We start from the raw sequence: 112,382 nt of genomic DNA, 5'->3' as shown, positions 1-112,382 counted from the left end.
CTCGGTCAGGCGCAGCCCCGCCATCCGGTCGGACTCCAGGAACAGCAGGCGTTCCAGCGCCGCCGCGGGCGCGACTTGGTAGAAGTCGGTGTAGTCCTGGTGGGTCGATCCGCCGGCGGCTCCGCCGGACGCCTGGACGTGGGAGAAGTGCTCGCCCTGGGCGACGTGGGCGCTTCCCTGGAACATCAGGTGCTCGAAGAGGTGGGCGAAGCCGCTGCGTCCGGCGGGCTCGCCGCGGAAGCCGATCCCGTAGTGGACGGCCACCCCGGTGACCGGGGCTCCGGAGCGTGCGTCGAGCACCACCCTGAGGCCGTTGTCCAGTGTCAGGTGCCGCATGGGGCGGGACCCTCCTGTCGGTGTTCGCGGTGTCGCGGAGTTTCGCGGTTCGCGCCGTGAGGCCCGGTGCCCGCGGGGCGGGCGCCCCACGTTCCGCCGGTCCGGCGCCCTGGGGGTTCGGGGCACCGAACCGGCCGGGGTCACGCTCGTACGTGGCGGTGGGCTCAGCAGCCCTTTCCGACGGCGACACCGACGCTCATGCTGATGCCCGCGCTGCAGGCGTAGGACGACTCGACGATGGACAGGGCGACGGAGTAGCTGACCGGGCTGATCTCCGGCGCGCCGCCGTCCTGGAACGCGGCGATCTCGTCCGCGGAGGTGTACGTCGCGTAGCCGGCCATCAGGTTGTCCGCGGTGTTCACAGTGGCTCCTCTTGAGAACTGCATTCGGCGGACTGTTTCCGCCTTCGAGATAATGCCTACACGGACTTCCGGGGGTAATCCAGCGCTGGAAAATAAATGGCTCACCAATCGACCGGCGAAAATTTTGCCATAATTCTGCGGGCGTGACCCCAGGGCCTTTCTGCCTGCATGTGCGGGGCTCCCGGCGGAGCGGAATCAAATATTGCGAGAAGGGGGCGGGGCCACCTGGCCCCGCCCCCTCACACCGCTGCCGTACCCGCCGGCAGGTGCCGCCCTAGGCGGGCAGCTCGTCCACGTAACGCTTCGCCACGGGAAGCGGGACATAGGGGAATGCGTCACGGACCGTCTTCATGGCGGTCAGGTCCCCACGCTCCCTGCGGACTTCCCGGATACGCTCCTCGTCGACCTGGCTCCGGAATCCCTCGTAGGATCCGTACTGGTCCCAGAAAGCTTGTTTCCGCTTCTTCATGGTGCGGTCGCTGGCGACGCCGAGCGCTGTCGACACACCGACCGCGAGGGCACCCGATATTCCCTCGATCATGTTCCTCCCTAGATTCCGCGCATCGCGCCGTGCGGATATCAATTTACCCGTTCGTGGACCGAGACATGCCGCTGGCTGATTGCCGTGTAGGGCTGCTGGTGCCATCCGGCCCAGCGTTCGACGAGTTTCAGCCCCGACAATTCGGCCAGCAGGTCGATAGCCAGCGGGAACGCGTACCGAATGACGTGCTGGGTGGTCTCGGGCGGCCCGCCGTCCACGATGGTGTGGGTGGCGACCATGAGCTGCTGCGCGCGGTCCACCATCATGGTGTCCAGCATGACGCGATCTGGACGATCTCCAGCCTGACCTTGTTCTGCGCGGTGTCGTGCAGGGGCAGGTTCCGCAAGCCCGTCGCGCGGGCAGCCCGGATACGGTCCTCGACCCGAGCCCGCAGCCGGTGACGGAGCTCGAGTTTGCCACTCGCAAGACGGAGCGCCATCACCCCCGCCGCGTGAACGAAGGCGGACACGGGGCACGAGCAACTGCTGGCCGCAGGCCAGGCTCTGGACAGCACACGCCCCAGCACGGGCACCCCCACCCCCTGCCCAGCTCGAATCCAGCACGGTAGGGATGAGCAGGGGTGATGACAGGTGACGACAGGTCAGGAAATCCAGCACCTATCCAGCACGGTAAAAATCAAGGGGCCTGACCCCGGTGAGCCAGACCCCTATTGACCTGCATGTTTGCCAGATCAGCGAAGTGGTGCCAAGTCACCCGCTACACGTTGAAGCGGAACTCCACCACATCCCCGTCCTGCATCACATAGTCCTTGCCCTCCATGCGGGCCTTGCCCTTGGCGCGGGCCTCGGCCACCGAGCCGGTCTCCACCAGGTCGGCGAAGGAGATGACCTCCGCCTTGATGAAGCCCTTCTGGAAGTCGGTGTGGATGACGCCGGCGGCCTCGGGGGCGGTGGCGCCCTGCTTGATCGTCCAGGCGCGGGATTCCTTGGGGCCGGCCGTCAGGTAGGTCTGGAGGCCGAGGGTGGCGAAGCCGACGCGGGCGAGGGTGGCGAGACCGGGCTCCTCGGCGCCGACCGACTCCAGCAGCTCCATGGCGTCCTCCTCGTCCAGCTCGGCGAGGTCCGACTCCAGCTTGGCGTTGAGGAAGATGGCCTCGCCGGGGGCGACCAGGGCCCGCTGCGCGTCCTTGAAGTCCTCGTCGACCAGTTCGTCCTCGTCGACGTTGAAGACGTAGAGGAAGGGCTTGGTGGTGAGCAGGTGCAGGTCGTGCAGGGGTTCGTTGCGCTCGGTGCCCTGGACGATGCCCTGCGAGAAGAGCGTGTCGCCCCTCTCCAGGATCTCCTTCGCCTCCTCGACGGCCTTCACCTTGGGAACGATGTCCTTCTTGATGCGCGATTCCCGCTGGAGGCGGGGAAGGACCTTCTCGACGGTCTGCAGGTCGGCGAGGATCAGCTCGGTGTTGATCGTCTCGATGTCGTCCTTCGGCGAGACCTTGCCGTCCACGTGCACGACGTTCTCGTCCTTGAAGGCGCGGATGACCTGGCAGATCGCGTCGGACTCGCGGATGTTCGCCAGGAACTTGTTGCCCAGGCCCTCACCCTCGGACGCACCGCGCACGATGCCCGCGATGTCGACGAAGTCGACCGTCGCCGGGAGGATCCGCTGCGAGCCGAAGATCTCGGCGAGCTTGGCGAGCCGGGCATCGGGAACGCCCACGACGCCCACGTTCGGCTCGATCGTGGCGAACGGGTAGTTGGCCGCCAGCACGTCGTTCTTGGTCAGGGCGTTGAACAGGGTCGACTTGCCGACATTCGGCAGACCGACGATTCCGATCGTGAGCGACACGTTGCGACTTCCCGTAGTGAGAGGGCCAGGGGGCCAGAGGGCTGGCCGATCCACCAGTTTACGGCGTGCCCGCGCCCGCCCCGGCGGACCTGTCGAACGCGCGGCCGGGGTCGCCCCTCCGGCGTGTCCCGCGCCCGATTCGGCACCTGGACCGACCTAGGTTGGAACGGTGGAGCAACACAGGACGCGACCCCCGCAGAACGGAACGCGGCGCGGCACCCCGCCCCTGCCTCCGCAGCCCGGCCGCGGCGGGGCCGGCGAGGCCCGCCGCGGGCACGGTCCGGTGCGCGCCGGCCGGGCGAACGCGCCACGTGGCTCCGGTACCGGCTCCGGTACCGGCTCGGGTCCCGGCTCCGGCCCCGGTACGCCGCCGCCGACCGGCCGCGCGCCGCGGTCGTCGAAACCGGCCCGCGCCCCCACGTCCCTCCCGCCCCCGGCGGCGGTCCGGCGCAGGCGGATGCCGAATCCCCGGCTCACCGGCCTCGGCACCGGCCTGTTCGGCGCGCTGCTGATGCCGGCGCTCGGCTGGCTCGACCGCCTGCTGCTGGGCGGCTCGCCGACGGCGTACGGGGTGCTGTTCCTGCCGGTGTGCGTGCTGTGCGGGCTGTGGGTGCGCCGGGCCGAGCTGTTCGCCGCGCCCGTCGTGGTACCGATCGCCTTCGCCCTGGGCATTCTGCCGCTGGCCCAGGGCGGTGACGGGTTCGGCGCCCGGCTGATGTCGCTGGCCACCGCCCTGGCCACCCAGGTGGGCTGGCTGTACGGCGGGACGCTGCTGGCCGCACTGACCGTGCTGGTGCGCCGGGTGGTCCTGATGACCCGGCGCCGGACCGCCGCCCGCCGATAGCCGCGGCCCCCGCTCGCGAGACAGATCCGCGACCGGTCCGCGGCCGGTCCGCGGCCGGTCCCCGGTGCCGGTCCGCGGCCGATCCTGCTACCCGCCCTGCTTCGCCGCCCGCATCGCCGCGCCCACGATGCCCGCGTTGTTCTGGAGCTGAGCCGGGACGACCTCCGCCTTGATGCCGTCGATGAAGTGCAGGAACTTCTCCGACTTGCGGCTGACGCCGCCGCCGATGATGAACAGCTCGGGAGAGAAGAGCATCTCGACGTGCGCGAGGTACTTCTGGACGCGGTGCGCCCACTGCTCCCACGTCAGGTCGCCGTCCTCCTTGGCCTTGCTGGAGGCGCGCTTCTCCGCGTCGTGGCCGTGCAGTTCCAGGTGGCCCAGCTCGGTGTTGGGGACGAGGACGCCGTCCACGAAGACGGCGCTGCCGATGCCGGTGCCGAAGGTGAGGAGGATGACCGTGCCCCGGCGGTCGCGGCCGGCGCCGAAGGCGACCTCGGCGACACCCGCCGCGTCGGCGTCGTTGACCACCGTCACCGGCAGTCCGCCGAGCCGCTCGCTGAACAGGGCACGCGCGTCCGTGTCGATCCAGCCCTTGTCGACGTTGGCCGCCGTACGGATCGTGGAGCCGCCGGTGACCACGCCCGGGAAGGTCAGGCCGACCGGTCCCGTCCAGCCGAAGTTCTCGACCACCTGCCGCACGCCGTCGGCCACGCCGTCGGGCGTCGCCGGGTGCGGGGTGAGCACCTTGAAGCGCTCCTGGGCCAGGTCGCCCCTGTCCAGGTCCACAGGGGCGCCCTTGATCCCGGATCCACCGATGTCCACGCCGAAGATCTGCATGGCTCCACGTTACGACGGCGGACTGACGGTCACGTGCCCGAGGTCGCCGCCGGACCGCTGCCGCCCCGCCCGGCCACCAGCGCGGCGGCCTCCTCGCGCAGGTCGCGGCGGAGTTCCTTGGGCAGCGAGAAGGTGATGTGCTCGTCGGCGGCCTTCACCAGTTCCACGTCGCCGAACCCGCGCTCGGTGAGCCAGCCGAGGACCTCCTCGACGAGGACCTCGGGGACGGAGGCGCCGGAGGTGACACCGACCGTCGTGACCCCCTCCAGCCACGCCTCCTCGATCTCGCTCGCGAAGTCCACCAGGTACGCCTCGCGGGCACCGGCGAGCTTGGCGACCTCGACGAGCCGCTTGGAGTTCGAGGAGTTGCGGGAGCCGACGACGATCACCAGCTCCGCCTCGGCGCCCATCTGCTTCACCGCGAGCTGACGGTTCTGCGTGGCGTAGCAGATGTCGTCGCTGGGCGGGGAGATCAGCTGCGGGAACTTGTTCTTGAGGGCGTCGACGGTCTCCATCGTCTCGTCGACGGAGAGGGTGGTCTGCGACAGCCAGACGACCCTGGACGGGTCGCGGACCTCGACCTTGGCGACGTCTTCGGGGCCGTCGACGAGCTGGATGTGGTCGGGTGCCTCGCCGGAGGTTCCGATGACCTCCTCGTGGCCCTCGTGGCCGATCAGGAGGATGTCGTAGTCGTCCTCGGCGAACCGGACGGCTTCCTTGTGCACCTTCGTGACGAGCGGGCAGGTCGCGTCGATGGTGGCCAGCCGGCCGCGCTCGGCCTCCTGGTGGACGACCGGGGCGACGCCGTGCGCCGAGAACATGACGATGTTGCCCGGCGGGACCTCCTCCGTCCGCTCGACGAAGATGGCGCCCTTCTTCTCCAGGGTCTGCACGACGTACTTGTTGTGGACGATCTCGTGGCGGACGTAGACGGGAGCGCCGTACTGCTCCAGGGCTTTCTCGACGGCGATCACGGCGCGGTCCACACCCGCGCAGTAGCCCCGGGGGGCGGCGAGCAGGACGCGGCGGCCAGACGAAGCGGTCATGCGTCCCATCGTAAGGCCGGGTGGGACGGCCCGGAGATCACGCGCGCGTGCGGGGCCGCGGGACCGCCGCTCGCGGGCGTTGTCGGCGGGGGCCACTACCCTCGCGGCATGGTTGTCAATACGTCCGCCGAGGCTCCGCTGCCCGTCGGCCAGGTCTCGCGGCTCATCGGGGGGTGGATCGAGCGGCTCGGCGCGGTGTGGGTCGAGGGGCAGATCACCCAGTTGTCGCGGCGCCCGGGCGCCGGTGTCGTGTTCCTGACGCTGCGCGACCCGTCGCACGACATCTCCGTGAGCGTGACCTGCTTCCGGCAGGTCTTCGACGCGGTCGCGGACGTGGTCGGCGAGGGCGCGCGCGTCGTCGTGCACGCCAAGCCGGAGTGGTACGCCCCGCGCGGGCAGCTGTCGTTGCGGGCCGTCGAGATACGGCCGGTGGGTGTCGGGGAGCTGCTGGCCCGGCTGGAGCAGCTGAAGCGGTCCCTGGCGGCGGAGGGGTTGTTCGCCACCGAGCGGAAGCGGGCGCTGCCCTTTCTGCCGCAGCTCATCGGGCTGGTGTGCGGGCGGGCCTCGGCCGCGGAGCGGGACGTGCTGGAGAACGCCCGGCACCGCTGGCCCGCCGTCCGCTTCGAGGTGCGCAATGTCGCCGTCCAGGGCGTGCACGCCGTACCGCAGGTCGTCCAGGCCGTGAAGGAGCTGGACGCCCGGGAGGACGTGGACGTGATCATCGTCGCGCGCGGGGGCGGCAGCGTCGAGGATCTGTTGCCGTTCTCCGACGAGCAGCTGGTGCGGGCGGTCGCCGCCTGCCGCACGCCGGTGGTGTCGGCGATCGGGCACGAGCCCGACAACCCGCTGCTGGACCACGTGGCCGACCTGCGGGCCTCCACGCCCACCGACGCGGCGAAGAAGGTGGTGCCGGACGTCGGCGAGGAGCTGGAGCGGGTGCGGATGCTGCGCGGTCGGGCCAGGAGGTGCGTGGAGGCCTTCGTGGAGCGTGAGGAGCGCGGGCTCGGCCACGCGCTCGGACGGCCGGTGATACAGGATCCGCACCGGATGATCGACGAGCGCGCGGACCACGTCTCCTCGCTGGCCGACCGCGCCCGGCGGACGCTCGGGCATCTCCTGGACCGAGCCGACTCCGAGCTGGCGCACACGCACGCGCGCGTGGTCGGCCTCTCCCCGGCGGCGACGCTGCGGCGGGGGTACGCGGTGCTCCAGAAGGACGACGGCCACGTGGTCCGGGACCCCGGCGAGGTGACGCCGGGCGAGGGGCTCCGGGCGCGGGTCGCCGCGGGTCAGTTCACCGTTCGAGTCGACGAGCAAGGATCGGGTGCATGACGAGCAAGACGGACGAGGCCCTCGGGTACGAGCAGGCGCGCGACGAGCTGATCGAGGTCGTACGCCGTCTGGAGGCGGGGGGTACGACGCTGGAGGAGTCCCTGGCGCTGTGGGAGCGCGGGGAGGAGCTGGCCAAGGTGTGCCGGCGGTGGCTGGAGGGCGCGCGGGCCCGGCTGGACGCGGCCCTCGCCGAGGAGGCGGCGGTGACGGAGGAGGAGTAGGCGCGGCAGCGCGGCTTCGGGTGCGGGTGCGGTGTGAGGCGGGTCACCGGCACTCCGGGTTTTGTTGAATGTTGAAGTTCTGTCCCGTACTGTCGAGCGGGTCAGCCGGCCCGGCGTTCCGGGTTCCGGACGCGCACCCGAGGAAGATCACACATGTCTCTCGTTCTTGACCCCGCCGCCCAGGACCTGCTGTTCCGCGAGGCCCGCACCGCGAACACCTTCACCGACGAGCCGGTGACGGAGGAGCAGGTCCAGGCGATCTACGACCTGGTCAAGTTCGGCCCCACCGCCTTCAACCAGACCCCGCTGCGCATCACCCTGGTCCGCTCCGCCGAGGCCCGCGAGCGCCTCGTGCAGCACATGGCCGAGGGCAACCAGGCCAAGACGGCCGCCGCCCCGCTGGTCGCGATCCTCTCCGCGGACAACGAGTTCCACGAGGAGCTGCCGACCCTGTTCCCGGCGTTCCCGCAGGCCAAGGACGTCTTCTTCGCCGAGCGCCCGGCCCGGGAGGGCTCCGCCATGCTGAACGCCGCCCTCCAGGCCGCGTACTTCATCGTCGGCATCCGCGCCGCCGGTCTCGCCGCCGGCCCGATGACCGGCTTCGACGCCCAGGGTGTCCGCAAGGAGTTCCTGGACGACGACCACACCCCGCTGGTTGTCGTCAACATCGGCAAGCCGGGCGAGGGCGCCTCCTACCCGCGCTCCCCGCGTCTGCCGTACGACCAGGTCGTCACCACCGTCTGAGACGCGGCACTCCCGCGTGCCCGATGAGCCACGCACCTGATGACCGAAGGCACCCGGCGGATCCGCCGGGTGCCTTCGCCGTGCTCGGGGCCTTCGGGGGCCTCACGCCACCTTCAACGCGCCCGCCATCTTCGCCAGCTGGGCGAACGACGCCGTCCCGGTGACGACCGTGGTGGCGCCGTCGGTGCCCTCCAGGACCAGGGCGTCGTAACGGCCGCCGGTGTAGTGGGTCCAGGTGCGGCCCCCGATCTCCTCGGTGACCTTCGTCTCCCGGGCGCCCTGGCTCGCCTCGTCGATGAACCGCGCGCGCTTCTGAGTCGACTGCTCCACCGCCACGTACTCACCGTCGGGGGCGTGGAAGCCGAGGTGCCAGGCGTCGAACGCGGCGCCGTCGAAGCGCACCGAGGTCGCCTTCCAGCCCGAGGACAGACCCTCGGGCGCGGCCACCGGGTACGAGGCCGCGCGGCGCGCCGTGAGCAGCTCCACGCGGTAGTCGACCCGCTTCACGTCGGGAGCGGCGCTGTCGTCGTGCGGGATGAAGAAGTACATCACCAGAGCGGCGACCATGATCAGCCCCAGGGAGAGCACCATGTCCCGGACCGTCTGGGTCTTCTGCGTCTTGCCTTTCGAACCTGCCACGCCCCTATCGTCGCAGGTGCCGGGTGCGCTCATCCGTGGGGTCCCCTGCTCATTTTGTCGTACGGACGATAGAGTCGAGTCGAACCCTCATCCGGCCGTCGTCGTATCAGAAAGGTGCGCTCCGATGACCGAGCATCATCATCTGCCGTCCGAACTCGATGTCCCCTCCGAGGCCCCCGACCGCAACCTCGCCCTCGAACTGGTCCGGGTGACCGAAGCCGCCGCCATGGCCGCGGGCCGCTGGGTGGGACGCGGCGACAAGAACGGCGCCGACGGTGCCGCGGTGCGCGCCATGCGCACCCTCGTCTCCACCGTCTCGATGAACGGCGTCGTCGTCATCGGCGAGGGTGAGAAGGACGAGGCCCCGATGCTCTTCAACGGCGAGCGCGTCGGTGACGGGACCGGGCCCGAGGTCGACATCGCCGTCGACCCGATCGACGGCACCACGCTGACGGCCAAGGGCATGCCGAACGCGATCGCCGTCCTCGCGGCCACCGAGCGCGGCGCCATGTTCGACCCTTCCGCCGTGTTCTACATGGACAAGCTGGTCACCGGCCCCGACGCCGCCGACTTCGTCGACATCGACGCCCCGGTGTCGGTGAACATCCGCCGGGTCGCCAAGGCCAAGCGGGCCACCCCGGAGGACGTCACCGTCGTCATCCTGGACCGGCCGCGGCACGCGGGGATCATCGACGAGATCCGCCAGACCGGCGCCCGCATCAAGCTCATCTCCGACGGTGACGTCGCCGGATCCATCCTCGCGCTGCGCGAGGGCACCGGCGTCGACCTCCTCCTCGGCATCGGCGGCACCCCGGAGGGCATCATCTCGGCCTGCGCCGTGAAGTGCCTGGGCGGCACCATCCAGGGCAAGCTGTGGCCCAAGGACGACGAGGAGCGGCAGCGGGCGATCGACGCCGGGCACGACCTCGACCGCGTGCTGACCACCGAGGACCTGGTGACCGGGGAGAACGTTTTCTTCGTCGCCACCGGCATCACGGACGGGGAGTTGCTGCGGGGGGTGCGGTACCGGTCGGAGACCGCGGTCACCGATTCGATCGTGATGCGGTCGAAGTCCGGGACGGTGCGCAGGATCGACTCCGAGCACCGGCTGAGCAAGTTGCGGGCCTACAGCGCCATCGACTTCGACCGGGCCAAGTAGGGGCCGGTCGCTCGCACCTCTCCGGCTGCGACGCGCGGGCCGAGCAGGGGCCGCTCGCACTCCTCGGGGTGCGGCGGGCCCGGCACGCCGAGGAGGGCGCCCCCGGTGCGGTGGGGGCGCCCTCCTTCGGCTGGGCTCCGGCTCTAGCCGGCCGCCGCTATGCGGTCCGTCGGCCTGGTCGCCTTCTTCAGCTCCACGTCCCGTCGGCGGCGGCGGGCCAGGACCACTCGGCGCTCCGCCGCGGTGAGGCCGCCCCAGACGCCGTACGGCTCCGGTTGCAGCAGGGCGTGTTCCCGGCACTCCACCATGACCGGGCAACGCGCGCAGACCCGCTTGGCCGCCTCCTCGCGCGACAACCGGGCCGCGGTGGGCTCCTTGGAGGGGGCGAAGAACAGGCCTGCCTCGTCGCGCCGGCACACCGCTTCGGTGTGCCATGGCGCGTCTTGGTCCCTGTCTCGCACGGGCACCCGCTGGGCCGGCACGGCAGCGACCTGGGACGAATGCGGCGATTGCAGCACGGTCTACTCCTGACGACGGCTTCGGGAGCGAGAGACGATGCAGCAAGGCCTACCCGCTGTGCGCGCGCCTATGCACTGAGTCCCGAACCGCCGGATCACGACCGTCAACGCTCCAGGTGCTTGCGCAGACTCCTGTCGACCTTGCGGTGGACCCGGTCGAGGATGTCGGCGACCACCTTGCCGCGCTGGGGCCGGGCCTCGACGTTGCCGAGCACGGACCAGCCGTCGACGTAGACGACCGGGGCGTCGGGGTCGGGGGAGTCGAGGGTGTCCACCTCGAAGTTGCCGAGGACGCCGCCGCCGGTGCCGCGCAGCGACACGTTCTCCGGCACCAGGATCTCGACGTTGCCGAAGACCGAGACCGCCTTGATGACGACCTGCTGGTACTCGAACAGCGCCTCGCTCAGGTCGATCTCGACACTGCCGAAGATCGCATACGCGTGGATACGGCGGCCCGCGCGCCAGCGGCCCCTGCGGACCGAGGCGCTGAACACCGCGACCAGGTTGTCGTCCGGGTCGGCGGGGATCGCGCCGGCCGTGGGGCGGTTGGGGGCCGGCATGCGCGGCGAGGCGGGCCGCTGGTGCGCGGCGGGCAGGTCCCGGATGAACGCGTCCAGCTCGCCGACCGTCCTGGCGGCCAGCACGCCCTCGACGCGCTCGGCGTGCTCGTCGGCGGTGAGACGCCCCTCGGCGAGAGCCTCTCGCAGGATGTCGGCGATGCGGTCGCGGTCGGCGTCCGAGGCGCGCAACTCGCCCACCGCGGCAAGGGGTTCGGTCTGCTTCTGAAGGTCCACGGGAGCAGCGTACCGAAACACGATAGATCGCGATACCCCCCCTCGCGGGCCGATCGGCGCGGATCCGAGGCTTGCCCCAGGAGAACTGAGCCTTACCTCACAAGCTCGTCGTCCGTCGCAGGTTCTACGCTGGTGGACGCTTGCCAATGGAGGCCGGCCGTGCTGTCTGTCGAGTGAGGAATGGGCGAGATGCCTGAGTTCGCGTACACCGATCTGCTCCCCATGGGAGAGGACACCACCCCCTACCGGCTGGTGACCTCCGAGGGTGTCTCCACCTTCGAGGCCGACGGGCGGACCTTCCTCAAGGTGGAGCCGGAGGCGCTGCGCAAGCTCGCCGAGGAGGCCGTCCACGACATCCAGCACTACCTGCGCCCGGCCCACCTCGCACAGCTGCGCCGCATCATCGACGACCCCGAGGCGTCGGGCAACGACAAGTTCGTCGCCCTGGACCTGCTCAAGAACGCGAACATCGCGGCCGCCGGCGTGCTCCCCATGTGCCAGGACACCGGCACCGCCATCGTCATGGGCAAGCGCGGACAGAACGTGCTCACGGAGGGCGGCGACGAGGCGGCCCTCTCGCGCGGCATCTACGACGCCTACCTGAACCTGAACCTGCGCTACTCGCAGATGGCCCCCCTCACCATGTGGGAGGAGAAGAACACCGGCTCCAACCTCCCGGCCCAGATCGAGCTGTACGCCACCGACGGCGGCGCCTACAAGTTCCTCTTCATGGCGAAGGGCGGCGGCAGCGCCAACAAGTCCTTCCTCTACCAGGAGACGAAGGCCGTCCTCAACGAGGGCTCCATGATGAAGTTCCTGGAGGAGAAGATCCGCTCCCTCGGTACGGCCGCCTGCCCGCCGTACCACCTGGCGATCGTGGTCGGCGGCACCTCCGCCGAGTACGCGCTGAAGACCGCCAAGTACGCCTCCGCGCACTACCTCGACGAGATCCCCGCCGAGGGCTCGCCGCTCGGGCACGGCTTCCGCGACAAGGAGCTGGAGGAGAAGGTCTTCGAGCTGACGCAGCGGATCGGCATCGGCGCGCAGTTCGGCGGCAAGTACTTCTGCCACGACGTGCGGGTCGTGCGGCTTCCGCGGCACGGGGCCTCCTGCCCCGTCGCCATCGCGGTGTCGTGCTCCGCCGACCGCCAGGCCGTCGCGAAGATCACCGCCGAGGGCGTCTTCCTGGAGCAGCTGGAGACCGACCCGGCGCGGTTCCTGCCGGACACGACGGACGAGCACCTGGAGTCGGACGGGGACGTCGTGCGCATCGACCTCAACCAGCCGATGGACGACATCCTCGCCGAGCTGACCAAGTACCCCGTGAAGACCCGGCTGTCCCTGTCCGGGCCGCTCGTCGTGGCGCGCGACATCGCGCACGCCAAGATCAAGGAGCGGTTGGACGCGGGCGAGGAGATGCCGCAGTACCTCAAGGACCACCCGGTGTACTACGCCGGGCCGGCGAAGACGCCCGCGGGCTACGCGTCGGGGTCGTTCGGGCCGACCACCGCGGGGCGGATGGACTCCTACGTCGAGCAGTTCCAGGCGGCGGGCGGCTCCAAGGTGATGCTGGCGAAGGGCAACCGGTCGGCGCAGGTCACCAAGGCGTGTGACGCGCACGGCGGCTTCTACCTGGGCTCCATCGGCGGCCCGGCGGCCCGGCTCGCGCAGGACTGCATCAAGAAGGTCGAGGTCGTCGAGTACGAGGAACTCGGCATGGAGGCCGTCTGGAAGATCGAGGTCGAGGACTTCCCGGCGTTCATCGTCGTGGACGACAAGGGCAACGACTTCTTCCAGGATCCCGCCCCGGCGCCGACCTTCACGTCGATCCCCGTGCGAGGGCCCGGGCTGGCGTAGCGCCTTCGGTGGCGGTGGGAGTGGATCACGGCCTCCGCCGCCGCCGACTTCGCCCGGCGCCGACTCCGGGACCGGGTTGCCGGGCATCCACCGGGCGTCCGGGTACGCGTCCTCCGGGACGAGCAGCGGCCCGCGGGCGGAGGGCAGTCCGGCGGGCAGGTCGGGGGCGCGCTCCCGCGGATGGGCGCGGGTCCGGCCGCGGCCCGCGCAGGGGTTCTCGCCCCTGCCGTCCCCTTGCCGTCCCGACCCGGAGTCACCCCCTTGCCGTCCCGACCCGGAGTCGCGGTCGAGTCGTGGCCTCCGCACCCCGCTGTCGGCCCCGCACGGGCCTCGTCCGCGAGCGTCGGACGGGCCGGCACGGCCGACCGGGTCGGGTGGTGGTTGGTCATGGGGCGGGGAGGTCTGGGGACGGAGTCACCTTCGCGGCGGCACCCCGAACGGCCCACCGCCGGAACAACCGCGGCCGCCCGCACGCTGTACCCCGTATGACCGAATACCGCATCGAGCATGACTCCATGGGCGAAGTCCGCGTACCGGCGGATGCCAAGTGGCGGGCGCAGACGCAGCGGGCCGTGGAGAACTTCCCCGTGTCCGGGCAGCGCATCGAGCGCGCGCACATCGAGGCGCTCGCCCGGATCAAGGGTGCCGCCGCGAAGGTGAACGCCGAGTTGGGCGTGGTGGACAAGGAGATCGCCGGGGCCATCCAGGAGGCGGCGGCCGAGGTGGCCGAGGGGAAGTGGGACGAGCACTTCCCGGTGGACGTGTTCCAGACGGGTTCCGGGACGTCGTCCAACATGAACACCAACGAGGTCGTCGCCACGCTGGCGACCGAGCGGCTCGGCCGGGACGTCCATCCCAACGACCACGTGAACGCCTCGCAGTCGTCCAACGACGTCTTCCCGTCGTCGATCCACATCGCCGCCACCGCCGCCGTCACGCGTGACCTGATCCCCGCCCTGGAGCACCTGGCCGGTTCACTGGAGCGCAAGGCGACGGAGTTCTCCGACGTGGTGAAGTCGGGGCGCACCCATCTCATGGACGCCACGCCCGTGACCCTGGGTCAGGAGTTCGGCGGGTACGCCGCCCAGGTGCGGTACGGCGTCGAGCGGCTCAAGGGGTCCCTCCCCCGGCTCGCCGAACTGCCGTTGGGCGGCACGGCGGTGGGCACGGGCATCAACACGCCGCCCGGTTTCTCCGCGGCCGTCATCCAGGAGGTCGCCCGGGTCACCGGGCTGCCGCTGACGGAGGCGCGCGACCACTTCGAGGCGCAGGGCGCGCGCGACGGCATCGTGGAGACCAGCGGGCAGCTCCGCACCATCGCCGTAGGACTGACGAAGATCTCCAACGATCTGCGGTGGATGGCGTCCGGGCCGAGGACCGGGCTGGCGGAGATCTCGCTGCCCGACCTCCAGCCGGGGTCCTCGATCATGCCCGGCAAGGTCAACCCGGTGATCCCCGAGGCGGTGCTGATGGTCGCCGCGCAGGTCGTCGGGAACGACGCCACCGTGGCCACGGCGGGCGCGGCCGGCAACTTCGAGCTGAACGTGATGCTGCCGGTCATCGCCAAGAACGTGCTGGAGTCGATCCGGCTGCTCGCCAACGTGTCGCGACTGCTCGCCGACCGGACCGTGGACGGGATCGTCGCCCACCGTGAACGGGCCAGGGAGTACGCCGAGTCGTCGCCGTCCGTCGTCACCCCGCTCAACAAGTACATCGGGTACGAGGAGGCCGCGAAGGTCGCCAAGAAGGCGCTGGCGGAGCGCAGGACGATCCGCGAGACGGTGCTCGATGGCGGGTACGTGGAACGGGGCGACCTCACGCGCGAGCAGCTCGACGAGGCGCTCGATGTCCTGCGGATGACACACCCGTAACCATTCGCGCCCGGCGCGAGAACCGTGACGCGCGCCGCAGCGTCGTATGCCCATGACACCTAATATCTGTGCATGGCAGACGGTGGAGCGGTGAGGCGCGTGGGAACGGGCGGGACGGCGGGCTTCTGGCGGCCCGGGGACCAGATCCTGTGGCGGTACCGGGAGAACGGCGGCACGGGTTTTCACATCGCCCGCCCCGTCACCGTCGTCCGGGACGACGCGGAACTCCTCGCCGTGTGGCTGGCCCCCGGCACCCGGTGCGTCAGACCCGTGCTCGCCGACGGCACTCCCCCGCACCGGGAACCGCTGCGGACGCGCTACACGAAACCGCGGGCGGTGGTGCCGGGCCGCTGGTTCGGCACCGGTGTGCTGAAGCTGGCGCGGCCCGGCGAGCCCTGGTCGGTGTGGCTGTTCTGGGAGCCGGGCTGGCGGTTCAAGAACTGGTACGTCAACTTCGAGGAACCGCTGGCCCGTTGGGACGGCGGGGTGGACTCCGAGGACCACTTCCTGGACCTGTGTGTATATCCCGACCGCTCCTGGGACTGGCGCGACGAGGACGAGTTCGCGCAGGCTCAGCACGACGGACTGATGGACGTGTCGGTGGCCGAGCGGGTCCGGGAGGCCGGCCGGTCGGCGGTGGAGGTGATCCGTGCCTGGGGTGCGCCGTTCGCGGACGGCTGGGAGGACTGGCGCCCGGACCCGTCCTGGGCCGTACCGTTGCTGCCGGAGGACTGGGACCGAACGCCTGCGCGCCTGTCCACATGAGACCCTTGATGCGCCCCCGGGCGGCAAACGTAGGATCGTCCTCCGCAAGGGCGCTTCAACCGCAACTGCCGGAGCGGGCACCAGGTCTGACCCAACGTCACCGAGGGGCGGCAGGACGTGAGCGAGGGGTACGAGGGCAGGGCCGGCAAGGGCCGCGGTGGGCCCACCGGTTGCACAGGAACAGCCTCTGACCACGCGGGAATTCCGTTCCAGGGACATGTATTCCGGGTATCGGACTCTCTGCGGGACCGACTGCACGCGCGGCGCGCAGCCCCGGACGGACGGATTCGACACGCGTGACGGAGCAGCCCACCTCCTACGAACGCCCTCAGGGCGTGGACCCCACGGACGACCGCGGGGCGCTTCTTCGTACCCAGGGTCCCGCGCCGGGCGCGTCCGCCTTACCGACCGCCGCCGCCCAGACCCGTGCCGACGGCACGCCGGGCACCACCGTGCCGGGCGGCCCGGCGCCCTGCCCCCAGGGGAAGGATCCGGCCGTTTCCGACACCGAGCACTCACAGCCCACGGCGGCCGCCGAGCCGGACGCCCACCGGCCGCGCCCCGCACCGGAGGCCATACCGCTCCAGCCGGGCGCCGACACGCGCGCCGAGCGGTCCCCGGACGGCAGGGACCGGCGCACCGGGCAGGCCCCCGCGGCCGGCCGGCAGCCCACGCCGATGCGGCGGGACGGCGACCGGCTGCGCTTCGTGGGCGCGGCGACCCGGCGGATCGCCCGCGGTCTGGACCTGGACGAGATCGTGATGGGGTTGTGCCGGGCGACCGTGCCGACCTTCTCCGACGCCATCCTGGTCTACCTGCGCGACCCGCTGCCCGTCGGCGACGAACGGCCGGCCGCCGACCGGGTCGTGCTGCGGCTGCGGCGCACCGACCGGATCCCCGAGGAGCGCGAGCCCGAGCCCGGTTTCGCGCAGCTCGGCATGCCACCCCCGGAGACACCGGAGCTGTCCGAGCTGTCGGCGGCGATCGCGGAACTGTGCGAGGTACGGCCGGGCGGAGCCCTCGCGGAGGTGCTGCGCGGGGTGCGTCCGGTCTTCGCGGACACCCCGGCCGCGATCGCCGCGCTGCCCGAACTCCTCGGCGCGGAGAGCCGGTTGGACATTCCGGGCGGACAGCGTGCGATCCTCGCACCGCTGCGCGGCCGGCGTCGGGTGATCGGCGCGGCGGTGTTCATCCGCCGCCCCGAGCGCATCCCGTTCGAGACGGACGACCTGCTGGTGGCCGCGCAGCTCGCCACGCACAGCGCCCTGGGCATCGACAAGGCGGTGCTGTACGACCGTGAGGCGTACATCGCCGACGAGCTCCAGCGCACGATGCTGCCGGAGACCCTGCCCCGCCCCACGGGTGTGCGGCTGGCCTCCCGCTATCTGCCGGCCGCGGAGACCGCGCGGGTCGGCGGCGACTGGTACGACGCGATCCCGCTGCCGGGCAGCCGTGTCGCGCTGGTGGTCGGTGACGTCATGGGGCACTCCATGACCAGCGCCGCCATCATGGGCCAGCTCCGCACGACGGCCCAGACGCTGGCCGGCCTCGACCTGCCCCCGCAGGAGGTCCTGCACCACCTCGACGAGCAGGCCCAGCGCCTGGGCACCGACCGCATGGCGACCTGCCTCTACGCCGTGTACGACCCGGTGGCGCACCGCATCACGATCGCCAACGCGGGCCATCCCCCGCCCATCCTGCTGCACCTGGGCGGCCGGGCGGAGGTGCTGCGGGTGCCGCCGGGCGCCCCGATCGGGGTGGGCGGCGTCGACTTCGAGGCCGTGGAGCTGGACGCGCCCGCCGGTGCGACCCTGCTGCTGTACACGGACGGTCTGGTGGAGTCCCGGCTGCGGGACGTGGCGACCGGCATAGAGCAGTTGCGCGAGAAGCTCGCCGCGACCGCGCAGCTGACCGGTCCCGACCATCCGCCGCCGCTGGAGGCCCTCTGCGACGAGGTGCTCGACATGCTCGGTCCGGGCGACCGGGACGACGACATCGCGCTGCTCGCCGCCCGCTTCGACGGCATCGCCCCCAGTGATGTCGCGTACTGGTTCCTGGAGCCGGAGGACGCGGCTCCGGGACGGGCCCGGCGGCTGGCCCGGCGGGCTCTGGCCCGCTGGGGCATGGAGGAGATGACGGACTCGGTCGAGCTGCTGGTGAGCGAGGTGGTCACCAACGCGGTGCGGTACGCCACCCGGCCCGTGTCGCTGCGGCTGCTGCGCACCGACGTGCTGCGCTGCGAGGTCGGCGACGACGTGCCGCAGCTGCCCCGGCTGCGGCAGGCCCGCGCCACGGACGAGGGCGGCCGCGGCCTCTACCTGGTGAACCGGTTGGCCCGGCGGTGGGGGGCGACCCGGCTGAGCACCGGAAAAGTGGTCTGGTTCGAGCTGAACCGAGGCTCGTAGGACGCGGCGGAGGACACCGAGGGGGCGCCCGGCATGATGCCGGGCGCCCCCTCTCCGTGTCCTCCGGTCGGCTCCGCCGTCGCCTCTACTGGCCGAACTGCGGATCCAGCGGGTTCTCGGGCGGCTCCGTCGACGGCTCCCCCGTGCTCGGCTCCTCCGAGGGCTCCTGCGTGGTCGGCTCCTCCGAGGGTTCCTGGGTGGTCGGCGTCTGCGACGGCGTCTGCGACTTCGAGGGCTTGGCCGACGGGGTCGTCGTGCTCGGCTCCTCCGACGGCTCCTTCGACGGCGACGAGGAGGGGCTCGCCGTGACGCTCGGCCGGACCGCCGCGCCCTGGTCGGTCTCCAGGTCGAACCTGCTGACCTTGGAGGCGACCCCGAAGGTGTACGACGCCCAGATCTGCGCCGGGTAGCCACCGCCGTTGATACGGCCCTTGCCGGGGATCAGGCCGGTCGCGCCGGTCAGGGTCACCTGGGGGTGCGGCGCCTTGGCGGACTCGCCGAACAGGCCGACCGAGGTGACCAGGTCGGGCGTGTAGGCGGTGAACCAGGCCGACTTGTTGTCGTCGGAGGTGCCCGTCTTGCCCGCGACCTTCTGGCCGTTGCGCTTCGGGTTGTCCAGTACGGACTTGCGCGCCGTACCGTCGTCGACCACGCCCGTGAGCACCGAGGTGACCGAGTCGGCGGCCTTGCGGGTGATGACCTGTTCGCCGATCGGGTCGGCAGGCTTCACCGCGTGCGCGCTGTTCTCCGCCGACTTGATGAGCGTCGGGGTGACCTTCCGGCCGTGGTTGTCGAGGGTCGCGTAGACGCCCGCCATCTGGAGCGGGCTCGCGCCCATGGTGCCGAGGGTCTGCGCGGGTACGGCCTTCAGGTCCGCGGTGTCCATGCCGAGGTCGTCCGCGGTCTTGAGGACCTTGTCCATGCCGACGTCGACGCCCAGCTGGGCGAAGACGGAGTTGATGGACTGGTTCATCGCGGTCTGGACGGTGACGTCGCCGTAGTCGACGTCGTCCTCGTTCTGCGGCGCGAAGCCGATGTCGCTGCCGACGACGGGGCGCTTGCTGGTGCCGTCGTAGATCGTGTCGGCGCTGATCTTCTCGTCGTCCTGCGTCACCGCCCCCTGGTCCAGGGCGGCGGCCAGGATCACCGGCTTGAAGGTGGAGGCGGGCTGGTAGTCGGTGCGGGTGGCGTTGTTGGTGTAGTGCTCGACGTAGTTGACGCCGCCGTACATCGCCACGACCGCGCCCGTCTTCGGGTTCACCGACACGGCACCGGCCTGGACGTCGCCGTCGACGGGGCGCTTCTTCTTGTCCAGCTTGCTGGTCAGCTGGTCCTTGACGGACGTCTCCAGCGCCTTCTGCTTCTTCTTCTCGATGTTGAGGGTGATGTTCCAGCCGCCGGCGCTGACCATCGCCTCGGCCTCCTGGCTGCTGTCGGCGACGCCCTGGGCGACGAGCTGCTTCTCCAGCTCGCTGTTGGCCGCCTTCACCAGGTAGCCGACCTGGCCCTCCTGACCGGGGGCGGCCTTCGGCTCCTGGGGGACGGGGAACTTCATGCCGTCGCGCTCGCTCTTGTCGAGCCAGTCCTTCTCGACCATGTTGTCCAGGACGTAGTTCCACCGCTGCTGGACCAGTTTCTTGCCGGTCGGCGAGGCGGCGGCCCAGTCGTACTGGCTGGGGGCCTGGAGCAGGGCGGCGAGGTAGGCGCCCTGGGCGACGGTGAGCTTGTCGGCGTCGACGCGGTAGTAGGCCTGGGCGGCGGCCTGGATGCCGTAGGCGCCGCGGCCGTAGTAACTGGAGTTGATGTAGCCGGCCAGGATGTAGTCCTTGGACTTCTCCCGGTCCAGCTTCAGCGAGATGACCAGTTCCTTGAGCTTGCGGGTGACCGTCTGTTCCTGGGTGAGGTAGTAGTTCTTGACGTACTGCTGCGTGATGGTCGAACCACCCTGGGCGCCCTTGCCCATGACCGTGTTGAGGACACCGCGCGTGGTGCCCTTCAGGTCGACGCCGGCGTCGTCGTAGAAGGTCTTGTTCTCGGCGGCGACGAAGGTGTGCTGGACGGGCTTGGGGACGTCGGCGAGGTCGACGTTCTCCCGGTTGAGCTTGCCGTCGCGGGTCAGCAGGTTGCCGTCGCTGTACTTGTAGACGTTGCTCTGGAGTTGGGCGTCGGCGTTCGCGGTGTCGGGGATCGGCGTCGTCATGTAGAGGACGATGAAGGCGCCGATGACGAGCACGGTGAAGCCGAGGAAGGTGCCGAGCACCTTCTTCCAGGTGAACAGGCGGCGTATCCGGCCCTTGCCGCCCGCGGCCCCCTTGCCGCCCGCTGCTCCCCTGCCGCCCTTCCGCGTGGAGCGGCGGGCCGCCGCGCGTCCGCCGGCCGCGCTGTGCGCCCCGCCCTCCGCCGCCGGCGCCGAGTCCGCGCGCGGCTCGTGCGGCGCCGCCTGCGACGAGCGGTCCCTGGGCGCCGCGCGACGGCCACCACGCTGCCGCGCTCGTCTCTCTTCCGCTCGTCCCATGAGTCCGCTCGCTCCGCTTCCTAGTCGGCAGTCACACCAGTGCCCGGAGGCAGGTCAGCTCAGAAAGCTAACACCGCTCTCTGTGGCGAAGGGGTCTCGATCCGGCCCTGCGAGGGCGTGAGAATCAGCACCCCTCACGGGGGAACCGGCGCACCGCCCCTACCAGACCGACGTACGGGAGCGGTCAAGGGTTGCCATCCCGCGGTAAAGTGATATCACTTAGCTAGACAGAAGACATCGCGCGGGCGACGGCCGTCCCATCGGCTCAGCCGCTCGCGAGGAACGGGGGGACCCATGACCACGCACGACCCGTCGACCACCGTCGACATTCCCGAGATGCCCGCCCCGCAGGTACGCGAGTTCCCGGCCCGCAGCGTGGGCGGCGGCCTCGCCCTGCTGTCCGGCCTGGTCGGCCTGCTGATCGGCGGCGGGATGATCGCCGCCGCCACGGCCGTGACCGCGACCGGCGGCAAGGCCGCGCTGATCACCGGCGGCATCCTCGTCGCGCTCGCCGCGTTCCTCGCCATGTGCGGGCTGAACATGGTGGCGCCGGGCGAGGCCCGCGTGGTGCAGCTGTTCGGACGCTATCGGGGGACCATCCGCGAGGACGGACTGCGCTGGGTGAACCCCCTCACCTCCCGCGAGAAGATCTCCACCCGCGTCCGCAACCACGAGACCCCCGTCCTCAAGGTCAACGACGCCTACGGCAACCCCATCGAGCTGGCCGCCGTCGTCGTGTGGAAGGTGCAGGACACCGCGCAGGCCTCCTTCGAGGTGGACGACTTCGTGGAGTTCGTCTCCACCCAGACCGAGGCCGCCGTCCGCCACATAGCCATCGAGTACCCCTACGACGCCCACGACGAGGACGGGCTCTCCCTGCGCGGCAACGCCGAGGAGATCACCGAGAAGCTCGCCACCGAGCTGCACGCGCGCGTGGCGGCCGCCGGGGTGCGGATCATCGAGTCCCGCTTCACGCATCTCGCCTACGCTCCGGAGATCGCCTCCGCGATGCTCCAGCGGCAGCAGGCGGGCGCGGTGGTCGCGGCGCGGCGCGAGATCGTGGACGGCGCGGTCGGCATGGTCGAGGCGGCGCTCAGCCGGATCGCCGAGCAGGGCATCGTGGAACTGGACGAGGAACGGAAGGCGGCGATGGTGTCCAACCTGATGGTGGTGCTGTGCGGGGACCGGGCACCGCAGCCGGTGCTGAACACGGGGACGCTCTACCAGTGACCTCCCCCGGAGAGGGGGCGACCCCTCGGCGTCGGCCGCAGCAGCGCAAGCAGGTGCTGCTGCGGCTCGATCCGCTGGTGCACGACGCGCTGGCCCGGTGGGCGTCCGACGAGCTGCGGTCGGCGAACGCGCAGATCGAGTTCTTGCTGCGCAAGGCGCTCCAGGATGCCGGGCGGCTGCCCGGCGGCACCCAGCCACTGCCCCGGCGGGGGCGCCCCCCTGTCTCCCCGGGCTCTCCCGCATCGCCCGGCTCGCCTACGCCGTCCGGGCGCGCCGGGCTCCCCAGGAGCGCGGGGACCGCCGGCGGCGCCGGGACCGGCCGGTCCGCCGGATCCCCGGACGGGTCTCCCGAGCGCCCCGAGCCTCCCGGGGACTCCGCCGCCGGACACCCGTCGGCCTGAACGGCCCGGCTCCACCCCCGGGAACGCCTCCTCCCCCGGACGGGCGGGTCACCGGCACCGCCTCGAACAGGCCCCGTGGCGACCGGGCCCCGCAGCGGCCTGGCTCTGTAGCGAACCTGTGACAATCCGCCCCCACCTGCACGGTCGCACGCCCCGGCATCACCCGCACACGGCCCGTATACACACCGCGTATACACCGTATGTACAGTGCTCCTCATGTCCATCGGTCACACACTCCTGGGACTCCTGGAGTCCGGGCCCCGCCACGGTTACGACCTCAAGCGGGCCTTCGACGAGAAGTTCGGTCACGACCGGCCGCTCCACTACGGCCAGGTCTATTCGACGATGTCCCGGCTGCTGAAGAACGGTCTGGTCGAGGTCGACGGCATCGAGGCGGGTGGCGGCCCCGAACGCAAGCGGTACGCCATCACCGACGCCGGGATCACCGACGTCGCCCGGTGGCTCGCGACGCCCGAGAAGCCCGAGCCGTACCTCCAGTCGGCGCTCTACACGAAGGTCGTCCTCGCGCTGCTCACGCACCGCGACGCGGCCGACATCCTGGACACGCAGCGCTCGGAGCACCTGCGCAGCATGCGCATCCTGACCGACCGCAAGCGCAAGGGCGACCTCGCCGACCAGCTGATCTGCGACCACGCCCTGTTCCACCTGGAGGCCGACCTGCGCTGGCTGGAGCTGACTGCGGCACGTCTCGACCGGCTGCGAGAGGCGGTGACCGCATGAGGGCCCCCGCCGGTTCGCTGCTCGCCGCGCACGACCTGCGCAAGGCGTACGGTCCCACCCTCGCGCTGGACGGCGCCGAGTTCTCCATCCACCCCGGCGAGGTCGTCGCCGTCATGGGCCCCTCCGGGTCCGGCAAGTCCACCCTCCTGCACTGCCTCGCCGGCATCGTGCCGCCCGACTCCGGTTCCATCACCTACGACGGGCAGGAGCTGGCGACGATGAGCGACGCCCGGCGCAGCGCGCTGCGCCGCTCCGAGTTCGGGTTCGTGTTCCAGTTCGGCCAACTCGTACCGGAACTGACCTGCGTGGAGAACGTCGCCCTGCCACTGCGGCTGAACGGCGCCCCCCGCAAGCAGGCCGAGCGGACCGCCCTGGCGTGCATGGAGCGGCTGGAGGTCGACGACCTGCGCGGGAAGCGGCCCGGTGAGGTGTCCGGCGGACAGGGGCAACGGGTGGCCGTGGCGCGGTCGTTGGTGACCGGCCCGCGGGTGATCTTCGCCGACGAGCCGACCGGGGCGCTGGACTCGCTCAACGGCGAGCGCGTGATGGAGCTGCTCACCGAGGCGGCCCGGTCCGCCAACGCGGCCGTGGTGCTGGTGACGCACGAGGCGCGGGTGGCGGCGTACTCCGACCGCGAGATCGTCGTACGGGACGGGAAGTCGCGGGACATGGAGCGGGTGGTATGAGTCTGCGCCAGTGGGGCCGGGACCTGGCCATGGGGGTCCGGTTCGCCTTCGCGGGCGGGCGGGAGGGGTGGGTCCGGGCGGTGCTGACGGCCGTCGGGGTGGGGTTCGGCGTGGCGCTGCTGCTGCTGTCCACCGCGCTGCCGAACGCGCTGGCCGCGCGGCACGACCGCGAGGAGGCGCGCCTGGACTACACGTACAGCTCGGACATACCCCCCAGGGCGGACGACACCCTGCTGATCTCCGACGTCGACACGACGTTCCGCGACAAGGACGTGCGCGGGCGGCTGGTGGAGCCGGAGGGGCCGCGGGCCCCGCTGCCGCCCGGGGTGAGCCGGTTCCCGGCAGCGGGCGAGATGCTCGTCTCGCCCGCGCTGAGGCAGCTGCTCGCCGCGGACGGTTCGGCGCTGCTGCGTGAGCGGCTGCCGTACCGGATCGCCGGGAACATCGGGGAGAGCGGGCTGATCGGCTCGCGGGAACTCGCCTACTACGCGGCCGGTTCGGGGCTCGCCTCGCGCATCGACGGCTCGCGGACGGCCCGGCTGACGGCGTTCGGCACCCCGAACCCGTCCCCCGAGCAGTCGGACCCGGTGCTGGTCCTGCTGAACATCGTCGTGATCGTGGCGCTGCTGATGCCGGTCGCGGTCTTCATCGCGGCGGCCGTGCGGTTCGGCGGCGAGCGGCGCGACCGCCGGCTCGCGGCCCTGCGGCTGGTCGGCTCCGACAGCCGGATGACGCGGCGCATCGCCGCGGGCGAGGCCTTGGCCGGAGCGCTGCTCGGCCTGGCCCTGGGCGCCGTGTTCTTCCTGATCGGACGTCAGGTGGCGGGCTCGGTCGAGGTGATGGGCGTGAGCGTGTGGCCCAGCTATCTGGATCCCTCCCCCGCGCTGGCCGCGCTGGTCGCGCTGGCGGTGCCGAGCGCCGCCGTACTGGTCACCCTGTTCGCGCTGCGCGGAGTGGTGATCGAGCCGCTCGGCGTGGTGCGCGCGGCGAAGCCCGCGCGGCGCCGGCTGTGGTGGCGGCTGCTGCTGCCGGTGGCCGGGCTGGCGATGCTCTACCCGATGGTGGGACAGGGCCGTGGCGACGGCGAGTTCAACAAGTACCTCGTGGTCGGCGGTGTGCTGCTGCTGCTGGTCGGGATCACCGCACTGCTGCCGTGGCTGGTGGAGACGGTCGTCGGCCGCCTCGGCGCCGGGGGCGTGGCCTGGCAACTGGCGGTCCGCAGACTTCAGCTGAGCAGCGGTGCGGCGGCCCGGATGGTCAACGGCATCGCGGTCGCGGTGGCCGCGGCGATCGCGCTGCAGATGCTGTTCGCCGGGGTCGACGACCAGTACACCGAGGACACCGGCAAGGATCTGAGCCGGGCGCAGATGCAGGTGGCTCTCCCGGACGGCGTCCCGATGGACGCGACCGTCCGGAAGTTCACCGACACCAAGGGCGTACGGAAGGTCACGGCCCTGTGGGAGGGGTACCTCGGCGACGCCTCGTGGAAGACGGAGAACGGCCCGGACCTGGCCACCGAGCTGACCGTCGGCGACTGCGCGGCCCTGCGCGAGGTGGCGAGGCTGCCGTCCTGCGCGAACGGCGACCTGTTCGTCCTGGAAGGCGCCGAGTACTCCCTCGACGGGCCGGTGCTCAACCGGCCGGGGAAGAGGCTGTATCTGGAGTCCTCCGGCCGTGACGACGGCACGGAGGTCACCTGGACCGTCCCGGCGGGCGTCGGCGCGGCCCGCTCGGTCGTGGATCCGACCGGCAACCGGCGCGGCGGTTTCCTGATGACTCCGGGCGCGCTGCCGGAGCACCTCGCGAAGGCCGTCAGGGGTGAGCTGTACCTCTCGGTCGACGCTTCGGTCCCGGATGCCTCCGATCACATCCGCAACACCGCCGCCGCCGTGGACCCGTTGACCGTTCCGACCAGCTGGTCGGCCACCTCGGTCTCCGAGAGGTACGACTCGCTGCGCACCGGGCTGCTGGTCGGCGCCGTCTGCGTGCTGGTCCTGATCGGGGCGAGCCTGCTGGTGTCGCAGCTGGAGCAGTTGCGCGAACGCCGCAGACTGCTGTCCGCGCTGGTCGCGTTCGGCACCCGGCGCCGCACGCTGAGCCTGTCGGTGCTGTGGCAGACGGCGGTCCCGATCGGGCTGGGCCTGCTGCTGGCCTCGGTGGTGGGCATCACGCTGGGCGCGGTGCTGCTGCGGATGACGGACACGCCGGTGGGCGTGGACTGGGGAAGCGTGCTGGCGATGACCGTCGCCGGTGGAGCGGTCGTCCTGGTGGTGACGCTGCTGAGCCTGCCGCCGCTGTTGCGGCTGATGCGGCCGGACGGCCTGCGCACCGAGTGAGCGTGCGCCGCGCACGAGCCGAACGGGCCGGGGGCCCTGCCGAACGGGCGGGGCCCCCGGCCCGTTCACCGCTGCCCGGCGCGGCCCTTGCGGCGGCGGGTTCCGGACCGGCTCGTCTACCCGGCGGCGTCGCCCCTCGCGGTCCTCGGTGCGTCGGGTCCTCGGTGCGTCGTGTCCGACGCTCGTGCGACCGACTCGCGGGCCTCAGGCGCCGGTGTCGACGACGCGCACCGGCAGCGGCCGCAGCGCCTCGCGCAGGGCGGCGGCCAGCTCGCCGTACTCGGCGCCGCGGGCGGCTCCGGAGCGCATGGCGAGGGCGATCCGGCGGGCCGGGGCGGGGTCGGCGAAGCGCCCGGTGAGGAGCTGGGTGCTGCGGCTGGTCTCGACGGTGACGGCGGTGCGCGGCAGCAGGGTGCAGCCGAGGCCGCCGGCGACGAGCTGGACGAGCGTGGAGAGTCCGGCGGCCGTGGTGGTCACCGGGGCGTCCTCGCGTCCGGCCTCCCGGCAGATGTCGAGGGCCTGGTCGCGCAGGCAGTGCCCCTCGTCGAGGAGCAGCAGGTTCAGCTCCTTGAGGGCCTCGCGCGGGATGCCGTCCTGGCCGCCGAGCCGGTGGCCGAGCGGGGTGACGAGCACGAAGTCCTCTTCGAACAGCGGGAGTTCGCTGATGCCGGGCAGGCCGAGGGGGACGGCGAGCAGCAGCAGGTCGAGGCGGCCGGTGTGCAGCCCGTCGACGAGGCTGGCGGTCTGCTCCTCGTGGACCTGGAGGTCGAGGGCCGGGTAGCGGTCGTGGACCAGGCGCAGGACGGTGGGCAGGAGGTAGGGCGCGACGGTGGGGATGACCCCGAGCCGCAGCACCCCGGTGAAGGGCGCCCGCACCGCCTCCGCCTCCTCCATCAGCGCCCCGACCTCCGCCAGCACCGCCCCGGCCCGTACGGCGAGACGTGCACCGGCCGGGGAGAGCAGCACCTTGCGCGTCGTACGCTCCAGGAGGGTGACGCCGAGGGTCTCCTCCAGCGCGGCGACGGCGCCGGACAGAGCGGGCTGGCTCATGCCGATGGCGGCGGCCGCGTCCCGGAAGTGCAGGTGCTCGGCGACGGCCGCGAAGGCCCGCAACTGGGCCAGACTGGGCAGCCGCCTCTTGGCCCCCACGTTACTTACGGTCACTGATAGCCACCTCCGATCAACGTGACCGAGTGTAGCGATTTCTGTAATCAATGCACCCTGTGCCAGCATCGGGTTCGTCCAACCCATGGGAAGTGTCCGCGATCCGGACGCTTCTTCGCTGCAAGGAGAGCGTGTGCTCACTGTCGGTGACAAGTTCCCCGAGTTCGACCTGACCGCCTGCGTCTCGCTGGAGAAGGGCGCGGAGTTCGAGCAGATCCACCACAAGTCCTACGAGGGCAAGTGGCTGGTCGTGTTCGCGTGGCCCAAGGACTTCACCTTCGTGTGCCCGACCGAGATCGCCGCGTTCGGCAAGCTGAACGACGAGTTCGCCGACCGCGACGCGCAGATCCTCGGCTTCTCCGGCGACTCCGAGTTCGTCCACCACGCCTGGCGCAAGGACCACCCGGACCTGACCGACCTGCCGTTCCCGATGCTGGCGGACTCCAAGCACGAGCTGATGCGCGACCTCGGCATCGAGGGCGAGGACGGCTTCGCCCAGCGTGCCGTCTTCATCGTGGACCCCAACCGCGAGATCCAGTTCACGATGGTCACCGCGGGCTCCGTCGGCCGGAACCCCAAGGAGGTCCTGCGGGTCCTGGACGCCCTCCAGACCGACGAGCTGTGCCCGTGCAACTGGACCAAGGGCGAGGACACCCTCGACCCGGTCAAGCTGCTGGCCGGGGAGTGACCTGAGATGTCCCTCGACACCCTGAAGTCCGCCGTACCGGACTACGCCAAGGACCTGAAGCTCAACCTGGGTTCGGTCATCGGCAACTCCGAGCTGCCCGCCCAGCAACTGTGGGGCATCGTGCTGGCGACCGCGATCGCCTCGCGCTCCCCGATCGTGCTGCGCGAGCTGGCGCCGGAGGCGAAGGCGAACCTCTCGCCGGAGGCCTACTCGGCCGCCAAGTCGGCCGCCGCGGTGATGGCGATGAACAACGTCTTCTACCGCACCCGCCACCTGTTGTCGGACCACGAGTACGGCAACCTGCGGGCGGGCCTGCGGATGAACGTGATCGGCAACCCCGGGGTCGACAAGGTCGACTTCGAGCTGTGGTCGTTCGCGGTCTCCGCGATCAACGGCTGCGGGATGTGCCTGGACTCGCACGAGCAGGTGCTGCGCAAGGCGGGCGTCGAGCGCGAGGTGATCCAGGAGGCGTTCAAGATCGCCTCGGTGATCCAGGCGGTCGGCGTCACCCTCGACACGGAGGCCGTTCTCGCCGACTGACGGCGGTTCGGCCCCGGGCCCCGTTCACCCCTCGGGGTGGGCGGGGCCCAGTCGTACCCCGTTCACCCCTCGGGGTGGGCGGGGCCCTGCCGTTCCTCGCCCCCGCCGCCCCTTCCCGTGCCGTCCGCGGCGGCGTCGCTCCCGGACCCCCCTGTCGGTCCCGTCGGGGCCCCGTCCTCGGTCTCCCCCGGAGGGAGCGCCTCCGGACGGGCCGGGTGCACCGGGGCCGCGTCGAGCGCCGTCGCGCCCCGCGGCCTGGGCGCCGTCAGCGGAGCCGGTTCCCTCGAGTACGCGTGCAGGTAGCCCACCACCGTGTTCGTCACCGCCACCAGCGGTACGGCGACCACCGCGCCCCCGATGCCGGCCACCATGCCGCCGGAGGCCACCGCGAGGACCACCGCGAGCGGGTGGACGCGCACGGCGCGGCCGAGGATGAACGGCTGGAGGATGTGCCCCTCGATCTGCTGCACGGCCAGTACGACCGCCAGTGTCATCACCGCGGTGAACACGCCCTGCGTGACCAGGGCGACGACCACGGCCAGCGCCCCGGAGGCGACCGCGCCGACCAGCGGGATGAAGGAGAACAGGAAGATGAAGACGGCCAGCGGCACGGCCATCGGCACGTCGAGGAAGTAGATGCCGAGGCCGATGAAGATGGCGTCGATCAGGGCCACTATCACCGTGCCGCGCACGTACGCGGTGAGCGTCGCCCAGGCCCGCGGGCCGGCGCCCGCGACACCCGGCCGGGCGGCGGCGGGCACCAGCTTGAGGGTCCACTGCCAGATGCGCTTGCCGTCGTAGAGCAGGAACAGCGTCGAGAAGAACGCCAGCAGGATGCCGGTCAGGGCCTCCACGACGACCGTGACGCCCTCCAGTCCCGCGGAGGTGATCTCGTCGGTGTTGGCGCCGATCGCCTCGCGCAGGTTCTTGGCGATGCCGTTGATCTGCTTGTCGGTGACGTGGAAGGGGCTCTTGAGGAGCCAGCCGCGCAGATCGTCGATGCCGTCCTGGACCTGGTCGGAGAGGTTGTCGATGTTCTCCATGACCTGCCAGGTCACGAACCAGCCCATCAGGCCGATGACGACGAACCCGAGGATCGCCGTCAGCGCGGTCGCGGGCCCGCCCGGAACGCCCAGCCGCTTCAGCCGGGCCACGGTCGGTTCCAGGAGCGCGGTCAGCAGCAGGGACACCACGAAGGCCAGCACGACCAGTTGGACGGCGCTGATGACCTTCATCAGGACCCAGACGGTCCCGGCGAGCACCAGCAGCCGCCACCCCGCCTCGGCGGCGACCCGGACACCCCACGGCACGACCTGTGCGGGGTCCGGGCGCGGCGCCGGCGGCGGCAGTTCCTCGGCGGGCACCGCCTGCGTCGCGGGCGCGGCCGGCCCGGGGCCGGCCCCGCTCTCCCGGTCGGCCTCGGCCCGACGTTCGTCGAGCCGCTCCCCCATCTCGGTCAGACCGGCACCGAGCCGGCCCAGCCACCCTGGCACTCGCGACATGGTCCGCCTTCTTCCCCGTCTCTCCCCACCACTCACCCCTGGAGTCGTCGGCATAGACCGTACAGGGCGAAAGCCCCTCCCCTAGGACGGGGAGGGGCTGCGCGGTTGAGCGAGAGGCGTCGGCCGTACGGCCTAGTACCAGTGGTTGTTCTGCCAGAACGCCCAGGCGTCGCACGGGCTGCCGTAGCGGTCGTTCATGTAGTTCAGGCCCCACTTGATCTGGGTGGCCGGGTTGGTCTGCCAGTCGGCGCCCGCGGACACGTACTTGCCGGCGGGCAGCGCCTGGAAGAGACCGTAGGCGCCGGAGGAGGCGTTGACGGCCCGGTAGTTCCAGCTGGACTCGTGGTCCACGATGTTGCTGAAGCACTGGAACTGGCCACCGGGCACCATCTGCTGCGCCATCGCCTGGATCTGGGCGATCGAGTAGGAGCCCTGGACGGGGAAGTCGGCGGAGCTGCGGCTCGCGGCGGCCTTGACCTCGGCGCGTTCCTTGGCGTCCGCGGCCGCCTTCTCGGCGGCCTCCTTCTTCGCGATCGCGGTCTTGGCGGCAGCCTTGCGGGCCGCTTCCTCGGCGTCCTTCTTGGCGCTCTCGTCCGCTGCGATGGCCTGGACACTGGCCTGCTGCGTCAGGGAAGCGGTCTGCACCTGGGCCTGCTGACCCGCGGGGATGTCAGCGAGGAGCGTCGTCGAGTCGCTCGCCATCGCTTCCGCGTCGTTGGGCTGCGCGGTGCTGCCAGAGGCAACACCGACGACGCTTCCGACGGCGGTGACCGCGGTGGCCGAGGCCACTGCGAATCCCCGGACCGAGATCCGGCTCACACGGTTTCCTTCCAGCATCGCCCGCTTCGGTGACCCTGGCGGACGCAATCGTGCCCCTGAACACTGGCCTCCCAACTGCGGGGTCACGGGAGGCACGGGCCCGGTGGGCAACTCCCTGTGCGGGAGCGCCGCGTGGTGCTCGGGCGGCATACGACGAAGCTATGGAGTTGAGTGATGCCGTACCCCCGACGCCTCTGCGGCGCGGAGGTACACCAAAGGGATACACGTGTGTCGTATGCGGGGCCTGACAGGATGGAGACTCTGCCGTAACCCGACGCCGAGTGGCAATTCCGAGTTGCGTGTGAAAGCTCACATCCCGTTTCCCCCTGGGTATTTCATCGTTCGCCCACGAACGAAGGCGCCGCCCGACTAGGCTCACAGCCTTTGCCGAGCGGCGCCAACCACCTGCGGGAATCCGCGAAACGGTGCGGACCGGTCAGACGTGTCCGTCCTCCAGCATTTCGGTCACAAGGGCCGCGATCTGGGACCTCTCGGACCGGTTCAGGGTGACGTGCGCGAAAAGCGGATGCCCCTTCAGTTTCTCCACGACGGCGACGACACCGTCGTAGCGGCCGACGCGCAGATTGTCCCGCTGCGCCACATCGTGGGTCAGAACGACCCGTGAATTGGCGCCGATCCGGGAGAGAACGGTCAACAGGACGTTCCGCTCCAGCGACTGGGCCTCGTCCACGATCACGAACGCGTCGTGCAGCGAGCGGCCGCGGATGTGGGTGAGCGGCAGGACCTCCAGCATGCCGCGGGCGGTGACCTCCTCGATGACCTCGCGGCTGGTGACCGCGGACAGCGTGTCGAAGACCGCCTGCGCCCAAGGGCTCATCTTCTCCGACTCGGAGCCGGGCAGATAGCCCAGTTCCTGTCCGCCGACCGCGTACAACGGGCGGAAGACCATCACCTTCTGGTGCTGGCGGCGCTCCAGGACCGCCTCCAGACCGGCGCACAGGGCGAGCGCCGACTTGCCGGTGCCGGCCCGGCCGCCCATCGACAGGATGCCGATGTCCGGGTCGAGCAGCAGATCCAGCGCGATGCGCTGCTCGGCGCTGCGGCCCTTGATGCCGAACACCTCCCGGTCGCCGCGCACCAGCCGCACACTGCCGTCCGCCGTGACCCGGCCGAGCGCCTTGCCGCGCTCGGACTGGATGGTCAGGCCGGTGTGCACGGGCAGCTCGGAGGCTTCCGGGACGTACACGTGTCCTTCCTCGAAGAGGATGTCCACCTGCTCGCCGGGGAGCGTCAGTTCGGACATACCGGTCCAGCCGGAGGAGTCCGTGATGGCCAGTTCGGCCCGGTACTCCTCGGCGAGGAGCCCCACGGAGGACGCCTTGATCCTCAGCGGCAGGTCCTTCGACACGACGGTGACGTCGAACCCCTCGGCCTGCAGGTTGCGAGCGACCGCGAGGATGCGTGAGTCGTTGTCCCCCAGGCGGTAGCCGGTGGGCAGCACGCTGGGGTCCGAGTGGTTCAACTCGACACGGATGGTCCCGCCCAGCTCCCCGATCGGGATGGGGGCGTCGAGACGGCCGAACTTCACCCGGTAGTCGTCGAGCAGGCGCAGCGCCTGCCGGGCGAAGTACCCGAGTTCGGGATGGTGCCGCTTGGCCTCCAGCTCGGTGACCACGACGATGGGGAGCACGACCTCATGCTCCTCGAAGCGGTTCATGGCGTGCGGGTCGGCCAGCAGGACGCTGGTGTCGAGAACGTAGGTGCGCCGGTCTGGCTTGTGGCGCTTTGTGCTGGTCACCACGGAAGGACGTACCCCCTCGGATGAGGTCGGGGAGCGACGGAGTGGAGCTGGACCGGAATTCGGCCGCTTGCACGGGCCGAGAACCGGCCCTCCGCTGCCTCCGTGCGGACCGCACGATCGGGCTGGTGCAAAGGGCCTCCCGGGCGGACGGCCCCGTGCCGTCCGCTGAGATCCGACACCCGTGGTTCGGGCGTCGACCTGCTTGGCTTATGCCCTCGAACGTGCGCCGCCATGCCACGGCATATGACGGCGAGCCGATGAACTCCGTGTTACTTCCGCCCCGAACCGGGGTAGTCGGGGGGTTTTCGGGGTGCGGACGACGCGCGGAGAGGTGTGGCCGGAAGCGGCGGCGGGGGGTGGCCGGAGGTGGCGGGGCGTGGCCGGAAGCGACCCGGCGGGGCGAGGCTGGAAGCGACGGCGGGGCGAGGCCGAAAGCGACCCGGCGGGGCGAGGCCGGAAGCGACGGCGGGGGCGGGGCTGGAAGCGGCTGGCGCCAAGACGCGGGCACGGCGACCGGGGCGGCACGCGTACGGCCGGCCATCATGTGCGTACGGCCGGCCGAGTGATGTGCGTGGAGCCGATCGTCCATGTGCGTACGGCCGGCCGTCGTGCCGCTGGTGCGGTCAGCCGCCGAAACGCCGGTGCCTGGCCTCGTAGTCGCGCAGGGCGCGCAGGAAGTCGACCTTGCGGAACGCGGGCCAGAACACGTCGCAGAAGTAGTACTCGGAATGAGCGGTCTGCCACAGCATGAAGCCGGACAGCCGCTGTTCGCCGCTGGTACGGATCACGAGGTCGGGGTCGGGCTGGGCGCCGGTGTAGAGGTGGCGGCCGATCATGTCGATGTCGACGGACTCGGCGAGGTCCTCCATCGAGACGCCCCTGTCCTGGGCGTCGAGGATCATCGACCGGACCGCGTCGGCGATCTCCTGGCGGCCGCCGTAGCCGATGGCGACATTGACCAGTATCCCGTCGATGTCGGCGGTGGCCTCCTCGGCCTCCTTCAGCGTGCGCTGCATGCCGGCCGGGAGGAGGTCGGGGGTGCCGACGTGGTGCACACGCCAGCGGCCGTCGGCGGCGAGGGTGCGGACGACGTCCTCGATGATGCCGAGGAGGGGGACCAGTTCTTCCTTGGCGCGGTCGAAGTTGTCCGTGGACAGCAGCCAGAGGGTGACGACCCCGACGTCCGTCTCGGAGCACCAGCCGAGGAACTCCTCGATCTTGTCGGCACCCGCCCGGTGACCGTGCACGGTGGTGGAGCCCGCGGCCTTGGCCCAGCGTCGGTTGCCGTCCATGATCACGCCGATGTGCTTGGGCACCTGAGCGTGGTCCAGGTGGCCTTCCACCCGGCGCGCGTACAGCCTTACCAGCAGGCCGCGCAGCTTGTCGCGCAGGTTCACGTGAATGTCAGCCCCTCCGTGCGGTGGCGGTCCCCGCGGGCGGCAGCCTACCCCGACGGGAGCGGACCGGGCCGGGCGGGGTGCGGGCGCGACTTCCCTGCGGCGGGGGGTGCGGGAGCGCCTGCCGGAGCGGCGTGCTGTGCGGGCACGAAAAACGGGCCGGTCCGTGGGGGGGATACGGACCGGCCCGAGGGGGGGATCCCACCATAACCCTTCGTGAGGGATGCCGCGTGCATCGGCGCGCCACAATTACTCTCCGGAGCCGCCCGACGACGGGGCGGTGGTCGCGCCGGGTGCGATTCACAGGTGGTTCACGGCCGAGAGGTGGCGGAATCCCAGGTATGCGGGGCATGAAACCGGTGAAGCGGAGGCTATCGCGCCGATTGAGCCCCGGCCGGCCGACGGAGCACCCGTCCCCCCGACGGGCTATCCCCACCCGCACGTCCGCTTGACGCGGCACGTCACCGCGCAGCCCCCTCCACCGCGCGGTGACGCCCGCGCAGCTTTGCTGGCGCGAATTGCCTGGCTCCGAATTTACCGGAGGCGCGACGAGGTCCGGACCAACTGCGATAACGATGTGGAAACCGTGTGGAGATGACGGGGTGGCGATGGGGCGGTGTGGGCGATTGAGGAGGTAATGCCTGATTGGCTCGGCTCATGGGTCCGGGTGCGTCAGGTGGGGGGCGTGGCTTTCGGGTTCGTTCCCGGATTCGGCGGCCGCAAAGAGGGCGCGGACTTCGGGAGGAGGCCAGGGACGCGCGGGGGGCAACGGGTCGGAGGGCGAAGGCCGTTGAAGGAAACGGACGGGGGCAACAGCCGTTGAAGGAAACGGCCGTGAGAACAGCGGCCGGTGAGAACAGCACCCCGTGGAACGGCGGCCGTCGACTCGGGGCTGCGTCGGCCGCGCGGGAGTGCGGCGCGGGTGCCTGGGGCTCGGGTGCCTGGGGCTCGGACGGCAGTTCGGTGGAGGTCGGGGGCGGTCGCGTGCGGTTCACCGCTAGGGACTGCCGGCCTGCGGATCTGCGGGTCTCCGGATCTGCGGGCCATGGGGGGTCGGGGCGGCGGACGCCGGGCCGGCTATCGGACCCGCCTGCGGGCGTTCACGAGGTGGCGGGTGCTGTGGGCCACGAACGGGCCATCGGACTCGATCCGCTCGTGCAGGGACCGGAGTTGAGCCTCGTACCGCTCCACGCCGAACCCTGGCACCATCCACACCACCTTGCGCAGGAAGTGGACGACGGCGGCGATGTCGTGGAACTCGACGCGCAGCCGTTCCGCCCGCAGGTCGACGATCTCCAGCCCGGCCGCCTCGGCGTCGGCGCGCTCCCGGTCGGGGTGGCGGACGGCGCTCACCTCGTCGGGCAGCGGCCCGAGGAAGTGCTCGACCAGCTCGAAGACGCTTCGCGGACCGACGTGCTGGGCGAAATAGCTGCCGCCCGGTTCGAGGACGCGCGCGATCTCGGCCCACGGCGGCCGTACGGGATGCCGGCTGGAGACGAGATCGAACGCGCCGTCAGCGAAGGGCAGCGGCTCGTCCTCCGCGACGGCGACCACCGCGACGCCACGGGGCCCCAGCAGGGCGGTCGCCTTGGCGACGTTCGCCGGCCAGCCCTCGGTGGCGACCGCGAGTACGGGGGCCCCGGGGGCGGCCCGGCCGAGGGCGAAGTCCAGGACCTCCCCTCCCCCGGTCTGCACGTCCAGGGCGGCGCGGGCACCGGCCAGGCGCCCCGCCAGGGACACCGCGTACCCCCAGGAGGGCCGTGCCTCGGTGGCCCGTCCCTCGAACCAGGAGAAGTCCCACCCCTCGGTGGGCACGGCCTCGCCCTCGGCGACGAGGTCCTCGAAGGTGCGGGGCCGGTCGTCGCCGTTCCCGGACTGCCGCTGCGGGCTGCTCACCGTGGCCGCCACCCTCACTTCACCAGGGGACGTACGTCGTCGCCCACGAAGCGGATGAAGCCCTCGGGGTCGGGCTCGTCGGCGGTCGGGAGGAGGACGACCGTGTCGGCGCCCGCCTCCGCGTACCGCTGGACCCGCTCGGCGACCTCGGCCGCGTCACCGGCCACGCCGAGGCCGGGCACCTCGGTGAGGCCGGTCGTGACCAGTTCGCGCTGGAGGCGGGCGGCGGCGCCCTCCCCGGTGGCGGCGAAGAGGTAGACGACGAGCTTGTGCGAGGCGGCGTCCCGGCCGGCCGCGGCCCTGCCCTCCCGCACCAGCTTCCGTGCCTCGCGTACGCCCTCCGGTGCGAAGGACTCGTTGAGGACCGTGCCGTCCGCGACCTCACCGGACAGCCGCAGGGTGCGCGGGCCGATCCCGCCGACCAGCACCTCGGCCCCGCCCTGCGGCGGCCAGTCGAGAGCGACGTCGTCGAGCGTGACGTACCGCCCCCGGGTCGTGATCCGCTCTCCGTTCAGCAGGCCGCGCAGGGCGAGGGTGTACTCGCGCAGCAGGGTCAGCGGGGAGGCGGGGCGGGCGCCGACCTGGCCCATCCAGTCCTGTACGCCATGGCCGATGCCCAGGCTGACCCGGCCCGGGAACATCCGGTGCAGGGTGGCGGCCTCCATCGCGGTGACGGCGACATTGCGCAGCGGCACCGGCAGCAGGCCCACACCGATCCGCACCCGCTCGGTCCAGGCGAGCGCGGCCGCGGCGGCCGAGATCCCGGCCTCCCGGAAGCAGTCCTCGAAGACCCACAGCTCGTCCAGTCCGGTCGCGTCCGCGAGCCGGGCGATCGTGCGGAGCCGCTCCGGGGGCAACTGCGGGCGGAAGATGGCGCCGAGTTCGGTCATGATCCCTTCCTATCCGGGTGTCCTCGCCCGGACAACCCCTTTACGTCATCGCCGAGTCGACGGCTCCTCGGGCCGTGGGTGTGGGCTACTCGCGCCGGTGGCTCAGGAGGACGACGCCGTTGCCGAAGGTGCGGGTCTCGACGAGACGGAGGCCGGCCGGGGCGGAGCCCTCCGTGAACAGCGGGGTTCCGCCGCCGACGATCACTGGATCGACGTAGATCCGGAACGCGTCGACGAGCCCCTGCCGCAGGAAGGCGGCGGCCAGGTGCGCGCCGCTGAGCACCAGGGGACCGCCCGGCTGCTCCTTGAGCGCGCGCACGTCCTCGGGGACGACGTCCGGCACGACGGTGGTGTTCCAGTCGGTGCGCTCCCACGTCCGCGAGTACACGAGCTTGGGCTTCTCCCGCCAGATCTCGGCGAACTCGACGATCGTGGCGGATGCTTCGGGGTCCTGGTCGGCCGTGGGCCAGAACTCGGCCATCAGCTCGTGCGTGACCCGGCCGCTCAGGAAGGCGCCGGCCTCGCGGAGGGTGTCGTTGAAGTGCTGGTGCAGTTCCTCGTCGACGCGATGCCAGGAGATGTCCCGGTCGGGGCCCTCGATGTACCCGTCGAGGGAGACGGTCGCGGTCAGGACGACGTCGCGCATGGTCGGTGCTCCTTGCTGGTCCTCGGATCCCTTGCCTCACCGTGCCATGGAGGGGGGCGTGGCGGGGGCGGGACGGGGATACGGTCGTGGCGTGGCGTGGGGTCAGGGGCGGGTTCCTGGGGGCGGGTTCCTGGGGCTTGCCGGGGCTCGCGGGGTCGGTCGGCTGATCGGAGTGGGGGATGGGGCGGCGGTTTCGGGACGGGCGGGGGCGGCTGGTCGTGCCGTTTGAGGCTGGTGAGGCGGGCAAGGTCAGCGGGGCTGGTGAGGCGGGCGGGGCCGTCGGTGAGGCGCACGAGGTCGGTGGGGTTGGCGAGGCTGGTGAGGCCCACGAGGTCGGTGGGGGCGGGGCGGCCGTGAGGGTGCCGCTGGAGATCGCGGCCTCTTATCGCGCCCGGACGAAGGGGCTGCTGGGCCGGGATTCGGTCGAGGGCGCGATGCTCCTCACGCCCGCCGGCAGCGTCCACACCTTCGGCATGCGGATGCCCATCGACGTCGCCTATCTGGACCGCCACCTGACGGTGCTGTCCGTCCGGACGATGCGACCGGGACGGTTGGGCCGACCCCGGCTGCGGGCGCGACATGTGCTGGAGGCGGGGGCGGGCGTCATGGCGGGGTGGGGAGTGCGGGTGGGGGTAGCGGTCACGGTGGAGGCTGAGGCGGATTTCGGCCACTCTGTGTGAGGAGCCGCTTCGGAACGTCACCCTTGGTGGTTAGAGTCACCGGTGGGACATCGGGTGTCGGCGGTGTGGCTCGGAGGACGGCGCTGGGTTGCCGGGCGGGAGGCTGGGCCGACGTCAACCGCTGCTGCCCTGCCCTGTCCCGGCCGAGCCCTGGCCGCCGTCGCGACACCTGCTTCGCGCCACTTTCCCGGTGGCCGACGTGCTCGTAGCGACCGCGCGTTGCCAGGGAAGCCCCAGCGAGCAGCACCACGACTGGTCACAAGGAGGTTCCCCGCATGGCGTGGGAGGAGTGGGAGCAGGTCAAGGCCGCCCCGGGGCATCAGGCCGGCCCTGCGCGGATGCGACTCGACCAACTGCCGGCGGACCAGGGTGCGAGCGGCGGAGCCGGGGACCTGGTGGTGTCCCAGGACGACCTGGGCGCGGTCGGCCACGACGCCTACCTGCTGTGGGACGAGCTGCGCACGACAGCGGACATCGCGGGCGCGGGTGCCGACAAGAGCGGCGAGGGCTCCACTGCCCGGGCGGCGAGTGCGCTGACGTCCCACGGCTTCGCCATGGGAGCGGGGCTGACGAAGACGGTGGAGATCTGGACCTCCCAGGCGAAGTCGGTGCTCCAGGCGTGCGCGCACATCTCCAACCACCTCGACTACACCAAGAAGCTGCACGCCGAGGATGACGCGAAGATCGCCGCCCAGACCACGGCGATCGACGGTGGCGCGTTGTCCGTGTCGGTCCTGAGCAAGTACTTCCAGTAGAGGGACGAGGCTGTGGCGCTCACGTACGCGGACCTCATCGAGGTCGATCTGGCCAGACTGGGCTCGGCCGTCGCCGACTGGGACAGCACCGTCAAAGGGCTGAAGACAGCGGCTGAGAACGCCCGTACAGGCATGCTGGCGAAGTCGAACGCGGCGCGCTGGGCGGGGGTGAACGCCACGGTCACCCGGGGGTTCGTCGCGGAGACGGCGAAGGAGATCGCCGACCTGCACACGGAGGCCGGCAGCATCCATCACGTCCTCGACGACGCCCATAGCGAACTCGTCTCGCTGCAGAGACAGATCAGAGCCGCGCAGGCCGAAGCGCTGAAGTGGGGCATCAGCGTCCAGGAACACGGTGACGGCACCGTCCACTGCGTCTACCCGCACGCCCAAGGCGATACGGACGCGCGCACCAAGGAGGAGAAGGAGGCCAGGGCCGAACTGGAGGGCCGGATCAACCGCATTCTGGCCCATGCCTCCGAGATCGACGTGTCCGTCACCCGCGCGTTGAGCAAGAGCCACGGCAACGACGCCCACAACGCCGGGCACAGCTCGTACAAGTCCCTCGACGACGCCCAGGCGGAGCGGGCGGCCGAACTGGCCCGTCTCGGACCCGAGATGAGTGACAAGCAGTATCTGGAGCTGAACTCCATTCTGCAGTTCAACGCCAGGGATTCGGATTTCTCGACGGACTTCTACAAGTCGCTCGGCGGTCCGAAGGAAGCGCTGGAGTTCTACGGCCGCATGTCACTGGACGGCACGGTCGGGGACGACAACGACCGGCTCGCCCTCGCCCGGCAGCTCCAGAAGAACATGGGCCTCGCCCTGGCGTCCGCGACCGACCCCGACAACCGGTCACATCTGCCGGCGAGCTGGTCCACGGAGTTCCGCAAACTGGGCACGCAACAGATCCCGCTCCAACCCGCCGGCAGCGCCCCGTACGGCTACCAGCTCCTGGGCGGGATGCTGCGCTACGGCACCTACGACGCGCGGTTCATCAACCCCATCGCGGAGCACATCGTTCAGTTGCACCGCAAGGACCCCTACCGGTTCATGGGCAACAAGCCGATGGCCCCTGGAAACGACCTCGACTGGGGCTTCAACCCGTCGGGAAGGAACGGCGCCGGCTACGACCCGCTGACCAGCGTCCTGGAAGGCCTGGGTCACAGCCCCGAAGCCGCGAAGAAGTTCTTCACCGACGCCCCGACCGTGTACAGGGAGGACGGCACGGTCGATACGAATGCGACGCTCGGTGACACCAACTTCTACTTCGACGAGTTGAACAGGACGGACTTCGCATGGGCCCCGGACAGCCTCGCCCACGCCGGCAGTGACGAGGCGAAGCACATGCGCGAAATGGGCCCCGACGCCCTCGGTCACGCGCTGGAGGCCGCGACGACGGGGGCGGCGTGGGATGCGGATCCGCCGGTGCTGCGCCGGGACGAACAGACCTGGAAGGTTATGGAGGAAGTGGTACATCGCTACAACGTTGCCTCCGAGGACGGGCCGCTGCCCGAGGTCATGAAGGACAGTTTGGCCCGCATGGGCGCCGCGTACATCGACGACCTGAACTACTCACTCATGGATTGGGGTGACACTGGCGACGAGTTGGGCCGTCGCCGGATCTTCGGCGACAGCAGCGACGGTTCGGAGCGTCGGGCCTTCGAGATGGCAGATGCACGAAACTTCATGATGCTGGTCGCTGGGGACGAAGAAGGTTACCGGACCATGTCCGCTGCCCAACAGGTCTACACGGCGAGCGGGCTCGCCTCCCACGAGGACAATCGCGACGACGGACTCGCCTTCGCCCACAATTCAGCCAAGGCCAACGGAATCCTCGACGAGTCCAGGGCGCACCAGATCCGCGAGGACTTCAAGAACGACGAGGGTGCCAAGAACCTAGAGATGGGCAAGCAGGGAGAGTGGCGCAAGACCCTGATGAGTGGTGTCGTCACGGCTGTTGCCGCCGGCGGGACGGCATTGGTTCTTGGCCCGGCCGCGGGCATCGTGGCAACCACCACCGTTCCTGTCCTGCTGGGAACAGGTGCCTCCACGGTCAGCACGGCCTATGGCAACCACACCATGCAGTATATGGAGGACAGTGCATACAAGAACGATGCGGAGGCGCTGCGGGCGGTGCAGGGCTTGGAGGACGTCGGCGAACACGGTGCCTGGCTACCCGTCTACAACTACGCCAACCAAATCGGCATGACTCAGGCGGAGATACTCGATCTCAACCGGCAGATTGAGGGTTCGTATGGGGACGGGAAAGACGCCATCTCGGACGCGGAGAAGGTGTCGCAGTGAGCTTTCCTGGAAGGACGTTCCCGGCCCTCGGAGCGGTCGTCGCGATGGTGGCCCTGGGGTCCGCCTGTTCCGGATCCGGAGGGGACGAAGGCCGAGACAGGAGCGATGACTCGATCGGCTGGAAGACGTGCAACGCGCTGTTCGGTACTGACAGGATTGACGCGCTGCAGAAAGAGTTCGGGGCAGGGACTCTGGAAACTTTCAATTACAAACCGCTGGACGAGCTGACGTCCAACTGGGTCGATCTCGCACGCTCTTGGAAACCCGGCGAGAACGCACACTTCGCTTCGTTCCCCTGCCAGTTGGGCATCGACGGAACAGGCAAGCGATTCTCCTCGGTTGTGAGCTGGTCCCTCTTCGCACTGGAGTACACCAAGTTCAAAGACGGCTGGAAATCGATGGGAAATAATCAGTACGTCCGTCGCGAGGAGAACGGCCTGCATCTGACCGCGGTGTTCCCCTGCAAGATCAAGGGATCTCACGAGGACCAGGAAGCCGAATTGTCTCTCGAAATCGAGACAAGAATAAGAAATGTGCCCGGTTTCGACACGGAACTGCTCAGTCAGATGACCGCCCAGCTCGCTCGCACCCTGACGGACGAACTGCCGTGCGCCAATGATCCCAAAATCCCACATAAGTTGCCGAACAGCGAGTGAGTCACCCCGAACCCCGTCGTGCGGGCGGAGAACGTACCGAGACGTTCAGTACGCGGGTTGATCCACGCCACACGCACCGAATGTCCGGGACCTATCGGCCCGCCTGACCCTGGACCTTCTTGTAACGGAAGCTGCAAGCGCGGCCGTGGCGAGGAGGCCGGCAGTTCGGTAGGATCACCGCTGCCGTCGTGACTGCGGGTCCGGCCCGTCGACGGGCCGTGGCAGTCGCAACCACAGCGGCGTACCAGCGGCAGCAGGCCGACGCTGTGTGGGAGCGGGATGTCCCGTAGGCGGCCGCACGCCTCGTGTACGTCTTCGTATCCGGGCCTGCGCGCCAGCGCACACTCCGGCGCGACAGCTCCCCCTGGTCCGCCGACGTAGCGGAACCAGGACTCATCGCTCGTCCCCCGCTTCTCCGGAGGGTCGCAGGGCGGTGAGGACGTCCGGCTGCGGCGGGTAGTGCGCGGCGCACGCCCGGCAGGCGTACACGACGAATCCCGACCCCGAGTTCTGGTGCACCGCGGCGACGACCACAGGGGTTTCGGTGATCGCCTCGCAACGCACGCACATCCGCACCGGCGGGCGGGGCCTCTTGTCTCTCGTCCCCATCACGCCGCCCTCTCCGCGCCGACCACATGCAGGTCGAGGTCGATGCCGAAGTCTGCGGCCAGGACCAGGGCGACGCGGCGCCGTTTCTGCCGTGCCCGCTCACGTTCCCGTTCGTGGTCGGCCCGCTCGGCCGCGAGCACGTACGGGCGGATGGGGTCGGTACGGGCACCGTCGAGCAGCACGGGCAGTCCACACGGGGAGCGGGGTGTGGGAAGCGGTACGACGACGGGGTCCGGCCACGTCTTCGGTACGCGGGAGGGAGCCGCTGCGGCGGGGCGCGTGCCCGCCCCTGCGCCTGCCTGTGGAACCTTCGTCGCCGACCCCTTGCCCGGATCGGCTCCGGGTGTTCCGGGCACGGGTGAGGGGGCGGTCGGCTGACCGGCAGGGCTGTGGAGCGGTCTGTCAGCTCGCCGTCCTCGGGAACGTGACCTCCACTCGGCGGTTCTTCTTGCGGCCTGCCTCGGAGGCGTTGTCGGCGATGGGGTACTGCTCGCCGTAGCCACGCACCTCGAAGGTGACGTCGGCGTTGTTGAGGTCGCCGGCGAGGGCGGCCTGGACGGCGTTCGCGCGCTGCTTCGACAGGACGTCTCCGTGGGCGGAGGAGCCGAGGTTGTCCGTGAAGCCGAAGACGCGGATGCGGGTGGCGTTCTGCTTCTTGATCTCCCCGGCGATACCGGCGATGCGGGCCTTCGCGTCGGCGCTGAGTTTGGCACTGTCCTTGCCGAAGAGGACCTCCGCCTGGAGGGCGAACTTCACGTCCGCGTTGGTGTCCTCCCGCCGCTCGTCCCCACTCTCGTCCTCGACGACCTGCTTGATGTCGAGCACCTTGGGCTCCGCGAGGGTCGCCCCCTCGGGCAGCTTGAGGTCGGGGTCGTTGGGGTCCACCTCCACGGGGGCGGTGGCGGTGGGTTCGGTGCCCGGGGGGACGCTGGGGTCGTCGGCGTGGGCGGGAGGTGTGGTGAGGAGCAGCAGGGTGGTCGTGAGCAGCGCCAAGGGCAGGTGGCGGGGTGCGAGTCCGGTGTGGGTCATCGGGGCCTCACCCGGAGACCTTGATCACCGCGCTGGGGAACAGCGGCAGTTGGAAGGAGACGTCGGTCGTACCGGCGGGCGGTGACGGGAACTGGAGGAAGACGTCGATCGATTCACCGGCCTTCAGCGTCGAGAAGCCTGTGGTCGTCAGGGGACGGCCTTCGGTGTCGCGGAGGACGTAGTAGCGCTTCTTGCTCTTGGAGTCGACAAGGGTGGCTCCGCCGAGGGACCTACCGTTGTTCATGATCTCGGTTTCGTTGCCGCTCAGCGCCGAGGGGATGGTGACCACCGTTCCGCTGTCATTCTTGAAGGCACCGCTGACGGTGACGAAGCCGCCGGAGTCCCGTACGGCTGCGGTGATCTGCAGATTCAGTCCGCTCGGGCCCTTCAGCTCGGCCAAGGGCTCCTGGGACTGCCCTTCCTGAGGGTCCGGCTGCGATCCGCCGGCCGTGGAAGCGGACGACGAGCTGTCGGGCTTCTTGTCGTCGTCGCCCCCGCTCCCGCCGCACGCTGCCGCGCCAAGGGCGAGTCCGGTCACGGCAGCCAGCGTGACCATCCCCCTGCAGGCTTTCCCCGTGAACCGCATGCTCATCACTCTGCTTCCTTCTCCACTTGTCGTTCGCTCGTCAGTCGGCCAGGTGGACGTCGAAGAGGTCCTCGGGCTTGGGCAGATCACTGAGGTCGTCAGGGTCCAGCTCCCATTCCCTGTCTCCGTTCCCGCAGGTGAGCTTCGGGAGGACGTCCTCCTCGGCGTCCGCACCAGGGGTGTCGAACGTGCACAGCGGTTCGATCACTGCGACCGCATCGGCGTGCGCCTTGGTGGTGCTGGTGGCAGGGATGACGGAGTCCCCCGCGGTTTTGTTCGCCTGGACGGTGACCAGGAACCGCAGCCCCTCCGGGTCGCAGAGGTTCACCGTGGCATCGTTCTGCGCGGCAAGCTCGCGGGCGCGCCAGCATGGATCGGCGAGCCGCACCCCGTCGCCGTTGAAGATGTCATGCCATTTGGCGGGATCCAGGACATCCTCCACCCACAGATCCGCCAACCCGTCCCTGGTCTCCTGCGCGGCCGCCAACGCCGCCGCGTCGGCGGCGGTCTGAGCACCGTTGCGGTTCACCGCGGCCTGACCGACCGCGAAGTAGGCGAACGCGAGGAAGAGCAGGCCCGCCACCACCGTGATGTAGATGGGGAAGACCTGCCCTGCGTCGCCGCGCGCACGAGATCCGGTCAGGGCGCCACCTTGGCGATCTGAGTGGTGAGCTTGTCCACGATCGTCTGGCCCAGATTCGTATTCGCGATCAACACCACGATCGCCACCACCACCGCGATGATCCCCAGGTACTCGACCGCGGTCTGCCCCCGGTCGCCGCGGCGTCGGGCGGCCTGGGTCGTGGTGTTCTTCCAGCCGTTCACCCGGATCTTGGCCGCGACGACGGTCTTCAGCATCAGGTCGCTCATGGCGTTCCCCTCCGTTTGAGGCGTTACCGGCTTGAGGAACGTAAAGCGGAACGGGAGGATCGGCAGAGGGTCCCCGGGCCCAATCCCGGGCCCAATCGGCGGTCGGGCGGTGTTTCACGGCGTCACCGCCGTTCCCAGCCACTTGGCCGCGGCCTGCGAGCGGGTCGTGCTGTGGAGCTTGGCGAAGATGCGGTTGATGTGGTTCTTGACCGTCTTCTCGCTGATGAAGCAGGTGGCGGCGATCTGCTGGTTGTTCAGGCCCGCCGCGATCAGGTCCATGATCTCCGCCTCCCTCGCGCTGAGTTGGGACTCCCGACCCGACTGTCCCACAGGCGATTGCATTCGCGAAAGCCGTTCGCGAAAACTCGTGCGGGGTAGGGGATGTGGGGGTTCCATGTCATGTGCAGTCGCATCAGAGCGGAGTTGGGCGAGCACCGCCGTCGCCGCCGTGGGGGTGAGGTGGGCCCGTCCCGCCACGACGTCCCGGATCGCGGAGATCAGGTCCGTCACCGTGAACTCGCCGTGCACCAGATAGCCGCCCGCCCCCAGCCGCAGGGCCTCCCGCACGATCTCCGACTCGCTGCTGTAGGTGAGCATCACGACGGGGGCGATCCGCACCAGGTGGGGAAGGGCCGAGAGGCCGTCCACGTCGGGCATGCGGACGTCCAGCAGGACGAGGTCGGGGCGATGGCGGAGGGTGGCGTCGTAGGCCTGGCGGCCGTCGGCGGCCTCCGCGACGACCGTGATGTCCTCGCGCTCGGAGAGGACCGCGGCCAGACCGGCGCGGATCACGGGGTTGTCGTCGGCCACCACCACGCGCAGTGGTGTGCGGCGGGGTGGTGCCGCGAAGGCCTTCTGCGAGGGGATGGGGGAAGGGTGGGGCGGTTGCTCCGGCATCTGGCGGCCTCCTCTCGTGGGGGACGTCGGGTCGTGCGGCGTGCCTGTCATGGTGTCGGTGTCGGAAGCGCCGCGAGGGGAAGTTCCAGGAACACCCCGGTGCCGCGGGAGTCGAGACCACCGCCGAAGCGGATGCGGGCGCCGACGGACGCGGCCCGCTCCGCCATGCCGACGATGCCGAAGTGCCCCGTGCCGCGGAGCCGTTCGAGGCTGGCGCCGGACGGCAGGCCGTGCCCGTCGTCGAGGACGCCCACCTCGAGGAGTCCGTCGCGCACGCCTGCCCGTACCTCGACGCGCGTCGGGTGCGCGTGCCGGTGGGCGTTCTCCATGGCCTCCGAGGCGATGACGAGCAGGTGCCGGGCCACCGCGGGCGGGACGGGCGGCGTGGGTTGGTCGCCGATGCGGTGGCAGGTGGCCGGCAGGCCGGTGCGGTCGGCGAAGTCGCGTGTGCGGACGGCCAGTTCGTGCAGGAGGTCGACGCCCTGGTCCGGGTCCGTCTCGCGGCGCAGGTCGGTGAGGAGTTCGCGGGACTCGGCGGCGGCCCGGCGGGCGGCACGGGCGACCAGTTCGGCCTGTTGCCGGACGCGGTCGGGGTCCATGGCCGGCGATCCGGCCGAGCGGGCCAGGCCGTCCGCCGCGAGGGCCACGCCGTGCAGGGTCTTGGCGACGGAGTCGTGCATCTCGCGGGCCAGCCGGGCCCGTTCGGCGGCGACCGCCTGGGTGACGGCGAGCCGGGCCTTGACCGTCGTCAGGGCCAGGGTCGCGGTGCCGAAGCGGAGCATGAGGTTGCGCAGGGTGGAGCCGACGGCTCCGGTGATGACGCAGAGGCCGGGAAGGAGCAGCCTCTCCGCGAGGCCGGCGCCAGACTCCCGTTCCAGGGTGGCGTGGACCAGCAGGAGGATCAGCGACTGGAGTGAGGCGAAGCAGGCCGCTCCTCGCCAGCCGTAGACGATGCCGGCGAGGAGGGGGGTGCAGACGCTGACGTAGGCGAGGGTGGTGTCGGGGCCCGCGGAGATCAGCAGCAGGGTGCCGAAGAGGGTGTCCACGGCGAGCAGGGTGGGGTGGCGCAGCAGGAGGGGGCCGAAGCGTTCCCAGTCGCGAAAGAGGACGTAGGAGCCCATGAAGGTGACGACGACGGCCGCGCCGACCAATCGGGCGCCCAGACCCGGCGAGGCGTTGAGGAGGGCGGCCGGGGCGGCCAGGGCGATCATGGCGAGCCGGAATCCGAAGACCTGACGGCACATCGCCTGGAGGGCGTTGACCTGGAGCGGGATGGGCGGTTCGGTACCGCCTTCGGTCTCCCCTCCGGTTTCGTGTCCGGTCCCCCCTCCGGTCCCCCGTCCGGTCCCCCGCCCGGTCCCCCCTCCGGTCCCCCGCCCGGTCCCCCCTCCGGCCCCGCACCCGGTCCCCCCTCGCTCGGTCGGCCCGCCGGCGAGTACGTCGTCCCTGGCGTCCGGGACTGCGGTGTCGTCCCTGGCGTCCGGGACGGTGGTGTCGTCCCTGGCGTCCGGAACGGCGGTGGGGACGTCGGCCGCCGCGGGTCGAGGTACCGGCCCGCGGCGGCGCCGCCAGGGGCCGCCGCGTCGCCTCTGGGTCGCTGTCATGACCGTCGTCCCGCTCATCTACTCACCCGTGATCGAGCTGAAGTCCGTGCCGGAGCCCAGCAGCATGCCCGCGCCGAGGAGGAGCATCGTGGCCGGGACCATGAAGGTCGTGATCATCAGCGTGGCCTTGGGGACCGCGCGGGCCGCCTTGCGGCGGGCGTTCTGCGCGTCCGTACGGCGCATGTCCCTGGCGATCGCGACCAGCGTGTCGACGATCGGCGCGCCCAGCTCCTCCCCCTGCTGGAGTGCGGTGACGAACATGGCGACCTGCTCGGAGTCGTTGCGGCGGCGCAGTTCGGCGAAGGCGTCGCGGCGGCTCATGCCGAGGTCCATCTGACGGAGCGTGATCCGGATCTCGTCCGCCCAGGGTCCCGCGTACCGGGACGCCACGCGGTCGAGGGCCTGGCGGAAGCCGAGGCCCGCGCTCACGACGACGGCGAGGACGTCGAGGAAGTCCGGCAGGGTGCGTTCGATCGCGTCCTTGCGGACCCGGATCGCGGACCAGATGCCGACCTCGGACCAGAACACGCCGAAGGCGATCATCAGGAGGGCGAGGAAGAAGCTGCCCTGGAGCAGCGCGGCCAGCCCGCCGAGGCCGCCGATCGCCCCGTAGACCGCCCGGCGGGCCGCGTAGCGGTCGATCGTCAGGCCGCCGGGGTTGCCCGCGAGGTCGATCCTGCGCCGGTATCGGGCGACCTGCCGGGGGCCCATGAGCCGTAGCACGGCGGGGGCGTACCGCATGCCGAGGCGGTCGATGAGGGAGCCGACGGCGCTGGTGCGGGTGGCGCCGACCTCCAGCGCCAGGGCGAGGTCGGTGGGCAGTTTCACCTCGGCCCGGTACATGCGGATGCCGGCGAAGGCGCCCCACACGCTGAGGCCCATGACGAGTGCGAGCAGAAGTTCCATGGCGGTCGGTTCCTCCCTTCAGCGGCTTTCAGACGTCGATGCGGGACATACGGCGGATGAGGACGAAGCCGACGGCGTAGAGGGCGAAGGCGATGATCACGCTGGCCTGCCCGGCGGGTGATCCCGTCATGCGGTCGAGCGTGCCGTCCGCGACGCTGTCCATGAGGAACAGGGCGCCCACCCCCAGCACCGGCACCGCGTAGGACGTCATGTTCACCTGGGACAACTGGGTCCGTACCTCTCGTCGGGTCTCCTTGCGCTCCTCCAGGGTCTCCGTGAGGTTGCGCAGGGCGCCCACCACCTGGCCGCCCGCCCGGTTGGAGAGGACCAGGGTGGTGACCAGGACGACGAGTTCGCGGGAGGGGAGGCGGTCGGCGAGTTCGCCGAGGGCGTCGTCCAGGGAGTGGCCCACGGCCAGCTGGTTGGCCACCTTGGCGAGTTCCTCGCCCGCGGGGGCCTCCAGCTCCTCCGCCGCCATGCCGATCGCGGTGCGCAGGGCGAGGCCCGCGTTGGTGGCGTTGGCCAGGATGCGGGCGAGTTCGGGCAGTTGGTTGATGAAGCGTTCGATGCGTTTCTGGCGTTGCCAGTTGAGGAACTGCCAGGCGGCCCAGATGCCGAGCAGGCCGGCCAGGGGGCCGAAGAAGGGGGCCAGGGTGGCCTGGCCGATCAGCCACAGGGCGGCGACCGCGGCCAGCATGTACACGAAGAACTCGCCCGGCGTCACGTCCAGGCCGGTCGCCGTCAGCCGCAGTTCGAGTCGGCGGCCGAGGTCGGTGCGGCGCAGGCGGCGGTCGAGGGTGCGGAAGCGGCGCCGGCGGCCGGTCGGGGGGACCTGGCCGGTGGCGGTGAGGCGGTCGACGAGGGCGGCCCGCCGGGCGTGGCCCCGCGCGTAGGTGTGCACGCCGGCGACGGCGAGACAGCAGGTCAGCAGGGTCACGCCGGTGGTGAGGGCGACCAGGTTCTGGAGGGTCATGGGGTGTCCTGCCTGTCCTGTCCTGTTCCGTGCCGGCGGCCTTCGCGAAGGCCGGCTACCGGGCTTCTCTGGTGGTCAACTCGTCGAGCGTGCGGGCGACTCCGAAGGCCTGGGGTATCGGCTGGCTCGCCATGTAGAGGCGGTCGGCGGTGCGGCGCGGCAGCGGGTGGTACTCGAAGACGCCGTGGATACGGCCGTCCGCGGCCATCGGCCGGGCGTTGAAGCGGGCGATGGTCGCCAGCCGGTACGGCTCTCCGCCGTGGCTGTCGAGCAGCGCGATCTCCGTCACCCGCCGGGCTCCGTCCGCGAAGCGGGTGAGCTGGATGATGACGTCCACGGCGCTGTTGATCTGGTCGTGGAGGGCGACGAACGGGATCTCGACGTCCGACATGGACGCCAGGGTCTGGAGCCGCATCAGCGCGTCCTCCGCGCTGTTGGCGTGGACGGTGGCCAGGGAGCCGTCGTGGCCGGTCGACATGGCCTGGAGCATGTCGAGGGACTCGCCGCCGCGGACCTCGCCGACCACGATCCGGTCGGGTCGCATGCGCAGCGAGTTGCGGACCAGGTCGCGGATGGTGATACGGCCGTTGCCCTCGACGTTCGGCGGCCGGGACTCCAGGCGGATGACGTGCGACTGCTGGAGCTGGAGTTCGGCCGAGTCCTCGATGGTGATGATGCGTTCGGTCTCCGGGATGAGGCCGGAGAGGGCGTTGAGGAGGGTCGTCTTCCCGGTGCCCGTCGCGCCGGAGACGATCACGTTGAACTTCGCCTGCACCAGGCCGGCCAGCAGGTACAGCATGGGCTCGTCCAGCGAGCCGAAGCCGATCAGTTCGTGCAGGGTGAAGGAGCGCGGGAAGCGGCGGATGGTGAGGATGGGTCCGGTCAGGGACAGCGGGGGGATGATCACGTTGACGCGTTCGCCGGACGGGAGGCGGGCGTCGACCATCGGGTTGGTCTCGTCGACGCGGCGGTTGACGGTGGAGACGATGCGTTCGATGGTCTGCATGAGCTGGTCGTGGGAGGCGAAGCGGATGGGCAGCTGCTCGACCCTGCCCGCCCGTTCGACGAAGATCGCGTCCGGGCCGTTCACCATGATCTCGGTGATCGAGGCGTCCTCGAGGAGCGGTTCGAGGATGCCGAGGCCCAGCGCCTCGTCGACCACCCTGCGGATCAGCTGCGCGCGCTCCGTCGTGGACAGCACCGGGCCCTCGCGGCTGATGATGTGCCCCAGCACCCGTTCCAGACGGGCCCGGCGCTCGGCCGCCGCCAGCGCGCTCATCTCGGCGAGGTCGATCTCCTCCAGGAGCTTCGCCCGGTAGGAGGCGACCAGGTGGCCGTCCTCGCCCCGGCCGCCGTGCTCCTCGGGAGAGGTGATGCGGGCCCGCAGGCTCATCTCCGGTTCCTCCTCGCTGCGTTGCGTCGGCCCACTCGGTCGCGGGCCGGGCTCAGTGGTCGACCGGCATGGTCGCCGTGCGGTGGGCCGCGCCGAAGTCCCCGATGCCGGGGATGACGGACGGGATGGTGACGGTGGAGGTGACCCGGACCTCCTCGCCCAGGTCCTCGGGGGCACAGCTGGTGCCGTCCGCGAGCCAGGAACTGACCGCGCTCCGGCAGGCTCCGCCCGCGCCCTCGCCGAGCGACGCCCCGCGGGCCCCGGCCCTGGCCGCCGTACCCGCCTGCTGCGCCGCGTACGCGATCAGGCCGAGCTGTACGGCGGCCAGCGCGACGAGCAGCAGGATCGGCAGGAAGCCGAGGTACTCCAGGGCGACCTGCCCGCGATCACGTCCACGGCGTCCGCGCCCCATGTCAGTCGTCATCCTCTTCCTCCACGGCACCGGCGTGGCCCTTCACCTCGAACTGGAAGTCGATCGCGCCCGGGAAGAGGACCGGGACCCGGAGGGTGACGGTCGCCGTCACGTATCCGCCCGACGTCGGACAGCTGACCGTGGCCCCGGAGCGCCACGCCTGCGACAGCTTCTCCAGCCCCGCCTGTTCGCACACGGCCTGCCGCTCCCCCCGCTGTGCCGCCGTCCCCGCCCGCACCGCCTCGTCGGCAGCATTCCCCGCGAGCGTGAACGTGTATCCCAGCAGGACGAACTGCCACACCAGCACCAAGGTCACGATGATCAGCGGGGTCATGCCGAGGAGTTCGATCGTGACCTGGCCCCGGTCGCCTCCGGGTCGCCGTGCTCTCACGTCACTCCCTCCTCCGCCGGAAGCCCGCCGACGCCCGTTCTCCGCCGCGCCCCGCCCGGCCGGACCTGCGGTGCTGCGAGCCCTCCTGGGCCTTGACCAGGCCGAGTTCGCCGGCGAGGGCCCACATGGCCTGGCGGACGGTGCTCCTGCCGTCGAGGGCGTGGACGCGGCCGGCGTCCACGGCGGACTGGAGTTCCTTGAAGTTGGCGGGGATCACGGTCGCCGCGACGGCCGTGCCGGTGATCTTCTGGACGAGGGCGGGCTGGATCTCCGTCCCGCGGCTGTGGCGGTTGACGACGACCGTGGTCTCCTCGGCCTTGCGGATCTGGAGGCGGTCCCACATGCGGACGGTGCGTTTGGCGCCGCGGACCGCCACCACGTCGGGGGTGGTGACGAGCAGGGCGCGGTCGGCCATCTCGACGGCGGTGGCGCCGGCGCCGCCGAGCTGGGCGCCGCAGTCGACGACGACGACCTCGTAGCGGGAGCGCAGGGCGCCGAGGATCTGGCGGGCGGCGCGGTCGGTGACCTCCTCGCCGCGCTCGCCCTCGCCGGGGGCCAGCAGCAGGGCCACGCCGGTGTCGTGGCGGAAGACGGCCTCGGCGAGGATGCGGGGCGACAGGTCGGTGATCGCGGCGAGGTCGACGACCGAGCGGCGGAACTGGACGTCCAGGAAGGACGCGATGTCGCCGGCCTGGAGGTCCATGTCGACGAGGGCGGTCGGGCGGCCGGAGGCCTGGGCGGCGAGGGCCAGCTGGACGGCGAGGAGGGTGGCGCCGACGCCTCCCTTGGCGCCGCTGACCGTGACGACGGTGCCGCCGACGCCGGTGAACACGTCGCCGCCGTGGCCCAGATGGCGTCGTACGCCCACGGACCACTGGGCGACGGCGTGGACGCGCTGGGCGAGGTCCTCGTAGCCGACGGGCAGGGTGACCAGGCCGCGGGCGCCGGCGTCCATAGCGGCGGAGAAGAGGCCGGGGCCGGCGTCGGTGGTGACGAGGATGACGCCGACGGCCGGGAAGCGCAGGGCGACCTCGCGGACCAGTTCCAGCGCGGGGACGGGACCGATGCGTTCGTGGACGATCACGACCTCGGGCAGTTCGTCGACGGACTCGGCGGCGAGGCGGGCCAGGGTGTCGACGAGTTGCGTGGAGTCGGCGACCGGGGAGACGGGTTCGGCGTCCGGAAGCTGGCTGAGCAGGGTGGTGAGGGAGCGGACCGCGTCCGCGTCGCCGACGGCCGGGAGGATCCTCGTGGGCATGGCGGCGGCCTCTCACTTGTCCGTGGTGAGTTCGTACGTGCGGTCCTTGTCGGGGACCGTGGTGGGGGTGCCGGGCGCCACCAGGGCGAGCCGGACGCGCTTGGCGAACGACTCGGCGTACGTGATGCGCTGGGCGTCGAGGGTGGACAGCGCGAAGGTGATGGGTACGGCGTCGGTGGGCCGCTGTCCGCGCTCGTCCTTGTCCGGGTCGAGGGCGGTGATGGAGCCGACGTCGAGGACGCGGGCGTTGGTGACGATGATCTTCGACTGGTCGGGGTCGCTCTCGCGGGCGCCCTCGAAGGTGGCGAAGACGTTGACGGAGGAGCCCGGGGTGATCTTTCCGGCGACACCGGTCGCCGCGTCGATCATGATGGCGACCTCCTGCTGGCCGGCCTGGAGGGCGGGCCGGTCGACGATCATGTCGCTCTGGAGCAGCGAGCCCTTCTTCAGCGTCGTCACGGCGATCTTGCCGCGGATGTCCGCGAGGTCGGTCACCGCGTTCTCGGAGAGCCAGCGTTCGGGCATCTCGATCTTCTCGAACTGGCCGGTGCTGAGCCGGGTGTAGGGCGCCACATTCGACCTGACCCGGTACGCGGTGACCTCGGGGCCGACCTTGGACTGCACGTCGTCGATGACGGAGAGGACGCCGGCGAAGGCGCCGAGGGCGCACAGAACCGACAGGAGCAGGAGGATCACGCCGCGGCGCTGACGGGAGTTCATGGACCGGTGCAACCTCGTCGGGGGTCGGGTCGAACGGACAGGAGCGGGTCGGGCGGGCCGAGCTGTGGTCCTTGCGGGGGTCTTCGTCCGGTTCTCGCGGGGGTCCTTGCGGGGGTCTTCGTCCGGTTCTCGCGGGGGTCCTTGCGGTGGCCCTTGCGGGAGTCTTGGTTCTGGTCCTGCTGTGACCCTTGCGGGGGTCATCGCTTCGGTTGTTGCCTCGGTTCTGTCTCGGTTTCTGTCTCGGGTCCTGCCTCGGTTGTCGCCTCGATCCTTGCTGTGATCCTTGCTGGGGTCCGTGCTGTGGTCCTCTTTCAGCCGCCCGTGGTGAGCGCGCGGTGGGTTCGGTGGCCGCCCGCGGTGAGCGCGCGGGCGGGCCCGGACTCGTGGGCGGGCGGCGGGGTGGCGGAGCAGAAGACGCAGAGGTCGCCGATGACGTCGACGCCGCACCAGTGGCAGACGGTCTGGCGGACCGAGGTGACCAGTTGGTAGAGGACCGAGAGGTCGGGCAGGTAGGCGCAGAACTCGATCAGCTTGTCGGTGCCCCACCAGGCGGCCGACTCGGCGGGCGCCTCCGTCTCGCGCAGTCCCTGGGTCCGCCATGCGGGGGCGAGGGTGCCGGTGACCCAGTCGGACTGGAGGCGGCCCCGCCCGACGAGCATCCAGGTGCCGAACTCGGGGCCGTCCAGGAGGGTGTCCGGCCCGACCCTCACCAACTGGGGCTGAGGATGGGCCAGTACGGCGAACTGGCTGCCGGGCATCCAGGACCGGGCGTGCGAGGTCAGGCCGACGGGGACGTGGTCGAGGCGGGTCACGGAGGCGAGGAGCGCGCCGGCGTGGATGTAGTGCGTGAGCAGCCGGCCGGCCGAGGCGAGGACACCGGGGCTCAGGTCGCAGGAGGCGAGCTGGCGCAGCTGGCGGGCCAGGACGGCGAGCCCGAGCGGCGGCAGTTCGGGGCGGAAGAGGGCGATGCGGTCGCTCTCCAGCAGGGAGCGGACGGTGCGCAGGCGCTGCTCGACGGCGGCGGGGACGGCCCGTGAGTACACGACGACCAGGTGTCCGTGCTGGTCGAGCAGGGTCTGGACGTCGGCGACGGCCTGGTCGAGGGGGCGGCGGTCGAGGCCGTCCAGCACGGCGGCGGGCACGGTGCGTTCGTCCTGTGGCGGCAGGGCCAGGTCCGCACCGGTCACGGCGATGGCAGTGGGCACGCGCAGCTCCCCGATTCCCGCGGTCCGGCCCGCCAGGCGTTACTCCGGCGCACCGAGGTGACTTCATTGCGTGACTACCTCAGCACTGTATCCACGCCCCTGTGGCCGGAGAACAGCTTTCCGTCACCGCCTGTGGACGGATCTTCCCGCAAGTCGCCCCAAAGCGGGTCAGGTTGCCCACACCGGCCCTCCGCGGGTGAACCCCTTGACAAGAGAATTGGTCTGGACCAACTTGTTGTCATGTCCCCACTTACAAGATCGGCGCGGCTCTGGTCCGGAGCCGTCACCGCCGCGCTCGCCCTCACCCTCGCGGGCACGGGCCAGGCGTCCGCCGCGGACGTCGACAACGCCAGGAACGCCGGCTTCGAGTCCGGCCTCGCCGACTGGGCCTGCTCCGCGGGCAGCGGCACCACCGTCACCTCCCCCGTGCACGGCGGCACCGCCGCGCTCAAGGCGACCCCGGCGGGCCAGGACAACGCCCGCTGCACCCAGACGGTCGCCGTGAGACCCAACTCCACCTACACGCTCAGCGCCTGGGTGCGGGGCGGCTACGCCTACCTCGGCGCGACCGGCACCGGCACCACCGACGTCTCGGCCTGGACCCCGGACTCCGCCGCCTGGAAGCAGCTCTCGACGACGTTCTCCACCGGCGCGTCGACCACCTCCGTCACGGTCTACCTGCACGGCTGGTACGGCCAGGCGGCCTACCTGGCCGACGACGTCTCCGTGTACGGCCCCGACGGCGGCGGGGGCACCGGCCCGGCCCCGACGGTCCCGTCCGCCCCGTCCGGCCTCACCGTCACCGGGACGACGTCCTCGTCCGCCTCCCTGGCCTGGAACGCGGTGTCCGGCGCGACCGGATACAGCGTCTACCGCGACGGTACGAAGGTGACGGCGGTGACCGGGACCTCGGCGACCGTGACCGGGCTCGCGGCGGCCACGTCGTACTCCTTCCAGGTCACCGCGACCAACGCGGCAGGTGAGTCGGCGAAGTCGGCGGCGGTGACGGGGCGGACGGCCGCGACCGGCGGAGGCGGTGGGGGCACGGTGCCCAAGCACGCCGTGACCGGCTACTGGCAGAACTTCAACAACGGCGCGACGGTCCAGCGGATCTCCGACGTTCCCGCCCAGTACGACATCATCGTGGTCGCCTTCGCCGACGCGACGACGACTCCGGGCGCGGTCACCTTCGCCCTCGACTCGGCCGGCCTGAACGGCTACACCGTCGACCAGTTCAAGGCCGACATCAAGGCCAAGCAGACGGCCGGCAAGAAGGTGATCATCTCGGTCGGCGGCGAACGCGGCACGGTGAGCGTCAACGACGCCACCTCCGCCGCCAACTTCGCGAACTCCCTCCACGCCCTGATGCAGACGTACGGCTTCGACGGCGTCGACATCGACCTGGAGAACGGCCTCGACGCGACCTACATGACGCAGGCGTTGCGCGCCCTGTCGGCGAAGGCGGGGCCCTCCCTCGTCCTGACCATGGCCCCGCAGACCATCGACATGCAGTCGACGTCCAGCGCGTACTTCCGGACCGCCCTGAACGTGAAGGACATCCTCACCGTCGTCAACATGCAGTACTACAACAGCGGTTCCATGCTCGGCTGTGACGGCAAGGTCTACAGCCAGGGCTCCGTGGACTTCCTCACCGCCCTGGCCTGCATCCAACTCGAGGGCGGTCTCGCCCCCTCCCAGGTGGGCCTGGGCCTCCCCGCCTCCACCCGCGGGGCGGGCAGCGGCTACGTCTCCCCGGCGGTCGTCAACAACGCCCTGGACTGCCTGACGAGGGGAACCGCCTGCGGCACCTTCACACCGTCCCGGACCTACCCCGACCTCCGCGGCGCGATGACCTGGTCGACGAACTGGGACGCGACGGCGGGCAACGCGTGGTCGCGCGCGGTGGGTCCGCATGTGCACGGGCTGCCGTAAACCCGAGGGGGCACCGCAGGCCAGGAACCAGCGGGGCAGCCGGCCCTGAAAGCCGCGCCGCCGAAGCCCGCCCGGCTTCGAGAACGCCGACCGCAACACCGAACCGCCACCGGGCGGGCCGGCGTTGCGGTCGGCGACGTCGGAGGAGTCGCCCCGCTTTTTCGGTGCGGCCGGCCCGCGTCCGCGTGCCACCTCGACGAGGTCTCGGCTACCCCCTTCCGGGAACCGTGCCGTACCTCGCCGCGCTCTCCCTGGGCAGCCTCGCCCACATGCGCGTGCCGCCTCCCGGCTCTCGGGACTCGCCGAACCCCCAGTCGCCGTCGCACGCGCGGCACACGCAGGCCAGGACGCGCAGTGCCGCGCGGCGGCGGGTGTCGCAGGCGGTGGCCAGATGGGGTTGGGTGTGGCGCGGGTGGTTGTCGTAGACGATCACCCGGAGGGTGTGCGCGCGGTAGCGGAGGGAGAGGTAGAAGTCCGCCGACTCCGTGAACTGGGTCGCCACCGCCGTCAGTTCGCCCACCGCTTGCAGTGCCGGGTCCAGCATGTCGTGCAGGCCGTGCGCCTTGAGGACCTCGCGGGTCGTCGCCCGCGCGAGGGCGGGGCTTGCCAGGGCGGCGGGCAGGGTGAGGCTGTAGGAGACGGTCTCGGGCATGGGGGCGGTGAAGTCCGCGGGGAAGACGGGGGCGAGTGGGCAGCGGGGCATGGGCATGGCCGGCTCCTCGTGATGAACGGACAGGGGGCCGCAATCGGTGGCTCGTCTCCCTGGCGCGGGCCCGCCCCTCCCAGGGAAGGAGCGTGCGGGCAGGGCCGCGCGGTGCACTGCCGACTGCGGCGGGTAGCTTGTGCGTTACTGAACGTAGAGCATGCGGGGCTATGTTGCCCCACGCCTAGGGCAACATAGGCACCGATGGAGTGAACTCTGCTCCCTGGAGGGAACGCATGGCCGCAAGAACGTCTCCGACCGAGCGACAGAAAAGGCTCGGTGCCGAAGTGCGGAGGCTGCGCACCGCCGCCGGCATGACCGGGGAGTACGCGGCCGGCCTGCTCGGCGTGGACCGGGGCAAGATCTCCAACATCGAGTCGGGCACGCGTGCCATCAGCCCCGACCGGTTGCGCACCCTGGCCTGCAACTGTGACTGCGACGACGAAGCGTACGTGGACGCACTGGTCGAGATGGCCCAGCCGACCGAGCGGAACTGGTGGGAGCGGTACCGGGGCAGTCTCCCCGTCGGGATACTCGATATCGCCGAACTGGAACACCACGCCGTGCGGATCCGCAGCGTCCATCTGATCCACATGCCCGGCCTCCTGCAGTCAAGCGATCATGCTCAAGCAGTCTTCAAGGCCGCGCTTCCGCCTCTGCCCGAGCACGAGGTCGCCCTTCGGCTCGCCCACCGGTTGGAGCGGCAGCGGATTCTGGAACGTGCCGCGCCCACCGAATACGTCGGGATCCTGCACGAGGCCGCCTTGCGTATGCAGTTCGGCGGGCGCAAGGTCGCGCGGGGACAGCTGGAGCATCTGCTCGCCGCGTCGGAGAGGTCCCATGTGACCTTGCGGGTCATTCCGTTCGAGGCGGGGTCGTTTCCCGGTGCCGGGCAGACCGTGGTCTACCTGGAGGGGCCGGTGCCGCAGCTCGACACCGTCCAGATCGACAGCACCCATGGGCCGGAATTCCTCTACCAGGAGGCGCAGTTGTGCAAGTACCGCACGCAACTGGACTGGATGGAGGAACGTGCGCTGTCGCCCGAGGCGTCGTACGGATTCATCCAGGACATCGCCAGCCAACTCTAGGAGACGACCGTGGCCGACATCACCTGGGAAGACCCGTTCTGCGCCGAGGGATCGGCCTGCTTCCGCCTCGGCACCGACCCCGACGGCAACGCCTACATCGCCATAGCCGGTGCCGAGGAGGCCTATCTCACCGACTCCCGTGACGCGCTCCGGACCATGATCCTCGATATCAAGGCGGGCAAGGCCGACCACCTGCTCTGAGTTCGGTCCGTCGGGCGGTGGAACTCCGTCACCCCGTGGGGCCGCCCGCCGGGGTGGGGCGGACCGCGAGGACGGCGATGTCGTCGTCGCTGTCCGCCCCGAGGCCGATGAGGAGTTCGTCGCAGAGCACGTCCAGGGGTTCGCGGGCCAGTGCGGCGGCGTGACGACGGAGGCGGTCCATGGCGTGGTCGAGGGACTCGTGGCGGCGTTCGATCAGGCCGTCGGTGTACAGGAGGACGGTCGAGCGTGCCGGGATCGCGTCACGGGCCGTGGGACGGGGCAGGTCGGGGTCCAGTCCCAGGAGCACTCCCGCGCCCTCCTCCAGATAGCGGGTACGGCCGTCCTCGCCGATCAGCAGGGGCGGCAGGTGACCGGCGGAGGAGTGCACCAGCTCCCAGGGGCCTTCCTCGGGGCCCTTGAGAAGGCCGTAGACGCAGGTGGCGGTGGCCTCCCGGTAGAGGCTGTGGTTCGCCATGTCGAGGCGGCGCAGCACCGTCGCGGGAGGTTCCTGCCGGTCCACGGCGATGCCGCGCAGCATGCTGCGCAACTGGCTCATGGCGATGGCCGCGTCGAGGTTGTGCCCGGTCACGTCGCCGATCACCAGGGCGATGTCCCCGCTGGGGAGGACGAAGCTGTCGTACCAGTCGCCGCCGACCTGGGCGGTGGTGGAGGAGGCCGCGTAACGGGCGGAGATCTGGAGGTGGTCCAGCTCCGGCAGCACGGGCAGCAGTGAGCGCTGGAGGCGTTCGGCGATGTTCCTCGTCTCCTGGTAGAGGCGGGCATTGTCCACTCCCAGGGCGAGGGCGCGCGCCAGGTCGTCGATCAGGGGCAGGTCCTCCTCGGTGAACTGCCGTTCCGCGCCGCCGTCGGCCACGGTGAGGGCGCCGATGACCTGTCGGCGGGCCCGGAGCGGGGCGACGACGGCGCTGCGCGTCCCCATGCTCCGCAGCAGTTCCCGGTAGTGGGTGTCGAGCGGGCTCGTGGCCCGGCTCGGCGGCGAGGGCTCGGTGAGCAGCAGCGGGCCGGCGCCGCGCAGCGCGCGGGCCAGGGGTCCGCGGGCGGTCTCCGACACCCGGGGCAGCCGGCCCTCGTGCTCCTCCGGATGCGCCGCCCCCGTGGCGCGGCGGACGACGCAGACCCGTTCCACCTGGGCGGCCTGCGCGGTGAACAGGTCGACCGCGCACCAGTCCGCCAGTCGTTCGGTGAGGACCCGGCCCACCTGCCGCACCCCCTCGTCCAGGTCGGGTGCGTTGGTCAGCGCGGCCGCGGTGTCGGCCAGCAGGGTGAGCCGCTCCAGCGCCGACATGCCCGCCGGGCCGCGGCCCGTGCTCACCTCGCGCCGCGGGGCGGCCGGCGGGGCGGCGCTGCCGGGCTGCTGCGGCGCCGCCGGCCGGGCCCGGCCGGGCGGGCGGGACGGGGCGACCGGCGCGGCCGCCCTGGGGGTGAGCTGGGCGACGAACACGGTACGGCCGTCGGGCATCTCCTGGGTCTGGACGAACAGCCGGACGGGGACCAGCCGGCCGTCGGCGTGCAGCGCGGGAAGCGGTACGGAGCGGCCCAGGATCCGGGGCTGTCCGCTCAGCAACAGGGACGTGAACGCCGTGAGGTGGCGTTTGCGGAGGTGTTCCGGGATGAGCGCGGTGAGCGGCTGCCCGACGAGGTCGTCCGCGTGCCAGCCGAGCAGGTCGGCCGCCGGTCCGTTCACGGCGATGATCGTGTTCCGCTCGTCGGCGGCGATCGTCGGGACCCTGCTGGCCCGTACCTGTCCGGCGTCCCAGGACACCAGCTCCGAAGGGCTGGAACCCGGCTCCCGGGGGACCACCGTCCACGCGGTGGGGGATCCGCCGGCCAGCTGGCCGACGATCTGGTCGAACATCCACCGGCGGAAGACGCGACTGCGCGGCAGAGCCGGCAGGGTCAGGAACCGTTCGTCACGGGCCGCCTCCTCGGCCAGCTGGAGGACCGTGCGCAGGGCCTGCACCGCGGGCGCGGCGTCGGCCGGCAGGACCAGCGGCAGGGACCGGACCTCCGCCCCGCTCGACTCCTGCCGCAGCGCGGCCGTCACGCAGGTGCTGATCAGGTGGTTCATGTCCTGGGCCGCGGCGAGTTCCCCCGGTGCCACACCCAGGTCGTGTCCGCAGGCCAGGGCCAGCACGACCTCGCGCAGCAGTGTGTGACGGTGCTGCTGGGACGCGGAGTACAGCGCCGCGGGCACGTCGACGAGCGTCACGGTCGCACCGGGACCCGTACCCCCGTCCGTACCGGCAGCGGCACCGGAGGGCGACGGCGGGGCCGAGGTGGCCCATCCGTCCGCGCGCGCCGCCGTTCCGTCGGGCGTTCCGTCCGGTTCCAGCTCGAACCACACCGTCTTGGTCTCATCGCCCGTGTCGACGCCGTGCCGGGACGCCAGCTGCTCGACGAGGGCCAGGCCCTGTCCGATGCCGGCGTACGGCGGGTAGCGGTACGGCACCAGCCCGAGGTCCGGCCGGCGGTCGCCCACCCCGACCCGCACGGTGCCGTCGGTCACCCGGGCCGAGACCTCGACCTCGGTGCGGGCGTGCAGCACCGCGTTGGTCACCAGCTCGCTGACCAGGAGCTGAGCGGTCTCGACCAGGTCCGAGGCGACGCCGTCCAGGGCGGACCGCACGAACCGACGGGCCTCCGCCACGCTCTGCGGCCCCTGGTCGAACCGTCGCACCGCCGCGCTCGGGGCATGGAGGTCGGCCATGGCCTCAGTCTGCCCCGGCGGGCCCGCTCCCGCGCCCGCGCACGGCCCCGGGGGGCGGCAGACGGGTGAAGACGGGGGCGGGGGGCGCGCGAGGACGGAGACGGCGGGCGCGCAGGGACGGGAGGGCGGGCGGCGACGGGGAAGGCGGGCGGGCCGGCGGGGACTCCGGCGGTGAACCCGTGAGGATTCCGGCGCCCACGATGGTCCAGTTGCGGAAGATCGCGCTCAGCCCGGAGTGGGAGGTGCTGGGCGGCTGAGCCATCACCGCGGGGGCCGACCGCCGATGGCGGGCGGCCCCGGTGGCGTCGGCGGGCGGCCCCGGTGGCGTCGGCGGGCGGCCGACAGCGCCGGCGGCTCCGCCACCACGTCGGCGGCCGGGTGCGGCTCGGCCGGCGTGGCGCGGGCCCGAGGCTCGCGACCCCCACGTGTCCCGCGGGTTCGCGGCTCAGAAGAACTCCGACCACGGCTGGTCCCAGATCTGCTTCACGCAGAGCGCGAGGAACAGCAGTCCGGCCGTCGCGAGCATGCCGTTGCTGAGCCGGCCGTTGCGCCACTCGCTGGGCGTACGGGCGGAGTTGAGCAGCCAGATCAGGGTCAGGGCGAGGAAGGGCAGGAAGGCCGCGCCCAGTACGCCGTAGAGGATGACCAGGCGGAACGGCTGGCCCTGGAAGAGCAGGACGATCGGCGGGAAGGTCAGCCACAGCAGGTACAGACGGAACGGCCAGGAGCGCTCCCGCTCGCCGGAGGCCACGTCGGCGCCCGTGGCCCGCGCGCCGCCCCGGTAGCGGGCGACGAAGTCGGCGAACATCAGGCTGACGCCGTGCCAGACGCCGATCAGGGAGGTGAAGGAGGTGGCGAAGAAGCCGATGAGGAAGAACTTGGCGGTGGCCGTGCCGTACTCCGCCTCCAGGATGTCGCTGAGCTGGACGAGTCCCTTGTCGCCGCCGGCGATGGCCACGTTCGCGGAGTGCAGCAGCTCGGCGCCGACGAACAGCATCGCGACGACGAAGACGCCGGTGGTGAGGTAGGCCACGCGGTTGTCGAGCCGCATGACCTTCATCCAGCCGGGGCCGGTCCAGCCCTTGGCGTTGACCCAGTACCCGTAGGCCGCGAGGGTGATGGTGCCGCCGACGCCGCCGATCAGGCCGAGGGTGTTGAGGACGGAGTCCTTCTCGTCCGGCAGGACGGGCAGCAGACCCGCCAGGGCGTCCGCGAGGTTCGGCGTCACCCGGATCGCGAGGTACACGGTCACCAGGAACATGACGCCCACCAGGACCGTCATGACCTTCTCGAACACCGCGTACTTGTTGAACCAGACGAACACCAGGCCCACCAGCCCGCAGGCGACGGCCCACCACTCCAGGTCCATCACGTCCGGGAACAGGGCCTGCAGGGGCAGCGCGCTGGACGACATCGCCGCCGCGCCGTAGACGAAGCCCCAGACGACGACGTAGACCAGGAAGAAGTACGTCGTCCAGCGGCCGAGGTCGGCCCAGCCGTCGAACAGGGTGCGGCCGGTGGAGAGATGCCAGCGGCCGGCCGCCTCCGCGAGGGAGATCTTGACCAGGCAGCCGAGTACCGCCGCCCAGAGCAGGGTGTAGCCGAAGTTGCTGCCGGCGATGAGGGTGGCGACCAGGTCACCGGCCCCGACGCCGGTCGCCGCGACGACGATGCCGGGACCGATGTGGCGCCAGCTCGACGCGCGGGGTGGGGTGGTGGCGCCGTCGGATGATGGCTCGGTGTCAGTGGGGTTTCCCGTGGTGTCCGCCATGACCATCAAGAAAGCGGAAGGAGACGGGTCCGACAAGGGGGCATACGTGTGCGTGCACGCCCCCTCGTGGCGGGGACTCGCTCCGGCGACGCGTCAGTCACACGTACACGTGGCGAGTTCGAACCACACGGTCTTGCCCGGTCCGTCCTGGTGGCAGCCCCAGCGCCGGGCGAGCGCCTCCACCAGGAACATGCCCCGGCCGCTCTCCGCGGAGCCCGCCTGGAGCACCTGCGGGGTACGGCGACCCGTGTCGGTCACCTCGCAGCGCAGGACGCCGTGCGCCGCGGACAGCGTGAGCCGGTAGTGGCTCGCGGAGTGCAGCAGGGCGTTGGTGGCGAGTTCGCTGACGAGCAGTGCGGCGGTGTCCACCAGGTCGTCGGGCTCGGCCAGCCCCCACCCCTCCAGCCGTCGGCGCACCTGCGCGCGCGCCTCACCGACGGCGGACGGCCGGGGGTCGTACTCGGCACTCCAGTGACCCGCGCCCAGGGGCGGTTGGGGACAGGCGCCGTACGGGGAGTCGGGGTCAGGAAGGCGCCCCCCGGAGAGTTGCAGCATGCCTCCAGAATGACCTCCCCCGACGACCCGTACACGGGGAGGACTACCTGTTTCCGTACCTGTGGATACCTACTGATACCTACTGATACCTGCTGATAGCTACCGATGACTGCCGATGACCGCTGATGCTCGTGGATACCCGGTGGTACCCGTGGATACCGGGGACTACCCGTACTGGAGGCGTACGGCCGTGCCGGCCGGGGTCGGGCGGAGGTCCACGTAGGCGCAGACCTGGCGGGTGAACCACAGGCCCTGGCCGGGGGTCAGGGCGGCCGTGGGTGGGGGGACGAAGCCGGCCAGGGGGTCGTCCACACGGTGGGACAGGCGCAGTTCGCAGACACAGGCGGGGGCCGCGCCCCACAGCAGGGTGGCGGTGACCGGGGCGAGGGAGGCCGCTTCCAGGACCGCCGTCGTGAAGAGTTCCGCGTCGGCGGTGCCCAGTCCCCGTCCGGCGGCCCAGGAGCGGACCTCGTCCGCGGTGGGCGCCGCGAGGTGTCGGGCGTCGGCCGGCGGGCTTGGCAGGGGGGCTTCGTCCAGTTCGGCCGTCAGCCGGAGCGGGTCCTCGTACGCGCCGCCGTCGGGGTGGGTGCGGCGGGCGGCGGCGACGAGGGCGGGAGGGGTGGTGCGGGTGTCGTAGACGCACAGGGCGGTGGTGGAGGTGGGGGCGAAGAGGAGGTTGGCGAGGGCTTCGTAGCGCATCCACTCGGCGCTCTCGCGCGGGGAGCGGCCGGCCCGGCCGGTCCACACCGGTTCCATGAGGAGGTGGATACGGCCGTCGGGGCCGGCGTGCGCGGCGAGGTGACCGGCGGCTCGGGCGACGGCGTTGGCGGCGGAGCCGGTGTACCAGTCGGTGTGCGGGACGAGGGCGACCTCCTTGGCGTCGGTACCGAGGGCCTCGCGCAGGACGTCCAGTTTGGCGGGGGCGGCGATCGCCACCGGCGGGGGCTCGTCCGGGGCGGCGAGGCCCTCGGCGAGGAAGGGCAGCGCGGCGGCGAGGAAAGCCTCGTCCGTGCCGGGCGCGGTCATGCGGTGGTCGAACGCCATGCGGTCCAGAGCGGTGGTGCGGACGGTCATCGGGCGGTCCTCTCCGTGGAGTTCGGGCTGCTGTGCGGCGTGGCGCAGCCTCACCGCTGGGCCGTCACCCAGGCGGCGATCTGGCTGCGGTTGCTGAAACCGAGCTTGCTGAGGATGCGCTCCACGTGGCCCTCGGCCGTGCGGCGGGCGATGACCAGGCGGTCGGCGATCTGCTGGTTGGCGAGGCCCTCGGCGACCAGTTCGGCCACCTGCGCCTCCCGACGGGTGAGGCGCAGGGCGTCCGCCGGTGCCTCGACGACGGGCGCGCGGCGCGAGGCCGCCGGGCCCGCGGGCGAGGTGCGCGATGCCGGTGGGGTGTGCGGGTCCTGCGTGGCGAGAGGTGGTCTGCCGGGCGGTGCGGGACTCGGTGTCCGGTCGTAGGGGGCCGGCCCGGTGGCGCGGACGGTGCCCCACGGTGGGGGCGGCGGGGGGCGGCGCCGGGCCGCGGGGTCGGGCGCGTCGAGGGCGTGGCGGACGGCGTCCGCGAGGGCGAGGGCGGCGCCGCGGTCGTAGGCGCGACGGAAGGCGGTACGGCCCAGGGCGCGCCGGGCGCGTTCCTCGGCGGCGCGGCGCGTGGCGTTCAACGCCGCCGATCCCCATCGGCTCGGGTCGACGTCCGCCCAGGCCCGGTCGGCGGCACCGAGCAGGACGGCGGCGCGTTCATGGGCGCCACGGTCATGGACGGTCCGGTCGGCGGCCCTGTGGTCAGGGGCAGCGTGATCGGCGGCTCCACGGCCACGGGCAGCTTGGTCGGCGGCTCCACGGCCACGGGCAGCTTGGTCGGCGGCCCCACGGCCACGGGCAGCTTGGTCGGCGGCCCCACAGTCGTGAGCAGCATGGTCAGCAGCCCCACGATCATGGACAACGCCGTCGGCGACTCCACAGTCACGGGCAGCGCGGTCGGCGGCCCCGTCGTCATGGGACCTGCGGCCGACAGCCCCACAGTCCGCAAGCCCCTCCCCCTGGCCGGCGGTGCCCCGGTCGGTGGCCCCCCGGTCTGCAGACCCACGGTCCGCGATCTCGCGATCAGTAACCTCCCGGCCGGCGGCCGTCAGATCCGTATCCCCGCGATCAACAACTCCCCGGCCCCCAGCTGTCCGATCCGCGACCGCGCGATCAGCAACCCCCCGACCCTCGGCCCCACAGACCGCTGCCCCCCGGTCAACGGCCATCCGCTCAACGGCCCCCCGGTCACCGGCCTTCCGGTCAGCGGCCCTCCGGTCAGCAACCCCCCGCTCGACCGCCCCGGCCGCCCTTCGGCCGACGCCCCCGCGTTCGGCGGTGACGCGGGCGAGCAGGTCGAGGGTGAGGCCCATGCCGACCACGTCGTGCACCGCCAGCTTGAGGCGCAGCGCCTCGCGGCCGTGGTGCTCCGCCCGCTCCCAGTCGCCCTTCACGGTGTGCGCGAGGGCCAGCATCCGCTCCACGTACGACAGCACCCACTGCTCGCCGTGGCCGGCGCACAGTCCGCGGGTCTGCTCGCAGACGGTGATGGCTTCGTCGGCGCGGCCCAGGAAGCTCAGGGCGCAGGCCAGTTCGACGCGGTCGAGGCCGACGAGGCTGAGGTGCTGGCCGGGGACACGGCCGCGGTCGACGCCGGTCCGGAAGTGGTCCAGGGCGCCCTCCAGGTCGTCGCTGAAGAGTCGGATGACGCCGATGACGTAGTCGGCGTGGGCCGCCTCCGCCGCGTCGCCGAGGCGGTGGGCCAGGTCGCGGGCCTGTTCGGCGCGGTGGCGGCCTCGGGTGAGGTCCTCCGGGCAGCCCGCGAGGAGGCCGGCCGCCCACAGGGCGCGGGCGCGTTCCCGCGTGGGCTCCGGGTTGGCGGCCAGGGCGCGGTCGAGCCAGTAGCGGCCCTCTCGGGGCGCTCCGCAGGCGTGCCAGTGGAACCACAGGGTCCCGGCCAGGCGCAGACCCGCGAGGGCCTCGCCCGGGGTGGTGAGGCTGAAGTCCAGGGCGGCGCGGAGGGTGTCCCGGTCGGCGCGGAGGCGGGTGACGATCGCGGGCTGGTCGGGGCCGAACCAGTCGCGCTCGCAGGTGGCCGCCCGCTGCTGCATCCAGTCGCGCAGGCGGGTGCGGGTGGCGTGTTCCTCGCCGGGGTGTTCGCGGAGGCGTTCCAGGCCGTACTCGCGCAGGGTGTCGAGGAGGCGGTACCTGGCCCCGCCGGCGGGGTCGCCCTCCCGGCAGAGCACGGACTTGTCGACCAGGCCGGCGACGGCGTCGAGGATGTCGTACGGCTGGAGCGGCGGGGGGTGGGGGTTCCCCGCCCGCTCCCCCCTGCCCGCCGTCCCGTCCGCACCCGTGCCCCCACCCGTGCCGGCACCCGTGTCCGCCGCATCCGCCCTCCTGTCCGCACCCGTGTCCGCCGCCGTATCGGACGGAGCCTCGATCGAGGCGAACGGCGCGTTCTTCGGCCGGGGGTCGGATGGCACCACCGGGTTCGCGCGGTCCGCGCGGTCCGCGCACACCGCCTCCGCCGTCTCCAGATCGAAGCCGCCCGGGAGGACCGACAGGCGGGCCCACACCCTCTGTTCGGCCTCCCCGCACAGGTCGTGGGACCAGGCAACCGCCGCGCGGAGGGTCTGGTGGCGGGGGGCGGCCGTGGGGCTGCCCGCGGTGAGGAGGCGGTAGCGGTCGTCGAGGCGGGCCAGGAGCTGGTCGACGTCGAGGACGCGCATCCGGACGGCGGCCAGTTCGATGGCGAGCGGGAGGCCGTCGAGGCGGCGGCAGAGGCGGGCCACCGACTCCCGGTTCGCGGCGGTGAGCCGGAAGCCGGGCAGCACGGCCGCGGCCCGGTCGGCGAACAGGGCGAGCGCCGGGTAGCCGTCGGCGGCGGAGAGGTCGCCGTCCGGGTCGGGCACGGGCAACGGCCGTACGTCCATGAGGTGTTCCTCGGTGAGGCCGAGCCGGTGCCGACTGGTCGCGAGGATCCGGACGCCGGTGGTGCCGTGCAGCAGCGCGCCGGCCAGCGCGGCGCAGGCGGGCAGCAGATGTTCGCAGTTGTCGACGACGAGCAGCAGCCGGCGGTCGCGGAGGCGTTCCACGAGGGTGTCCACCGGGGGGCGGGCGGAGTGGTCGCGCAGACCGAGCGCGTCGGCGACGGCGAGCGGCACGAGTGCGGGGTCGTGCACGCCGGAGAGGTGCACGAAGCACACGCCGTCGGGGAAGGCGCGGGCGACGCGCGACGCGATCCGCCCGGCCAGCCGGGTCTTGCCGACGCCGCCGGGGCCGGTCAGCGTCACCAGCCGGGCGCGGGCCAGCAGCTCGCGGCCGTCGGCCAGTTCGCCACGCCGGTCGACGAAACTGGTCGTCTCCACCGGCAGGTGGCCGTCCCGTCGTGGCGCTGATCCGCCCATGAGCAGCCAGTCCTCCGGGGGTGGGTTCCTCGAAGGAGCCGGAGGGTCGGGCTCCTCTTGTGCGCGGACCCTCAGCCTTCCCCGGGCCGTACGGATACGCACGCGCGACTCACGCCCGCGGGTGCACTTCGCCGGGGATCGCCTCTCGGGTCCGGGTCACGCGTACACTGCGCGACCGCCGCCGACGTGGCAACGCCTGTCCCGTGCGAGGCCGTTGCACACGATTCCGGCCATTCGGCGCCATGGCCACCCTTGACCTGACCATGTCATGCCTCGACGATGAGCGGCACCCCGCACCCGTGCACGGCGAGCACACCGTTCCACCCCCGCTCCATCCCCCACGCGTCCGGCGATCCCGGACTTCTGGAGAACCGAGGAGACCCCATGCGACTCCGTACCCGCGGCGCAGGCACCCGCGGCCCTGGCCGCAGCGGCAGACGAACCGCCGCGCTGGCCACCCTGATGGCCCTCGCCCTGGCCGCGCCGCTCTCGGCCACGGCCACGAACGCGTCGGCCGGCAGCGCCGTGAAGGCGGCGCCCTCCGCCGACGACATCCGTCAGTACGAGATCCACATCGACCACAGCACCCCCGCGACGCGTACCGCGATAGCCGGGTCCGGGGTGAGCGTGGACGAGGCCGACGAGGAGACCGTGGTCGTCTCCGGCCGCGCCGACCAGATCAAGAAGCTCCGCGCGCAGGGCTACGAGGTCGCCGCCCTGGGCGCCGCGCCCGACCGCACCGCCGAGGGCGAGACCCGGCTCTACGACTTCCCGTCCGCCGACTCCCGCTACCACAACTACGCCGAGATGACCGCGGAGATCGACCAGCGCATCGCGGCCTACCCGAACATCATCAGCAAGCGGGTCATCGGCACGTCGTACCAGGGCCGCAACATCGTCGCCATCAAGATCAGCGACAACGTCGGCACCGACGAGGCCGAGCCGGAGGTGCTGTTCACCCATCACCAGCACGCCCGTGAGCACCTGACCGTGGAGATGGCCCTCTACCTGATCCGCGAGCTGGGCGCCGGCTACGGCACCGACTCACGCATCACCAGCATGGTGAACAACCGCGAGATCTGGATCGTGCCCGACCTCAACCCGGACGGCGGCGAGTACGACGTCGCCACCGGTTCCTACCGGTCGTGGCGCAAGAACCGCCAGCCCAACTCCGGTTCCACGTCGGTGGGTACGGACCTGAACCGCAACTGGGCCTACCGGTGGGGCTGCTGCGGCGGCTCCTCGGGATCGACGTCCTCCGAGACGTACCGGGGTACGGCGGCCGAGTCCGCGCCCGAGGTGAAGGTCGTCGCGAACTTCGTGCGCAGCCGGGTCGTGGGCGGCGTCCAGCAGATCAAGTCGGGCATCGACTTCCACACGTACAGCCAGCTGGTGCTGTGGCCGTTCGGGTACACCAGCGCCGACACCACCACCGGGATGACCGCGGACGACCGCAACGCCTTCGCCACGATCGGCCGGTCGATGGCCGCGAGCAACGGGTACACCCCGGAGCAGTCGAGCGACCTGTACATCACGGACGGGTCGATCGACGACTACCTCTGGGGCACGCACAAGATCTTCTCGTACACCTTCGAGATGTACCCGGGCTCGTCGGGCGGCGGCGGCTTCTACCCGCCCGACGAGGTCATCGAGCGGGAGACCGCGCGCAACAAGGACGCGGTGCTGCAACTGCTGGAGAACTCGGACTGCATGTACCGGTCGATCGGCAAGCAGGCCCAGTACTGCGGCTAGGTCGGGTCCGTCCCCGGCCGGACTCGGAGTGGGACTGGGCCTAGGAGCGGGACTCGGCGTCGGCCTCGGGCGTCCTGCCGCCGGACGGCTCTCCGCCGGATTCCTTGCCGTCGGCCGGCTCACCGTCGGAGGTCTTGCCGTCGGAGGTCTTGCCGTCGGAGGTCTTGCCGTCGGAGGTCTTGCCGTCGGAGGTCTTGCCCTCGGCCGGCTCACCGTCGGATGACGTGCCGTCGGCCTCGTCGTCGAAGTAGGCGTCGAGGACCGCGTCCAGTTGCTCGTCCCACTCCTTGAAGCGGCCCCTGGCCGTCGCCTCGATCTCGATCGGGTACCAGCGGCGGTCAGGGGTGTGCACCGTGACGGTGAACCGCTTCCCGAAACGCGGGGTCTCCGTCTCGACCGCGCCGATCTCCTCCCAGCGGAACTCGCACTCCTCCTCGTCGAGGCGGAGGCGGACGCCGCGGGCGTCGGCGACGATCCGGGCCCGGCGGTCGGCGGCCTCGAAGACGGGGCCGTCGGGGACCTCCTCCGGCTCCGGTCCCGGCTCAGCCGCGTCCTCGGCCCCCTCCGACTCCCCGGCCACCACGGCCGGTTCGCCCTCGGACGGGTCCTCGGCGGTGACCGCTTCGCCCTCCGAGCCGGCCCGCGGCTTCGCGTCCTTCGGCTCCGCGGTCACGGGCGACGTGAGCCCGGGGATGAATGCCGGATCGAATCCGGCGCCCTCCAGGGGCTGGCTGCTCGAACCTATGCGCTGCTCCACAGCGGGCAGTATGGTCGACGATCCTGTGCCGGAGACAGTCAGCCCCCAACTTCGTTATGAGACGCCTACAACCGGGGCACGGACCGCGGCTGGACGAACAGGCCCAATCCGGCCGCCACGGCGAACCCGACGACCGACAGCCCCGTCTCCTGCACGGTCCGGGTCCGCAGGGTGTCCCGCCTCGTCGGGGGCCGCCGTGCCGTCGTGCGGTGCGCGGGAGTGGGGGGACCGGCAGAGGCGGGGTCCGGTTCAGCCGAGGACGGCGAGCGCGTCGATCTCGATGAGGAGCCCGGCGGGGAGACCGACGTAGACCGTCGTGCGTGCGGCGGGCGGGGCGGTGAGCGCCTGCTCCTCGAAGTAGGCGTTGTAGATGTCGTTCATCTCGGCGAAGTGGTCCACGTCCGTCAGATAGACGCGGATCATCATCACGTCGTCCCAGCTCGCGCCGCCCTCCTCCAGGATCGCCCTGACGTTGGCGAGCGTCTGGAGGGTCTGCTCGCGCAGGGTGGGGCCGGCCGTGGTGGGGGGCTCGCCCTCCGCGGCGGGCAGGAAGCCGACCTGGCCGGCGACCTGGAGGATGTTGCCCTTGCGCACTCCGTGGGAGAACTTCGCCGGCGGGGTGGTGTGGGTCCTCGGCGTGAGCGCGATCTTGTCGTTCATGGTCATACGGTGTCCTTCACTGGGGTCCTGCCGGAGTACTCGCCGCTGATGTCGTCCGCCGTGCGGCGCACTTGCGGGAGCAGTTCGAGGAGTTCGTCGGCGGTGACGACGACGTTCGGCGCGGAGACCGACATGGCGGCGACCACCCGGCCGTCGGCGCCGCGGATCGGTGCGGCGACGCAGTTGATGGACTCCTCGTGGCCGCCGAGGTCGGTGGCCCAGCCCTGCTCGCGCACCTTCGCCAACTCCCTGAGGAAGGCGGGGGCGTCGGGGGTGGAGCGGGCCGTGTAGAGGGGGTAGTCGAGCCGCTCGGCGACCGCGCGGCGCTCGGGATCGGGAAGGTCGGCCAGGAGCAGCTTGGCGACGGCGGCGACGGTGAGGGCGACCGGCTTGCCGATCCGCGAGTACATCCGCACCGGGTAGCGGCTCTCCACCTTGTCGATGTAGAGGACCTCGCCCTCCTCGTACACGGCGAGGTGCACGGTGTGTCCGCACCGTTCGTTCAGCCGGGCCAGGTGGGGGTGGGCGATCTCACGGATGTCGAGGTTCTCCATCGCCTCCTGGGCGAGGGCGAAGAGGCGGGCGCCGAGGCGGTAGCGCTGGTCGGACTGCCGGTAGACGAGCCCGTGCTCGTGCAGCGTCCGCAGCAGCCGCAGCGCGGTGGACTTGTGGACGCCGAGGCGGTCGGCGACCTGCCCGAGGTCCGCGGGGCCCTCGGCGAGCAGCGGCAGGATGCTCAGGGCGCGGTCGACGGTCTGGCTCATGGGGTGCGTTCCTCCTCGGTGGCCGCCGTGGCTCGCGTCCAGCCGGGGCCGAGTCGAAGTCTCCCCCACGCGTCGTCGTCGAGGGCGGCGAGCCGGTCGGCCCGGGCGATCCAGGCGGGGCGGGGCGCGGCCGCTCCGTGCGGGGCGGCGGTCGGGCGGCGGGCGGGCGGGGGTACGGCGAGGTCGCCGGGGACGGTGAGGGCGGCCGCGGCCCAGAGGTGGCCGTGCCGCAGCCGCTGCCGCACGGGCAGGCCGCGCAGGGTGGCGTGGAGGTATCCGGCGGCGAAGGCGTCCCCGGCGCCGACGGCGGCGACGACGTCCACCCGGGGGGCGGGTACGAAGGTGACGTGGCCGGCGTCGAAGACGGTGGCCCCGTGTCCGCCCCGCTTGACGACGAGCGTGGTGGGGCCGGGCAGGGCGCGGCGGACGGCCTCGACGCCGCGCGGGCCCCACACCTCCCGCGCCTCGTCGTCCCCGACGAACACGAGGTCGGCGCCGCCGGCCAGTTCCCGCAGGACGTGGGCCGCCCCACCGCCCGGCCAGAGTCCGCAGCGGTGGTTGACGTCGAAGGAGACGAGCGGCCGGCCGGGGCGGCGCGCCGTGAGGTCGCGGAGCAGCCCGAGGCACCCCCCGGAGAGGGCGGCGGTGATCCCGGTGAGGTGCAGGACACGGCCGGCCCGCGCGGCCGTGAGGTCCACGTTCCCCACCGTCATCGCGGAGGCCGCCGACCCGGCCCGGTAGTACGCCACCTCGTGGGCGTCGGTGGCGCGGTCCCCGGCGGTGCGGAAGTAGACGCCCGTCGGCCGCGCGGGGTCGCGTCGGACGGCCGTGACGTCGACGCCGTACGCCCCGATCGTCTCGACCAGGTGGTCGCCGAACCCGTCTGCTCCGACGGCGCCGACCCAGCGCGCCGAGTGGCCGGCGGCGGCCAGGACGCAGGCCACGTTGGACTCGGCGCCGCCGACGGCCCGGTCGAAGGAGGGGACGTCGGCGAGGCGGCCGGGGCGGGAGGGCAGGAAGGTGACCATGGACTCGCCGAGCGCGACGACGTCGACGACGACGGGGGCGTCGGGTGCGTCGCGCGGTCCGGTGGCGGTCACGATCGTCGTGGCTCCCTGGTCGGTGTGCGGGGCGGTTCCGTTGACCCGCGTCGGCCGAGATGTTAGACAGCCGTCAGCGGTATACGCAACGACCGTTGCACACCATGCAACACACCACTTCTGGAGGCTCGTATGGCCCTCGATCGCGGAACCGAAGCGCTCGCGCGGCTCGCGCAGGAGCGCGTCGACCACCGCTTCAAGGGCCTCCCGCCGGACGCCGACGGCCTGACGGTCGGCGAACTGGCCGCCCAGCGCCGGAACCTCTTCACGGACGGCTTCACCACGCCCGTCCTGGCGCTGTCCGCCGAGCGCCTGGAACACAACCTGCGGCTCATGGAGACGTACGCGACCCGGCACGGCCTCGCCTTCGCCCCGCACGGCAAGACCTCCATGGCGCCGCGGCTGTTCCAGCGGCAGATCGAGCACGGCGCCTGGGGCATCACCCTCGCCGTCCCCCACCAGGTCCGCGTGGCGCGGGCCTACGGCGTCCGGCGGATCTTCCTCGCCAACGAACTGGTGGACCCGGCGGCCCTGCGCTGGACCGCGTCGCAGCTGGCCGGCGACCCCGGCTTCTCGTTCGTCTGTTACGTGGACTCCGTGCGCGGGGTGGAGCTGATGGACGCGGCCCTGCGCGGGACGGCCCGCCCGCTGGACGTGGTCGTCGAACTGGCCGCGGGCGACGGCGCCCGCACCGGGGTCCGCACCGAGGCGGAGTGCGCGGCGGTCGCGGACGCGGTGGCCGCCGCGCCCACCCTGCGGCTGGTGGGCGTGGCGGGCTACGAGGGCGAGGTCCCGCGGGCCGACCCGGAGCGCGTGCGCGCCTGGCTGCGCCGGCTGGTGGCGCTGGCCGTCGGCCTCGACAGGGCGGGGCGGTTCGCGGACGCGGAGGAGATCGTCGTCAGCGCGGGCGGCAGCGCCTGGTTCGACGCGGTCGCCGCCGTCTTCACCGAGATCCCCGAACTCTCCGTACCCGTGCTGAAGTTGCTCCGCTCCGGCGCCTACGTCTCGCACGACGACGGCCACTACCGGAAGATCACTCCCTTCAACCGCGTCCCCGAGGAGGGCGCCCTGGAACCGGCGTTCCGCCTCTGGACCCAGGTGGTGTCCCGGCCGTCCGCCGAGCAGGCCTTCGTGAACGCCGGCAAGCGGGACGCGGCGTACGACCTCGGCCTCCCCTCCGCCCAGGTCGTACGGCGGGACGGCGCCGAACGCCCGGCGGCCGGCGTCGAGGTCACCGCGCTGTCCGACCAGCACGCCTGGCTGCGGACCGCCCCCGACGCGGAGCTGGAGGTGGGCGACTGGGTCGGCCTCGGCCTGTCCCACCCGTGCACGTCCTTCGACAAGTGGCCGCTCATTCCGCTGGCCGAGGCGGACGGCACGGTCGTCGACTACATCCGTACGTTCTTCTAGTCCGTACGTTCTGTCCGTACGTTCTTCTACTCCGTACGTTCTCGTGGTCCGTACGTTCTCGAGGGAGGTTCGGTCATGGAAGCTCTGGTCATCCGGGACGCGGACGTCGTCGACGGCACGGGCGCGGACTCCTACCGCGCCGACGTGGTGGTCGACGGCGGCAGGATCGTCTCCATCGTCAAGGAGGCGGCGGCCGCGGGCTGCCAGCGCCCGAGGGCGGTCCGCGAACTGGACGCCGAGGGGCTGGTCCTCTCCCCCGGCTTCATCGACATGCACGCCCACAGCGATCTCGCCCTGCTGCACGACCCCGACCACGGCGCGAAGGCCGCGCAGGGCGTGACCCTGGAGGTACTGGGCCAGGACGGCCTGTCGTACGCGCCGGTCGACGACCGCACCCTCGACGCGGTGCGCCGGTCCATCGCCGGGTGGAACGGCCCCGGCGACGACGTCGACTTCGACTGGCGGTCGGTGGGCGAGTACCTCGACCGGCTGGACCGCGGCATCGCCGTCAACGCCGCCTATCTGATCCCCCAGGGCACCGTCCGCGCGCTCGCCGTCGGCTGGGACGACCGCGAGGCGACCCCTGCCGAGCTGGACCGGATGCGGCGGCTGGTCGCCGAGGGCCTGGAGCAGGGCGCGGTCGGCATGTCCTCCGGGCTGACCTACCCGCCCGGCATGTACGCCAGGAACGCCGAACTGGCCGAGCTGTGCCGGGTGGTGGCCTCGTACGGCGGCTACTACTGCCCGCACCACCGCTCCTACGGCGCGGGTGCCCTCCAGGCGTACGCGGAGATGGTCGAGCTGGCCCGGCAGGCCGGCTGCCCGCTCCACCTCGCCCACGCCACCATGAACTTCGGGGTGAACGAGGGCCGGGCGCCCGAACTGCTGGCCCTGCTGGACGAGGCGCTGGCCGCCGGAGCCGACATCACCTTCGACACGTATCCCTACACCGCCGGCTGCACCACCCTGGTGGCGCTGCTGCCGAGCTGGGCGAGCGAGGGCGGTCCGGCGCGGATCCTGCGCCGGCTGACGGACGAGGGGACCGCCGAGCGGATCCGCCACGACCTGGAGGCGGTGGGCTCGGACGGCTGCCACGGCGTACCGGTCGACTGGGACACCGTCGAGATCTCGGGTGTCGGCGGTGCCGCACTCGGCGAGTACGTCGGCCGTACGGTCGCGGAGTCGGCGGCGCTGCGCGGCGAGACCCCCTGGACGACCGCCCGCCGGCTGCTGGTCGAGGACCGGCTCGCCACGGCGATCCTCCAGCACGTCGGCCACGAGGAGAACGTCCGCGCGATCATGCGCCACCCCGCCCACACCGGCGGCTCGGACGGCATCCTCCGGGGCACCAAGCCCCACCCTCGCGCGCACGGCACCTTCCCCCGGTATCTCGGACGGTACGTGCGGGAGTTGGGCGTGCTGTCACTGGAGGAGTGCGTCGCCCACCTCACCGGCCGCCCGGCGGCCCGCCTGCGGCTGCCGGACCGGGGCCTGGTCCGCGAGGGCCACCGGGCGGACCTGGTCCTGTTCGACCCGCGGACGGTGGCGGCGGGCTCCACCTACGACGCGCCGCGCACGCCGCCCACCGGCATCCCGTACGTGCTGGTCGACGGCCGCTTCGTCATCGAGGACGGCCGGCGGACGGACGTCCTGGCGGGGCGGGCGGTCCGTCGCACCCCCGTGTCCGGGTGACGGACCGCCGCCGCGCCTCCCTACGGCTTGGGCAGGGCGCACCCGGCCGCGCTCAGGTTGAGCTGGTTGCGGGTCGTGAAGCAGGCGGGGAACTGGTAGGTCTCCTGGGCGTAGTTGATGCCCTGGCGGACGGTGACGTTGCCGCTCGCGTCGACCTCGCAGGGGTTGTTCACCGTGCAGGACTCGCCGTCCTCGTTGCCGGTGTTATTGACGGCGACGACCTTGCCGGTGGCCTGGTCGACGACCGGCGAGCCCGAGGTGCCGCCGATGGTCTGGCAGGCGGAGGTGTAACGGACCGAGTCCTTCCAGGTCCAGTCGCCCTCCTTGACGCGGTACACGAACCCGTCGATGTTGCAGCTGTAGAGCCGCTTCCAGTAGCCGGAGGCGACGGTGATCGCGGTGCCGGCGGTGGGGTGCGTGTCCTGGACGGTCAGCGCGCTGATGCCGTACGAGCCGCGGATCGTCGCGTACGTGCTGGTGAGCTGGTAGACCGTGGCGTCCGTGTCGGTCATCGTCGAGTAGGCGATCTTGCTGGCGCGCAGGGTGGCGACCCGGGTGCCGGCGGAGTTGAGCAGCCCGAAGGTGCGGCTGGAGGTCCGGTTGACGATGACCTGGCCCGGCGCCGGGAATCCCGTCTCCAGGCAGTGGCCGTTGGTGAGGACCAGGGCCGGGTCGGTGTCCAGCGAGTTCGGGAAGCGGACCAGGGAGCCCGAACAGTTGCTCAGCGCGACGGTCCCGGCCAGGGTGACGGCCCGAAGCGTCGGCGACGCGGCCGCCTTCGTGCCCGCCGCGTCCGCGACCGCGACCGACGAGGCCGTGGCCGTGGCCGACGAAGCCGTGGCCGACGAGGCGGTGTCCGACGGCGCCGCGCTCACGGGCGCCGCGACCGCGGGTGCCGCGCCGGCCCCGGCGATGGCCAGGGCGATGAGCGCGGCGACGAGAGGCTTTCTCATGTGGGGGGTCCCCTCCGACGACAAGACGACCGGAGATCTTCCGGCCGCCGCTGCTGTGGTCACGCGCGATGGATCACGCGCACTTTTTGTCATGCGCATTGTCGGCACACGGGGAGGGGACGACAAGGATCACTTTTCAGCCGCGGGGGCGAGGGGTGCGGGCGGAGGGCGGCGGCGGGCGGTGGGGCGGCCGGCGGCGGGTGGGGCGGAGGGCGGCGGCGGGCGGTGGGGCGGCCGGCGGCGGGGCGGCCGGCGGCGGGGCGGCCGGAGGGCGGAGGGAGGCAGCCGGAGGGAGTCGGGCGGCAGCCGGAGGGAGGGCGGAGGGAGGAGGGAGGAGGGCGGCAGCCGGAGGGCAGCGGTCGGAGGGCAGGGGTCGGAGGCCGGAGGGCAGCGGTCGGAGGGCAGGGGTCGGAGGCCGAAGGGCAGCGGTCGGAGGGCAGGGGTCGGAGGCCGGAGGGCAGCGGTCGGAGGGCGGAGGAGTGCCTCCAGGGGATTGGCGGGAGGAGCCGCCCGGAGGGGCCCCGGCGGGTCGGGCAGTCGGCCTGGAGGTACTGACCGGCCGGCCCGGAGATCCCGGGGTCCGGCGGGACCCGGGCGGCGGCTCCAAGAGATCGGCGGGGCCGGGCAGCAGCCCCGCCGAGGAGCCTGGCGGCTCACGCGGAAGCCCCGGGCGGGCCGACCAGGAGGTCCCGGATCCGTTCCAGAGTGGCCTTCGGCCGCAAAGGGACCTGGTCGCTTCAACGTGGGCCTCTGACCACTGACCTTCGGATTCCAACCTCCGGTCCCCGGCCTCCGGTCACGACTCCGGTCCCCGGCTCCGGCTCCGGCTCCGGCGTCCGGTCACGACTCCGGTCCCCGCCTCCGGCTCCGGCGTCCGGTCACGACTCCGGTCCCCGGCCTCCGGTCACGCCCCCGGCCCCCGGCTCCAGCCTCCGGTCACGCCTCCGGTCCCCCTGTTCCGTCTACTGCGGTCCTTCGCCGCCGTCCTTCTTCGCAGCCCTCTACCGCCTACCGCGGCCTTTTGCCTCGCCCTTTGGGGTTCCCTTTGCCGGAGCCCGTGCTCGGGGTGGAGCCCGCGTCGGCCGGCGCGGACGTCGTGCCGGGGCCGGCCGAGGGGGACGTCGCCGGCGGCCCGGACGCCGTGGCGCCCGACGTGGGAGTCGCCTTCGCGTCGGTGGCGGACGCCCCGGGCCGGGCGGCGGGACCGGTCTCCGCCTCCGCCCCGGCCTCCCTCTCCGTCTCCGTATCCGCCTCCGGGGAGCGGGACGGGGTCTCCGACGCGCCGCCGCCCCCGGTCGTCTCCGCCGCGGCCGACCGGGTGCCGTCGGGGCGCGCCTTCCCGGTGTCGTCCGGCGAGCCGGAGAAGGCGAAGCCCGCGACCAGCGCGGCCACGGAGACGACGCCCACCGCGCCGACGGCGGCGACGGCGCGCCGGGGCCCGCGGGCGGCGGCCCGCCGCCGGTCAGCGCGCCCGCCGGGCACCCGCGCCCGCGGGTCGTACCCCTGCGGACCCGACGCCTGTGCGACGCGAGGCAGCTCGCTGGTCTCGTCGTAGGCGTTCTCCCACCCGTGCGCCGCGGCCGGATCCCGGTACGCCTCGTACGGCGGCGGGTCGGTCTCGGCGTACGGGAGGTACACGTTCGGCTCAACCCGGGGGTTCGCGCTCTCACCTGGCCTGGACATGGCCGGGGATTGTAGGGACGCGGGGGCCTGCGGGACAGCGAACGGCGATACCCCCGCAAACCCGGCGTCTCACGTGGCGGAAAACACGCCCCGAGGGGCGTTACCGGGCCGTAAGCTCCCCCCATGCAGGTGATCCAGTCGACCAAGCTCAGCAATGTCTGTTACGAGATCCGGGGCCCGGTTCTCGAAGAGGCGATGCGCCTGGAGGCGGCGGGGCACCGCATCCTCAAGCTGAACACCGGCAATCCGGCCGCGTTCGGCTTCGACTGCCCGCCGGAGATCCTGGAGGACATCCTCCGCAACGTCTCCTCGGCGCACGGCTACGGCGACGCCAAGGGCCTGCTGGCCGCGCGCCGCGCCGTGGTGATGCACAACCAGACGCTGGGCATCGAGACGGACGTCGAACACGTCTTCATCGGCAACGGCGTCTCCGAGCTGATCGTGATGGCGATGCAGGGCCTGCTGGACGACGGCGACGAGGTCCTCGTCCCGGCGCCCGACTACCCCCTGTGGACCGCCGCCGTGTCCCTCTCCGGCGGTACCGCCGTCCACTACCGCTGCGACGAGCAGTCCGACTGGATGCCGGACCTGGCGGACATCGAGCGCAAGGTCACCGACCGCACCAAGGCCATCGTCGTCATCAACCCGAACAACCCGACGGGCGCGGTGTACGACGAGGCCGTGGTCAGGGGGCTGACGGACATCGCCCGCCGGCACAACCTGCTGGTCTGCTCGGACGAGATCTACGACAAGATCCTCTACGACGGCGCCACGCACACCCCGACCGCGAAGGTCGCGCCGGACCTGCTCACCCTCACCTTCAACGGCATGTCGAAGGCGTACCGGGTGGCCGGATACCGGGTCGGCTGGATGTCGATCTCGGGGCCGCGCGCCCACGCCGACTCCTACATCGAAGGTCTGACGATCCTGGCGAACATGCGCCTGTGCGCGAACATGCCGGGTCAGCACGGGGTCGTGGCCGCGCTCAGCGGGCGGCAGACGATCAACGAGCTGGTGCTGCCGGGCGGGCGCCTCAAGGAGCAGATGGACACGGCGTACGAGCTGCTGACGCAGATCCCGGGAGTGACGTGCGTGCGCCCGAAGGGGGCGCTGTATCTCTTCCCGCGCCTGGACCCGACGGTTTTCAAGATCAAGGACGACCGGCGGATGGTCCTCGACCTGTTGCGCCAGGAGAAGATCATGGTCGTCCAGGGCACCGGCTTCAACTGGCCGGAACCCGACCACTTCCGGGTGGTGACGCTGCCCACGGTCACGGATCTGCGGGACGCGGTCGGGCGGATCGGGCGCTTCCTGGACGGCTACGGCCAGCCCTGAGAAGGCGGCTGGAGCCGACCCCGGGATTCCGCTCGGGGGCCGCCGGGCCCTGATTTAAGATCGACTCAACTTTAGACGAATTCCAAGCTAGGATGGTTTCCTGTCAGCACCCAGGAGGCCATTCATGTACGAACCGATCCGCACCAAGTCGGTCCACAGCACGATGGCCGGCACCTCCGACTTCCCCCACCGGACGCGGGGGGAGGAGCTGGACATCCAGCTCGCGGGCCATCTCGCGGCACTGCTCGCCGTCACCGACGACCTGCGCGCCCAGACCCCGTCGGACGACCTGGACACCGCGGCCGAACAGCTCGCGCAGCAGGTCGCCAGGTTGCGGGGCGGCAGGCCGCCGGCCCGCACGGCGACCCCCGGCACGACCCGTCCCGCGGCGCTGCACCGACGGGCGCACGCCCTCGCCGGACGCGCCCTGGTCGTCGCCGCCTCCCGCGCCGACACGGCCGCGGCGATCCTCGCCGCCGAACGCATGGACGCCCACACCGCCGCCCTGGCGACCGACACACCGGCGACCGACACCCTGGCCGCCACCGCCTGACCCCCAGAGGGTCCCCCGAACGGCCCCGGTCCGCGTGCACCCGCAGCGACGCGCGGACCGGGCGCCACAAAACCCCGGTGCACCCGCAGCGACGCGCGGACCGGGCGCGCCACAGAACCCCGGGCGCCGCAGATCCCCGCACCCGCCGGACGAGGTACGGGCGGACCGGCTGGAGGCCTGGCCGGCGGACGGCAACCGCCTCCCGCGGCGGGCAACGTCTCCCGCCGCGGCGGCCGGCTCACCGGGCGCGTCGGGCGCTCATGGCGAAGGCCTGCCGCCGCCCGTTCCGTCGGGGCTGACGGATGGGTGGCGACAGGCCCAGAGCCCCTCACGCCGTTGTGCGGGGCCTCGCCGGTCCGAGAGGTCCGAGTGGTGCTGTCACCGCGGCCGGCCGTGACGATGTTGCTGGTCAGGGCTCGATCGGAACCGGCCGCGGCGCTCTGGAGGGCTTGTCAGCCCAGGCGCTGCACCAAGGCGCGGTACTCGTCCCACAGCTCCTTGGGCGTGTGGTCGCCGAAGGTGTTGAGGTGGTCGGGGATCAGGGAGGCCTCCTCGCGCCAGATCTCCTTGTCGACGGTGAGGAGCAGGTCGAGGTCCTTCGCGGCGAGGTCCAGACCCTCGGTGTCGAGGGCACCCGGCGCCGGCAGGATGCCGATCGGCGTCTCGACGCCCTCCGCCTTGCCGTCCAGGCGCTCCACGATCCACTTCAGGACGCGGGAGTTCTCGCCGAAGCCGGGCCAGACGAACTTGCCCTCGTCGTCCTTGCGGAACCAGTTGACGTAGTAGATCTTCGGCAGCTTCGACGGGTCCTTCGCCTTGGCGACGTCGACCCAGTGGCCCATGTAGTCACCCATGTTGTAGCCGCAGAACGGCAGCATGGCGAACGGGTCGCGGCGCAGCTCGCCGACCTTGCCCTCGGCGGCGGCGGTCTTCTCGGAGGCCACGTTGGCGCCGAGGAAGACGCCGTGGTTCCAGTCGAAGGACTCCGTCACCAGCGGTACGGCGGTGGCGCGCCGGCCGCCGAAGAGGATCGCCGAGATCGGCACGCCCTTGGGGTCCTCCCACTCGGGCGCGATGATCGGGCACTGCGAGGCGGGGACGGTGAAACGGGCGTTGGGGTGGGCGGCCGGGGTCGCCGACTCCGGCGTCCAGTCGTTGCCCTTCCAGTCCGTGAGGTGGGCGGGCGGCTCCTCGGTCATGCCCTCCCACCAGACGTCGCCGTCGTCGGTGAGGGCGACGTTGGTGAAGACCGCGTTGCCCCACAGCGTCTTCATCGCGTTGGCGTTGGTGTGCTCACCGGTGCCGGGCGCGACACCGAAGAAGCCGGCCTCGGGGTTGATGGCGTAGAGGCGGCCGTCCTCGCCGAACCGCATCCACGCGATGTCGTCGCCGATGGTCTCGACGGTCCAGCCGCGGGTGGTCGGCTCCAGCATGGCGAGGTTCGTCTTGCCGCAGGCGCTCGGGAAGGCGGCCGCGACGTACTTCGACTCGCCCTGCGGCGGCGTGAGTTTGAGGATCAGCATGTGCTCGGCGAGCCAGCCCTCGTCGCGGGCCATGACGGAGGCGATGCGCAGGGCGTAGCACTTCTTGCCGAGCAGGGCGTTGCCGCCGTAGCCGGAGCCGTAGGACCAGATCTCGCGGGTCTCGGGGAAGTGCGAGATGTACTTGGTGGAGTTGCACGGCCACGGCACGTCCTCCTCGCCCTCGGCCAACGGCGCTCCGAGCGTGTGCACGGCACGCACGAAGAAGCCGTCGGAGCCGAGTTCGTCGAGGACCGGCTGCCCCATGCGGGTCATGGTGCGCATGGACACGGCGACGTAGGCGGAGTCGGTGATCTCGACGCCGATCGCGGAAAGGTCCGAGCCGAGGGGGCCCATGCAGAACGGGACGACGTACATCGTCCGGCCCTTCATCGAGCCGCGGAAGACGCCCTTCTCACCGTCGGCGCCGTTTCCTTCCCCGGTGAAGACGGCCCGCATCTCCGCGGGGGCCTTCCAGTGGTTGGTCGGGCCCGCGTCCTCCTCCTTCTCGGAGCAGATGAAGGTGCGGTCCTCGACCCGGGCGACATCGGTCGGGTCGGATGCCGCGTAGTAGGAGTCGGGGCGCTTGACCGGGTCGAGCTTCTTGAAGGTGCCCTTGGCGACCAGCTCCTCGCAGAGCCGGCGGTACTCGGCCTCGGATCCGTCACACCAGACCACGTTGTCCGGCTGCGTGATTTCGGCGATCTCGTTGACCCACGAGATCAGTTCCTGGTGCTGGGTCGGGATGACGGGGGGAGCCGCGATGTCGCGCGCCACGATCGCTCCTAGGTGAGGGATTTTGTCCTTGTCTGCCCCGTGGGGGCCGCGGCCCGGATGCTTCGCAGCAAGCTGCTGAGCGCTCATCCGGTGCCGACCGCACTCATTTGATCATCCGACGCAGGGGCGCATCTGTCCAGAGGGCATCACAGATGAGCGGCGTGAGGCTCGCCACGTCACCGTCCGGCACCCCCGCGGCCCCCTCGTCGGGCGGGCGAGAGGACGACCGCTCCTGTCCGCCGGTCCCGTCCGCCCGTCTCGTGGCGTACCAGCACGGCTGATCACCCGACCCCTCCTCCCCCAGGACCCCGACCTCTCCCTCCCCCCAGGGCGCCGACTCCTCCCTCCCCCAGGGCCGCGGCCGCAGAGACCGTGGCCCTTTTCCGCACCCTGGACCCGGACACCTGTTGACAGTATCCACCTTTTGAGAGTTACTCTCATTTCATGGTTACCGTCACTTCAGTTCCCGTCGCTCCACCCGATCCCCGCCGCTGGTGGGCGCTCGCCGCCCTGGTCGCGAGCATGCTGACGCTCGGCTTCGACATGACGATCCTCAACGTGGCGCTCTCGACGATGGCCCAGGACCTCGGAGCGTCCACCGGTGAGCAGCAGTGGATGGCGGACTCCTACGTCGTCGTCTTCGCCGCGCTGATGCTCCCCGCCGGCCTCCTCGGGGACCGGTTCGGCCGACGCCGGATGCTGATCACCGGGCTGGGCGTCTTCCTGGCCGGCTCCCTCGCCGGAGCGCTGGCCGACGGAGTCACCGCGGTCATCGCCGCCCGCGCCGTGATGGGCGTCGGAGCGGCGCTGATCACCCCGCTCGCCCTGTCCGTGCTGCCCTCGCTGTTCGCGCCCGACGAGCGCACCAAGGCCGTCGGCATCGTCTCCGCCGGCTCCACGCTCGGCCTGCCGCTCGGACCGATCCTCGGCGGCTGGCTGCTCAACCACTACTGGTGGGGCTCGGTCTTCCTGATCAACCTGCCGATGGCCGCCATCGGCATCGCCGCCTGCGTCTTCCTCCTCCCCGAGACCCGTTCCCACTCCCGGCCCCGCACCGGCGGGGAGCCGCCCGTCCCCGCCTCCCCGCAGGTCGACGCCGTCTCCACGGCCCTCACCGCGGCCGGACTCGGCACCCTCATCTACTCGATCATCGAGGCCCCCACCCGCGGCTGGACCGACCCGCTGGTCCTCGCCCTGTTCGGCGCCGCCGCCGTGCTGCTGACCGCGCTGGTCCTGCGCGAGCGACAGGTGGAGCGGCCCATGCTCGACATGACCCTGCTCGCCCGGCGCGGTTTCCTGTTCAACGCCCTCGCCGCGACCCTGGTGATGTTCGTGCTGACCGGCCTGATGTTCGTCCTGCCGCCGTACCTCCAGACCGTCCTGGGCCACGACACCCTCGGCACCGGCGTACGGCTGCTGCCGATGATGGGCGGTCTCATCCTGGCCGCGCGGGCCGCCCAGCCGGTCGTCGTCCGCTTCGGGTCACGGGCCGTGGTCAGCGCCGGCCTGGTCGTCCTCGCCTTCGCCGCCCTCCTCGGCAGCCGCACGACGATCGACTCCGGGTACGGCTTCACCGCCCTGTGGCTGACGGTCGCCGGTATCGGCTTCGGCTTCTCGATCGTGCCCGCGATGTCCGGTGCCCTCGGCACCCTGTCCGCCGACCGGGCCGGAAGCGGCTCCGGGCTGCTGATGACCCTGCGTCAGGTGGGCAGCGCGATCGGCATCGCCCTGCTGGGCAGCCTCCTCGCGAGCGCCTACCGCGACCGCCTCGACGTCACCGGGCTGCCCGCCGGGACCGCCGACACCGCCGCGGAATCCGTCGTCGCGGCGCATGTCGTCGCCGACCGGGCGGGCGCGGCGGACCTGGTGGCCTCCGCGAACGGCGCGTACGTGCACGGCATGGATGTGGCCATGCTGGTCTGCGGTGTCGCCGCCCTCGTCGCCGCGCTGCTGGCCGCCGCGTTCCTGCCGGGGACCGTGCGCGGCACCCCGACCGCCGCCCCTGACCTGGCCGCCCGGAAGGCCGATGCCCGACAATGACCACCATGACGGCCGCACGCTCTCCCCTCTCCCCCGCCGACCGCCCCCAGCTCGGGCTCCGCGAGCGCAAGAAGATCAGGACACGCGAGGCGATCCGCACCGCGATGTACGCGCTGGTCGAGGAGCAGGGCTACGAGGCGACGACGATCGAGCAGATCGCCGAGCGGGCCGAGGTGTCGCCGTCGACCGTCTTCCGCTACTTCCCGGCCAAGGAGGACATCGTCCTCACGGACGAGTACGACCCGATCCTGATGGAGGAACTGCGGGCCCGACCCGCCGACGAGCCGTGGCCGGACACCATCCGGCACGTGATGCTGGCCGCCGCCCGCGTGGGCGTGGCGGAGGACCCGCGCGTGGCGCGGCTGCGCACCCGCCTGATGGTCGACATCCCGGCGGTGCGCTCGCGGATGATGGAGAGCATGTCGGTCACCGGCCGCATGATCTGCGTCGCGCTCGCCGAGCGCACCGGCCGCGACCCGGACAGCCTGGAGGTCCGCGTCTACGCGATGTCCTTCATCGGCGGCCTGATGGAAGCCTCCCTGTACTGGGCCGAGAACAACCACGAGGGCGAGTTCACCGCCCTCGTGGACCGCGCGCTGGACGTCCTGGAGCACGGCCTCCGCAAGGAGAATCCCTGAGATCCCGTCGGGCCCCCGTGCCATCCTGACCAGGTGAACGCACCCCAGATCCGCGTCGACGTCGCGGCCGAGCTGGCCCTGTTCGTCCCGCCCGCCCGGCGCTCCGGCGCCACCGCCCTCGCCGTCGACGGCGTCTCGACCCTCGGCCATGTCGTCGAGTCCCTCGGGGTGCCCCTCACGGAGGTCGGCACCCTGCACGTCGACGGCCGCGCCGTGCCGGTCTCGCACATCCCGGCCGACGGCGAGGCGGTGAGCGTACGCCCCGTCGCCCGCCCCCAGCGGGTGCCGGGCGCCCCCTTGCGCTTCCTCCTCGACGTCCACCTCGGCACCCTCGCCCGCCGGCTGCGGCTGCTCGGCGTGGACACGGCGTACGAGTCCACCGACATCGGCGACCCGGCGCTCGCGGCCCGCTCGGCGGCCGAGCGGCGGGTCATGCTGAGCCGCGACCGCGGCCTGCTGCGCCGCCGTGAGCTGTGGGCGGGCGCCTTCGTCTACAGCACCAGCCCCGAGGACCAACTCCGCGACGTCCTCGACCGGTTCGCCCCCGACCTGCGCCCCTGGACTCGCTGCACCGCCTGCAACGGACTGCTGGGCGAGGCCACCAAGGAAGAGGTCGCCGATCAGCTGAAGGGCGGCACGCGGAAGTCGTACGACGTGTTCGCGCGCTGCCTGGACTGCGGGCGGGCGTACTGGAAGGGCGCGCACCACGAACAGCTGGAGGCCATCGTGGAACGCGCCCTCCGGGACTTCGCGGGCGACCGCTGACGCCGCTTCGCCCCGCCCCGCTTCGCCCCGCCCCGCCCGCACACGAGCCCCGCCTTGCGGCCCTCCGGGTCACCCGGACCCGCCGCCGGACCCGCTGGCCTGAGGGGAAGGGCCGACGGGCGGGGCGGGCGAGAAGGGTCGGCGGGCCGACGGGCCGGCGGGCGCGAACAGGGGCGACGGAGCGGGCCGGGAGCGAGGGCCAGGACAAGGCACGGGGCCGGCGCGGTCGACGACCGGGCCGGGCTCCTCGGCGCACGGCGGGCCTTGGCGGAAGGCGGGTCCTCGGCGCAGGGGCGGGTCCTCGGCGTAGGGCGGGCCCTCGGCGTAGGGCGGCCGCTCGGCGTGCGGCGGGCCCTCGGCGCGCGGCGGGCACGCTCGCGTGCGGTCCCCTCACCTCACGGAGTGACCTTCGCCCGCAGCGCGTCCACCTCCGTCACCGGCAGATCGCACACGAAGCCCCGGCAGACGTACGCCGTCGGCGCCCCGCCCACCAGGACCCGGTCCGCGAGCAGCGGAAACTCCTCGCTGTCCGGCGTGCCGCAGGCCACCACCGCGCCCGGCGCGGTCGCCAGCAGCGCGGCGCGATGCAGCTCCCGCGTGGCGGGGTCGTCGAGCGCGGGCCCGACGACGGCCACCTCACGCGGCCCGTCGAGCAGCGCCTCGGCGGCGGCCAGTCCCCACCCGATGAACCGCGGCACCCTCGGCCCGAGGGCCTTGACGACCCCCAGGGCCTTCTCCGCGGCGGAGCGGTGCGCCTGCGAGCCGGTGTGGGCGGCGTACGACAGCAGCGCCCCGGCCGCCGCCGACCACCCGGAGGGCACCGCGTTGTCGGTCGGGTCCTGCGGGCGCCGGATGAGCTGCTCGGCGTCCGAGGCGGTGTCGTACAGCGACCCGGACTCGGGGTCGGTGAACCGCGCGAGCACGTGGTCGAGGAGGATCCCGGCGAAGTCCAGCCAGACCCCCTCGCCCGTCACCCCCGCCAGCGCGAGGAAGCCCTCGGCGACGTCGGCGTAGTCCTCCAGGACCCCCGCGTTGGCGCCCGCCTTGCCGTCCTTGCTGGTCCGGGAGAGCCGCGCCTGGTCGTCGAGGTGCAGCCGGACCAGGAGGTCGGCGGCGCCGACCGCCGCGTCCACCAGGTCGGGCCGGTCGAAATAGGCCCCGGTCTCGGCGAGCGCGGCGACGGCGAGGCCGTTCCAGGCGGCGACGACCTTGTCGTCCCGGCCGGGCGCGGGCCGCCCCGCCCGCACGGCCAGCAGCCGCGCCTTCACCGACGCGATCTTCTCGGCGTCGAACACCGTCTCCTGCTGCGGAAGCTGGAGGACGGACGCGCCCTCCTCGAAGGTGCCCTCGGCGGTCACCCCGAAGTAGGCGGCGGCGACGGCCGCGTCCTCGGCGCCGAGGGCTTCGGTGAGCTGCTCGGGCGTCCAGACGTAGTACGCCCCCTCGACATGCCGGCCGGTCCCGTCGTCGCTGTCGGCGTCCAGCGCGGAGGCGAACCCGCCCTCGGCGGTGCGCAGTTCCCGCACCATGAAGTCGGCGGTCTCCAGCGCGACCCGGCGGGCCTGCTCGGAGCCGGTGGACCGCCACAGGTGGGCGTACACCCGGCACAGCAGCGCGTTGTCGTACAGCATCTTCTCGAAGTGCGGCACGATCCAGTCGCGGTCGACGGAGTAGCGCGCGAAGCCACCGCCGAGCTGGTCGTAGATCCCGCCGCGAGCCATCCGCTCGCAGGTGTCCCGCGCCATCTGGAGGGCGCCGTCGGCTCCGGTACGCGCGTGGTGACGCAGCAGGAACTCGATCACCATGGACGGCGGGAACTTCGGCGCCCCGCCGAACCCGCCGCGCTGCGGGTCGTACTCCCGGGTCAGTCCGAGCAGCGCCTGCGCCAGCTGCTGCTCCCCGGGTGCCAGGCTGTCGCCGTAGGAGATCTCGCGCCCGGCGAGGTCGCGCACGATCTTCCCGGCGACCTCGGCGACCTCGTCCCGCCGCTCCCCCCAGGCCTGCCGCACCCCTTCCAGCACCTGCCGGAAGGACGGCATGCCCTGCCGGGGCGCGGGCGGGAAGTAGGTGCCGAAGTAGAACGGCTCGGCGTCCGGCGTGAGGAACACGGTCATGGGCCAGCCGCCCTGCCCCGTGGCGGCCTGCACGGCCTCCATGTAGACGGCGTCGACGTCGGGCCGTTCCTCCCGGTCGACCTTGACGCTGACGAAGTGCTCGTTGAGGTAGTCCGCGGTGGCCTCGTCCTCGAAGGACTCGTGGGCCATGACATGACACCAGTGGCAGCTGGAGTAGCCGACGCTGAGCAGCACCGGCACCCCCCGTCGGCGCGCCTCCTCGAACGCCTCCGCCGACCACGGCCACCAGTCCACCGGGTTGTCGGCGTGCTGGAGCAGGTACGGGGACGTCTCATGGGCCAGTCGGTTCGCCATGAGGTCCATCCTGCCGCAGGACCCGTCCCGGAACGCGTCAGACGTCTCCCGGCCCGCGCTCCCGCACCGCGTGCCCCCACTTCCGGCACGGTTCACACACCCTCGCACCCATGGGGACCGCCGCGAGTCGGACTTGGCAGGCCGACTCTGGCGGTTCGGGGTTGGCAGGCCGGGCTCGGCGGGGGCAGTCGCACGCGGCCATTGCGCCCGGCAGGCACGGCGGTCCGGCCCCGCTTGGCGGCCAGCTCTAGCAGGCCGGCTTGACGGGCCAGCTCTAGCAGGTGGGCTTGGCGGGCCTGCCTCGGCGGGGGCAGTCGCGCGTGACGGTTGGGATCGACAGACACGGCGGTCCGGCCGGCCTAGCGGGCCGGCTCTAGCAGGTGGGCTCGGCAGGCCGCCTCAGCGGGGGCGGCAGTCGCGCGTGACGGTCGGGCCCGACAGACACGGCGGTCCGGCCGGCCTAGCGGGCCGGCTCTAGCAGGTGGGCTCGGCAGGCCGCCTCAGCGGGGGCGGCAGTCGCGCGTGGCAGTCGGGCCCGGCAGGCACGGCGGTCGGGCAGGGTTTCCGGGCTGGCTTTGCGGGCCGGCTCTGGCAGGCCGGGCCTGGCAGGCCAGCTCGGCGGGGGCAGTCGCACGCGGCCATTGCGCCCGGCAGGCACGGCGGTCGGGCAGGGTTTCCGGGCCCGGCGCCCGGCGGGCAGACGCGGGAGCTGGTGGGGGTGACCGTCGAGGATGGAGGAGGACCGGGAGGGCACGGCGGCGCGGGCCGTCGGCACCGCTGCCCGGCAGGGGCGGGCGGCGGTGTCGGCGGTCGGCGGTCCGTCCGGTGGTGCGACCCGCCTCAGCCCTTGGCGGGCGTGGTCCTCTCCGGGGCGGGCCCGCCGGAGGCGTCCTCCGGCGTCTCCACGAAGTCGACCTTGCCCATGCGGCGGTTCATCGACTTCATCAGGCCCCACACCGCGATCGCCATCGCCGCGAAGACGATGAAGCCGAGGACGCCGGGGGTGACCTTGTTCTCGTCGACCTCCTTGGCGAGGGGGACGAGGTGCGTCATTGCCAGGCTCACGCTTGCGCTCATGTCAGGCATTGTCGCGGATGCCCGCAAAGAGGTCGTCCTCGGGGAGGGAGGTATCGACGAGCGATTTCGCCAGCTCGTACTCCTCCGTCGGCCAGACCTCCTTCTGCACGTCCATCGGCACCCGGAACCAGCCTCCGTCGGGATCGATCTGCGTGGCGTGCGCGATCAGCGCCTTGTCGCGGATCTCGTAGAAGTCGGCGCACGGCACGTGCGTGGTCAGCGTGCGCTCGACCCGCTCGAACTCGCTCCAGCGCTTGAGCCAGTCCCCGTACGGCGACTCCAGACCCCGGTCGAGCATCGCCTGGTGCAGCGCCTCGGTGCGGGGACGGTTGAAGCCCTGGTTGTAGTAGAGCTTCAGCGGCCGGTACGCCGGCCCGAACTCGCTCTCCGGATACTTCGCGGTGTCGTCCGCGCCCTCGAAGGCCACCATCGTGATCTTGTGGGTCATGATGTGGTCGGGGTGCGGGTAGCCGCCGTTCTCGTCGTAGGTGGTGATCACCTGGGGGCGGAAGGAGCGGATCTGCTTCACCAGCTCACCGGCCGCCTTGTCGACGTCCTCCAGGGCGAAGCAGCCGTCGGGCAGCGGCGGCAGCGGGTCGCCCTCGGGCAGTCCGGAGTCGACGAAGCCGAGCCACTCCTGCCTGACCCCGAGAATCTCGCGGGCCTCGTCCATCTCCTTCTTGCGTACCTCGTGGATGTGTTCCTCGATGTACCGGTCGCCCTGGAGCTTGGGATTGAGGATGGAGCCGCGCTCCCCGCCCGTGCAGGTCACGACCAGCACGTCCACCCCCTCGGACACGTACTTCGCCATGGTGGCCGCGCCCTTGCTCGACTCGTCGTCGGGGTGGGCGTGCACGGCCATCAGTCGCAGCTGGTCAGTCAAGACTCAAATCCTCAGTAAGTCGGCGCCCCCGTGGCACGGGGTGCGATCGGCGGCTTCTATAGTGACCGAATCGGGGGGCCAATAATTCCGTGGGCCTGCCCGGGCGGCCCACTTTCGGACCTTCGCCCAAGCGGCCGGAGGCCTTGCCGAGAGGACGATCATGAGTACGGCGAGCACGCGACCGCCCGAGGGCCGCTACGGCCGCTCCTCGGACGAGCGCGCGGACCGCACACTCAAGGTCGCCGGCGCCGTGCTGGGCGCGCTGCTGCTCGCGTTGATGGGCTACTTCGCCTACCACTACGTCGCCCAGAACAAGATCAGCGGCGAGCTGATCACCTTCAAGGTCTCGGACGACTCGGTGCGCGTGCACCTCGAGGTCCGCAAGGACGCCGGTGCGAGCGGTTACTGCACGGTCCGCTCACAGGCCGAGAACGGCACCGAGGTGGGCCGCGCGGACTTCCGTTTCTCCGGGCCACAGACGCGCATCGACAAGGTGGTCACCCTTCGTACGGCGTCCCGGGGGACGACGGCGGAGTTGCTCGGCTGTCACGCGGACTGATCGTCATCCGGAATACGTAGGCACTGACCTGCGTTGTCCCGATTCTTATGGCTTATGTCCTCCCCCTTGAGCCGCTGAATTGTTAGGCTCGTGGTTTCGCCCATCCCTGGAGGAACATGCTTCCGGGTAGGGCGATGCTTTGTTATCCCAGTACCGACGAGGAGCACCCTGTGACCCAGACCAGCGAGAACGTCACCTGGCTCACCCAGGAGGCGTACAACAAGCTCAAGGATGAGCTTGAGTACCTTACTGGTCCTGCGCGCACCGAGATCGCCGGCAAGATCGCGGCCGCGCGTGAGGAGGGCGACCTGCGGGAGAACGGCGGGTACCACGCGGCGAAGGAGGAGCAGGGCAAGCAGGAACTCCGCATCCGCCAGCTGACCCAGCTCCTGGACAACGCCAAGGTCGGCGCCGCCCCGGTGTCCACGGACGGTGCGGTGGCACCCGGCATGGTCGTGACGATCGCCTTCGACGGTGACGAGGACGACACGCTGTCCTTCCTGCTGGCCTCGCGCGAGTACGCGAGTTCCGACATCGAGACCTATTCGCCGCAGTCGCCGCTGGGCTCCGCCGTGATCGGCCACAAGGTCGGCGAGGACGCGGAGTACGAGCTGCCCAACGGCAAGAAGGCCTCCGTACGTCTCCTCAAGGCCGTGCCCTACGACGGCTGACCGGCCCTCGCCGGTTCCCGGCCCCCTCATCCCCGACCGGACCCCCGGCGCCCCCGTGGCGCCGGGGGTCTCGTCATGCCGTGTGGTGTGGTGCGGTCATGCGGTGGCCGAGCGGTACTTGCGGACCGCCAGCGTGCGGAATATGAGGACGATCAGCACGGAGTAGATCAGGGAGGCCCAGACCGGGTGCTGCATCGGCCAGGCGTCGGAGGCCGATTGTCCGGGGTTGGCGAACAGGACGCGGCAGGCCTGGACGGTGGCGCTGAAGGGGTTCCATTCGGCGACGTGTCGCAGCCAGGGCGTCATGTTGCCGGTGTCCACGAACGCGTTCGAGATGAAGGTGACCGGAAAGAGCCAGATCAGTCCGCCGGAGGTGGCCGCCTCGGGGGTGCGGACGGACAGACCGATCAGGGCGCCGATCCAGGTGAACGCGTAGCCGAGGAGGAGCAGCAGGCCGAAGGCGGCCATCACCCTGGCGGCGTTGGTGCTGCCGTCGGAGCCGACCCGCCAGCCGACCAGGAGCGCGACGACGGCGAGGACGAGCAGGGTCAGCGCGGTCTGCACGAGGTCGGCGAGGGTGCGGCCGGTGAGGACCGCGCCACGGGCCATCGGCAGGGAGCGGAAGCGGTCGATGAGGCCCTTGTGCATGTCGTCGGCGATGCCCGCGCCGGCTCCGGCGGTGGCGAAGGTGACGGTCTGCGCGAAGATGCCCGCCATGAGGAAGTTCTTGTAGTCGGTGGCGCTGGTGCTGCCGCCGATCCGCATCGAGCCGCCGAAGACGTAGGTGAACAGCACCACGAACATGATGGGCTGGATGAGCCCGAAGATGACCATCTCGGGGATCCGGGACATCCGGATCAGGTTGCGTTTCGCAACGACCAGGGAGTCCCGGACGCTCTGGCCGAGCGGGTTGCCGGGGGCCGTGCCCCGGAGGGCTTCGGTGACGGCGCTCATTTCACGGTCTCCTTGCCGTTGTCCTCGGGCTTGTCCTCGGCGACGTGTCCGGTGAGGGACAGGAAGACGTCGTCGAGGGTGGGGCGGCGCAGACCGATGTCGTCGATCTCGATGCCGCGGATGTCCAGCTCGCGGATGACCTCGGCGAGGAGCTTCGCGCCGCCGGTGACGGGCACGGTGAGCTTGCGGGTGTGCTCCTCGACGGTGGTGTCGCCCTTGCCGAAGCCGGCCAGGACCTGGAGCGCGGTCGGTATGTGCTCCCGCTCGTGCACCACGACCTCCACGCGCTCGCCGCCGGTGCGGGCCTTGAGCTGGTCGGAGGTGCCGCGGGCGATGACCCGGCCGTGGTCGACGACCGCGATGTCGTGCGCGAGGTGATCGGCCTCCTCCAGGTACTGCGTGGTCAGCAGCAGTGTGGTGCCGCCGGAGACGAGACGCTTGATCACCTCCCACAGCAGCTGGCGGTTGCGCGGGTCGAGACCGGTCGTCGGCTCGTCCATAAACATCACGGGTGGTGAGACCACCAGCGCGGCGGCCAGGTCGAGGCGGCGGCGCATTCCTCCGGAGTAGGTCTTGGCGGTGCGGTCGGCGGCGTCCGCGAGGTCGAACTGGTCGAGCAGTTCGGCGGCCCGGGCCTTCGCGGCCTTCGCCCTCATCTGGTAGAGCTGCCCGACCATCTGGAGGTTCTCCCGGCCGGTCAGATACTCGTCGACGGCGGCGAACTGGCCGGAGAGGCCTATCGAACGCCGCACCTCGTTGGGGTTCTTGAGCACGTCGAAGCCGGCGACCACGGCCCGGCCGCTGTCCGGGCGCAGAAGGGTGGTCAGGCAGCGGACCGCGGTGGTCTTGCCCGCGCCGTTCGGCCCCAGGAGGCCGAGGACGGTGCCCTCCGGGACGTCGAGGTCGACGCCGTCCAGAGCCTTGACGTCACCGAAGGTCTTCACCAGACCTTCGGCATGGATGGCGCCTGGCATGTGAGTCTCCACGTCGTCGGGGATTCTTCGGAAAGCCTAGGTTTGTACGTTTCGTTCCGCTCGATCGCGATGCGCCGAGCACGCCGGCGAGGTGGCGTGACACACACCATAACGCGATGTATCGCGTCCTTCAATGGACTTACCCGAAGGAGTGACAAGAGGGTGCGACCTGGACCTCCGACCACGGCCGAGGTGCGCGCCGACCGTCGACAGGGGGAGGAAGGGGAAGGGAAAGGCGGCGGGGGAGGGCGGGCAGCGGCGGCCATCAGTCGCGACCGACTCCGGCCGTCTGACGGGTCGGCGACCGCCGTCAGTCGCGTCCGGCTCCGGCCGTGAGACCGGGTCGGCGACCAGCGTCGAGCGCGTCCGGCGAAGGTGCCGAGCGGGTTCGGCGACGGCGTCGAGCGGGTTCGGCGAAGGTGCCGAGCGGGTTCGGCGACGGCCGTCAGTCGATGACCGTGTAGCCGGCCTCGCGCAGGGCGTGGCCGACCTCGGCGCAGTGCACCGGCCCCTTCGTCTCCAGGTGCAGTTCCACCTCGGCCTCCGTGAGCCCGAGCCGCGGGTCGGTCCGTACGTGACTCACGTCGAGAACGTTCGCGTCCACCATCGACAACACCCCGAGCAGCGTCGCCAGCGCACCCGGCCGGTCCGTCAGCCGCAGCCGTACCGCCAGGTAGCGGCCCTGGGCGGACGTGCCGTGCCGCAGCACGCGCTGCATCAGCAGCGGATCGACATTGCCGCCGGAGAGCACCGCGACCACCGGCCCCTCGAAGGCGCCCGGCTCGCTCAGCAGTGCCGCCACGGGACTCGCCCCGGCCGGCTCGACCACCAGCTTGGCCCGCTCCAGACACAGCAGCAGAGCCATGGCCAGGGCATCCTCCGACACCGTGCGGACCTCGTCCACCAGGTCTCCGACGATCCCGAACGGCACATCACCGGGCCTGCCCACCTTGATGCCGTCCGCCATCGTCACCGGACTGCGCAACGACACCGGCCGCCCCGCCGCCAGCGAGGGCGGATACGCCGCCGCGCCCGCCGCCTGCACCCCCACGATGCGCACGTCCGGCCGCAGCGCCTTCACCGCCACCGCGATGCCCGCCGCCAGACCCCCGCCGCCGATCCCGACGACGATCGTCCGCACCTCCGGGCACTGCTCCAGGATCTCCAGACCCACCGTGCCCTGCCCCGCGATCACGTCCGCATGGTCGAAGGGATGGATGAACACCGCGCCGGTCTCCGACGCGTGCTCCTGCGCCGCCGCCAGCGTCTCGTCGACCACCTGCCCGTACAGGCGCACCTGCGCGCCGTACTCGCGGGTCGCGCTGATCTTCGGCAGCGGGGCGCCCTTCGGCATGAACACCGTGGACCGCACGCCCAGCAGGGTGGACGCCAGCGCGACGCCCTGCGCGTGGTTGCCCGCACTCGCCGCGACGACCCCGGCCGCCCGCTCCTCCGGCAGCAGCCCGGCGATCCGCACGTACGCGCCGCGCAGCTTGAACGAACCCGTCCGCTGGAGGTTCTCGCACTTGAGGTGCACCGGTGCCCCGACGAGCTGCGACAGGTGCCTGCTGCCCTCCATCGCGGTCACCCGCGCCACGCCGGAAAGCATCTTCTGGGCGCCGCGCACATCGTCGAGAGTGACGGGCCGCAAGGAGTCAGCCGTGCGGTAGCTCATGACACAAGCATCGCAGTTCACAGGCGGAAACGACCGCTGTGACCAACCACCGAGACCGGTTTCCGCAGCGCCGGTACGACCCGCCCCCGGGCCGCGTACCCTGTCCCCCAACCCAGCACCCATTTCATGAAGTGAGCCCCCGGCCATGCCCACAACACCTGAAATGTCGATGGACATGACGACCGTCGGCGACACCGGTCTCCTCGACACGCTGCAGCACGAGGTCGCGCTCTTCGCTCGCCGTGCCGAACAGACTCGGCTCGGCGGGGTCGGGCAGGTACGCAACTCCATGGACCGCGCCGCGTACCTGCTGCTCAACCGCCTCGACAAGGAAGGCCCGATGGGCGTCAAGGCGCTCGCCGCGAGCATGGGCATCGACTCGTCGACCGTCACCCGACAGGTGGCGCCGCTGGTCGACACCGGCCTGGTCAAGCGCACCTCGCACCCCGAGGACGGGCGGGCGGTGGTGCTCCAGCTGTCTCCGCGCGGGCTGTCCCGGCTCGACGAAGTGCGTTCCTCCAGACGTCAGTTGATGGCTGAACTGACCCATGAATGGAGCCCGGAGGAGCGCGAGGCGTTCTGCGCGCTCCTCACGCGCTTCAACACCGCGCTGTCCAGCCGGATGGCCTCCCACGGCATGGCCGGCACGGAGCCCGCACCGGCTTCCTGAACGCCCCCGCGCGCGGCGCGCATCCGCGCGTGCGCGGCTCTTGACCGACGGCCCGCCCCTGGCCTCATATGAGACCGGGTCCCCGTTGTCGCAGACCGGCCGGGATCCGTGGCCAGGGGGTCGCCGGCAGGCGGGAGGCGCGCGATGCGAGCACGGCATGCGGCCCGGGACGCCCGCCGGGCCAAGGAGTTCGAGGCGTTCGTGGCCGGCGCGGGCGGACGGCTGACGCAGACCGCCACCCTGCTCACCGCGGAGTCCCACGAGGAGAACCCGCGCGCGCGACGGCTGCTGACGCACGCCCTCGCGCACACGTACGCGTGCTGGGACCGGCTGCACGGCGAGGACCCCTACGACCACGCCCGCCGGCACCTGGCCATCCGCTTCGCCGACACCGCGTGGCATCAGTACGCCCCCCTGGGCCGGACCCGCCGACATCTCGCCGGTCCGCTGGCCGGCCTCACCCCGCAGGCCCGCCTGATCCTGGTCCTCAGGCTCTACGAGGGCGTCGGCGAGGAACAGGTCGCGGCCCTTCTCGGCCTGCCGAGGGAACACGTCCACACGGTCTGCGACCGCGCGACGGCGACCGTCCTGCACCCACCCCGCGCACCCTCGCCCCCGGTCACCGAGGCGAAGACGGCGGCGACGTGAACCGGGCCCAGCGGGAGGCCGCCGTACGGCAGATCATGGAGCGGACGGTGCCCCGGCTGCCGCCCGAGCTGCACACGGACGCCGTCCGCCGCGGCACCCGCGTGCTGCGCCGCCGCGTCCTCGCCCGGCGTCTGCTGTGGCTGCTGCTGGGGACGGCGGCCGTCGCGTTCGCCGTCTGGGCGGCGGTGGCCGAACCGTGGGTGGAGCCGCCGTCGGAGACGACCCCACCCCTGACCGGCTGGTGACGCCGGCCCGCCGTCCGGGTCCTCGCGTTCGCATCGCGCCGCGCTCGGGCCCGGGCACCGCACCGCGTCACCGCGCCCGCGCCCGATCAGGGCCGGCAGGCCCGCCCGACCATGGCTGACCAGGGCTGACCAGCCATGATCCGAACGGAAGACCTAGCCGAGGGCCTGCTGGAGGTCCGCCAGCAGGTCGTCGATGTTCTCGATGCCGACCGAGATCCGCACCAGGTCGGCCGGGACCTCCAGGGCCGAACCGGCCGCGGAGGCGTGCGTCATGCGCCCGGGGTGCTCGATCAGCGACTCGACGCCGCCGAGGGACTCGCCGAGGGTGAACACCCTGGCGCGGTTGCAGACCTCCACCGCCGCCTCCTCGCCGCCGGCCACCTGGAACGACACCATGCCGCCGAACGCCCGCATCTGCTTGGCGGCGACCTCGTGACCGGGGTGCTCCGGAAGGCCCGGGTACAGAACGTTCGTCACGCGCGCGTGCCGCGTCAGCATGTCGGCGACCTTGGTCGCGTTCTCGCTGTGCCGGTCCATGCGCACCGACAGCGTCTTCGTGCCGCGCAGCACCAGCCAGGAGTCGAAGGGCCCGGCGACCGCGCCCATCGCGTTCTGGTGGTACACCAGCTCCTCGCCGAGTGCCCGGTCGCCCACGATCAGCGCACCGCCGACGACGTCCGAGTGCCCGCCCATGTACTTGGTCAGCGAGTGCACGACGACGTCCGCGCCGAGCGCCAGCGGCTGCTGGAGATACGGCGTGGCGAAGGTGTTGTCGACGACGAGCCGGGCGCCGGCGTCCCGCGCCACCTGCGCGACGGCCGCGATGTCGGTGATGCCGAGCAGCGGGTTGGAGGGGGTCTCCACCCAGACCGCCTTCGTCTTCGGGGTGATCGCGGCCCGCACGGCGGCCGGGTCGCTGGTGTCGGCCACCGACCACTCCACGCCCCACCGGGAGACGACCTTCGCGAACAGCCGGAACGTGCCGCCGTACGCGTCGTTCGGGATGACCACGTGATCGCCCGGGCTGAGCAGCGTACGCAACAGGCAGTCCTCGGCCGCCAGTCCGGAAGCGAACGCGAGACCCCGGACGCCGCCCTCCAGGGCGGCCAGGTTCTCCTCCAGCGCGGTCCTGGTGGGGTTGGCGCTACGGCTGTACTCGTAGCCGCCCCGCAGGCCGCCGACGCCGTCCTGCTTGTACGTGGAGACCTGGTAGATCGGCGGGACCACCGCGCCGGTGAGGGGATCGGCGGTGTTGCCCGCGTGGATCGCGAGGGTCTCGAAATGCTGACTGATGTGCCTGTCGCTCATGAGCACCGAGCGTAATGCGCCGGAGGCGAAGGTGCGGGACGGCGGGTGCCCGTCGCCGCGCACCGCGAGGTTTTCCACAGGCCGGCGGAGGCGGATGGCCAATTGTCGGCGGCGTCTGAAACCCTTGGGGCATGGAAATTCTCTGGGTCCTGATCGCGCTGGTCATGCTCAGCTTCGTGCTGCTGCCGTTCCTGCGCCGCAGGCGCGGTCTGATCGAGCAGGTCCCGGCCGGACACCCCGACGCCGCGGACCCCGCCGACTACGGCTTCGTCCGCGAGGAGGAGCTGGACATCCGCATGCCCGGCCCCGACCACGACCTGCTCGACGTGCTGAACGTCGTGCAGGGCACCCAGGACTACCGGGCCGGCCTACAGCTGCTGGCCGGCACCGAGGCCGAGGGCGAGCGGCGCTGGCAGCGCGTGCAGGCCTTCGCGGGCGCGGCCGCGCTGGAGCTGCGCCGGCGGCCCGGCGGGGTCGGCGACACACCGGGCGGGCAGTGGCTGCGGGTGTGGCGCGCCGAGGCGCCCAAGGATCCGGGCGGGGCGGCGGTGCACGCCGAGTTCCTGGTGCAGCAGGCCTGGCGCACCTCGACGCCCGGCACGGACGACTTCAGGATCATCATGGAGGAGGCGAGGGACGCCTGCGGGCAGGCGGCGCTGCTCGCCCCCGGCGACCCGATCCCGTACATCGTGGAACTGTCGGTGGCCCGCGGCCTGGCCTACTCGCAGCAGGAGTTCGAGCAGCTCTGGCTGAAGATCCTCGACCGGGCCCCCGCACACATGGGCGCGCATCTGGCGGCCCTGCACTACTGGTGCGAGAAGTGGCACGGTTCGCGCGAGACGGCGATGTCGTTCGCGGAGGCCGCGGCGGCGCGCGCCCCCCGGGGCTCCCTCCTCGCGGCGATGCCCCTCTTCGCGGTGTTCGAGCACCTGCCCGAGGTGAACCTGGTCACCGGCTTCTACCAGAGCGAGGTCGTGACGAAGGCGATCCACGGCGCCCTCTTCGCCGTCCACGCGGCCCGCCCCGACGACCCCATGCTGGCGCACGTGCGCCACTTGCTCGTCTTCTTCCTGGTACGTGCCGAACGCTGGTCGGAGGCGGTGAACCAGCTCATACACGTCGACGGTCACGTGGGCGCGCTGCCCTGGACGCTGTCGGCCGATCCGGCGGGCGAGTTCGCGGTGTACCGCGCCCTGGCCGTGGCGGGATACGAGGCGAACGGCGGCAGCCCGGCGTCGCTCCCGCACTGAGCCCGGACGCGGGTTCCGCACGGGGAGCCCCGGACCACGGCCCCGCGCCCGAGCCGCAGCCCGCGCCGGAAGTGCGGCGGCGCCGCCGGTCCGCGGGCGCACGCGCGGACCGGCCGCGGGGCGCCGGCGCCCGGGCCGGCCGGTCAGCCTCCGCCTTGCCGCCCCGCCGGACCGCCTCGCGCCGCGGTCAGCCCTGCGTGCGGGCGGGCAGCCGCCATCCCGGGCGCGGGAAGTGGCAGGTGTAGCCGTCCGGGTAACGCTGCAAGTAGTCCTGGTGCTCGGGCTCGGCCTCCCAGAACGGACCGACCGGCTCCACCTCGGTGACGACCTTGCCCGGCCACAGTCCGGAGGCGTCCACATCCGCGATCGTGTCCTCGGCGATCCGCTTCTGCTCGTCATCCACGTAGTAGATCGCCGAACGGTAGCTGAGGCCGATGTCGTTGCCCTGGCGGTTCTTGGTGCTCGGGTCGTGGATCTGGAAGAAGAACTCCAGAAGCGCGCGGAAGTCGGTCTCCGCGGGGTCGAACAGGACCTCGATGGCCTCCGCGTGCGTGCCGTGGTTGCGGTACGTCGCGTTCGGCACGTCACCCCCGGTGTATCCGACCCGGGTCGCCGTCACGCCCGGGAGCCGGCGGATCAGGTCCTCCATCCCCCAGAAGCATCCGCCCGCCAGCACGGCCCTCTGCGTCTGCGCAGCCATTGAGGCCCTCCAATTCTGTCGACTCGATCACTCGGGCCGCCCACGTCGTACGACACCGGCGCCCTCGCGCACTGTCCTCAACGCGCGAGGACCCCCAGCGATTCCAGGCCCTTCGACGGGCCCGACCCCCCGCCGGCCCCGCCAGCCCCGCCGGTCTCGGTGCCGCCAGGCCGAGGGCTGAGTCCCACAACCATCGCCCCCAAAACCGCTGGCCACTCCCGACCGGACGGCCGCACGCTGTACGCCATGGCAGACCCGCAACGCACCATCCGCGCGACCCACACGGAATCCACGATCACCGTCTACCAGGCCTACCCACCGGAGATCGGCGTGCCCGCCGCCCGCGAGGGCCGCTTCCCGGCCACGTGGAAGCGGGACCGGATGACGTGGATCAAACCCTCGTTCCTCTGGATGATGTACCGCTGCGGCTGGGGTCAGAAGGCGGGGCAGGAGACGGTTCTTGCCGTCGAGATCACCCGTGACGGCTTCGAGTGGGCGCTCGAGCGCGCCTGTCTGTCGAGTTACGTGCGCGAGGTGCACCCCGACCGTGCGACCTGGCAGCGTCGGTTGCGGCGGGCGTCCGCCCGCGTGCAGTGGGATCCCGAGCGGGACCTGCGGCTGCGACCGCTGCCCCACCGGTCGCTGCAACTCGGTCTCACGGGGGAGGCCGCTCGGCGTTACGCGGACGAGTGGACGGTCGCCGTACGCGATGTGACGCCGCTCGCCCGCGCGATACGCACGCACGTGGCCGACGACGACCTCGACACGGCGGCCCGGCTGCTCCCGCCCGAACGCCCTTACCCCACCCCGGACGGACTCCTGACCGGCCTACGGGGCTGAAGCCGTCCCGCGCGCGGGGAAGGCGCCCCCGCCGCCGGAATTGGGTTGCCCCTCCCCCGCCTCCTCGGGCTGGATACTCCGCAGGGCCGACAGGGAGAATGCGGCCGCGGAACCCGAGGAGCATGCCCGGATGGTGAAGTGGAGCGGCGTGGCCGCCTCTGGCGAGCGGCCGGACCCGGAGGCCGGGCTGTCCGAGTACCAGTTGGCGATGCGGGACCGGCTGCTCGCCGCGCCGGTGGTTCCCGCGCCGCCGCCCTGGCGGCCCGTCCTGGGCTCCTGCGTGGCTGTCGGCGGGCTTCTCGGGATCGGGTTCGCCGTGCATCCCGACAGCGGCGACGACCTGGTGATGGTCGTCTCGCACGACGGCCACGGCCTCTTCGACGCCGTCACGGGCGAGAAGATCGCGCGCGACCGCGACCCCGCCCCGCAGGACAGCACGCCCGACGAGTCCGATGACCTGTCGTGTCCCGGGCTGGGGCCGATCGTCGGCCGCAGGGTGCGCATCGCGGGCCTGTTCGGCGGCGGGCTGCACACCGGCACCGCGGACGGCTGGACCGTGGAGGTGGTCCAGCCGGCCTGGCCGAGCGAGCGCGTCCTGCTCTCCCGTCACGACGCCGTGCCGCACCGGGGCCGGCACGGCGAGACGTGGTGGCACATCCTCCACGCGAACCACTCCACGTTCCGCGCCGCCGGATTCTCCCCCTCCGGACGCACCCTCGTCGTCGCCACCAGCAGCGACCTCACCCTGTGGAACCGCGGCGACGGGTGAGGACCTGGCGCGCCCGTGGCGGGAACGGCACCCCGGCGTCCCGCCCCTCGCGCACGCCCTCCGCGGCGCGTTCGCCGACCGGTGGGTGCGGTTCCACCGTCTCCCCGAGTCGAAGCGCTACCCGGGGTCGGAGGGCGGGTGCGCAGGGAAGCGCCTCGTGGTGGGCGACCGGGTGACCAGGGGCTCACCACCTCCGCGAGACCGGACCGGCCGCGTGCCCGCCACCCCGACCGGCTGTCCGGCCGCCCCTCCGACCGGCTGTCCGGCCGCTGACGCCGGCGGCCTCGGAAGGCTCCGGCGGCGAGGGCGGGAGCGCGCTGGCGACCGTTCGTGAGTTACTACGTCATCCGTACGACCCAGGGGGAGATCCGCATGAGTGGCAGCAGTAGTGACGTGTTCCTGATCGGTGGTGGTCGTGACGAGTCGGCCGCCGAGGCCGTCTACGGCCCGTTCCTGCGGGCCGCGCCGGCGGCCGCGCCCCGCGTGCTGTGCGTCCTCGTCGACGAGGGCGACGGCGCCGACCTCTTCGGCCGCTACGACACCCTGCTGCGCAAGGCCGGCGACTGTACGCCGGTGCCCCTGCTGCTGCCGCTCGGGGAACCGTTCGAACCGGGCGCGCTGACGGCGGACGTGGACGCGCTGTTGGTGTGCGGTGGGCTGACACCGGCGTACCAGGAGGCGTTCGGCGGGAGTCTCGACGCGCTGCCCGGGCTGCTCGCGGCGCGCGGTGTGCCGTACGCCGGTTACTCCGCGGGTGCCGTGATCGCGGCGCGGGACGCGGTGGTCGGCGGCTGGCTGGTGGACGGGGTGGCGGTCTGCCCGCCGGACACGGCGGAGGACCTGGAGGAGATCGAGGTGCGGCCCGGACTCGGGTTGGTGCCGTTCGGGGTGGACGTGCACGCGGCGCAGTGGGGAACGCTGGCTCGGCTGGTCGCCGTCGTGGCGGGCGGGCGGCTCGCGCACGGGGTCGCGGTCGACGAGAACACCGTGGTGCGGGTGGCCGGCGGCCGGGCGCACGTCGCCGGACTGGGGCGCGCCCACTCCGTACGGCCCGCGCCGGGGGGCGGCGCCCTCGTACGGTCCTACGGCGCCGGCGACTCCTTCGCCACCGACTGAGCCCGGCCCCTTCTCCACCGCGTACGACATCCCGCACGCGGCTTACGCGTAGGCCAAGCCGCACGCGGCTTACGCGTAGGCCATCCCGCACGCGGCTTACACGTACGACAACCCGCGCGCGGCCTACGACGAGGGCCCCGGCACACGTGCACGTGCACGTGCGGCCGGGGGCCCGTCGGGAGGTGACCGGTGACGCGGACGGTCAGATGGTCGCCGCGTCGATGACGAAGCGGTAGCGGACGTCGCTCGCCAGCACCCGCTCGTACGCCTCGTTGATCTCGGAGGCGCTGATCAGCTCGATCTCGGCGCCGAAGCCGTGCTCGGCGCAGAAGTCCAGCATCTCCTGGGTCTCCCGGATGCCGCCGATGCCGGAGCCGGCGAGGGTCTTGCGGCCACCGATCACCGAGAACAGGTTGAGCGCGACCGGCTCCTCGGGGGCGCCGACGTTGACGAAGGCGCCGTCCGTCCTCAGCAGGGCCAGGTAGGCGTCCAGGTCGAGCGGCGCGGAGACGGTGGACAGGATCAGGTCGAAGGTGCCGGCCAGTTCCTCGAAGGTCTTCGGGTCGCTGGTGGCGTAGTAGTGGTCGGCGCCCAGCTTCAGGCCGTCGTCCTTCTTGCGCAGGGACTGGGAGAGGACCGTGACCTCGGCGCCGAGGGCGTGGGCGATCTTGACGCCCATGTGGCCGAGGCCGCCCATGCCGAGGACGGCGACCTTCTTGCCGGGGCCGGCGTTCCAGTGCTTGAGCGGGGAGTAGGTGGTGATGCCGGCGCAGAGCAGCGGGGCGGCCACGTCGAGGGCGAGGCCGTCGGGTATGCGGACGACGTAGTTCTCGTCGACGACGATCTTCTCGGCGTAGCCGCCGTAGGTGGTCTCGCCGTCCTTGTCGACGGCGTTGTACGTGCCGACCATGCCGCCGCCGGTGCAGTACTGCTCCAGGCCGGCCTTGCAGTTGTCGCACTCGCGGCAGGAGTCGACCATGCAGCCGACGCCCACGCGGTCGCCGACGGCGAACTTCGTCACACCGGGGCCGACCTCGGTGACGACGCCCGCGATCTCGTGGCCGGGCACCATCGGGAAGATGGCCTCGCCCCAGCCCTCGCGGGCCTGGTGGATGTCGGAGTGGCAGATGCCGGCGAACTTGATGTCGATCAGGACGTCGGACTCGCGGACCGCGCGTCGCTCGATGGTCGTGCGCTCCAGCGGAGCCTTGGCGGAGGGGGCGGCGTACGCAGCAACAGTGGTCATGCCGGGTTTTCTCCTAGCGGATCGTGCGCGGGTCGTACGCCCGGTCGGTCTTCGGACCGGGCACGGCGTCCAGCCTGCCCCGTATCGCGGCGCTCACCCAGGCCCCGGCCATGCCTACGTTCGTCGTGCCTACCACTGGCAAGGTCAGGATCGTCCGCGTACGACCGTGAATACTGGACGCATGGACGAACAGGCCGAAGCCGTACCGCAGCCCGGCGGGCGTCTGGACCGGCGTGCCGAACTCAGCGAGTTCCTGCGCACGCGGCGTGCCCGGCTGAAGCCGGAGGACGTGGGGCTGCCCGACTTCGGACGGCACCGCCGGGTGCCGGGGCTGCGGCGCGAGGAGCTGGCGCAGCTGGCCGGGGTGTCGGTGGCGTACTACACGCGCCTGGAGCAGGGCAACGGGCGGAACGTGTCGGCGGAGGTGCTCGACTCCATCGCCCGCGCGCTGCGGCTCACCGACGCCGAGCACGCCCACCTGACGCATCTCGCCAAGCCGAAGCGGCACAAGAAGAAGCCGACGGCGCGGGTCGAGCAGGTGAGGCCGGCGCCGCGACAGCTGCTGGACCTGATGGACGGGGTGCCCGCGTACATCGTCGGGCGGCGGGCGGAGATCCTCGCCTGGAACCCGATGGCGGCGGCCCTGTTCGGGGACTGGGGGGAGCTGCCGGTCGCGGAGCGGAACTGGGCGCGGCTGGTGTTCCTGCGGCCGGACTACCGCGATCTGTTCGTGGACTGGGAGCAGAAGGCGATCGACATCGTGTGCGCGCTGCGGATGGACGCCGGCTGCTATCCGGACGACCCGCGGCTGTCGGCGCTGGTGGGCGAGCTGTCGGTGAAGAGTGAGGACTTCCGGCGGCTGTGGGCGACCCACGACGTCAAGGAGAAGGCCTACGGCGTGAAGCGGCTGCGCCATCCGCTGGTGGGCGCGCTGTCCCTCAACTACGAGGGGTTCCGGCTGCTCGGGGAGAGCGAGCAGACGATGGTGACGTATCACGCGGAAGCGGGGTCGCCCTCGGCGGAGGCGTTGCGCCTGCTGGCGAGCTGGGGGGTCGACGCGGGCCGGCTGGGGTCCGCCGAACCCCGGCCGCCGCTGTCGGCCTGACGGTCCTCGTCCCCGACTCCCGCCGGGCGGCGGAGCCCTCCTCGCGGCGGGCGAGTTCCTGGTCGACGCGGTGCGGCGAGACCGCGAGCTGTGCGGCGGCGCGGGGCGTAGCCGGCGGCGCGGGGCGTAGGCGGCGAGTGGCTCCGCCGACCGCTCCTCGGGAATGCGGCACCGGATGGACTCCACGGCTGTGCCGGCTGTGCCGGCTGTGCCGGCTGTGGTGCCCGTCATGGGGCCACGCACGCACGGACGGCCCCGCGGAGGCTGCTGTTCCGGGGGCCGTTCGCTCGGCGAACCGTGTCACGGGGACGCCGTACCGCGTCGGGGAACCGCCGGGTCAGGAGAGGGCGTTCTCCTTGACGGTGATCCTGCCCTTGCGGATGGTGGCCACGCGCGGGGCCTTCCTCGCGAGGGCGGAGTCGTGGGTGACCATGATGAAGGTCAGGCCGTGCTCCTTCCACAGGGTGTGCAGTACGTCCATGATCTCGTCGCGCATGCCCTCGTCGAGGTTGCCGGTCGGTTCGTCGGCGAGCAGCACCTTGGGCTGTTTCACCAGCGCGCGGGCGATGGCGACGCGCTGCTGCTGGCCGCCGGACATCTCGCCGGGGAGGTGTCCGAGCCGCTCGCCGAGGCCGACGGAGCTGAGCGCCTCGGCGGCCCGTTCGCGCCGCTGCCGGCCCTTCACGCCGAGCGGGACCAGGGCGGTCTCGACGTTCTCCTGGGCGGTGAGCGTCGGGATGAGGTTGAAGGACTGGAAGACGAAGCCGATGTTCTCGCCGCGCACCTTGGTGAGCCGGGCCTCGGACAGGGTGGCCAGGTCGGTGCCGTCCAGGACGACCTCTCCCTCGCTCGGCCGGTCGAGTCCGCCGAGCATCTGGAGGAGGGTGGACTTGCCGCCTCCCGTGGGGCCCTGGATGACGAGCCGGTCGCCGTCCGGGATGGTCAGGTCGACACCGTCGAGGGCGTGGACGGTGTCCTTGCCGCGGGTGTAGCGCTTGGTGACGCCTCTGAGTTCGTACATGGGGACTTCAACTCCTGGGTTAGGTGTGGGGGTTGGCTACTCGACGCGCCGCAGCGCGTCGGCCGGCCGGAGCCGGGACGCCCGCCACCCACCGAACGCCCCCGCGATCAGACCGCCGGCGACGGCGAGTCCGACCGCCAGGGCCACCGTCGTGACGCCGACCGGCGCCGTGAGGGCCACGTCGAGCGTGCGGGCCGCCGCCTGCCGGCCGGGACCGCCGAAGCCACCGCCGCCGGGACCGCCCTGGCCGCCGCCGGTGCCGCCCGTCTCGGCCTGGAGGGTGGGGCTGACGACGGTCACGGCGTAGGCGCCGGCCAGACCGAGCGCGATACCCAGGGCGCCGCCGAGGAGACCGTTGACCACGGCCTCGCCGACGACCTGGCGGGTGACCCGCCCCGACTTCCAGCCCAGTGCCTTCAGCGTGCCGAACTCCCGTACCCGCCGGGACACCGCCGAGGAGGTGAGCAGTCCGGCGACCAGGAACGCGGCGACGAGCACCGCGACGGACAGCCACGTGCCCACGCTGGTGGCGAGCGAGGAGGCCGTGGAGAGGGAGCCGGAGACGGTGTCGGCGAGGTCGGCGGAGGTCGTCACCGTCGTACCGGAGACGTTCTTCTGGATCGCGGACTTGACGTCGTCGATCTTCTGCGAGTCGGTCGCCCGGACGTAGATCGTGGTGACCTTGTCCTGGGAGCCGCTGAGCGTCTGAGCCTGGGTCAGCGGGAGGTAGACGTCGGCGGCGGACTCCCCGCTGTCGGCGGTGGCGATGCCGATGACGCTGTACTTGACGCTCTTGACGGTGACCGTCGAACCGGCCTTGAGCTTCTTCTCCTTGGCGTAGGCCGAGTCGACGACGGCGACCTCGGCGTTCGCCTCGGTGGTCCTGAAGGTACGGCCGCTGGTGATCTCGGAGGAGGTCAGCGGACCGAGCGCGGGTTCGGTGACGTCGGTGCCGAAGACCGAGTAGCTGTCGACGTCGAAGTTCGCGCCGCCGCCCTGGACCTCGCCCTGCGGCTGGCCGTTGCCGCCGCGTCCGCCCTGCTGGCCGCCCTCACCCTGCTGGAACTGGCCGCGGGTGAACTGCCCGTCGACCTTGATGACCTGGAGGCTCAGTCCGCCGACCGCGTCGGAGACGCCGCTCTGCCTGCCGACCTCGGTGACGGTGGCGGCCGGCAGGGTCTGCAAGCCCTGGACCATGACGCGGTCGCTGCTCTGCTCGGCGTCCGAGTCGCCGTCCTGCGCGTCGAACCGGAAGCGCGGACGCTCGGAGGTGGTGGCGGTGGGCTCGGCGGCCTTGGTGACCGTCATGTCCGTGCCCAGGCCGTACAGGGACTGCAGGACCTGGTCCTGGGCCCTGCCCATGCCGGAGGAGACGGAGGTGACGACGATGACCAGCGCGATGCCCAGGGCCAGTCCGGAGGCGACGACGAGGGCCGCTTTTCTGCGGCGGCGCAGTTCGCGCCTCAGGTAGGTGAAGAACATGGCCGCAAGCTAGGTACGGCCCGTGATGAAGCCATAAGGCTGAGATAAAAGGAGCATGAGAAGGCTGTGCCAGGCCCTGGAAATACCGATGCCGCCCCTGGGGGCGGCATCGGGAGACGGTGAGCGGGCGGCGCGTCAGGCGGCGGAACCGGCCTTCCACTGCGCCCAGTCCATGTTCCAGCCGTTGAGGCCGTTGTCCGGCGAGACGGTCTTGTCACCGGTGTTCTGGACGACGATCACGTCACCGACGATCGAGCTGTTGTAGAACCAGGCGCCCGGCGTCTTCGGGTCGTTGGCGCCCTTGGCGTCGGACAGGCCGACGCAGCCGTGGCTGGTGTTCACCGAGCCGAAGATGGACTTCGCACCCCAGTAGTTGCCGTGCACGAAGGTGCCCGAGTTGGTCAGACGCATGGCGTGCGGCACGTCCTTGATGTCGTACTCGCCCTTGCCGTCGTCGTCGGTGAAGCCGACCGTCGCGCCGTTCATCCGAGTCTCCTTGAACTTCTCGGAGATCACCATCTGGCCCTCGTACGTCTTGTTGTCGGGCGAGCCGGCCGAGATCGGGATGGTCCGCACGGTCTTGCCGTCCTGCGTGACCTTCATCTGCTTGGTCTTCGCGTCGACGTACGTGACCTGGTTGCGGCCGATCTTGAAGGTGACGGTCTTCTGCTGGACCCCGATGACCCCGTCGGCGCCCTCGACACCGTCGAGCGCCAGCTTCAGCGTGACGGTGGCGTTCTCCTGCCAGTACTCCTCGGGCCGGCAGTCCATGCGGGTGCCGCTGAACCAGTGGCAGACGACTTCCTGACCGCTGGTGGTGTTGACCGTGACGCCCTTCTGGACGGCGGCCTTGTTGGTGATCTCCTTGTTGAAGTTGATGGAGACCGGCATGCCCACGCCGACGGTCGAGCCGTCCTCCGGCGTGAAGTTGGCTATGAAGCTGTTGTCCGGGGAGACCGTGGTGAAGGAGGCGTTCTCATGGGCCACCAGGCCCTTGGCGTCCTGCGCGGTCGCCGCCAGCTTGTAGGTGGTCGAGCGCTCCAGCTGGACGCCGGGCTTCCAGCTGGTCTTGTCGGCGGACAGCTCACCCGCCACCGCGGTGCCGTCGGCCGCGGTCATCGTCACCTGGGTGAGCGTGCCCTTGCTCACGGTGACGGTCGCGGAGTTGTTGATGGAGGCGTTGTTCGAGCCGTCCGCAGGCGTGATCTTGATCTGGGCCTCGGACGACTTCTGGGCCGCCGCCTCGTCGGCCTTGGCCTGTGAGGAACTGCCTCCGCCATCGGCCGCGTCACTGTCGCCGCCGGAGCACGCAGAGAGCACCAGAACACCGCCGAGCAGTGCGGACGCGGCCATGAGACCCTTGCGCCGCCTACTGTCCGTCATCACACGCTTCTCCATCGTCGCCGATTCCCGGTATCCGGGAGTCCCCGTCAAGACCTTCAACGCTACGACCGGTTCATCCCGTTCCACCTATGCCTGATGTGTGGGGCACACCACGTCCGCGGACCCTCGGTTCCCCCCGGGGCCCCTGGTGCGGGTGTCGGTCGGCGCGTCCACTGAGACGACGAAACCCCGGGCGGCGGTTGCCGTCCGGGATCACGAATTCCCCAAGACGCTCAGCCGATTCCGCCCGCGCGGCCGTCCTCCCCGGCGTCCGCCCCGCCGTCCTCGCCGTCATCATCCTCGTCGAGGTCCCAGTCGGGCGAATCGGGGTCGTACTCGACGGGCTCGGTGGACCAGGAGGCCTGCTGGAGTTCGACGCCGGGGATCTCGCTGACCAGGTCGAACGGATCCACCAGACAGGCGAGGGCCTCGGCGGTGTCTTCGGTCACAGCGCTCTCCGCGTGCGCGCGCTCACCGTCCGACATCCCCGGGTCCGCGGCCTCCTCCGCGAGTCGCCGCAGCGCGGCCTTGGTGAGGGCGCCCTCGTCGTCGATCTCCAGGACGAGTTCGACGCGAAGGCGGACAAATCGTGAGGTCTTTTCCGTAGTCATACCCGGAGCGTACGACTGCCGGCTCCCGCAACTTTCCCGCGACCCACGCCTTTCATTAGCATCGGGGCACACGGCCAATTCGCCAGCGCCACAAGGGGATAGATATTCCGTGTCATCCGCTCGCCGTCCGTTGCTGACCGCCACCGCCGCGGGAACCCTCCTGGGTGCCCTGTGGTTCGTCCCGAACGCCCAGGCGACGCCGGACGAGCCGACGAGAACGGCAGTGACGACACAGGTCACCACCCAGGCGCGGGCCGTCTCCACGGACAGCGCCGGCACCGTTCTCACCGGCGACACCTCCGACGGGACCCGCCTCGCCGACACCGGAAGCTTCGACACCACGCCGTACGTCGTGGGCGGGACCGGTCTGCTCGCGCTCGGCGCCGGCTTCGTGGTGTATTCCGTTCGCCGGGAACGCCTGGGTTTCTGAACTGATTTGACGCTTACTTGACCCGACCTTCATAGTCCGCTCATGAAGAGAACATCGGGGGCGCGGCTGTGCGCCACGGCTGCTGTGGGCGCACTGTCGCTGGTCCTCATCACGGGCTGCTCGGACGAGGGGTCGAAGAAGGACTCCAAGGGATCCTCCAAGGACTCCGGTTCCTCGTCCTCGGCTCCGGCCGGGAAGGCGCTGACCAAGGCCGAGCTGGAGAAGCTGCTGCTGGCCCAGGGCGAGGTCAAGGGGTACAAGGTCGACAAAACCGACGCCAGCCTGCCGGCGTCCAAGAGCGCCGCGAAGGTCGACAAGGCCGCGTGCGAGCCGCTCGTCTACGCGATGTCCGCCCTTCCGCCGGGTGACACGGAGGCCGGCGCGAAGAACACCGTGACCGAGGACAAGTCGGCTCAGGCCGGCACCAAGTCACCCGAGGACATCAGCGAGTCGGACCTCGAGGACGCCTTCGACGTCACGGCGACCCTCGTCGGCCTCTCCTCCTACGAGGGCGACGGCGCCCAGAAGACCATGAAGTCGTTCACCGACGGCGTCTCGGCCTGCTCCGGCGGGTTCACCATGACCGCCGGCGGCGAGACGCAGAAGATCACCAAGGTCACGTCGACGAAGGCGTCGGGGGCCGGCGAGGAGTCCTCGGCGTTCACCGTCGTCGCCGACATGGACGGCGACGGCACGGCCACGTTCCAGGTCGAGGTCGTACGCAGCGGCAGCACGGTCGCCACGTTCTACGGCATCAACCTCGGCGCGCTGGCCAAGGGCGGGGAGTCCAAGGTCCCCGCCGCCGTGCTCCAGGCGCAGGCCGCCAAGCTCAAGTAAGCACGTAGGGGCCCTGCCGCAGGCGTACACGCGCCCGCGGCAGGGCCCCCTCGCACGTCCGGGCGGACGGGCCCTAGCGGAGCGGCCCCGTCACCGTCTCCACGGCGGCCACGAGCCGTCCGTCGCGCACGAACGCGTCGGCCGCGGCGAGGTCGGGCGCGAGGAAGCGGTCGGGTCCCGGCCCCTCGACTCCGGCCTTCCGTACGGCGTCGAGGACCGCGCGGGTCGCGGGCGCCGGCGTGAGCCCCTGGCGCAGCTCGACGGCGCGGGTGGCGGCGTACAGCTCGACGGCGATGACGCGGGTGAGGTTGTCGACGGCGGTGCGCAGCTTGCGGGCCGCGGACCAGCCCATGGAGACGTGGTCCTCCTGCATCGCGGAGGACGGGATGGAATCGGCGGAGGCCGGTACGGCCAGCCGCTTCAACTCGCTGACCAGCGCGGCCTGCGTGTACTGGGCGATCATCAGGCCGGAGTCGACGCCGGCGTCGTCGGCGAGGAACGGCGGCAGGCCGTGGCTGCGGTTCTTGTCCAGCAGCCGGTCGGTGCGGCGCTCGGCGATCGACGCCAGGTCGGCGACGGCGATGGCGAGGAAGTCCAGGACGTAGGCCACCGGGGCGCCGTGGAAGTTGCCGTTGGACTCCACGCGGCCGTCGGGCAGCACCACGGGGTTGTCGACGGCGGAGGCCAGTTCGCGTTCGGCGACGAGGCGCGCGTGGGCCATGGTGTCCCGACCGGCACCGGCGACCTGCGGGGCGCACCGCACCGAGTAGGCGTCCTGGACGCGCGGCGCGTCGTCCTGGTGGTGCCCGGTCAGCTCCGAACCGGCCAGCACGGCCAGCATGTTGGCGGCGGAGTCGCCCTGGCCCGGGTGCGGGCGGATGGCGTGCAGCTCGGGTGCGAGGACCTTGTTGGTGCCGAGGAGGGCCTCCAGCGACAGGGCGGCCGTGACGTCGGCCGACTTGTAGAGGCGGTCCAGGTCGGCGAGAGCCATGATCAGCATGCCGAGCATGCCGTCGGTGCCGTTGAGGAGGGCGAGGCCCTCCTTCTCGCGCAGGGCGACGGGGGCGATGCCGTGCTCGGCGAGCAGCTCGCCGGCGGGCCGTACGACCCCGTCCGGGCCCTCGGCGTCCCCTTCGCCCATGAGGGTGAGGGCG

General features: G+C 71.7%; 103 protein-coding genes and 2 pseudogenes (2 of these 105 cut by a window edge). 43 read left to right on the top strand and 62 right to left on the bottom strand.

The features are described from left to right. From ACFYO5_RS19125 to ychF, 6 genes and pseudogenes are all read right to left on the bottom strand, one after another. Nucleotides 1–336, bottom strand: partial view of a M16 family metallopeptidase gene (locus ACFYO5_RS19125; RefSeq protein ID WP_388709948.1) — the 5' portion only. The gene continues 108 nt to the left of window position 1, outside the view; only the first 336 of its 444 coding nucleotides appear in the window; its start codon is at nt 334–336; the stop codon falls past the left edge of the window. A 164-nt stretch (nt 337–500) separates the two neighbouring features. After that, complete coding sequence (locus ACFYO5_RS19120) at nt 501–698, bottom strand: LxmA leader domain family RiPP (protein ID WP_388709946.1); 198 nt, start codon at nt 696–698, stop codon at nt 501–503. A 274-nt stretch (nt 699–972) separates the two neighbouring features. After that, entirely contained in the window at nt 973–1,239 is a 267-nt protein-coding gene (locus tag ACFYO5_RS19115; RefSeq protein WP_388709944.1) for a hypothetical protein, read from the bottom strand. A 38-nt stretch (nt 1,240–1,277) separates the two neighbouring features. Continuing rightward, complete coding sequence (locus tag ACFYO5_RS19110; protein ID WP_388709942.1) at nt 1,278–1,517, bottom strand: hypothetical protein; 240 nt, start codon at nt 1,515–1,517, stop codon at nt 1,278–1,280. Further along, a pseudogene (locus tag ACFYO5_RS19105) lies at nt 1,505–1,654 on the bottom strand (IS1380 family transposase); the annotation flags it as partial. The pseudogene ACFYO5_RS19105 and the gene ACFYO5_RS19110, both read right to left, overlap by 13 nt. Nucleotides 1,655–1,956: 302 nt before the next feature. Further along, entirely contained in the window at nt 1,957–3,045 is a 1,089-nt protein-coding gene (gene ychF / locus ACFYO5_RS19100; RefSeq protein WP_388709940.1) for a redox-regulated ATPase YchF, read from the bottom strand. 457 nt (nt 3,046–3,502) lie between these two features. Here ychF and ACFYO5_RS19095 point away from each other — a divergent pair, with 457 nt between their 5' ends. After that, nucleotides 3,503–3,889 carry a DUF6542 domain-containing protein gene (locus ACFYO5_RS19095; protein WP_388709938.1) on the top strand — a complete coding sequence of 129 codons (387 nt, stop codon included), beginning with the start codon at nt 3,503–3,505 and terminating at the stop codon, nt 3,887–3,889. Between the two features lie 87 nt (nt 3,890–3,976). On the opposite strand, the gene ppgK is transcribed toward ACFYO5_RS19095, so the two are convergent. Beyond that, nucleotides 3,977–4,726 carry a polyphosphate--glucose phosphotransferase gene (gene ppgK / locus ACFYO5_RS19090; RefSeq protein ID WP_388709936.1) on the bottom strand — a complete coding sequence of 250 codons (750 nt, stop codon included), beginning with the start codon at nt 4,724–4,726 and terminating at the stop codon, nt 3,977–3,979. A 29-nt stretch (nt 4,727–4,755) separates the two neighbouring features. Further along, nucleotides 4,756–5,781: a 4-hydroxy-3-methylbut-2-enyl diphosphate reductase gene (locus ACFYO5_RS19085; protein WP_356566107.1), complete on the bottom strand. Its 1,026-nt coding sequence runs from the start codon at nt 5,779–5,781 to the stop codon at nt 4,756–4,758. A 99-nt stretch (nt 5,782–5,880) separates the two neighbouring features. On the opposite strand from ACFYO5_RS19085, the gene xseA reads away from it, so the two are divergent. The 3 genes from xseA to ACFYO5_RS19070 all read left to right on the top strand — a co-directional run bounded on the left by xseA (nt 5,881) and on the right by ACFYO5_RS19070 (nt 8,069). Then, nucleotides 5,881–7,104 (top strand): exodeoxyribonuclease VII large subunit, encoded by a 1,224-nt coding sequence (gene xseA, locus ACFYO5_RS19080; protein ID WP_356566105.1) that lies wholly within the window; start codon nt 5,881–5,883, stop codon nt 7,102–7,104. Continuing rightward, nucleotides 7,101–7,325, top strand: a complete 225-nt coding sequence (locus tag ACFYO5_RS19075) for an exodeoxyribonuclease VII small subunit (protein ID WP_356566103.1) — start codon at nt 7,101–7,103, stop codon at nt 7,323–7,325. The genes xseA and ACFYO5_RS19075 overlap by 4 nt, the downstream gene beginning before the upstream one ends. Nucleotides 7,326–7,478: 153 nt before the next feature. Beyond that, a complete protein-coding gene (locus tag ACFYO5_RS19070) occupies nt 7,479–8,069 on the top strand; it encodes a malonic semialdehyde reductase (RefSeq protein ID WP_388709933.1) in 591 nt (196 codons plus the stop codon). A gap of 102 nt (nt 8,070–8,171) precedes the next feature. Here the strand turns inward: ACFYO5_RS19070 and ACFYO5_RS19065 are convergent, their stop codons facing one another. After that, a complete protein-coding gene (locus ACFYO5_RS19065) occupies nt 8,172–8,708 on the bottom strand; it encodes a DUF4245 domain-containing protein (protein WP_388709931.1) in 537 nt (178 codons plus the stop codon). 124 nt (nt 8,709–8,832) lie between these two features. Here ACFYO5_RS19065 and glpX point away from each other — a divergent pair, with 124 nt between their 5' ends. After that, a complete protein-coding gene (gene glpX, locus ACFYO5_RS19060; protein ID WP_388709929.1) occupies nt 8,833–9,867 on the top strand; it encodes a class II fructose-bisphosphatase in 1,035 nt (344 codons plus the stop codon). A gap of 143 nt (nt 9,868–10,010) precedes the next feature. Here glpX and ACFYO5_RS19055 read toward each other — a convergent pair whose 3' ends face one another. Further along, the gene (locus ACFYO5_RS19055) at nt 10,011–10,385 is read right to left on the bottom strand and encodes a WhiB family transcriptional regulator (protein ID WP_356566097.1); all 375 of its coding nucleotides are present in this window, start codon (nt 10,383–10,385) and stop codon (nt 10,011–10,013) included. 104 nt (nt 10,386–10,489) lie between these two features. Then, nucleotides 10,490–11,179, bottom strand: coding sequence for a DUF1707 domain-containing protein (locus ACFYO5_RS19050; protein WP_388709927.1), 690 nt, complete (start codon nt 11,177–11,179; stop codon nt 10,490–10,492). A gap of 189 nt (nt 11,180–11,368) precedes the next feature. Between ACFYO5_RS19050 and ACFYO5_RS19045 the strand changes: the two genes are divergently transcribed. From ACFYO5_RS19045 to ACFYO5_RS19030, 4 genes are all read left to right on the top strand, one after another. After that, nucleotides 11,369–13,036, top strand: coding sequence for a fumarate hydratase (locus tag ACFYO5_RS19045; RefSeq protein ID WP_356566094.1), 1,668 nt, complete (start codon nt 11,369–11,371; stop codon nt 13,034–13,036). A gap of 485 nt (nt 13,037–13,521) precedes the next feature. Next, on the top strand, nt 13,522–14,907 hold the full coding sequence (locus tag ACFYO5_RS19040) for a class II fumarate hydratase (RefSeq protein WP_388709924.1): 1,386 nt from the start codon (nt 13,522–13,524) through the stop codon (nt 14,905–14,907). A 72-nt stretch (nt 14,908–14,979) separates the two neighbouring features. Continuing rightward, nucleotides 14,980–15,672: a DUF402 domain-containing protein gene (locus ACFYO5_RS19035; RefSeq protein WP_356566091.1), complete on the top strand. Its 693-nt coding sequence runs from the start codon at nt 14,980–14,982 to the stop codon at nt 15,670–15,672. Between the two features lie 296 nt (nt 15,673–15,968). Further along, nucleotides 15,969–18,077, top strand: a complete 2,109-nt coding sequence (locus tag ACFYO5_RS19030; RefSeq protein WP_388709922.1) for a SpoIIE family protein phosphatase — start codon at nt 15,969–15,971, stop codon at nt 18,075–18,077. A gap of 85 nt (nt 18,078–18,162) precedes the next feature. On the opposite strand, the gene ACFYO5_RS19025 is transcribed toward ACFYO5_RS19030, so the two are convergent. Next, nucleotides 18,163–20,592 carry a transglycosylase domain-containing protein gene (locus tag ACFYO5_RS19025; RefSeq protein ID WP_388709920.1) on the bottom strand — a complete coding sequence of 810 codons (2,430 nt, stop codon included), beginning with the start codon at nt 20,590–20,592 and terminating at the stop codon, nt 18,163–18,165. 294 nt (nt 20,593–20,886) lie between these two features. On the opposite strand from ACFYO5_RS19025, the gene ACFYO5_RS19020 reads away from it, so the two are divergent. From ACFYO5_RS19020 to ACFYO5_RS19000, 5 genes and pseudogenes are all read left to right on the top strand, one after another. Beyond that, nucleotides 20,887–21,822 carry an SPFH domain-containing protein gene (locus ACFYO5_RS19020; protein ID WP_356570138.1) on the top strand — a complete coding sequence of 312 codons (936 nt, stop codon included), beginning with the start codon at nt 20,887–20,889 and terminating at the stop codon, nt 21,820–21,822. Beyond that, a pseudogene (locus ACFYO5_RS19015) lies at nt 21,768–22,070 on the top strand (hypothetical protein); the annotation flags it as partial. The gene ACFYO5_RS19020 and the pseudogene ACFYO5_RS19015, both read left to right, overlap by 55 nt. A gap of 369 nt (nt 22,071–22,439) precedes the next feature. Then, complete coding sequence (locus tag ACFYO5_RS19010) at nt 22,440–22,964, top strand: PadR family transcriptional regulator (protein WP_388709917.1); 525 nt, start codon at nt 22,440–22,442, stop codon at nt 22,962–22,964. Next, a complete protein-coding gene (locus ACFYO5_RS19005) occupies nt 22,961–23,650 on the top strand; it encodes an ABC transporter ATP-binding protein (protein WP_388709915.1) in 690 nt (229 codons plus the stop codon). The genes ACFYO5_RS19010 and ACFYO5_RS19005 overlap by 4 nt, the downstream gene beginning before the upstream one ends. Then, a complete protein-coding gene (locus ACFYO5_RS19000) occupies nt 23,647–25,986 on the top strand; it encodes an ABC transporter permease (RefSeq protein ID WP_388709913.1) in 2,340 nt (779 codons plus the stop codon). Before ACFYO5_RS19005 ends, ACFYO5_RS19000 begins: the two co-directional genes overlap by 4 nt. 204 nt (nt 25,987–26,190) lie before the next feature. Here the strand turns inward: ACFYO5_RS19000 and ACFYO5_RS18995 are convergent, their stop codons facing one another. Next, the gene (locus ACFYO5_RS18995) at nt 26,191–27,135 is read right to left on the bottom strand and encodes a LysR substrate-binding domain-containing protein (RefSeq protein WP_388709911.1); all 945 of its coding nucleotides are present in this window, start codon (nt 27,133–27,135) and stop codon (nt 26,191–26,193) included. 148 nt (nt 27,136–27,283) lie between these two features. Between ACFYO5_RS18995 and ACFYO5_RS18990 the strand changes: the two genes are divergently transcribed. Continuing rightward, nucleotides 27,284–27,838 (top strand): peroxiredoxin, encoded by a 555-nt coding sequence (locus tag ACFYO5_RS18990; RefSeq protein WP_356560063.1) that lies wholly within the window; start codon nt 27,284–27,286, stop codon nt 27,836–27,838. Between the two features lie 6 nt (nt 27,839–27,844). After that, nucleotides 27,845–28,378, top strand: a complete 534-nt coding sequence (locus ACFYO5_RS18985; RefSeq protein ID WP_388709909.1) for an alkyl hydroperoxide reductase — start codon at nt 27,845–27,847, stop codon at nt 28,376–28,378. Between the two features lie 62 nt (nt 28,379–28,440). On the opposite strand, the gene ACFYO5_RS18980 is transcribed toward ACFYO5_RS18985, so the two are convergent. The 7 genes from ACFYO5_RS18980 to ACFYO5_RS18950 form a co-directional block, all read right to left on the bottom strand. Continuing rightward, nucleotides 28,441–29,880 (bottom strand): AI-2E family transporter, encoded by a 1,440-nt coding sequence (locus tag ACFYO5_RS18980; protein ID WP_388709907.1) that lies wholly within the window; start codon nt 29,878–29,880, stop codon nt 28,441–28,443. Between the two features lie 132 nt (nt 29,881–30,012). Beyond that, nucleotides 30,013–30,717 (bottom strand): transglycosylase SLT domain-containing protein, encoded by a 705-nt coding sequence (locus tag ACFYO5_RS18975; RefSeq protein WP_356560066.1) that lies wholly within the window; start codon nt 30,715–30,717, stop codon nt 30,013–30,015. Nucleotides 30,718–31,135: 418 nt separating this feature from the next. Beyond that, the gene (locus ACFYO5_RS18970) at nt 31,136–32,461 is read right to left on the bottom strand and encodes a PhoH family protein (RefSeq protein WP_388709904.1); all 1,326 of its coding nucleotides are present in this window, start codon (nt 32,459–32,461) and stop codon (nt 31,136–31,138) included. A 623-nt stretch (nt 32,462–33,084) separates the two neighbouring features. Continuing rightward, nucleotides 33,085–33,858, bottom strand: coding sequence for an isoprenyl transferase (locus tag ACFYO5_RS18965; protein WP_388709902.1), 774 nt, complete (start codon nt 33,856–33,858; stop codon nt 33,085–33,087). Nucleotides 33,859–34,935: 1,077 nt separating this feature from the next. After that, the gene (locus ACFYO5_RS18960) at nt 34,936–35,754 is read right to left on the bottom strand and encodes a methyltransferase domain-containing protein (protein ID WP_388709900.1); all 819 of its coding nucleotides are present in this window, start codon (nt 35,752–35,754) and stop codon (nt 34,936–34,938) included. Between the two features lie 14 nt (nt 35,755–35,768). After that, nucleotides 35,769–36,644, bottom strand: a complete 876-nt coding sequence (locus ACFYO5_RS18955) for an LLM class flavin-dependent oxidoreductase (protein WP_388709898.1) — start codon at nt 36,642–36,644, stop codon at nt 35,769–35,771. Between the two features lie 85 nt (nt 36,645–36,729). Further along, nucleotides 36,730–37,290: a dihydrofolate reductase family protein gene (locus tag ACFYO5_RS18950; protein WP_356560071.1), complete on the bottom strand. Its 561-nt coding sequence runs from the start codon at nt 37,288–37,290 to the stop codon at nt 36,730–36,732. 179 nt (nt 37,291–37,469) lie between these two features. Between ACFYO5_RS18950 and ACFYO5_RS18945 the strand changes: the two genes are divergently transcribed. The 4 genes from ACFYO5_RS18945 (at nt 37,470) to ACFYO5_RS18930 (ending at nt 41,688) form a co-directional block, all read left to right on the top strand. Next, the gene (locus ACFYO5_RS18945; RefSeq protein ID WP_388709896.1) at nt 37,470–37,970 is read left to right on the top strand and encodes a DUF192 domain-containing protein; all 501 of its coding nucleotides are present in this window, start codon (nt 37,470–37,472) and stop codon (nt 37,968–37,970) included. A 275-nt stretch (nt 37,971–38,245) separates the two neighbouring features. Beyond that, a complete protein-coding gene (locus ACFYO5_RS18940) occupies nt 38,246–38,725 on the top strand; it encodes a hypothetical protein (RefSeq protein WP_388709894.1) in 480 nt (159 codons plus the stop codon). 12 nt (nt 38,726–38,737) lie between these two features. After that, on the top strand, nt 38,738–41,032 hold the full coding sequence (locus ACFYO5_RS18935) for a hypothetical protein (protein ID WP_388709892.1): 2,295 nt from the start codon (nt 38,738–38,740) through the stop codon (nt 41,030–41,032). Further along, entirely contained in the window at nt 41,029–41,688 is a 660-nt protein-coding gene (locus ACFYO5_RS18930; RefSeq protein WP_388709890.1) for a hypothetical protein, read from the top strand. Before ACFYO5_RS18935 ends, ACFYO5_RS18930 begins: the two co-directional genes overlap by 4 nt. A 608-nt stretch (nt 41,689–42,296) precedes the next feature. Here the strand turns inward: ACFYO5_RS18930 and ACFYO5_RS18925 are convergent. The 15 genes from ACFYO5_RS18925 to ACFYO5_RS18855 form a co-directional block, all read right to left on the bottom strand. Further along, the gene (locus ACFYO5_RS18925; protein WP_388709888.1) at nt 42,297–42,479 is read right to left on the bottom strand and encodes a hypothetical protein; all 183 of its coding nucleotides are present in this window, start codon (nt 42,477–42,479) and stop codon (nt 42,297–42,299) included. Nucleotides 42,480–42,699: 220 nt separating this feature from the next. Continuing rightward, nucleotides 42,700–43,326 (bottom strand): OmpA family protein, encoded by a 627-nt coding sequence (locus tag ACFYO5_RS18920; RefSeq protein ID WP_388709886.1) that lies wholly within the window; start codon nt 43,324–43,326, stop codon nt 42,700–42,702. Nucleotides 43,327–43,333: 7 nt separating this feature from the next. Continuing rightward, the gene (locus ACFYO5_RS18915; RefSeq protein WP_388709884.1) at nt 43,334–43,918 is read right to left on the bottom strand and encodes a hypothetical protein; all 585 of its coding nucleotides are present in this window, start codon (nt 43,916–43,918) and stop codon (nt 43,334–43,336) included. Nucleotides 43,919–43,952: 34 nt separating this feature from the next. Then, entirely contained in the window at nt 43,953–44,555 is a 603-nt protein-coding gene (locus ACFYO5_RS18910) for a pilus assembly protein TadG-related protein (protein WP_388710425.1), read from the bottom strand. Further along, complete coding sequence (locus ACFYO5_RS18905) at nt 44,552–44,782, bottom strand: Flp family type IVb pilin (RefSeq protein WP_388709882.1); 231 nt, start codon at nt 44,780–44,782, stop codon at nt 44,552–44,554. The genes ACFYO5_RS18910 and ACFYO5_RS18905 overlap by 4 nt, the downstream gene beginning before the upstream one ends. A gap of 114 nt (nt 44,783–44,896) precedes the next feature. Continuing rightward, complete coding sequence (locus ACFYO5_RS18900) at nt 44,897–45,679, bottom strand: response regulator (RefSeq protein ID WP_388709880.1); 783 nt, start codon at nt 45,677–45,679, stop codon at nt 44,897–44,899. Nucleotides 45,680–45,726: 47 nt separating this feature from the next. After that, the gene (locus ACFYO5_RS18895) at nt 45,727–46,923 is read right to left on the bottom strand and encodes a sensor histidine kinase (protein ID WP_388709878.1); all 1,197 of its coding nucleotides are present in this window, start codon (nt 46,921–46,923) and stop codon (nt 45,727–45,729) included. Nucleotides 46,924–47,301: 378 nt separating this feature from the next. Continuing rightward, on the bottom strand, nt 47,302–48,189 hold the full coding sequence (locus ACFYO5_RS18890; protein ID WP_356560083.1) for a DUF5936 domain-containing protein: 888 nt from the start codon (nt 48,187–48,189) through the stop codon (nt 47,302–47,304). 28 nt (nt 48,190–48,217) lie between these two features. Then, nucleotides 48,218–49,162, bottom strand: coding sequence for a type II secretion system F family protein (locus ACFYO5_RS18885; protein ID WP_388709876.1), 945 nt, complete (start codon nt 49,160–49,162; stop codon nt 48,218–48,220). Nucleotides 49,163–49,217: 55 nt separating this feature from the next. Further along, nucleotides 49,218–50,555, bottom strand: a complete 1,338-nt coding sequence (locus ACFYO5_RS18880; RefSeq protein ID WP_356560085.1) for a CpaF family protein — start codon at nt 50,553–50,555, stop codon at nt 49,218–49,220. A gap of 52 nt (nt 50,556–50,607) precedes the next feature. Next, nucleotides 50,608–50,979, bottom strand: a complete 372-nt coding sequence (locus tag ACFYO5_RS18875) for a TadE/TadG family type IV pilus assembly protein (RefSeq protein WP_356560086.1) — start codon at nt 50,977–50,979, stop codon at nt 50,608–50,610. Beyond that, nucleotides 50,969–51,301, bottom strand: a complete 333-nt coding sequence (locus ACFYO5_RS18870) for a pilus assembly protein (protein WP_388710423.1) — start codon at nt 51,299–51,301, stop codon at nt 50,969–50,971. The genes ACFYO5_RS18875 and ACFYO5_RS18870 overlap by 11 nt, the downstream gene beginning before the upstream one ends. Nucleotides 51,302–51,359: 58 nt before the next feature. After that, entirely contained in the window at nt 51,360–52,616 is a 1,257-nt protein-coding gene (locus tag ACFYO5_RS18865) for a CpaE family protein (protein WP_388709873.1), read from the bottom strand. 12 nt (nt 52,617–52,628) lie between these two features. Then, nucleotides 52,629–53,336, bottom strand: coding sequence for a Flp pilus assembly protein CpaB (gene cpaB, locus ACFYO5_RS18860; RefSeq protein WP_388709871.1), 708 nt, complete (start codon nt 53,334–53,336; stop codon nt 52,629–52,631). Nucleotides 53,337–53,647: 311 nt separating this feature from the next. Continuing rightward, nucleotides 53,648–54,541 carry a hypothetical protein gene (locus tag ACFYO5_RS18855; RefSeq protein ID WP_388709869.1) on the bottom strand — a complete coding sequence of 298 codons (894 nt, stop codon included), beginning with the start codon at nt 54,539–54,541 and terminating at the stop codon, nt 53,648–53,650. Between the two features lie 240 nt (nt 54,542–54,781). Between ACFYO5_RS18855 and ACFYO5_RS18850 the strand changes: the two genes are divergently transcribed. Beyond that, entirely contained in the window at nt 54,782–56,473 is a 1,692-nt protein-coding gene (locus ACFYO5_RS18850; RefSeq protein WP_388709867.1) for a chitinase, read from the top strand. Between the two features lie 208 nt (nt 56,474–56,681). Here the strand turns inward: ACFYO5_RS18850 and ACFYO5_RS18845 are convergent, their stop codons facing one another. After that, entirely contained in the window at nt 56,682–57,182 is a 501-nt protein-coding gene (locus ACFYO5_RS18845) for an ATP-binding protein (RefSeq protein WP_388709865.1), read from the bottom strand. 230 nt (nt 57,183–57,412) lie between these two features. On the opposite strand from ACFYO5_RS18845, the gene ACFYO5_RS18840 reads away from it, so the two are divergent. Continuing rightward, nucleotides 57,413–58,264: a helix-turn-helix transcriptional regulator gene (locus ACFYO5_RS18840; RefSeq protein WP_356560092.1), complete on the top strand. Its 852-nt coding sequence runs from the start codon at nt 57,413–57,415 to the stop codon at nt 58,262–58,264. Nucleotides 58,265–58,273: 9 nt separating this feature from the next. Then, nucleotides 58,274–58,465, top strand: coding sequence for a hypothetical protein (locus ACFYO5_RS18835; protein ID WP_356560093.1), 192 nt, complete (start codon nt 58,274–58,276; stop codon nt 58,463–58,465). A gap of 28 nt (nt 58,466–58,493) precedes the next feature. On the opposite strand, the gene ACFYO5_RS18830 is transcribed toward ACFYO5_RS18835, so the two are convergent. From ACFYO5_RS18830 to ACFYO5_RS18810, 5 genes are all read right to left on the bottom strand, one after another. Continuing rightward, entirely contained in the window at nt 58,494–61,193 is a 2,700-nt protein-coding gene (locus tag ACFYO5_RS18830) for a SpoIIE family protein phosphatase (protein ID WP_388709863.1), read from the bottom strand. A 445-nt stretch (nt 61,194–61,638) separates the two neighbouring features. Beyond that, entirely contained in the window at nt 61,639–62,964 is a 1,326-nt protein-coding gene (locus tag ACFYO5_RS18825) for an Nramp family divalent metal transporter (RefSeq protein WP_388709861.1), read from the bottom strand. A 93-nt stretch (nt 62,965–63,057) separates the two neighbouring features. After that, nucleotides 63,058–63,519, bottom strand: a complete 462-nt coding sequence (locus ACFYO5_RS18820) for an ATP-binding protein (protein ID WP_388709859.1) — start codon at nt 63,517–63,519, stop codon at nt 63,058–63,060. A 165-nt stretch (nt 63,520–63,684) separates the two neighbouring features. Next, entirely contained in the window at nt 63,685–64,593 is a 909-nt protein-coding gene (locus tag ACFYO5_RS18815; RefSeq protein WP_388709857.1) for an anti-sigma factor RsbA family regulatory protein, read from the bottom strand. Nucleotides 64,594–64,643: 50 nt separating this feature from the next. Next, complete coding sequence (locus tag ACFYO5_RS18810) at nt 64,644–67,946, bottom strand: LuxR C-terminal-related transcriptional regulator (RefSeq protein ID WP_388709855.1); 3,303 nt, start codon at nt 67,944–67,946, stop codon at nt 64,644–64,646. 384 nt (nt 67,947–68,330) lie between these two features. Between ACFYO5_RS18810 and ACFYO5_RS18805 the strand changes: the two genes are divergently transcribed. Then, on the top strand, nt 68,331–69,698 hold the full coding sequence (locus ACFYO5_RS18805) for a M14 family metallopeptidase (protein ID WP_388709853.1): 1,368 nt from the start codon (nt 68,331–68,333) through the stop codon (nt 69,696–69,698). Between the two features lie 40 nt (nt 69,699–69,738). On the opposite strand, the gene ACFYO5_RS18800 is transcribed toward ACFYO5_RS18805, so the two are convergent. From ACFYO5_RS18800 to ACFYO5_RS18785, 4 genes are all read right to left on the bottom strand, one after another. Further along, on the bottom strand, nt 69,739–70,455 hold the full coding sequence (locus ACFYO5_RS18800) for a hypothetical protein (RefSeq protein WP_388709851.1): 717 nt from the start codon (nt 70,453–70,455) through the stop codon (nt 69,739–69,741). A gap of 249 nt (nt 70,456–70,704) precedes the next feature. Continuing rightward, a complete protein-coding gene (locus tag ACFYO5_RS18795) occupies nt 70,705–71,115 on the bottom strand; it encodes a RidA family protein (RefSeq protein ID WP_388710421.1) in 411 nt (136 codons plus the stop codon). A gap of 2 nt (nt 71,116–71,117) precedes the next feature. Next, entirely contained in the window at nt 71,118–71,879 is a 762-nt protein-coding gene (locus ACFYO5_RS18790; RefSeq protein WP_388709849.1) for an IclR family transcriptional regulator, read from the bottom strand. Continuing rightward, nucleotides 71,876–72,979 (bottom strand): sugar kinase, encoded by a 1,104-nt coding sequence (locus tag ACFYO5_RS18785; protein WP_388709847.1) that lies wholly within the window; start codon nt 72,977–72,979, stop codon nt 71,876–71,878. Before ACFYO5_RS18785 ends, ACFYO5_RS18790 begins: the two co-directional genes overlap by 4 nt. 132 nt (nt 72,980–73,111) lie before the next feature. Between ACFYO5_RS18785 and ACFYO5_RS18780 the strand changes: the two genes are divergently transcribed. After that, nucleotides 73,112–74,389: an amino acid deaminase gene (locus ACFYO5_RS18780; RefSeq protein ID WP_388709845.1), complete on the top strand. Its 1,278-nt coding sequence runs from the start codon at nt 73,112–73,114 to the stop codon at nt 74,387–74,389. A gap of 75 nt (nt 74,390–74,464) precedes the next feature. After that, the gene (locus tag ACFYO5_RS18775) at nt 74,465–76,081 is read left to right on the top strand and encodes an amidohydrolase family protein (protein WP_388709843.1); all 1,617 of its coding nucleotides are present in this window, start codon (nt 74,465–74,467) and stop codon (nt 76,079–76,081) included. Nucleotides 76,082–76,101: 20 nt separating this feature from the next. Here ACFYO5_RS18775 and ACFYO5_RS18770 read toward each other — a convergent pair whose 3' ends face one another. Together ACFYO5_RS18770 and ACFYO5_RS18765 are read right to left on the bottom strand one after the other, a co-directional pair. Then, on the bottom strand, nt 76,102–77,034 hold the full coding sequence (locus ACFYO5_RS18770; protein ID WP_388709841.1) for a serine protease: 933 nt from the start codon (nt 77,032–77,034) through the stop codon (nt 76,102–76,104). Between the two features lie 1,008 nt (nt 77,035–78,042). Beyond that, on the bottom strand, nt 78,043–78,717 hold the full coding sequence (locus tag ACFYO5_RS18765) for a hypothetical protein (protein ID WP_388709839.1): 675 nt from the start codon (nt 78,715–78,717) through the stop codon (nt 78,043–78,045). Between the two features lie 123 nt (nt 78,718–78,840). Here ACFYO5_RS18765 and ACFYO5_RS18760 point away from each other — a divergent pair, with 123 nt between their 5' ends. After that, nucleotides 78,841–80,052: a pyridoxal phosphate-dependent aminotransferase gene (locus ACFYO5_RS18760; protein WP_356560109.1), complete on the top strand. Its 1,212-nt coding sequence runs from the start codon at nt 78,841–78,843 to the stop codon at nt 80,050–80,052. Nucleotides 80,053–80,176: 124 nt separating this feature from the next. Beyond that, nucleotides 80,177–80,605: a hypothetical protein gene (locus ACFYO5_RS18755; RefSeq protein ID WP_356560110.1), complete on the top strand. Its 429-nt coding sequence runs from the start codon at nt 80,177–80,179 to the stop codon at nt 80,603–80,605. 452 nt (nt 80,606–81,057) lie between these two features. On the opposite strand, the gene ACFYO5_RS18750 is transcribed toward ACFYO5_RS18755, so the two are convergent. Next, a complete protein-coding gene (locus ACFYO5_RS18750) occupies nt 81,058–82,902 on the bottom strand; it encodes a phosphoenolpyruvate carboxykinase (GTP) (protein ID WP_388709836.1) in 1,845 nt (614 codons plus the stop codon). A gap of 444 nt (nt 82,903–83,346) precedes the next feature. Between ACFYO5_RS18750 and ACFYO5_RS18745 the strand changes: the two genes are divergently transcribed. From ACFYO5_RS18745 to ACFYO5_RS18735, 3 genes are read left to right on the top strand one after another with little or no spacing between them, the layout of a single operon-like run. Further along, a complete protein-coding gene (locus ACFYO5_RS18745; RefSeq protein ID WP_388709834.1) occupies nt 83,347–84,942 on the top strand; it encodes a DHA2 family efflux MFS transporter permease subunit in 1,596 nt (531 codons plus the stop codon). Continuing rightward, entirely contained in the window at nt 84,939–85,580 is a 642-nt protein-coding gene (locus ACFYO5_RS18740; RefSeq protein ID WP_388709832.1) for a TetR/AcrR family transcriptional regulator, read from the top strand. Before ACFYO5_RS18745 ends, ACFYO5_RS18740 begins: the two co-directional genes overlap by 4 nt. Nucleotides 85,581–85,613: 33 nt before the next feature. After that, the gene (locus tag ACFYO5_RS18735; RefSeq protein ID WP_356560114.1) at nt 85,614–86,345 is read left to right on the top strand and encodes a Mut7-C RNAse domain-containing protein; all 732 of its coding nucleotides are present in this window, start codon (nt 85,614–85,616) and stop codon (nt 86,343–86,345) included. Nucleotides 86,346–86,740: 395 nt separating this feature from the next. Here the strand turns inward: ACFYO5_RS18735 and ACFYO5_RS18730 are convergent, their stop codons facing one another. The 3 genes from ACFYO5_RS18730 to mca form a co-directional block, all read right to left on the bottom strand. Beyond that, nucleotides 86,741–88,774 (bottom strand): thioredoxin domain-containing protein, encoded by a 2,034-nt coding sequence (locus ACFYO5_RS18730; protein ID WP_388709830.1) that lies wholly within the window; start codon nt 88,772–88,774, stop codon nt 86,741–86,743. An 840-nt stretch (nt 88,775–89,614) separates the two neighbouring features. Continuing rightward, a complete protein-coding gene (locus ACFYO5_RS18725; RefSeq protein ID WP_356560116.1) occupies nt 89,615–89,860 on the bottom strand; it encodes a hypothetical protein in 246 nt (81 codons plus the stop codon). After that, nucleotides 89,853–90,734, bottom strand: coding sequence for a mycothiol conjugate amidase Mca (gene mca / locus ACFYO5_RS18720; protein ID WP_356560117.1), 882 nt, complete (start codon nt 90,732–90,734; stop codon nt 89,853–89,855). Before mca ends, ACFYO5_RS18725 begins: the two co-directional genes overlap by 8 nt. A 160-nt stretch (nt 90,735–90,894) precedes the next feature. Between mca and ACFYO5_RS18715 the strand changes: the two genes are divergently transcribed. Beyond that, complete coding sequence (locus tag ACFYO5_RS18715; protein WP_388709827.1) at nt 90,895–91,293, top strand: DUF4307 domain-containing protein; 399 nt, start codon at nt 90,895–90,897, stop codon at nt 91,291–91,293. Nucleotides 91,294–91,463: 170 nt separating this feature from the next. Then, nucleotides 91,464–91,964: a transcription elongation factor GreA gene (gene greA / locus ACFYO5_RS18710; protein ID WP_356560119.1), complete on the top strand. Its 501-nt coding sequence runs from the start codon at nt 91,464–91,466 to the stop codon at nt 91,962–91,964. 96 nt (nt 91,965–92,060) lie between these two features. Here greA and ACFYO5_RS18705 read toward each other — a convergent pair whose 3' ends face one another. The 3 genes from ACFYO5_RS18705 to ilvA all read right to left on the bottom strand — a co-directional run bounded on the left by ACFYO5_RS18705 (nt 92,061) and on the right by ilvA (nt 95,567). Further along, the gene (locus tag ACFYO5_RS18705; protein ID WP_388709825.1) at nt 92,061–92,918 is read right to left on the bottom strand and encodes an ABC transporter permease; all 858 of its coding nucleotides are present in this window, start codon (nt 92,916–92,918) and stop codon (nt 92,061–92,063) included. Further along, on the bottom strand, nt 92,915–93,892 hold the full coding sequence (locus ACFYO5_RS18700) for an ATP-binding cassette domain-containing protein (protein ID WP_388709823.1): 978 nt from the start codon (nt 93,890–93,892) through the stop codon (nt 92,915–92,917). Before ACFYO5_RS18700 ends, ACFYO5_RS18705 begins: the two co-directional genes overlap by 4 nt. 445 nt (nt 93,893–94,337) lie before the next feature. Further along, nucleotides 94,338–95,567 (bottom strand): threonine ammonia-lyase, encoded by a 1,230-nt coding sequence (gene ilvA / locus ACFYO5_RS18695; protein WP_388709821.1) that lies wholly within the window; start codon nt 95,565–95,567, stop codon nt 94,338–94,340. A 163-nt stretch (nt 95,568–95,730) separates the two neighbouring features. Between ilvA and ACFYO5_RS18690 the strand changes: the two genes are divergently transcribed. The 3 genes from ACFYO5_RS18690 (at nt 95,731) to ACFYO5_RS18680 (ending at nt 97,130) form a co-directional block, all read left to right on the top strand. Beyond that, nucleotides 95,731–96,237, top strand: coding sequence for a MarR family winged helix-turn-helix transcriptional regulator (locus tag ACFYO5_RS18690; RefSeq protein WP_388710419.1), 507 nt, complete (start codon nt 95,731–95,733; stop codon nt 96,235–96,237). A 144-nt stretch (nt 96,238–96,381) separates the two neighbouring features. Continuing rightward, nucleotides 96,382–96,885 carry a sigma factor-like helix-turn-helix DNA-binding protein gene (locus tag ACFYO5_RS18685; protein WP_388709819.1) on the top strand — a complete coding sequence of 168 codons (504 nt, stop codon included), beginning with the start codon at nt 96,382–96,384 and terminating at the stop codon, nt 96,883–96,885. Next, on the top strand, nt 96,882–97,130 hold the full coding sequence (locus tag ACFYO5_RS18680) for a hypothetical protein (protein WP_388709818.1): 249 nt from the start codon (nt 96,882–96,884) through the stop codon (nt 97,128–97,130). The genes ACFYO5_RS18685 and ACFYO5_RS18680 overlap by 4 nt, the downstream gene beginning before the upstream one ends. Before the next feature lie 153 nt (nt 97,131–97,283). Here the strand turns inward: ACFYO5_RS18680 and ACFYO5_RS18675 are convergent, their stop codons facing one another. Then, the gene (locus ACFYO5_RS18675) at nt 97,284–98,438 is read right to left on the bottom strand and encodes a cystathionine gamma-synthase (protein ID WP_388709816.1); all 1,155 of its coding nucleotides are present in this window, start codon (nt 98,436–98,438) and stop codon (nt 97,284–97,286) included. Between the two features lie 131 nt (nt 98,439–98,569). On the opposite strand from ACFYO5_RS18675, the gene ACFYO5_RS18670 reads away from it, so the two are divergent. Beyond that, entirely contained in the window at nt 98,570–99,688 is a 1,119-nt protein-coding gene (locus ACFYO5_RS18670; RefSeq protein WP_356560125.1) for a hypothetical protein, read from the top strand. Nucleotides 99,689–99,875: 187 nt separating this feature from the next. On the opposite strand, the gene msrA is transcribed toward ACFYO5_RS18670, so the two are convergent. Beyond that, nucleotides 99,876–100,388 carry a peptide-methionine (S)-S-oxide reductase MsrA gene (msrA, locus tag ACFYO5_RS18665; protein ID WP_356560126.1) on the bottom strand — a complete coding sequence of 171 codons (513 nt, stop codon included), beginning with the start codon at nt 100,386–100,388 and terminating at the stop codon, nt 99,876–99,878. Between the two features lie 246 nt (nt 100,389–100,634). Here msrA and ACFYO5_RS18660 point away from each other — a divergent pair, with 246 nt between their 5' ends. The 3 genes from ACFYO5_RS18660 (at nt 100,635) to ACFYO5_RS18650 (ending at nt 103,113) form a co-directional block, all read left to right on the top strand. Continuing rightward, nucleotides 100,635–101,228, top strand: a complete 594-nt coding sequence (locus tag ACFYO5_RS18660) for a DUF4291 domain-containing protein (protein ID WP_388709813.1) — start codon at nt 100,635–100,637, stop codon at nt 101,226–101,228. Nucleotides 101,229–101,358: 130 nt separating this feature from the next. Beyond that, nucleotides 101,359–101,997, top strand: a complete 639-nt coding sequence (locus tag ACFYO5_RS18655) for a hypothetical protein (RefSeq protein WP_388709811.1) — start codon at nt 101,359–101,361, stop codon at nt 101,995–101,997. Nucleotides 101,998–102,369: 372 nt separating this feature from the next. Further along, nucleotides 102,370–103,113: a hypothetical protein gene (locus ACFYO5_RS18650; RefSeq protein WP_388709809.1), complete on the top strand. Its 744-nt coding sequence runs from the start codon at nt 102,370–102,372 to the stop codon at nt 103,111–103,113. 202 nt (nt 103,114–103,315) lie between these two features. Here ACFYO5_RS18650 and ACFYO5_RS18645 read toward each other — a convergent pair whose 3' ends face one another. Beyond that, a complete protein-coding gene (locus tag ACFYO5_RS18645) occupies nt 103,316–104,359 on the bottom strand; it encodes an NAD(P)-dependent alcohol dehydrogenase (RefSeq protein ID WP_388709807.1) in 1,044 nt (347 codons plus the stop codon). Between the two features lie 181 nt (nt 104,360–104,540). Here ACFYO5_RS18645 and ACFYO5_RS18640 point away from each other — a divergent pair, with 181 nt between their 5' ends. Continuing rightward, nucleotides 104,541–105,464, top strand: coding sequence for a helix-turn-helix domain-containing protein (locus tag ACFYO5_RS18640; RefSeq protein ID WP_388709805.1), 924 nt, complete (start codon nt 104,541–104,543; stop codon nt 105,462–105,464). A 337-nt stretch (nt 105,465–105,801) separates the two neighbouring features. Here the strand turns inward: ACFYO5_RS18640 and ACFYO5_RS18635 are convergent, their stop codons facing one another. The 4 genes from ACFYO5_RS18635 to ACFYO5_RS18620 all read right to left on the bottom strand — a co-directional run bounded on the left by ACFYO5_RS18635 (nt 105,802) and on the right by ACFYO5_RS18620 (nt 109,961). Beyond that, on the bottom strand, nt 105,802–106,485 hold the full coding sequence (locus ACFYO5_RS18635; protein WP_388709803.1) for an ABC transporter ATP-binding protein: 684 nt from the start codon (nt 106,483–106,485) through the stop codon (nt 105,802–105,804). 36 nt (nt 106,486–106,521) lie between these two features. Next, nucleotides 106,522–107,967, bottom strand: a complete 1,446-nt coding sequence (locus tag ACFYO5_RS18630) for an ABC transporter permease (RefSeq protein WP_388709801.1) — start codon at nt 107,965–107,967, stop codon at nt 106,522–106,524. A 135-nt stretch (nt 107,968–108,102) separates the two neighbouring features. Then, a complete protein-coding gene (locus tag ACFYO5_RS18625; RefSeq protein WP_388709799.1) occupies nt 108,103–109,365 on the bottom strand; it encodes an Ig-like domain-containing protein in 1,263 nt (420 codons plus the stop codon). Between the two features lie 218 nt (nt 109,366–109,583). Further along, a complete protein-coding gene (locus ACFYO5_RS18620; RefSeq protein ID WP_356560136.1) occupies nt 109,584–109,961 on the bottom strand; it encodes a hypothetical protein in 378 nt (125 codons plus the stop codon). A gap of 109 nt (nt 109,962–110,070) precedes the next feature. Between ACFYO5_RS18620 and ACFYO5_RS18615 the strand changes: the two genes are divergently transcribed. Next, on the top strand, nt 110,071–110,391 hold the full coding sequence (locus tag ACFYO5_RS18615; RefSeq protein ID WP_356560137.1) for an LPXTG cell wall anchor domain-containing protein: 321 nt from the start codon (nt 110,071–110,073) through the stop codon (nt 110,389–110,391). A gap of 42 nt (nt 110,392–110,433) precedes the next feature. Next, on the top strand, nt 110,434–111,228 hold the full coding sequence (locus tag ACFYO5_RS18610) for a hypothetical protein (RefSeq protein ID WP_388709797.1): 795 nt from the start codon (nt 110,434–110,436) through the stop codon (nt 111,226–111,228). A 73-nt stretch (nt 111,229–111,301) separates the two neighbouring features. On the opposite strand, the gene hutH is transcribed toward ACFYO5_RS18610, so the two are convergent. Beyond that, on the bottom strand, nt 111,302–112,382 hold the 3' portion of the coding sequence (gene hutH / locus ACFYO5_RS18605; protein WP_388710417.1) for a histidine ammonia-lyase. It continues 458 nt past the right edge of the window; only the last 1,081 of its 1,539 coding nucleotides appear in the window; the start codon falls outside the window, past its right edge; the stop codon is at nt 111,302–111,304.

The organism is Streptomyces sp. NPDC006259, from assembly GCF_042870975.1.
GTDB lineage: Bacteria > Actinomycetota > Actinomycetes > Streptomycetales > Streptomycetaceae > Streptomyces.
Note: the sequence above shows the minus strand (reverse complement) of the source record. Positions and strands in the feature narration are given on the sequence as shown.

What these genes read in the sequence shown, in the direction of transcription:
- ACFYO5_RS19115 (WP_388709944.1), bottom strand. Translation starts at nt 1,239, where the DNA reads ATGATCGAGGGAATATCGGGTGCCCTCGCGGTCGGTGTGTCGACAGCG.
- ACFYO5_RS19110 (WP_388709942.1), bottom strand. Translation starts at nt 1,517, where the DNA reads ATGCTGGACACCATGATGGTGGACCGCGCGCAGCAGCTCATGGTCGCC.
- ACFYO5_RS19095 (WP_388709938.1), top strand. Translation starts at nt 3,503, where the DNA reads ATGCCGAATCCCCGGCTCACCGGCCTCGGCACCGGCCTGTTCGGCGCG.
- ppgK (WP_388709936.1), bottom strand. Translation starts at nt 4,726, where the DNA reads ATGCAGATCTTCGGCGTGGACATCGGTGGATCCGGGATCAAGGGCGCC.
- ACFYO5_RS19085 (WP_356566107.1), bottom strand. Translation starts at nt 5,781, where the DNA reads ATGGGACGCATGACCGCTTCGTCTGGCCGCCGCGTCCTGCTCGCCGCC.
- xseA (WP_356566105.1), top strand. Translation starts at nt 5,881, where the DNA reads ATGGTTGTCAATACGTCCGCCGAGGCTCCGCTGCCCGTCGGCCAGGTC.
- ACFYO5_RS19075 (WP_356566103.1), top strand. Translation starts at nt 7,101, where the DNA reads ATGACGAGCAAGACGGACGAGGCCCTCGGGTACGAGCAGGCGCGCGAC.
- ACFYO5_RS19070 (WP_388709933.1), top strand. Translation starts at nt 7,479, where the DNA reads ATGTCTCTCGTTCTTGACCCCGCCGCCCAGGACCTGCTGTTCCGCGAG.
- glpX (WP_388709929.1), top strand. Translation starts at nt 8,833, where the DNA reads ATGACCGAGCATCATCATCTGCCGTCCGAACTCGATGTCCCCTCCGAG.
- ACFYO5_RS19045 (WP_356566094.1), top strand. Translation starts at nt 11,369, where the DNA reads ATGCCTGAGTTCGCGTACACCGATCTGCTCCCCATGGGAGAGGACACC.
- ACFYO5_RS19040 (WP_388709924.1), top strand. Translation starts at nt 13,522, where the DNA reads ATGACCGAATACCGCATCGAGCATGACTCCATGGGCGAAGTCCGCGTA.
- ACFYO5_RS19035 (WP_356566091.1), top strand. Translation starts at nt 14,980, where the DNA reads ATGGCAGACGGTGGAGCGGTGAGGCGCGTGGGAACGGGCGGGACGGCG.
- ACFYO5_RS19025 (WP_388709920.1), bottom strand. Translation starts at nt 20,592, where the DNA reads ATGGGACGAGCGGAAGAGAGACGAGCGCGGCAGCGTGGTGGCCGTCGC.
- ACFYO5_RS19020 (WP_356570138.1), top strand. Translation starts at nt 20,887, where the DNA reads ATGACCACGCACGACCCGTCGACCACCGTCGACATTCCCGAGATGCCC.
- ACFYO5_RS19010 (WP_388709917.1), top strand. Translation starts at nt 22,440, where the DNA reads ATGTCCATCGGTCACACACTCCTGGGACTCCTGGAGTCCGGGCCCCGC.
- ACFYO5_RS19005 (WP_388709915.1), top strand. Translation starts at nt 22,961, where the DNA reads ATGAGGGCCCCCGCCGGTTCGCTGCTCGCCGCGCACGACCTGCGCAAG.
- ACFYO5_RS19000 (WP_388709913.1), top strand. Translation starts at nt 23,647, where the DNA reads ATGAGTCTGCGCCAGTGGGGCCGGGACCTGGCCATGGGGGTCCGGTTC.
- ACFYO5_RS18985 (WP_388709909.1), top strand. Translation starts at nt 27,845, where the DNA reads ATGTCCCTCGACACCCTGAAGTCCGCCGTACCGGACTACGCCAAGGAC.
- ACFYO5_RS18980 (WP_388709907.1), bottom strand. Translation starts at nt 29,880, where the DNA reads ATGTCGCGAGTGCCAGGGTGGCTGGGCCGGCTCGGTGCCGGTCTGACC.
- ACFYO5_RS18975 (WP_356560066.1), bottom strand. Translation starts at nt 30,717, where the DNA reads ATGCTGGAAGGAAACCGTGTGAGCCGGATCTCGGTCCGGGGATTCGCA.
- ACFYO5_RS18955 (WP_388709898.1), bottom strand. Translation starts at nt 36,644, where the DNA reads ATGACCGAACTCGGCGCCATCTTCCGCCCGCAGTTGCCCCCGGAGCGG.
- ACFYO5_RS18950 (WP_356560071.1), bottom strand. Translation starts at nt 37,290, where the DNA reads ATGCGCGACGTCGTCCTGACCGCGACCGTCTCCCTCGACGGGTACATC.
- ACFYO5_RS18945 (WP_388709896.1), top strand. Translation starts at nt 37,470, where the DNA reads ATGGGGCGGCGGTTTCGGGACGGGCGGGGGCGGCTGGTCGTGCCGTTT.
- ACFYO5_RS18940 (WP_388709894.1), top strand. Translation starts at nt 38,246, where the DNA reads ATGGCGTGGGAGGAGTGGGAGCAGGTCAAGGCCGCCCCGGGGCATCAG.
- ACFYO5_RS18920 (WP_388709886.1), bottom strand. Translation starts at nt 43,326, where the DNA reads ATGACCCACACCGGACTCGCACCCCGCCACCTGCCCTTGGCGCTGCTC.
- ACFYO5_RS18915 (WP_388709884.1), bottom strand. Translation starts at nt 43,918, where the DNA reads ATGAGCATGCGGTTCACGGGGAAAGCCTGCAGGGGGATGGTCACGCTG.
- ACFYO5_RS18905 (WP_388709882.1), bottom strand. Translation starts at nt 44,782, where the DNA reads ATGAGCGACCTGATGCTGAAGACCGTCGTCGCGGCCAAGATCCGGGTG.
- ACFYO5_RS18900 (WP_388709880.1), bottom strand. Translation starts at nt 45,679, where the DNA reads ATGCCGGAGCAACCGCCCCACCCTTCCCCCATCCCCTCGCAGAAGGCC.
- ACFYO5_RS18895 (WP_388709878.1), bottom strand. Translation starts at nt 46,923, where the DNA reads ATGTGCCGTCAGGTCTTCGGATTCCGGCTCGCCATGATCGCCCTGGCC.
- ACFYO5_RS18890 (WP_356560083.1), bottom strand. Translation starts at nt 48,189, where the DNA reads ATGGAACTTCTGCTCGCACTCGTCATGGGCCTCAGCGTGTGGGGCGCC.
- ACFYO5_RS18885 (WP_388709876.1), bottom strand. Translation starts at nt 49,162, where the DNA reads ATGACCCTCCAGAACCTGGTCGCCCTCACCACCGGCGTGACCCTGCTG.
- ACFYO5_RS18880 (WP_356560085.1), bottom strand. Translation starts at nt 50,555, where the DNA reads ATGAGCCTGCGGGCCCGCATCACCTCTCCCGAGGAGCACGGCGGCCGG.
- ACFYO5_RS18875 (WP_356560086.1), bottom strand. Translation starts at nt 50,979, where the DNA reads ATGACGACTGACATGGGGCGCGGACGCCGTGGACGTGATCGCGGGCAG.
- ACFYO5_RS18870 (WP_388710423.1), bottom strand. Translation starts at nt 51,301, where the DNA reads ATGACCCCGCTGATCATCGTGACCTTGGTGCTGGTGTGGCAGTTCGTC.
- ACFYO5_RS18865 (WP_388709873.1), bottom strand. Translation starts at nt 52,616, where the DNA reads ATGCCCACGAGGATCCTCCCGGCCGTCGGCGACGCGGACGCGGTCCGC.
- cpaB (WP_388709871.1), bottom strand. Translation starts at nt 53,336, where the DNA reads ATGAACTCCCGTCAGCGCCGCGGCGTGATCCTCCTGCTCCTGTCGGTT.
- ACFYO5_RS18850 (WP_388709867.1), top strand. Translation starts at nt 54,782, where the DNA reads ATGTCCCCACTTACAAGATCGGCGCGGCTCTGGTCCGGAGCCGTCACC.
- ACFYO5_RS18845 (WP_388709865.1), bottom strand. Translation starts at nt 57,182, where the DNA reads ATGCCCATGCCCCGCTGCCCACTCGCCCCCGTCTTCCCCGCGGACTTC.
- ACFYO5_RS18840 (WP_356560092.1), top strand. Translation starts at nt 57,413, where the DNA reads ATGGCCGCAAGAACGTCTCCGACCGAGCGACAGAAAAGGCTCGGTGCC.
- ACFYO5_RS18830 (WP_388709863.1), bottom strand. Translation starts at nt 61,193, where the DNA reads ATGGCCGACCTCCATGCCCCGAGCGCGGCGGTGCGACGGTTCGACCAG.
- ACFYO5_RS18825 (WP_388709861.1), bottom strand. Translation starts at nt 62,964, where the DNA reads ATGGCGGACACCACGGGAAACCCCACTGACACCGAGCCATCATCCGAC.
- ACFYO5_RS18820 (WP_388709859.1), bottom strand. Translation starts at nt 63,519, where the DNA reads ATGCTGCAACTCTCCGGGGGGCGCCTTCCTGACCCCGACTCCCCGTAC.
- ACFYO5_RS18815 (WP_388709857.1), bottom strand. Translation starts at nt 64,593, where the DNA reads ATGACCGTCCGCACCACCGCTCTGGACCGCATGGCGTTCGACCACCGC.
- ACFYO5_RS18810 (WP_388709855.1), bottom strand. Translation starts at nt 67,946, where the DNA reads ATGGGCGGATCAGCGCCACGACGGGACGGCCACCTGCCGGTGGAGACG.
- ACFYO5_RS18805 (WP_388709853.1), top strand. Translation starts at nt 68,331, where the DNA reads ATGCGACTCCGTACCCGCGGCGCAGGCACCCGCGGCCCTGGCCGCAGC.
- ACFYO5_RS18795 (WP_388710421.1), bottom strand. Translation starts at nt 71,115, where the DNA reads ATGAACGACAAGATCGCGCTCACGCCGAGGACCCACACCACCCCGCCG.
- ACFYO5_RS18790 (WP_388709849.1), bottom strand. Translation starts at nt 71,879, where the DNA reads ATGAGCCAGACCGTCGACCGCGCCCTGAGCATCCTGCCGCTGCTCGCC.
- ACFYO5_RS18780 (WP_388709845.1), top strand. Translation starts at nt 73,112, where the DNA reads ATGGCCCTCGATCGCGGAACCGAAGCGCTCGCGCGGCTCGCGCAGGAG.
- ACFYO5_RS18775 (WP_388709843.1), top strand. Translation starts at nt 74,465, where the DNA reads ATGGAAGCTCTGGTCATCCGGGACGCGGACGTCGTCGACGGCACGGGC.
- ACFYO5_RS18770 (WP_388709841.1), bottom strand. Translation starts at nt 77,034, where the DNA reads ATGAGAAAGCCTCTCGTCGCCGCGCTCATCGCCCTGGCCATCGCCGGG.
- ACFYO5_RS18765 (WP_388709839.1), bottom strand. Translation starts at nt 78,717, where the DNA reads ATGTCCAGGCCAGGTGAGAGCGCGAACCCCCGGGTTGAGCCGAACGTG.
- ACFYO5_RS18760 (WP_356560109.1), top strand. Translation starts at nt 78,841, where the DNA reads ATGCAGGTGATCCAGTCGACCAAGCTCAGCAATGTCTGTTACGAGATC.
- ACFYO5_RS18755 (WP_356560110.1), top strand. Translation starts at nt 80,177, where the DNA reads ATGTACGAACCGATCCGCACCAAGTCGGTCCACAGCACGATGGCCGGC.
- ACFYO5_RS18745 (WP_388709834.1), top strand. Translation starts at nt 83,347, where the DNA reads ATGGTTACCGTCACTTCAGTTCCCGTCGCTCCACCCGATCCCCGCCGC.
- ACFYO5_RS18740 (WP_388709832.1), top strand. Translation starts at nt 84,939, where the DNA reads ATGACCACCATGACGGCCGCACGCTCTCCCCTCTCCCCCGCCGACCGC.
- ACFYO5_RS18730 (WP_388709830.1), bottom strand. Translation starts at nt 88,774, where the DNA reads ATGGCGAACCGACTGGCCCATGAGACGTCCCCGTACCTGCTCCAGCAC.
- ACFYO5_RS18725 (WP_356560116.1), bottom strand. Translation starts at nt 89,860, where the DNA reads ATGCCTGACATGAGCGCAAGCGTGAGCCTGGCAATGACGCACCTCGTC.
- ACFYO5_RS18715 (WP_388709827.1), top strand. Translation starts at nt 90,895, where the DNA reads ATGAGTACGGCGAGCACGCGACCGCCCGAGGGCCGCTACGGCCGCTCC.
- ACFYO5_RS18705 (WP_388709825.1), bottom strand. Translation starts at nt 92,918, where the DNA reads ATGAGCGCCGTCACCGAAGCCCTCCGGGGCACGGCCCCCGGCAACCCG.
- ACFYO5_RS18700 (WP_388709823.1), bottom strand. Translation starts at nt 93,892, where the DNA reads ATGCCAGGCGCCATCCATGCCGAAGGTCTGGTGAAGACCTTCGGTGAC.
- ilvA (WP_388709821.1), bottom strand. Translation starts at nt 95,567, where the DNA reads ATGAGCTACCGCACGGCTGACTCCTTGCGGCCCGTCACTCTCGACGAT.
- ACFYO5_RS18690 (WP_388710419.1), top strand. Translation starts at nt 95,731, where the DNA reads ATGTCGATGGACATGACGACCGTCGGCGACACCGGTCTCCTCGACACG.
- ACFYO5_RS18685 (WP_388709819.1), top strand. Translation starts at nt 96,382, where the DNA reads ATGCGAGCACGGCATGCGGCCCGGGACGCCCGCCGGGCCAAGGAGTTC.
- ACFYO5_RS18675 (WP_388709816.1), bottom strand. Translation starts at nt 98,438, where the DNA reads ATGAGCGACAGGCACATCAGTCAGCATTTCGAGACCCTCGCGATCCAC.
- ACFYO5_RS18670 (WP_356560125.1), top strand. Translation starts at nt 98,570, where the DNA reads ATGGAAATTCTCTGGGTCCTGATCGCGCTGGTCATGCTCAGCTTCGTG.
- msrA (WP_356560126.1), bottom strand. Translation starts at nt 100,388, where the DNA reads ATGGCTGCGCAGACGCAGAGGGCCGTGCTGGCGGGCGGATGCTTCTGG.
- ACFYO5_RS18660 (WP_388709813.1), top strand. Translation starts at nt 100,635, where the DNA reads ATGGCAGACCCGCAACGCACCATCCGCGCGACCCACACGGAATCCACG.
- ACFYO5_RS18655 (WP_388709811.1), top strand. Translation starts at nt 101,359, where the DNA reads ATGGTGAAGTGGAGCGGCGTGGCCGCCTCTGGCGAGCGGCCGGACCCG.
- ACFYO5_RS18650 (WP_388709809.1), top strand. Translation starts at nt 102,370, where the DNA reads ATGAGTGGCAGCAGTAGTGACGTGTTCCTGATCGGTGGTGGTCGTGAC.
- ACFYO5_RS18645 (WP_388709807.1), bottom strand. Translation starts at nt 104,359, where the DNA reads ATGACCACTGTTGCTGCGTACGCCGCCCCCTCCGCCAAGGCTCCGCTG.
- ACFYO5_RS18640 (WP_388709805.1), top strand. Translation starts at nt 104,541, where the DNA reads ATGGACGAACAGGCCGAAGCCGTACCGCAGCCCGGCGGGCGTCTGGAC.
- ACFYO5_RS18635 (WP_388709803.1), bottom strand. Translation starts at nt 106,485, where the DNA reads ATGTACGAACTCAGAGGCGTCACCAAGCGCTACACCCGCGGCAAGGAC.
- ACFYO5_RS18630 (WP_388709801.1), bottom strand. Translation starts at nt 107,967, where the DNA reads ATGTTCTTCACCTACCTGAGGCGCGAACTGCGCCGCCGCAGAAAAGCG.
- ACFYO5_RS18625 (WP_388709799.1), bottom strand. Translation starts at nt 109,365, where the DNA reads ATGGAGAAGCGTGTGATGACGGACAGTAGGCGGCGCAAGGGTCTCATG.
- ACFYO5_RS18620 (WP_356560136.1), bottom strand. Translation starts at nt 109,961, where the DNA reads ATGACTACGGAAAAGACCTCACGATTTGTCCGCCTTCGCGTCGAACTC.
- ACFYO5_RS18610 (WP_388709797.1), top strand. Translation starts at nt 110,434, where the DNA reads ATGAAGAGAACATCGGGGGCGCGGCTGTGCGCCACGGCTGCTGTGGGC.